Here is a 115,343-nt window from a genome sequence, read left to right on the forward strand (position 1 = left end):
TTCATCAGCAATTAATTAAAGCAGGAGAGCAATCATTCTTAACCGAACTGAACAGCTATGCTATTTTCCCCAAAGCGGAACACCTTATTGTGCTTACCGCTACTTATGGCCTGGGTGATGCGCCAACTAATGCTGCAAAATTTGCTGCCTTACTAACTAAATACCAGCAAACGCAAAAAGTAAGCTATTCTGTGCTGGGCTTCGGGTCGTACGCCTATCCTGATTTTTGCAGGTTTGCATACGAGGTTAATCAATTGCTATCGCACCAGGACTGGGCATCGGCGCTTACGGATATTCATACAGTGAATGACAGATCGCCTGCCGAGTTTAGCCTCTGGGCCGAAGCCTGGTCGCAGCAGGCAGGTATTACCATTAATGGCATATTGCCTGAAACGCCGGGTGTAAAGCAGGAACTGGATACTTTTGTGGTAACCGGCGGTATTGCAGCTACGCGCAATGATGGAACATTCTCCATCAATTTAAAAGCTAAACGGAAGCTGCGTGCAACATCCGGGGATTTGCTGGCAATTTATCCGGCAAATGACCATCGTGAAAGGCTATATTCTATTGGCGTTATTGATAACGAAATAAGATTAAGTATCAGGCTGCATGCAGACGGGCTTGGTTCGGGGTTTTTGCACCGATTGAAAACAGGGGATAAGCTACGTGCACGTACAGCGATCAATGAGCATTTTCATTTCCCTACCGGGGCGCCTCAAGTGATCATGATATCTAACGGAACAGGTATAGCCCCGTTTTTAGGGATGATCAACCAAAACAGCGGAAAAGTGCCTTGCCATTTGTATTGCGGTTTCCGTGAACAGGCATCATACGGGATGTATCAAAACTTGCTTGAAGAAAGCAGGGAAGCAGGTAAACTTGATAAGCTGAGTATCGCCTTTTCGCGCGAGGGTAGCAGGCAATACGTTGGCGATCTGATAGCCAATGATGCGGATATTATAGCTGCCGTGCTCAAAAAAGGCGGCGTGTTGATGATATGTGGCTCACTCACCATGCAAAAAGATGTGATGAGGTTGCTGGAAACTATCTGTATAACAAAGACGGATAAGGGTTTGAGTTTTTACCAATCGCATAACCAGGTACGTACAGATTGTTATTAGCAAGATTGGTTACTTGTTGAGCTGATGCTTTTTAAAATGTAACTGTGGCGATGAAAAGATCTGGCCTTCATCAGTAATGATAATATAATGATAAGCCGGGAATTGCTTGATAAACTTAAGCGCGGCATCTTTTCCTAAAACCATCATAGAAGTACTGAAGCCGTTGGCGCGTTCGGCACTGGGACCAAAAATACTTACACTAATGAGGCCGGTTGCGGGGTAGCCCGTGGCCGGATTAATGATATGCGAATATCGTTTGCCGTTAAAAACAACAAATTTTTCATAGCTGCCTGAGGTAACCACGGCGCTTTGCTTTAAGGGTATGGCGGTAATAATGGTATCCTCTTTAAATGGGTTGGTGATACCAATGTTCCAGTAGCTGCCATCGGGCTGCCTCCCCCAGGTACTCATATCGCCCGATCCATTAACTATGCCGGCTTTAATACCTTTGGCTAACATTAACTTACGGCATTTGTCGGCAGCGTAGCCTTCGCCCAAAGCGCCGAAACCGATCTTCATACCCTTTAGCTTTAAAAATATGGTAGAGTGTACACTATCCAGTATGATGTTTTTATAGCCCACTTTTTCAACTGATCTTTTTATCCCTTCGGGTGTTGGCATGGCCGTCATGGAGCCATCAAACTTCCATATCCTGTCCATTGCCGCAAAGCTGATATCAAAAGCGCCATCGGTAAGCCGTGATAAATTGAGCGCCCGTTTAGTGAGGTCGAACACTTCTTTTTTTACCTTAACAGGTTTAATACCTGCATTACTGTTTACCTGGCCTATCTGTGTTTCGGGCTTCCAATCGGAGATGAGATTCTCTATGCGGCTAACTTCTGCAATAACGACGTCTATATTTTGTTCGGCCGTGAGTGAATCTTTTGCGACAATAGTTATTTGCCACCTGCTGCCCATTAGTTTAGTAGTTCTGTTGCGCAACACCTGCGCGTTTGCTATAAGTACAGGCGATAATAAAAGGAGTAAGAGTACTTTTTTCATGATTAAGATTGCACCCAAAGGTCGTAAAAAACACTTTTAGCAAAGAATATTGGCTAATCTATTTTTATTTAAAATTAATCTAAATAAGATTTGGAATTTTAAATCGGGGTATATACTTTTGCGCTGATTAGAATTAATCTAAATAAGAATATGAAACACCTATATCAACCTTTGACTTACATTATCACTGTTTTATTAGTTGTGCTGCAATTGCAGGCATTCGCGGAAAATGCGGGCGGCACAATTTCGGGAACGGTAACCACCAGCGATGGTAGCCCCGCTCAATTTGTAACCATATTTGTTAAAGAAGCTAATAGAGCGACCGTTACATCCGAAACCGGGTATTACCAGCTAAAAGGTATCAAAGCCGGAACTTATACCTTAAGAATAAGCTTTACAGGCTTACAAACCCAGGAAAAAACCATTACGGTTATAGCCGGTAAAAATCTCCAAACTGATTTCCAACTGGTAGAAAATGCCAATAAACTTGCCGAAGTACAGATAAAGGCCAATAGGTCTGCAAACCAAAAGGTTGTTAGTTTAGGTAAGGGTGGTATATCTGCTAAAGATATGCCCCAGGCGAGCCAGATAATAAGCAGTGAAGTAATTAACGACCAACAGGCCAACCGCCTTGCCGACGTAATAAAAAACGTGAATGGTGTAGCCATAGGCGAGAACCGTGGTTCGGTAAATGAATCGTTTTTTGCACGCGGTTACAGCCTTGGCACAAACAATGTACTCAAAAATGGTTCACGTTCGTCAACAGGCGGATCGCCGGAGGCCAGTACATTGGAATCTGTTGAGGTTTTAAAAGGTAGTGCGGCACTACTTTACGGTGGTGTTACAGGTGGCGCGGTAGTAAACCTGGTTACCAAAAAACCAAAGTTCAACTATGGTGGCGAAGTAAGCTTACGTGCAGGCAGCTACGGCTTTTATAAACCTATTGTTGATGTTTACGGCCCTATTTCAAAAAGCATCGCCTTTCGTGTAATTGCAACTAAAGAGAATGCCAACAGCTACCGTGATTATGTAAAAACAGATCGTTTTTATGTTAACCCTTCGCTATTGTTTAAAATAAGCCCAAAAACAGAATTAATAGTTCAGGGCGATTACCTGAAAAGTAATTACACACCCGATTTTGGTATCGGTACTGTAGCCAATAAAATTGTTGATATTGGCCGCAATGCCTTTGTAAATGCAACATGGGCCTATAATAATACCAACACAATTACAGCGCAGGCCAATCTTACTCATAAATTCAACGAAAACTGGAAATTGAACGCGTTAGTTGCATACCAAAATTATACCCGCGATTACTTTTCGGCAGAGCGCCCATTTGCTCCGTTGGCAGATGGTGTTGCAGCACGTAACCTTACCCGTTCAAAGTCAAAAGAATATACTAATAACCAACAAATCAATTTAACCGGTAGCGTGAATACCGGGGCGATTAAACATACACTTTTAGTTGGTCTTGATGCAGATCAATCGCAAACTACCAGTAATACTTTTTTAATTAATAACAGTTCGGCTACTTACAATTATGGTAACGTTACACTAACCGACCCGTCAACATATGTTACCCGTACCGATATACCCGATACAAGAATAATAAGCAATACATTTACACCTGTATATAGAATGGGTGGATTTGCTCAGGACCTGATCAGCGTGACTGAAAAATTTAAGGTACTGGCCGGTATAAGGTATACCTACCAAAAACAGCCTCAGGCCGGTTTATATAACGAAGATACCAAAGTAACTACATCCAGCGCCACTGTTGGTACAGATGCCAAGGCCTTTTCGCCAAAATTCGGCTTGATATACCAGCCAATAAAAAGTACCTCTCTTTACGTAAGCTACGCTAACAACTTTACCACAAATACAGGTACCGATGTTAACCTGGTACCTTTGGGTCCATCAATAATTGACCAATATGAGGCCGGTATCAAAAATGATTTTTGGGATGGTAAATTGTCATTGAATGTTACGGCCTATACAATAGCCAATAATCGTTTTGCACAAACCGCATTATATAAAGGAGATGGAACGCCCAATGCTGATGCCACCATTAAAGAATTTAGTGGCAGCACCAAAAGCGATGGTTTAGAAATAGATGTAACAGGTAAAATATCGAAAAACCTATACTTTTTAGGTGGTTACAGCTACAACTATTACCGCTATACCAAAACACTGGCTACAGGTATTACAGAAGGTGAGCGTATTGTAGGAAGTATTGGAAATACCGGTAACGGAACTTTATTTTATACTTTTTATAAAGGTAACTTAAAAGGTCTGAAATTAGGCGCATCGGCATATTATACCGGCGACAGAAACAGTGGCTATAATTCAGTTAAATCGGGCACTGCACGCGGGCCAATAATTCCTGTTGCTGCCTTCACCACATATGATCTTTCTGCAGGATATGCTTTCAAACAATGGTCATTGTTAGGGAAAGTATCTAACATTACCAACGAGATCAGTTATTTAGTTCACGAAAACTATAGTGTAAACCCTATCCCGCCGCGTATGGTTAGTGCTACATTAGCTTATAAGTTTGGTAAATAAACATTACCAAAATAACATTAAACAATGCCCCTCTGAAGTGATCGCTTCAGGGGGGCATTGTTTTTTAAGTAAGGCTGATGCAGGTAAGCATAAAAAAGGCCGCAGCTTGGGCGGCCTTTAAAAAGTAAGCGGTTAATTATGGTATTTTATCCAGTGGCGGGATATTGCTTTCTGAGCCTGCGTATCCTTTGCTTTGGTTAATGTGGCCATTTATATTCAAATCAATATCAGACTGTGGTATTGGCCATAAAACGTGATAAGGTGAAATGGTGAAGTGATTACCTGAGTTAGTTACCACTGCAGGGTTTTTATAAAAATCGTTCTTCTCCATAATACGGTCGTAAAAAAAGTTATTCTGCGAGAAGGTAGCTACGTTATAGGTTTTACCGGTGTATGATGGTATGCCTGTTTGCGCAAATATAAAAGCTATGCGGGTAAGCTCGGTTTTACGGGGTTCTTCCCAGTATAATTCGCGTTGGCGCTCATCCAGTATAGTTCCAATGGTTATTTTGGTTGGATCGGTAAAAAGGGTAGCCTGCGCGCGCGCCCTAACCACATTTAAATCGGCCATGGCCAGGGCTTGTTGCCCTTTCCAAACATATGCTTCGGCACGCAAAATGTAAGTTTCGGCTTCGCGGAATACATACCAATCTGTGTTTGTACCACGCGGTGGACTCCACCATTTATCGGATGTGGCATTCAATATGTTTACGCCGCCCGGGTTTACAAATATTTTGTAATGAGGCCAGCTAAACCATGCACGTATGGTATCTTTAGCGCCGTTCAAAAACACGCTGTTTACTGTTGCTGCGGTGTATTGTACCAGGTGTGTGCCGTAGGCTGCAGGATCGGCAGCGCTGCCGCTTTTTAATGCCGCGTTGTTGTAAACAAGGTCAGTCATGTTTACCCAATTGCCCGGTGCGTGGCGCAGATCAGGGCCGCTATCTGTCCATATTTGTTGTGTAGCGTAGGATGTTGGGCGTGCACGGCCAATACCACGGCCATAATAATAAGTAAGCGGAAACTCTGCTGTTACCGCATCAACAATACCGGGTTTGTGCAGGCCCGGGGTCAAAATAGTTCCGTTATGCCACATGGGTACATTGTTGCGCATAATTTGCGAACCGTTAGGCGTAGCGCCATCTAATGTTTCGCGGTCTATCACGTTAAGGATAGCTTCCGTATTTGTTCCTAATGATTTGTTTTCGGGGCGGTGCAGGTCCCAGATTACATTATGCGTAGGGTCGCCGGCAACAATGCCAAAACGGGTAGTCATCAAATGATAAGGACCGTTTATAATGGCTGATGATGCTGCAATAGCATCGTCAAACAAGCCTAATGCTAAATCAACTTTTGTAAGCAAATGGTTTGCCGCGCCTTTTGATATTTCGCCTTTATCGGGCGACACAGGCAAGTTTGTTGCTGCAAACTCAAGGTCGGTTTTCATTTGTTTCAAAATTACCATACGTTGCGTAGAGTAATAGGATACGTTAACTGCCGTTTCTTCCTTTAAAATTAAAGGAACATCGCCAAACTGGTGTACCAAACGGTAATAACGGTACGCGCGGTGAAAGTAAGCCGCTCCCAAAACTGCATCGCGGGCAGCCGGGGTAGGCCAGGTGGCATTGTTAATACGGCTGATGATAACGTTAGCATCATGTACGCCCTGCCACCACATATACCAATAGCGGCCTATTTTGTTATAATCATCACTATCCAGATTAGCGGTAGGGGTAATACGCGCGTTCAGATCCTGCGCGGGGGTAGTTTTGTCTGTGGTACCTTCAACACCCGAATCGGTGAAGATGGATTCAGTAAGCATAGGCGCGGCGTCTCCAAAATACTCAATACGCAGGGTAAGGTTCAGGTTTTCAATTGCATTTTTAAATGCGGCAGGGGTTGTTAAAGTTACGTCGGGCGTAAGTTTTGACGGAGCCTCTGGTACCAGGTCACTTCGTTTGGTACAACTGTCCGAAAGGATAGTAACGAAACATGTTAACGCTACTACAATGCCTTTATTTATCTTTTTCATATCTACAGTAAATTCAATGATCGTTTAAAAAGTTACGTTTAAGCCAACTGAAAAAATTCGGGGAGTTGGCCCGTTATTTTGAGGATCCCATAGGTCCCAATCGGGTGCATAAACAAACATGTTATTTGAGCTTGCAAATATTTTAGCGCTTTGCACGCCAATTTTTTGTAATAGGCTTTTGTTAAAATTATAGCCTAACGATACATTTTGAACCCTTACGAATGAAGATTTGCGCCAAACGTTGATGGTAGTACCTTCTGAGCCTGAGCTAAGGCGTGCATAATTGTCAATTTGGTTGTCTGCTGTCCAGTAAGGTAAAACGTACGAACTCATGCGGGCAAAACCTACACTGCCGGGGTTATTAAGCGCCGAATTAAACTGCGTAAGCTGCCCGATAGAAGATACCAGCAGGATAGAAAGATCGAAGTTTTTATAGATGTTAAAATCGTTACGTAAGGACCAGTTGAATTGCCCCGTCTTTGAACCAAGAAATTGTTTATCATCATTGGTATAAACATGGTTGCCGTCAAGATCTTCCAGCTTAAAATCGCCGGGCTTAGCGCTGTAGGTGGCTGCTTCTGTAGCTTCGCTGGTTTTCCATACGCCCAAAATGTTATAGTCCCAAACGGCAGCAATATCATGGCCAATAAACCAGCCATTGCCAATGTCATTGTTCTCCACCATGGTTGTATTGCCCGATGCATCAATAACCGGGTGAGCACCATATAAGTGAACAATTTTATTGCGGTTAACAAAAAAAGTACCGCTGGCATCCCAGTTAAAGTTTTTACTTTTCCAGATCTTTCCACTTAACGATATTTCGAAACCCCGGTTATTAACCTCCCCAACGTTTGTTAAAACGCTGGAGTTATTGCCGGCAAAGGTGGTTCCTGTAATAGGTATCTGCGAATCGTTATAGCCTTGCACTGCTAATAGCGCACGTTTTACTATTTGGTCGGTAGTTGAGCGGTTGTACACATCAATACTGCCACTTAACCGATTATTAAACAGGGTAAAATCCAAACCGATGTTTGTACCTGTTGTACGTTCCCACTTTAAATCACTATTTTGAAGCGAGCTGCCAAATAATGTTGAATTGTTTGTTACCACACCTGCCGAACTTACAGTGGCATATTTACCGGTTGTAAGAATGGCCAATGCTAACGAAGGATCGGCAGTGCCGGTTGTTAAACGGTTACCGTTAGCACCATAACTTATACGTAATTTGGCGTAGTTAAGCCATTTAAACCTGTCGGCCTTCATAAAACTTTCGTCAGACAATATCCAGGCGATAGCCGCCGAAGGGTAGGTTGACCGCGGATTATTCAAACCAAATACCGAGAACCCGTCGCGGCGGATGGTACCCGTCAATATATAACGGCCCAATAGCGAGTAATTGATACGCCCCATTAAGGCATCGGCGTTGTAAACGCGGTCGTCACTGCTTTCAACAGGTAAAGTTCCGGCACCAATGCTGTGCGAGCCTAATACATCACTCGGGGTTAAGCCTGAGTTTGCAGTAGCGGTATACCAGGTTTGATATTTTTCTTTATTTAATAAAGCTGTTATATCAATGTTATGGATGCCAAAAGTTTTGTTCCAGTTTAATATGTTATCTATCTGGTATTTATACCTGTTTTCTGTGGTGCGCGATATCTCGCCACCCTTTAACTCATTAGGGTTAGCAACAGGGATAAAGTTTGAGTTGCGATAAGATTCGATATCAGGGCTGAAATTTACAGTGTATTGGATACCAAAAGGCAGCTTTACTTTGGCATACAAGTTTGAAAACAGTGTATTTTGTATAGCGATGGTTTCATTATAAACTGTCGCCAAAAACGGGTTACGCTGATTTAAACCACTATCATCTGTATCAATACGGCGTAAGCTGCCATCGGGATTATAAAAATCACCGTATGGCGATGAATTGATGATCTGGTTCCAGTCGGCTTCGTTGCCGCCTTCATCCCGGTTGGCAAATTGTGAGGTAATACCAAAGGTGAGATATTTGGACGCTTTACCCTCAAAGTTTACACGGAAGCGGTAGTTTTTGTATTCGCCACCATTAATAAGGTTTTCATTATCTGTAAAGTTTGCAGATACATAATAATTGGTAAGGTCTGTACGGCCGGAAACACTGGCCGTATAATCCTGGCGCAAGCCATTACGGAAAACAAGTTTACTCCAATCGGTAGTGTTACCTGCAAAATAATTTTTTATCTCGTTTGCCTGTAAGCCTAAGCGTTGCAACCAAACGGTAGTAGGGTCGCCGGTTGATGTACCCATAAATTGTGCAAGGGTAACACCATCGGGCAAGGCGTTGGGGTTGCTGTAAAAATAATACGGATTGGTTGTATTTGAGCTACGGGCACCATCGGCACGCCAGTTTAAAAAGCCTTCCGGGTCATAGTATTTCTGATTTTTTTGTAATTGTGATACGCCAACGTTCATATTAAAAGCAATTTGCGGAGGCCCGTTTTTACCCTTTTTTGTGGTAATAGCTACCACGCCCGATGCAGATGCCGAGCCATATACCGCAAGCGCGCTTGGATCGCGCAAAACATCCAGCCGCTCAATATCATTTGGGTTGATATCCTGTATCTGCCCCTGAAAGATCACACCATCCAATACAATTAATGGCGTTGTATTAGCCGATAACGAAGCCTTACCGCGAATTTGCATATCTCCGGCACCGCCACCTTTGGCAGATGTATTCATGGCTACGGTAATGCCCGGTACGTTGCCCCTGATGAGGTCGGTAACGCTTGTCGGGTTTTCGTTCTCTAATTTTTCGGCCTTAACGCTCGATATGGCGCCGGTAACATCTTTAACAGCCCGGGTACCGTAACCAATTACAACAATTTCGTTCAGTTGTTTGTTGGCATCGGTCAGGGTTACGTTTATGGTGGTTTTGTTGGCAATTTCTATCTCCTGAGTAGTAAAGCCCAGGCTGGCAAATACCAAAGTGCCGGTAGCGGGAGCATTGATGCTGTATTTACCATTAGCATCTGATGATACAGCGGTGGTGGTACCTTTAATTTTTACTGTTACGCCGGGAATGGTTATGCCCCCGGCATCTTTTATTGTTCCTTTAACGGCGATGTTTTGGGCATAAACGCTAAAATAACTTACTAATAAACTAATAATGAGTAGAGTAATTTGTTTTTTCATAATTTAAGTTTGTGTGTTAATTGGTTTGAACAATACAGTGATAGTTGTACTGTTATGAAAGGCCAAACCTTGTCTGGTTTTCATATGGTACGGCAAAAACCGCAGACTAATAAATACGATCTGTCATTTAAGCATTACTAAGTTTACAATGGGAGTGACCCCGTTAATTGGCAGGGGTAAATTTAGGCGACATTAAATGATAAAAACAAGTAAAAAATTACGTAAATACTTGATAATTAGTATATTAATGTAATTTTTATACGCTTTAACAACAATGTTAAAATAACATAACATGTTGATTGGGTGCTGTATCGCAAACAATTATACGCTTTGTAAAAAAGGAGCGATACGGTTTATTAGCAATCAAAATTTTGTGATAAAGGCACTTTACAGTGTATTTTGTACACGCTAAAATCCCTTTTTAGTGGGAAAAAAGGCAATATGTGTCAGTTTGATAGTTATTATTTCGGCGTGAAAGTGGCAAATGATAATATTTGTTTAAGCTTTTTGATGAATATCTTAAACCCGAATACGATGTTTTACTAAAACGGGGGAGTGTCTGTACTATCCTGCAAATTACTATCTTAGATATTATTTAAAGCCATGAGAAGAATTATTTTGTTGACAGCTATTTGCGGCTTTATCGCGTTTCGATCTGCTGCGCAATTAAAACCTATCCCCTCAGGTGTGTTTCATTGGGCTGAAATGCCGGTGACAAAGAGTAGCGATCGAGAAGGCCGGAAGATAACAAACGGTTCGACCGCCGAACTTGAACTTTTTGACATACATGCCACCACACAGTTTAAAGGTGCTGTAGCTAAACCGGGGCATGCGCAAACAGATATTGAAGAACTGATTTTTGTTAAAGAAGGTACCATGAAATTTACGATGGGCCCCACCGCTAAAGTTTTAGGCAAGGGCAGCATCATATTAATACCCCCGCACCAAATGCAGGCTATTGAAAACGTAGGTGATGGGCCGCTTACCTATTATGTAATGATGTTTAGAGCCAAAAAGCCGGTTGATATGGAGCGCTCTGCAAAGGCAGGAGGGCCGGTAATGTTAAATGCCGACTCGCTTAAATACGTAGCCTCGGCAAAGGGCGGGGGGATAAAATATTTTGACAGGCCAACCGCTATGCTGGGACATCTGGAAATGCACATTACCGAACTGAAGGGTAAAGGCCCGAGCCATGCTCCACATACCCACCTTGATACCGAGTTAATTATTATGTTAGAGGGCGATACTGAAATGACCATTAACGGTAAAACTTATAATGGCACCGCCGGCGATATTTACCTGGCTAATAGTAACGAGATGCATGGTATTGGCAATGCTAAAGATGCACCATGCAAGTACCTTGCGATAAGGTGGTGGTAGTTTGTGTGCTCAACGCAGTGGATAAGCCAAATCAAGGCGGTAATGGTAGTTTGCCTGATATTGGTGCCCGGAAAATGATCTATCCCGATTATTGACTTAAATGATAAGATTTACTTTACATTAAGCTCCAGTGTAGTACATAGAGGATCTAATTGGTCTGTAGTAAGTACAAGCCTGGTTCCTGACTGATCGTGCAGGATCTTTATCGGCATGCCCCCTAATACCTTACCGGATGTAACCGTTTTGCCAATTTGGGGTAAGTTAATTTCGGATGAGCCATCAGGCATTTTTACAATATGAATGTATACTTTATTACCTTTTTGCGTAGCGCCGTAAAATCCATCGACAGGCTGAAACGGCCCTGGTCGGGTAGCATAAATGCTTTCTCCATATTTTTTCAGCCATGTGCCTACCTCTTTTAACCTGGCCACATGCGCAGGCGGAATTACACCATCCGGGTCGGGGCCAATGTTCAATAACATATTGCCTCCCCGGTCAACCGTATTAACAAGCATGGTTATAATATCTTTTAACGACATGAGGTTTTGTGTTGTATTGTATCCCCAGCTCGATCCGTTAAGGTTTAAACATTTTTCCCATGGAATGGGGATAATTGGCCCTTTAACTGCCGCCCCGCCTTCGTTGGTTTCAAAATCACCAACCATGCCTGATCTTGGATTAATTACAATATCGGGCTGATATTTTCTAACCATCGCATTAAGTTTTAGCGGCTCCCAAAACCAGGCGGCATCCGCATCGCTGCCTTTGTGTGCCAGCCAGCCACCATCGTACCATAAAATATCAATCTTGCCATAGTTTTTCATTAACTCTTCAACTTGTCCATAAGTTTGCTTTTTCATCAAAGCTGCATTTTCGGGAAGCCCCTTTGGGTCAAAGTAGCCAGGGAAACGCCAATCGAGCGGTGAATAATAGATGCCTGCTTTTAAACCAGCCTTTCGGCAAGCATTGGTATATTCCTTAACAAAATCGCGATGGGCCGCGGTTTCCCAGCTATCAAAATGGCGGTAACTTGCCGCACTGTTCCACATAGCAAAACCATCATGGTGCCGTGATACCATAACCATGTATTTCATACCCGCATCTTTGGCAACCTTTGCCCATACATTGGCATCAAAATTTTTCGGCTTAAACTGATCAGCCAGTTTTGCATATTCATCAGCAGGTATCTTCTGATTGAACATCGTCCATTCTCCCGTGGCAGGTATCGCATATAATCCCCAATGAATAAACATTCCGAATTTTTGGTCTTCCCACCATTGCATTTTTTCGGGCGGTAAATTTAAACCAGCGGCTGATACGCCGTTACCCGGGTTCTTTAAACCAGCATAATTTGCCTTTTCCATTGATTTTCGTTCATCTGCACCCATGTTTTGTGCATACACGCCAAACGGGAGGCTCAAAAACAATGACATCAAAAGTTTAATTCCTGGTTTCATACATTACTGTTTTTCCGGCACAGTAAGTTTTTTTCTTACCATGTTATACAGTTAAGACAAATAATATTGGAAATATACTCTTAAAAAATATATTTGTTGTGGCAATTGTGTTATTTCAAACAATTGTATATCTCATCCGCATTTAATAACAGAATCTGTTACCAGGCCAGCAAATTGGTCAACAATAAATGTAGTATTAAAAACCTAAGTACCGGCTTTTGAGTAAATTCATCATATAAACATTATTTGCCCACTGATCTGAGATGGGCTTTTGCGAATAAGGCAGGTGCACCATATAAGGGTATGGGCCAAACTCAGGAGTAATAGTTACCAAAGCATTAGCGTCAAGCCGCTTACGGTTAATAACCTTATCCCACCAATTTAAATGATGTTGTAGTGCTTCCTGCCATTCGGGTGCTGCGGGATCGGGTACTTGCGGGCCTTCGGGATAACCAAGGCGGGCGTGTATATGTTCGGTACGTTCAATGGCTAAGGCCATTGCATCGGGTTGGTCCTCTAAAAAAGACTCTGCCACATTCACCCAGTGCGAGGCATCGAGTGTGATACGCAGGTTGGGCAGCCGCGTCAAATAATCAAAGGTAATATGTGCCGCAAAAGTAAACTTATTGCGGTGCGTTTCGTGTAATACTTCTACGCCACAGTCGGCAGTATGCTTTGCCGCGCGTTCTACCAGCTTTTTATTCTGTTCAAAAGTAAAATAGTCTTTTCCTGTTTGCGAATCTATTTTTAGCGCTTTGTAAGGCTTTACCATATCAAGCCAGCCCGAGTAGTTATCAAAGTGTTTTGCAAAGTCGGCATCGTAAGTACCGTAATGCTGCGGGATAGCTATGAGGTTATGCTTTTCAAAATTATCCCATGCTTCATCTAATTCGCTTATGGCAACATTGTTAGGGATGCCATATTCAACACCATCATAGCCTTCGTCTTTCACCTGTTGGCAAAATACGTTCCAGCTAATTTGCTCACATCCCCAACGGGGGCAAAAAAATTTAAGTTCCAATTTGCGGTATCCTGTTATTTTACTTTAAGCGTAATTTCGTCTTCCTTTTGCAGGAAATCTCTGTCGGCAGATAAACCTTTTGCTCCCGAAGCCATAATGGCATTATTGGGTACGGTTTGCACCGGTGTAATGCAGGACAAATTCTTTTCGCGGAAAGGCTTATTATAACTCAGGTTGTAAGCCGATATCATCGACCAACGCGGTTTATCGGAAGTATTAGCTTCGGACATGTGCAAGGTGTTCGGATGGAAGAACAACAGGTCGCCGGGTTCTAACTCAACATATACACGCTCAAAGCGACCAAGTGCTTCGTTTACAAAGTCCATATCGGCCCCCTGCTGCTCACCCACAAAACTATGTTCAATACGTCCTGTTTTATGTGAACCTTTCAGCACCTGTAAGCAACCGTTTTTTACAGTTGCTTCGGTAAGGGCAAGCATTACGCTGATGAGCGCATCGGGGAACAGGAACCCGTTTTTATACCAGTAACCATAATCCTGGTGCCATTCCCAGGCACCGCCTACCTGCGGCTCTTTCTGCATCAGTTTGGAGTGAAAATGACATACCTCACCCTCGCCAAGCAAATCCTGGATCGACTGCACCAACGCCTCGCTGCGGGTTAACAAACCATAGGCATCATCGCCGGGGGTAAACCAAAGCGTAAGTTTTGTGCGTTTGCCGGATTGATCGTTAAAATCAAAGGCTTTATTTTTCAGCACATCGTCGCCGGTGGCAATGCCGTAAAGCATGCCAACTTCTTCGCTGCTTAAAAAATTCTTTACAATAAGGTACCCGTCTTTATCGTATGCAGCTTTCTGTTCGGTGCTTAATTTCAGATCTTTCATGGTATTTGATATTATTTATGCGCCAATTGCTTTTAAGGTATCATCAACAAATCGTTTTGCACGCGGGATATCTTCCTCATCCAAATGCTCAATGATGATGGGAATATTGGGATGCTTTTTAGAAAGCAATTTTAAATACAATGGGTAGTTGAGCACGCCCAAACCCGCAGCCGGTAATTCCACATCGCCGGCACCGCGGAAAGTGTGCGATTCTACAGCATCAATAGCAGCATGTTTTTCTTCGTTGCTTTCGGCTTGCTTAATGTCTTTGGCGTGGGCAATCTTTATCCTGTCCTGCAAAGCATCAAATATGCGGTAAAGCTCGGCATCAACATTTTTGATATTCGAACCGTTGAAGTAGTTTGTCGGGTCCATCAAAAGCCCTAAGCCCGGGTGGTCTATCTCGCGGAATAACCTTAACAACTGATCTACACTGCCAACTACATTGTTCACGTAGTTCTCTACCAAAAATACGGCATCGTGGTTCCATGCATATTCTGCAAGGTCTTTTATCACTGCCTTAATTTCCTGGAAAGCTTCTTCGGTCGCGTTCTTTTCGTGGAATACCCAATCGCTGCTGGGCTCATAAGTCCCGGTTTCGCTGATCACGTAAGGTGTACCCAACTCGCGGGCAAACTTCAGGAGCGTTTTAACATACTCGATATTTTTACGCTTCTTTTCAGGGTCGGGAGAGATCAGGTTGGTATATCCCGAAATAGCTACGATCTCGATATTGGCATCGCGAAAAGCATTGCGTATGGTACGTGCTGTTTCAACAGTTAACGTTTGTGGCAGGGTGTGCGGGTCGTTCAGATCAAAGTCTTTAAAGCTCAGATCAAGCTGAATGCAATTAAAGCCGTCTTTTTTTACTTTGCTGATGGTCTCTGCCAGGGTATATGGATAATATCCATTAAAAATGCCTACTGATATCATTTCTTGTTTTTATTTAAGTTTTTTTAAGGTTTCGGATAATTTTACGGTTCGTTCCTCTTTTATGGACAGATAAAGTGCATCAATAACAGCCATGGTGTGCAGGTTATCGCGACCGTTTATTTCGGGCAGCGCATCCTCTTCAACGGCGCGCAGGAGCGATGCCATTGTACCTTCAAAAGCATCGGGGAACCAAACGGTGTCCCAGGTTGGCTCGATCCATTGATTGGGGAATTTACGGGTGGTGAATTTAATTGTGCTTAAGCCCTTTTCGGGGAATTTTGGCCAGCCTATTTCGCCGGTAGCCATACCTTCTGTGCCTTCAACCCGCCACCTGATGTACATGTCTTTTTGTGTGCCTTCGCCCTGCCATGCCCAAACATCATCGAGGCTGGTAGCCATTAAGCCATCAGCATATTGAAAAGTATATTGGGTAATGCCATCAATGTGATCAAATTTGGTACGTGGATCGCTCCGGGTTATGGCGGTTACCTTTTCGGGATCGCCAAATAAGTAACGGAAGGTATCGATATGGTGGATACCCATATTAAGCATTTCCAGGCGGTCGTATTTTTTCAAAAAATCCTGCCAGTGGGGGATGGCACGCATATCTATCGTAGCCAGTACGATCTCACCAAAATAATTATTGTTTAACAAGGTCTTTAACGCCCGGATAGATTGATCGTACCGCATATTGCTGTTAACTGCCAGTTTTACACCCGCCTGCTCGCAAAGCATCACGATCTCGTTGGCCTCTTCCAAATTCATGGCCAGTGGTTTTTGGCAGAGGATACCTTTAATATGGTCATTCTGCTTTACAGCCTCACGTACAATTTCCAGCTGCATATCCGGCGGCACGGCAATATCGATGATCTCGATGTTTTTATCTTTTAACAGCTGCTGCCACGAATCATACACATTGGGGATGTTAAACTCCTTTGCAACCTCTTCGGCATTTGCACGGTTGCGCGATGCGATGCCATAGGAGTTGAAACCCGCGTTACGGTAAGCCACCAAATGGCAGCCGCGTACAATTGCCCCGGTGCCAATGGTGCCTATGCACCAATCTTTACGCAATGGCATTTGGGCAGAGATATTTAAGTCTAAAGTAAATTCACGCATAATTTAGATTTACTTCAACAGGCAAGGTTGATTAAGCTGGCAAAAAAGTTATAGCAAGAGCGCTCAGTATGCGCTATTGCTATAACTTTGTAGCTAAGAACGGCGCATATGGCCGACTTATTAAATTTCCCTGATGTTGAGATTTGGTTACAATTGGTTTAACCAAATCTAATAAGACGGGGGAGAGGTATTGTGTAGGATATTTACATAATAATGTAAAATACTATCAGAAATATTTGAAGAGTAGCGATTTTACGAAAAATACAGAAATGAAGATAGCTATGCTTTTTTCACAAATTCGGATTTGAGCGCCATTGCCCCAAAGCCGTCAATTTTACAATCGATGTTATGGTCACTGTCTACCAAACGGATATTTCTCACTTTGGTACCGGCCTTGATGCTTTGCGAAGTTCCTTTTACCGGGAGGTTTTTTATGGTAACTACTGAATCGCCGTTTTGTAAAATATTGCCATTGCTGTCTTTCACAACAAAGCCTTCGGTGCTGTCGGCAATTTCTTCTTCTGCCTTCCACTCATGACCGCATTCGGGGCAAACCAGTAAATCGTTCATTTCATACGTATAAGCTGATTTGCACAAAGGGCAGGGGGCGAGTTCCATGATTTAAATTTCGGCAAAGATAACAAAGCACCCTGATCTTTTGGAAATATCATTGGAATTGACGATATTGTATGGTATGAGTAATAGTGGTTAGCTGGTATTTTTTTGATCAAAAATATCACCAACAAATACCACACCCGGGTTTACTCAACAAAAAGGTTCTTTGAAAAACACCCATAAACCCAAGTAGCCGGTAAGTTTTAAATGATTTGCTGACGAAAGCGTTTGGTGTTGCTATTATGAAATTGGCAATTGGGAGAGTAAAAAACGATTGAATATACCCATGAATACCCAAGGAATTTACATGTGGTATTATCAAAATGGCAATGTTCCACAGGTTGTATTAAAAATCCTCAGCAACTTCAAAGCGAAGTATTTCTTTGGTCACCGGGTGCTCAAACTCCAGATAGGAGGCATGGAGGTACAGGCGTTCTGCAGGGGTGCCGTAAAGCTCGTCGCCTACAATAGGAGCGTTAAGGCCTTGCTCATGCGCGGCGTGCATGCGCAATTGGTGGGTGCGGCCAGTATGTGGCCAAAAATGAACCTTGGTGGTAGTTTCATTACGTTGGACGACCTGGCAGAGTGTGGTTGCTTTTTTGCCATGTTCAAAACAAACCAATTGCCTGGGCCGGTTATCCGGGTCGCCACGTAAGGGTAGGTTGATCTCGATCTCTTCTTCGGCGATTACTTTGGAGAGCAAGGCCGTATAACGCTTAACCACGGTACGCTTTAAAAATTGGCGCTGGATATGCTGATGTGCCGCTTTAGTTTTGGCGACTACCAAAAGGCCCGAAGTTGCCATATCCAGGCGGTGGATGATAAGTGGTTCTATACCGGCGAGTGATGCTTTCAGGCGGGAGTATACCGAATCCTGGATCTGTATCCCGGGAACGGATAACAATTCGGCAGGTTTGTTTACCACGATGAAGTTATCATCTTCATAAACAATGTCGAGCTTTTTACCCGCACCCGGGTTGTGCAGCAGTAAATTTTCATCGAGTGGAATGCCTTCCAGCATGTGTTCTAAAATGGGTTTGCATTTACCGGTACAGGCAGGATAAAACTGCTGGTGTTTACGGATTTCGGACAGGGGCGAAACGCCCCACCAAAACTCGGCCATTGCCAGTGGTTTGTAACCGTGTAAAAAGGCATATTGCAGTAACTTGGGTGCAGCGCATTCGCCGGCACCGGCGGGTGGCTTGCCAAAATAGGTATCGCTAAAAATATCCTGTAGGCTTTTTTCGTTACCGTATTGGTTCAGGAACACATATTGTTCAAAAAGCTGTTGTTGCAAAGCGGCTGATCGTTCTTTACGTTCTGTTTTTAATGCCTCGATGCGGCCTTCGTACCGGGCTATGTCAAGTTTTACATCCAGCAAAAGCTCATCCCATTTTTTGATTAGCAGGTTAAGCCGGTGTTTATCGTGCAGGCTATGACGGATCATGAGGGCCTCGAATGTAGCCTGCTCCTCGTTGCTTTGGCTTATTTGCTTTTCGCGAAGGCTTTTACGGTCGGCCTTGTTTGCTTTGAGTTCGGCTTTGAACGCTGCTATTTCTTTTTGTGCTTCGGCGGAGAGTTGCTCAAGTCTGAGTTTAAGCTCAAGGTAATTTGTATCCGAAGCGATGGCATCCACTTGTTCGTTCACGCTGTTGATGATGAGTTGTTCCTTTAAAAAAAAACTATCCTCGGTGAGCATATCAAACACAGGGGGCACAAACTCCGGATGGTCATTTGTACCGGCCAGTTTGCCCGAAAAAGCGGATAAATAACCTAACCTGCCTGCGGAATCCTGAACAACCAGTACGCCAAACATTTTGCCAATAGCAGGTTCATTTAGGTTTTCTTCAAGTCCGAAATGATGGTCCAAATCGGTTTGTGTGTGCAGGTATTGTTGTAATTGGGCGGCGGCAATTACACTTAAAGGGTGTGGCTGATAATAAAACGGAAAGGTAAAGCGTGTGGGCAAAGCAATACCGCTAATATCGCTGTCGTGAAAGTAAGTAATACAGGTATCGCGTGTGCTTACCGGGTTCATTTTTTACGTTATCGGGCCAAATAAAAAAAGCCTTTAGTTTTAGCTAAAAGGCTTTTGAGTGACAGCAAATATAGGGATTTTCAACTATTTAAAGCGGATAAGATCATAGGTAAAACAGGATAAAGTATGGCACGTCACATTATTCTTCGGGAAATCTGTTTACCTTACATTGGTTTAACTATGGTATGGTTGCTCGTTATTGTCATTTTATATTTTCCTGCCACTGGTTTAGCAACTATAAAAAAACACATTGCAAGTGGTGGTTAAGTTATGTGTAGCAACCATGAATTACAAGGGCGACAAATCTGCCATCAATTGTAGCCTCTGTTTTTCGATAGATCTGATCAGTTGATGATGTGCCGCTATTGTTTCAGCTATAGCTGCTTTAGCCTCAACAATAAGCAAATCATTATTGGCCAGCGTTGCAAACGCCAATTGTTTATCAAGTACGCCTTTAGCAATGTCTAAGATGTATATATTTAAAAAAAGTTGTTCAAATTTTTCGGCCAGGGCTTGTGCGCCGGGAAACTGGCCCCTGATGGATAAAATGGCCCGGCAAAACTCCTGATTGGCCGTAGTATGCGCACAACCCAGGCGGTATTTGCGTGCGCTGCTATCGCAAAAGCCATAGCGTTTAATAAGGGGCGTGTTTTCAAATGCCGAAACTTCAGTTACCTGCTCGTGCTTTAAGCCGCAATAAGCGGTATGGTAGGGTTCTAATGTTGATCTTATTTCCGCCAACATACCTTAAATGCGCTGTTATGCTTAGAAAAATTTACCCTATAAAAAAAAGAACGCTTTCCTTCCGGGACGGCAATGGGCATGGATCCTGATCTCATGGTAAAATGGTTATAAGCATAAAGATAACTTATTCTGATTAATGCTAAAACAAGTTCGCTGTTCAAGTCTATGCGATATCGAAAAACTATTCCGTCGCACTCGGGCAGTTTAAATGAAAGAGGTTGAACTAAATTGAAAGGTAGTACTGTCTCAAAAAAGAAAACCGCCAGTACATGTATGTAAAGGCGGTTTTGTGGTACCAGCTGGGATCGAACCAGCGACACATGGATTTTCAGTCCATTGCTCTACCATCTGAGCTATGGTACCGCTCCCTTTGGGGACTGCAAATGTAGCGTGTTTTTTTATTTATCGAAACTTTTTTTGAAAAAACCTGTAAGGCATTAAAAAAGAGGCTGTTTTAATGCAAGGAACTAATATTTCAAAAAACCTTTTGCAATTAAAATCATTTATCTACTTTAGATTTAAAATACTATGCATGCATAATGATAGCCCAGGTCATATTTATACTCGTACTCACCGCATCCGTTTATCTTTTTAGTAAAAATGTTGCCAAAATAAGGCGTAACATACTATTAGGCCGCGATACAGACCGCAGCGATAACCCCGCGCTGCGCTGGAAAACCATGGCGAAAGTTGCGCTTGGACAAAGTAAAATGGTGAAGCGCCCTTTTGCTGCGTTGTTGCACTTGTTTGTGTATGTGGGCTTTGTGATCATCAACATCGAAGTGTTGGAGATCGTAATCGATGGTATCTTCGCTTCGCACCGGGTGTTCTCGGGTTTGCTGGGTGGTTTGTATGGTTTGCTAATCGGCTCGTTCGAGGTATTGGCTTTACTGGTGCTGGTATCTTGCGTAATCTTTTTGGCACGCCGTAACATCGCCAGGCTGAAACGCTTTAGCGGCGTAGAGATGACCAGCTGGCCAAAGAGTGATGCTAACTATATTTTGATTACCGAGATCTTATTGATGGCGGCTTTTCTGACAATGAACGCCGCTGATCACAAACTGCAACTACTCAACTTTGAGCACTATATTCATGCGGGGGCTTTTCCGGTGAGTAACTTTTTGGCTCCACTACTACCTGATAGTGCAACTGCTTTGGAAATGGTTGAGCGCGGTTGCTGGTGGTTCCATATCATCGGCATACTGGCATTTTTGAACTACCTGCCGTATTCAAAACATTTCCACATTATACTGGCTTTCCCTAATACCTATTACTCTAACCTGAACCCGAAAGGCAAGTTTGAGAATATGGCATCGGTAACCAACGAGGTAAAGGCCATGCTCGACCCATCGTTCACACCGCCCCCTGCCGAGGTGAGCCGTTTTGGTGCGAAGGACGTAACCGACCTGACCTGGAAAAACCTGATGGAAGCCTATACCTGTACCGAGTGCGGCAGGTGTACATCGGTTTGTCCGGCAAATCAAACAGGCAAACTGTTATCGCCACGCAAAATAATGATGGATACCCGCGACAGGATAACCGAAGTTGGTAATGGTATTGACAAACAAGGAAAAGATTTCAAGGATGATAAGGCACTTTTGGACACCTATATCAGCCGCGAAGAGTTATGGGCCTGTACAAGCTGTAATGCCTGCGCAGAGGCTTGCCCCGTTAATATCAACCCACTGGAGATCATTATGGAAATGCGCCAATACGTGGTAATGGAAGAAAGCCAGGCGCCAGCCAGTCTGAATAATATGTTTGGCAATGTGGAAAATAATGGCGCCCCTTGGAAGTACAGCAATGCTGACAGGTTGAATTGGGCGAAAACGGAGTAATGTGTAGATGTGCAAATGATGAATAAATGATTGTGATGGCACAAGATATTGAGATTAAATATAGACAGTTTGTAGAGCAGGTGGCTGCTACGAAATTGGTTTGGGGTTTGAAAGACAAGCAAGGTTGGGCCAATACCGATTCGAGTGGTGAAGAGGAAGGGGATGTGATCCCCTTTTGGTCGGATAAAACCTTGGCCAAGGCTTGCGCTCGCGATGAGTGGAAAGGCTACTTGCCAACCTTTATAGCATTACCCGAATTTTTAGAAAGCTGGTGTGTTGAAATGGGCGAGAACAATGTATTAGCCGGCATTAACTGGGATGCCAACATGATGGGTAAAGAAGTTAACGGACTGGAACTGGCACTTGATGTACTGGAACAGTTAAAAATAACAGCAACCGATGTTAAGTTTTTGAACTACGAGAGTGTAGAGGCATTTATTGGCGAGATAAACGAAGTTGATTGAAATGTGCAGATGTGAGAATGTGCAAATGAAGAAATTGAAATAAGTAATGGAAGATACTACAATAGTAACAGAAAGTAAATCCGACATCGGACATCCGACTTCCGAAATCCTCCACGTTCCAACCATGGCTGAAATGGTTGCTGCGGGTAAGGAACCCGAAATTTTGTTTTGGGTTGGCTGCGCCGGTAGTTTTGATGAACGTGCGCAAAAAATAACCCGCGATATTTGCAAGATATTGCAGCATGTGGGTATGAGCTACGCCGTTTTGGGCACCGAAGAAAGCTGCACGGGCGATCCGGCTAAACGCTCGGGTAACGAGTTTTTGTTCCAGATGCAGGCCATGACAAATATTGAGCTGCTGAATGCCTACAACATTAAAAAGATAGTAACCGGTTGTCCGCATTGTTTCAACACCATAAAAAACGAATACCCGGGCTTGGGTGGAAGTTATGATGTGATCCATCATACACAACTCATCCAACAGTTAATTGACGATGGTAAGTTGAAAGCAGAAGGCGGTGAAAGCTTTAAAGGTAAAAAAATAACCTATCATGATCCTTGCTACTTAGGCCGCGCTAACGGCGTTTATGAAGCCCCACGCAAAGCTCTGGAGGTACTGGATACCGAACTGGTTGAAATGAAACGTTGCAAAAGCAATGGCCTGTGCTGTGGTGCGGGCGGCGGCCAAATGTTTAAGGAACCCGAAAAGGGAACAAAAGATATAAACGTGGAACGCATTGGCGATGCAATTGAAGTAAATGCACAGGTTGTAGCTGCCGCATGTCCGTTTTGCATGACCATGTTGAGCGATGGTGTAAAGCACTTTGAAAAAGAAAAAGAAATGCAGGTATTGGATATTGCCGAAATAACGGCCCGTGCCAATGGCCTGTAAAAATTGTTTGTTGTTTGTTTGATTGAGTTGCCTCCCGTCTGATTAACGGGAGGCTTTTTTTATTATATAAGCATGACAGCGCATTATGCCCGCTCCACTAATATTTTGTAATTTTGCAGCATGAACTTTTCTGAAAACTCACGCATCTGGATATATCAATCGAACAGGGAATTGGCTGCTGCCGAAGTAGCTAAGCTGCAAAGCATTTTGAACGATTTCACCATTGGCTGGACGGCGCACAATAATCAGTTGAAAGCTAAAGCAGAGGTACGCTATAACCGCTTTATTGTTTTGGTGGTTGATGAAAGCCAGGCCGGCGCAAGCGGGTGTTCTATCGACAAATCGGTTAACCTGATGAAAGCGCTGGAACCGGAGTTCAATATTAACTTGTTTGACAGGTTTAACATAGCCTACCGCACCGAAACCAGCATCAAATCTGTTGGTCGCGATGAGTTTGAAGCGTTGATAAAAAAAGGCGAGGTAACTGCTGATACTATGGTGTTTAATAACCTTGTACAAACGCTTGCCGACCTTGATACCAAATGGGAAGTGCCGTTTAGAGATAGCTGGCACAAACAGGTGTTTGGCGGGTTGGTTATGGCCTAAATATATTCTCTCCTGATCAATGGTTGTAAAAAGCCGGTACCAAAATATCAAATGCCCCTTTTACGCTAATTGAATCAGGTTGGAAGCTTTGCCCGATATAAGGATTGTATACAACCCCATCGTATGATCCTTTAACTCTTTGGTCTTTTGCGTAGGTGAATGTAAGGTTTAAATGCCCTTTTGCCGGTGTTCCGCTCCTGTTATCAAAAGAGTAAATACCCGTATAAGGTATTGCCGTTAAACTGAAATAAGCAAAGCGCGATTTTACACTGTAGGGTATTGGCTGGTCAAAAAGGCTTTTATCAAACGAATCCATTTCAATAAAGCCACGCGCACCCTGGCTGGTAAGACTACGGCAAAAACCAACCTGGCTAATAAAGTTCCTTTCGGTGGCCTGGTTATAGGTGCCCTCGGCATAATGTACTTCGGTGGCATTATTAATAGATAATGTGATCTCATTAGGAGAAGCAGCGTCCGGGTCGCTTTTTTTACAGGCATTTAATGCCATAGCCAATAAGACAACTCCTGATAGAAATTTTAACTTGTTAAACACGAGATAGATTTAAAATATGTATATAAAAGTAATTATGTTTTTTGAATTTTAATATCCTGTAATAAATTTCATAAGCTATTTCCTAAATTAGCTTTATGGAAAATGTTGACCCACGCATTGATGCTTACATCGCCAAATCGGCAGATTTTGCAAAACCTATTTTAACCCACCTTCGCCAGTTGGTGCATAACGCTTGTCCCGGAATAGAGGAAACCATGAAATGGAGCTGCCCCTTCTTTGATTATAAGGGCCCGCTTTGCCAGATGGTTGCATTTAAACAGCATATGGGTTTCGGTTTCTGGAAAGCTACAGCGATGGCCGATCCTAACAAAATATTTAAAAGTCAGGAAGAGTCATCAGCAGGTAGCATTGGTAAAATTACCAGCATGGCCCAACTGCCGCCTGATGAGGTGCTCATTGCTTATATTAAAGAAGCCGTAGCTTTAAATGAAAGCGGTGTGAAATTACCCACCCGTACTACCAATAAAACGCCGGTAGTAAAAGCAGCTTTAATAACCCCGCCCGAGTTTATCACCATGCTGGAAGGTAACTCCATGGCTAAGATGCATTTTGAAGAATTTAGCCCATCCAAAAGGAAAGAATACATCGAATGGTTTGTTGATGCCAAAACGGAGGCAACCAAACAAAAGCGTATGGATCAGGCGCTGGAATGGATAAGCGAAGGCAAGAGCAGGCACTGGAAATATCAAAATTGCTAACCTGGGTTTTAATTATGGTTTTTTATACCATGATTTGATGCGGTTACGGGCCGGTATTTCAATAATGTAATAACTGGCAGCAGCCACACCGATCAGGATAGCGGTTGAAATATAGAAACATGCCTCCGGTTGCTCCAGGTGTATTATTTTATACAAATGGTTAATCATTAAAATTAAGGGCACCTGCAGTATGTACATACCATAGCTTATTTCGCCTAACATAACGCATACTTTATTTGAGGCTATCCGGGTAATTATACCGGTATTAAGCGCCAGCAATATAATAAAGGGCACAAAGAATATGGCCATTAATCCGTTATGAAAATCAAGCTTTAAACCGAATTGGATGGACAGGTAAAAAGTGAGGAACATAGCGATTGTTAGCACAATTAAACCGATATCGTAATTTGCCCGTTTGTGCTTTAATTTTAAATAGATAAAACCAGCCAGGTTGCCTATTAAAAAACCATTTAAATGCATTATAGGCGAAATGTAAGGAAATTGTAGTTGTTAACTATATGAGTGGTGATAAATGGCGAATAAAGTAAGCTATGATATACATATTGGCTTATGCACCAAAAAGCGATAACAATAATTGCTGTTCTTTTAAAATGATTTTTTTGATAGATATAGTTTAACAGAAAAGGGAACAGCAGGTAAAAAAGCACCTCGACAGATAACGACCAGCCGGGGGAGTTTAAACTTACAGCGTATGGCGGCACCCAAGCCTGCATCAACACTGCGCCCAGTAAAAATGCCTTGATTTCTATAATGTGATGGCTCACCATTAATGCCATGGTCATGGCCAAGGCAATAAAGTACACCGGGTAAATACGTGCCAGGCGGTTTATGTAATAAGAAATAATATTCACCTTTTTTTGAGGCTCGCCGCAATAGGCAATTACCATTACAAAGCCCGAAAGAATAAAGAATAAAGAAGTAACTTACACCAACATCTGCACCGGGCCATATTTTAACTAAAAAAGCAGCATTAAATGGCCAAACAGTGCGCCCGTAATGAAAAACCACAATAACCATAGCGGCAAGAAAACGGGTGAAAGTAAGCTGGTCGAGTTTCATGCGTATTAAAGTAGTTTTAAGGTATGATTGAATTTGTTTTGCAGTACTTATAAATGAGTATGTGACTTTAAAAATCCAGCGGCCCCAATCTTCTCATGTTTTTCATGATGAGGTATTTTTTGTGCAGGATATGATCATCAGGGTTGGCCGGCGACCATTTTAATGGGTTAGGCCAGCAGGCGGCGATGAGGGCGGCCTGAGTTTTGTTTAGATCGGCGGCTGATTTATGGAAATACGCTTGCGAGGCAGCTTCTACACCATAAATGCCATCGCCCATTTCAATTTCATTTAAGTATACTTCCATTACGCGTTGTTTGCTCCATAATATGTCTATCAGCAAAGTAAACCAGGCCTCAAAAGCTTTGCGTATATAAGAGCGGCCCGGCCACAGGAAAACGTTTTTGGCCGTTTGCTGGGTGATGGTACTGCCGCCAACCAGTTTGTTGCTGTGCGCGTTTTTATCCATGGCTTTTTCTATGGCTTTAAAGTCGAAGCCGTGGTTCTCTAAAAAGGTGGCATCTTCGGCAGCAACGGCGGCGCGCTTCATCGGGTCGGCAATGTTATCAAAGTCAATCCATTTCTTGTCTATCTTCCAGTCCTTACCATCGCTTTTGCGCTCGAATCCGCGTGTGATCATCAGCCAGGTTACGGGCGGGTTTACAAAGCGATAAAGTATCACCATAAAAAGGCTTATCCCGAAAAAGAGGATAACGGTTAGTTTCAGGATACGAAGTATCAAACGCCATACGCCGCCGCGTTTTATTTTAGATTTAGAGGAAGGCGTATTAGCACGTTTTGTTTTAGCCATAGCTTTATTTCGGATGTCGGATGTTCGATTTCGGATTTATTTGATAGCCGAATTTTCGATTTCGAATATATTTAATATAGATCTGATTTCATAAAAAAAGGTACCTGGCTTACACCAAATACCTTTTTATTTCTTTATCAAAATCCGAAATCGCAATTCCGAAATCCGAAATTCAAATTACTCCGCAACTACAACAAACGGAACCTTAACTTTCACTTCTTTGTGTAAGTTTAAGTTAGCAACATACTCGCCAACAAATTTAGGTTCAGCATCAAATGTAATGCGACGACGGTCAACTTCAAAACCTTCTTTTTTCAATGCATCAGCTATCTGGATAGTATTGATGGCACCGAAAATTTTACCGGTCTCGCCAGCTTTAGCGCCGATAGAAAGTGTAATACCTTCTAAACGTGCAGCAATAGCGTCAGCGTCTTTACGAATTTTGTCTTGTTTAAACTGAGCTTGTTTCAAGTTCTCAGCTAATACCTTACGGGCAGAAACTGTTGCCAATGCAGCAAATCCTTGCGGGATCAAAAAGTTACGGCCATAACCTGGCTTTACTTTTACTACATCGTCTTTTTCGCCGAGGTTTTTGATATCTTGTTTTAAAATAACTTCCATGTGTTTATCCTCCTGCTTATTTTAAAGAATCTGTAACATAAGGTAATAAACCAATGTGGCGTGAGCGTTTAACAGCTTGTGCCACTTTACGCTGGAATTTTAACGAAGTACCTGTTAAACGGCGTGGTAATAATTTACCCTGATCGTTAATAAACTTCAATAAAAAGTTAGCGTCTTTGTAATCAATATACTTAATGCCATTCTTTTTAAAACGGCAATATTTTTTACGGTTATCCTCTACTTTAGGGGCAGTAACGTATTGAATCTGATCTTTTGCCATGATTATGCTGCCTCCTCGGTTTTAGTTTTTTTCTGGAATGCACCGCTACGTTTTTTATCGTTGTAAGCAGTAGCATGTTTGTCAAGCGAAATAGTAAGGAAACGCATTACACGCTCATCACGACGAAGCTCAACTTCCAATTTGTTAATTAACTCACCCGGGGCCTTGTATTCAGTTAGGTGGTAGTAGCCTGTCGATTTTTTTTCGATCGGATACGCTAGTTTTCTCAGACCCCAATTATCCTCCTGGATAATTTCGGCTCCGTTATCGGTTAAGATCTTGCTAAATTTGGCCACAACCTCTTTAGCAGTTTCTACAGATAACAACGGGGTAAGAATGATCACTGTTTCGTACTGTTGCATTTAAACTTTGTTTTTATTGTTTATCCGCTATTAAAGCGGGCTGCAAATGTAGGTATTTGTTTAGATAAATCAAAACGTTTTAAACAAATGATTTACAGGCGGTAAACTCACCCCGGCGGCACTTTGTGCGCCGACCCTCTCTGCTGCGCAAAGAGGGTAAGAAAGAAAAATGGGGTTTACCCTCTTTCCGCCGCAGGCGAAGAGAGGGTCGGCGGCGAAGCAACGCCGGGCTGAGTTTCCTCTTTCCGCGACCACCGTTTCACCGGCAAATAACTCTTCACCACCATGCTCCCCATCCTTTTCTCAATATACAAGCCCGTGTACGGACTATAATACGGGCAACTCGTATCCCTGTCCGGGTTATCATGTTTAATCAGGTACCCCTCCGCCGTATACTGCCCCTCCCTGTCCCCAAACACCTTTCTTTCTGCCGCTACAACTTGTCTTTGTTCCTTATTCCTTGTTCCTTCCTCAATACCTATTTTACCCTCGTCTTGCTTCCTGATTCTCGACTCTTGATTCTGTCCTCCTTCGTCTTGCTTCCTGATTCTCGACTCTTGATTCTCAACAACAACCCTTGGGTATTCTTGGGTATTTTTCAGTTTCTCCTTCGCCTCCTTTTTCACCTGCTTCAGTTTCAGCGCGAACTCCGCCTTTATCCGTTTCTCTGCCGCCGCCACAGCCCTTGTTATCCGCTTAGCTATCTCCAACTCTTGTTCCGTTTCTTTCTTCGCAAAACTATCATCATCATAACGGTCCTGCTCATCCAGGGTTTGTCCACTCACCACCCAATACATGGCCGCCTGCTCTATGTTCTGCCCCTCGTAAAATTTAATGTGCTTTGCTATCTTATCTAAGGCCGATAGTTTATTATTCATCCTGATCTTTACCGTCGTGGCGCCTTGTTTATCTTCCGTCACCGTATAGTTCAACAAAGCCGCCTTGGTATCCTCGTCCACCTCATGCATGGGTTTGGGTTTACCATCCACGCCAAAAAAATTACCCATCCGCGCAAAGCCCACCGTCTTCAGTTCGGCCAGCAGCATTTGCTGCGTTACCTGCGCCCGCTCAGCCGCCTCGGCGCCCCGCTGCTGCAGGTGGCACCTGATTTTAGGCAAGGTCATTAAATACCCGTTCAGCGCCGTAGCTGCCGAGTAGCCCGCCCGCAGCGCCGCCTTCGTCGCGTTAAAATCCTTAAAATACTCTTCACAAAATAATGCTTGTTTGCGGCTGAGGTTCAAAAACTGGTCCATTTGGTTTGGGGTTTATTGGGTTAATGGTTTGGTTGCTTACCGCCGATAAGCTGGCGCTTATCCGAATTGCGATAATTATTACTTATGAAATATTAAAGTACAAATATCGCTATTTTATAGATAAAAAACAAGTTTAATTTATTACAAATAACAAACAGCCACTCCACCATGCCATTTCGACCAAAGGGAGAAATCTTCACAAAGCGATATTCGGAAGGGGTGGATAGGCGCGCGATATGCAGGGCGAGGATGCAGTGTGAACCGCCCCCTTAACTGGTCGAAGCATTCTGCTTCGTCCTAAAATGTATTAAGCTTTCAGCTTAACTATTCAACTTAAAATGTATGCTTTTGCAAGCTGAAAGCTTGCGTCATTTTAGGACGAAGGTATAACCTTCGACCAGTGACGGGAAATTACACTTTTCGCATTGAGGAGATTTTATTTTGAAGATAATTTTCTCTGAACTCATCAATAGAGCTGTCAAGTAATTCAGCAATCTCGGCAATACTGTAATCAAGGTCATCTATATATGCATCAATAATTTGTTTAAGTACCGATGGTTGCTCATGTGGAAAAAAAATAGGTTCCTTAGTACGATACCCTTCCGCACTCATTTGAATTGATAAATACTTATATTGGTTTTCATTCAACATACCGAGATTCTTTGACCGTCTAATAATAGATTGCATAGATGTTTTCCAGTATTTTTTTAGATCCGCTAACGTCATTAAGTTCAATCTAACTAATTGAGTTCTTATATCTGCTTCTGGCATAAGCAATTCGGCGGCGAACTCAAATGCCTCACTTTCCCTGTCTCTTGAGGAATCTACATTACAAGATAGGTGCAAAATAATATGAGCCAGTTCGTGAGCAATAGTTAGCCTGGCCCTGTCAGCAGAAATATCTTTATTAATGAATATTAGGGGTATTCCATTTGTTGTGTACATGCTAAAGCCGTCCATATCTTGCAGTGATAGTGGAATGATAATGGCTCCCTTGTTTTCTACGATTGTTGTTAAATTATCAATTCGGCCTCTTGGTATTTTCCAAATCCTTCTTATATGCTGTGCACAAAGCGAAGGACTTCCTTCAATATCTACATTCCATACAGGAATTTCATTGGCACTTATTTCTATTCCATCTAATAGCTTTAATAGTTGCCTTTCGGCAATGGTCATTTTTGCGTTATTTTGATTTAACTGTTTAACAGAAGTTGATAGTTTTCTTCTAAATTCTCCCTGTATGGGGATTATTGTATCCTGATTATCAAAAAATGATACAGGAAGATTTAATATTTTCGCAGCCAATTGAGCGAGGCTTTCATCAAAGCCGGAACCGAATTTTTCAATTTTGCTAATGGTTCCCTGTGCAACTCCCATAAGTTCTGAAAGTTGGGTTTGAGTGTATCCTCTAAGCTCTCTGGCAAGCTTTAGCATCTGAGGATTAAATTTCATAAGGTAATTTAATTATTTGTACCGGTGTTTTTTCTTTTAACGTTCTTCTTAACCTTCACGCGTTTAATTACTTGTTCAATCGCTTGTTGTTTTTTATCATCATCATAGTCATCAAAAGCAAATGTCACTTGTTCTATTGATTCGCCTCCATATTCATCAATCCACATTAATTGTTCACCATCCCAGCACGCAGTATATATACCTCGAATTTCTGAACCTGTTTTATCCAAAGAATATCCTGCATACAAAATTGTAGGCCTTTCCGGTAAACCAGGAATGCTGCTATCTTGATAGCGATATTTAATACTTTGAAAAGTTTCCGCACCACTCATTTTAAAGTTTTTCGGATCCATTTTTTTGAAACGAATAAAAAATAAATCTTTATAAAGAAAGCCAAATACACCATTGTATTCACCCGCTTTGATATCGGCATGCTCAAAAAATTCATTAAAAATCCGATGAGAAATATGATCATGTACAATACCAGCTTTAGTTCTGGGTTTATATTTAACTGAACCGATTCCCAAAGAATTTGAAAAATCTTGCATCCTACTCCAGTCTGCTACCGAGAGGTTGATGATGGTGGCAATTTGACTATGTAAATCTCCAATGTTGGATTTATAGTCAGCGAGGGATAGAAGTTTTCTTTTCATAAAAATTCATTTTATCAAAAGTAAAACTTTTTTACCAAATCAAAGAAAAATATTCCACTTTTTTATAAAAAAATATTCCGTGGCTGGCGCACGCGTGCCGCGTGTGCAATAGCCGAGCCCACCTGTCTATCGAGGATTGCTTCGTGCCTCGCAATGACGCAAAAAAGAAAGAGACGAAGCCCCGTCAAGCTTCGGCCAAAAGCAGGGAAAGAGATAAAAGCGCGGGCCTTGTCGCAACGGAGCGGGCCGGGCGTATGTCGGGAATGACGGTTTAGCCGTACTGAGTGGAGCAAAGCGTAACGGTGCGGCGTAAAGAACTGGCAGGGCGCGCAGGGCAGCAGTGTTGCGACTTGATTTTTGGTTACTTTTCATCAAGGAAAAGTAACTAAGCCCGTCGCGGCTATGAGCGACCCGATGATGCTTATCGTAGCCGTAATAATCCGTCACCTTTCTCAGAGATTATTCATTGATAATTGTTTTTTCAAATGGTATGAATGAACTCCCTTTGGTCGGTTGTCCACGTCGTCCCCGAAAAGGGATTCCTCGCGATGACATAAAAAAACTTTAAAATATTTTTTCACCCTCTTTGCGACTTGTCGCAGAGAGGGTCGGCGGCGAAGCAACGCCGGGGTGAGTCAAACGAACGGATATTCAAATCTCTTCACCCTCTTTCCGCCGCAGGCGAAGAGAGGGTCGGCGGCGAAGCACGCCGGGGTGAGTCCAAAAAAAAAGCGGCGAAGCTTTACAGCTACACCGCCTAAACACACCTGTTTAACAAAGAGTTATTTATTAATCATTTTCCCCGTAATTAATTATAACTGGATTCTTTGTACTGTCAAAGGTACTGCAGTACTAACACTTCACAATCAGTGAAAACACCGAAAATGTACCGTGTTTTCACGGTATTTTTACTTAATAGAAAAATGTGTATATAGGCAAAGTTGCCCTCATGCAGCTATCTCAATTTCCCCCTTGCACAAACCCGTCAATATTTATAATTTAGTTGCGATGGATAATTTTATTGTTTCGGCCCGTAAATACCGCCCGGTTACCTTTGATACCGTTGTGGGCCAGCAACATGTAACCAATACGTTAAAAAATGCGATAAAGAATAATCAGCTGGCACAGGCCTTTTTATTCTGCGGACCGCGTGGTGTAGGCAAAACCACCTGCGCACGTATCCTGGCAAAAACCATCAACTGCACCAATTTACAAAGCAATACAGAGGCCTGCGGCGAGTGCGATTCCTGCGTGTCGTTCCAACGGGGTAATTCGTTTAACTTTCATGAACTGGATGCCGCGTCAAATAACTCGGTTGAAGATATCCGCAGTTTAATTGAACAGGTACGCATACCCCCACAGGCAGGTAAATACAAGATCTATATTATTGATGAGGTGCACATGCTATCGCAGGCGGCTTTCAACGCTTTCCTGAAAACGCTTGAAGAGCCACCATCATACGCTATATTTATATTAGCTACTACCGAAAAGCATAAAATACTGCCTACCATATTATCCCGCTGCCAGATATTCGATTTTAACCGGATACGGGTAGAAGATATGGCGGGGCACCTGGCCGCTATCGCCGCAAAGGAAAATGTACAGTATGAGGATGACGGTTTGCATATCATCGCCCAAAAAGCAGATGGCGGCTTGCGCGATGCCTTGAGCATGTTCGATCAGATCGTTAACTTTTCGCAGGGTAATGTTACCTACCGCTCGGTTATTGATAACCTGAACATATTAGATTACGATTACTACTTTAATGCCACGCAAGGTTTATTAGAAGAGGATACCGCGAAAACACTGCTGCTTTTTGATGAGATACTTTCGCACGGTTTTGATGGCAGTCACTTTATAGGTGGCTTAACAGAACACTTCCGTAACCTGTTGGTGGGCAAGGATGCCGATACTTTAAAATTACTTGAAGTGAGCGAAGGGATCCGCCGCAAATATTTAGAACAATCAAAAGCGGCTTCGGTATCGTTCCTGCTATCGGCCATGAATATTGCCAACCAGTGCGATCTGAACTATAAACTCAGTAAAAACCAGCGGCTCCAGGTAGAGCTGGCACTGCTCAAAATGTGCCACATCAGTTCGGCGCTCAACCTTGCAGTAACCCCCATAAATACCAACCAGCCCGAAGGGCAGGTAAAAAAAAAACCTGATACTATACTAACAGAGGTTGCTCTGCTTAATAATACACCCCCTGCGGCAAGCGTCAAAACAGAGGAAACTGTAGTAGAAGCGAAACCTGTGCAAGCTACACCCGAAGTTAAAGCGCCCCCTGCCGAAGCACCAAAGCCGGGCATAACCATACCAAATTTAAGCGTAAGCTCAGCATCGGTAAAAATACCATCATTAAAAGATATGGGGAAGGTTACTGAAAAGGTAGCTAATGATGACGACCCCTATGTACGTGGAAGCGATAAGGAAGATTTTACCGAAAAAGCATTTTTAGATTGCTGGTACGCATACGCTACTATAATTAAAGAGCAAGGTAAAATGAACCTGCTAAGTATTTATACAGCATCGCCACCAAAAGCTGTGGGGCAATATAAGTACGAAATTGTGGTAACAACAAAAACACAGGAAATGGCCTTTCGGGATGATAAGCCTAACCTGATGAACCACCTGCGCCCAACACTCAAAAATTTTGATATCGACGTAGATACCAAAATGGAAGAATCAACCGGTACACGCCGCCCCTATACCGCTGTTGAAAAATATCAGCACATGGCCGGCAAAAACCCCGAATTGGTTGAATTGCGCAAGCGGTTTAATTTGGAACTGGAGTAAGCTATCTTATCGGCATATCATTCTTCGGATAACCCTCTTCATCCAGGTCATCACGGTCATCTTCAGGAGTGTGTGCCAGGATACGGTCGATAGGGTCGGGTTCAAGCTCATCTTCGTTTTCAATATGCATACCCAGGTTATCTATATCAGTTTCGAGGGATTCGTCTTTAATATATTCATCCACAGCCAGCGGGTTTGATTCATCGTATGATGAAATCGAATCGCCACCATCTTTTACAGCGGTATTGTATGGGTCGGGGTGGTCATAATCGGGGTTATCGCTTTTAACATCAAACTCGTAGCTGCCTTCGGCTTTATTATAGTTTAGGTTGTTGATATCTGTTGTTTCGCCCAGACTGTCTTTCAATGTTCTGTCACGATCAGCACCATCATCGTTCAATTCGGGATATTTTTTGCTTGAGTTCATGGTATTTGAGGTTTATATTTAAAGTTACAGAGAAAACCTTGCCAAAAAAATGAGATAAGTCAAAAAAATGAGGCAGATATTAAAAAGCACTAAAATCAATTTTTATATATTTGGCCTTCATTTTAAAAAGAAGAAACAAAACAACAATCCCGAATATGTCAAAAATTAAAGTAGCTAACCCGGTAGTGGAGCTTGATGGCGACGAAATGACGCGCATCATCTGGAAATTTATTAAAGATAAACTGATCACTCCGTACCTTGATCTGGATATTAAGTATTATGATCTTGGTATCGAATACCGTGATGAGACTAACGACCAGGTTACTATCGACTCGGCAAACGCTATTTTAAAATACGGTGTAGGTATTAAATGTGCTACCATTACGCCTGATGAAGAACGTGTTAAAGAGTTTGGTTTGAAACAAATGTGGAAATCGCCAAACGGAACTATCCGTAATATTTTGGATGGTACTGTATTCCGCGAGCCTATTGTAATGAGCAATGTACCCCGTTTGGTACCAAACTGGACAGCCCCTATCTGCATTGGCCGTCACGCTTTTGGCGATCAGTACCGCGCTACTGACTTTGTAACTAAAGGAAAAGGAAAATTAACAATTAAATTTACACCAGAAGATGGCGGCGAAGAGCAATCATTCGAAGTGTATAACTTTAAGGGCGATGGTGTAGCGTTAGCTATGTACAACACCGATGAGTCTATCCGTGGTTTCGCACACGCATGTTTTAACCAGGCTTTAATGAAAGGCTGGCCTTTATACTTATCAACCAAAAACACCATCCTTAAAAAATACGATGGCCGTTTTAAAGACATCTTCGAAGAAATTTACCAAAACGATTACAAAGCTAAATTCGCGGAAGCTAAAATTACTTATGAGCACCGTTTGATCGACGACATGGTTGCATCGGCCCTTAAATGGAACGGTAACTTTGTTTGGGCTTGTAAAAACTACGATGGCGACGTGCAATCTGATACTGTAGCACAAGGTTTCGGTTCATTAGGTTTAATGACATCAACTTTGGTTACACCTGATGGCACCGTTATGGAAGCAGAAGCTGCCCACGGAACTGTAACCCGCCACTACCGCGAGCATCAGGCAGGCCGCCCAACATCTACCAACCCAATCGCGTCAATCTTCGCGTGGACACGTGGTTTAGAGTTCCGCGGTATACTGGACGGTAACCAGGAGCTGATCGATTTCTGTAAAGCTTTGGAGGCCGTTTGTATCGAAACCGTTGAAAGCGGAAAAATGACCAAAGATTTGGCTATCACAGTTAAAGCCAAAGTTGAACATGGTGTTGATTACCTATACACCGAAGAATTTTTGGAAGCTATTGATGAGAACTTGAAAAAGAAGTTGGGTAAGTAAGAAGCCTGCTTTATAATACATTGAGGGTCTGTTTGCATCGCAAACAGACCCTTTTTAATTTTTGTCATTGCGAGGGACGAAGCAATCTCAGCGACAGGTATCCTACAGCCATGTAAACGCCATGCAATAGATAAAGTTCTAATCATACCAACCATCACTTAAATCATTCCAATTCGGATTTTCTAAATTGATCAAATCAAGTTTCTGTTGCCTCGATCCACCTTTTAATTGCTTCTCGCGGGCAATTGCATCGTCTATCCATTGAAAAGTTTCGAAATAAACTAATTTGTTGCAGCTGTATGTTTTAGTAAATCCCTGATGTACACCGCTCTTATGTTCAAGCGTTCTGTTTTTAACATCGTTCGTTACACCTATGTATAAAACCGCATGATGTTTATTGGTGAGGATGTAAATGTAGTATTGGTGTAGTTTCATTACTCAAATATACGCATTGCGTTGGTTGTGTGGTGGTTACCTTTCCGCAGAGATTGCTTCGTGCCTCGCAATGACAAGTTGGGCGAGAGGGTTGGCGAAAAAAACTATTTCTTATTCTTCACCACCAATCCATAACTATCATCAATAAACTCCTTCAACTGCTTGGTACTTAGCGTGCCATCAACAATAATGGTATTCCAATGCTTTTTATTCATGTGGTAGCCCGGTTGCACGGCATCGTAACGCTCGCGCAGCTCGATAGCCTTATCGGGATCACATTTTACGTTGAAGGTGATGGGGTGCTTATCCAGGCCCATTAACAAAAATAGCTTGTTATTCACTTTAAAAACAAGGGTATCCGGCCCGAAGGGAAGGTCTTCGGCGGCGCCGGGTTTGCTGATGCAGTACTCGCGGATATCTTCTTCGGTCATGGTCATAAAATTAAGAATTTCAGAATCGAGAGCAAAGAATCAGGAAAAAATCCGAAATCGAACATCCGATATCCGAAATAGCAACATATTATCCCTAAATTAAATTTACCCCAACCTATTGTATATCAAAAGATAACTTCCTACCTTTGCAGTCCTTAAAATAAGGACAGAAGTACATAAACATTAAAAGGAACAATGCCTACTATTCAACAATTAGTTAGAAAAGGTAGAGTAGCTCTGGTTGATAAGAGTAAATCACCAGCGTTGGACTCATGTCCACAGCGAAGAGGCGTATGCACACGCGTGTATACCACTACCCCTAAAAAACCAAACTCAGCAATGCGTAAAGTTGCGCGTGTGCGTTTAACAAACGGAAAAGAAGTGAATGCTTACATTCCGGGTGAAGGTCACAACTTACAAGAACACTCTATCGTTTTGATACGTGGTGGTCGTGTTAAGGATTTACCAGGTGTACGTTACCACATCATCCGTGGCGCGTTAGATACATCAGGTGTTGCCGGCCGTAATCAGCGTCGTTCTAAATATGGTACCAAACGTCCTAAACCAGGACAAGTTGCTGCCGCTCCAACTAAAGGTAAAAAGAAATAATTAAGGAGGATAGAAAGCAATGAGAAAGTCGAAACCAAAAAAGAGAATTATCCTTCCTGATCCAAAGTTCAATGATACTTTGGTTACAAGGTTTGTAAATAACATGATGTATGATGGTAAAAAATCTACCGCGTACACTATATTTTATGATGCTGTTGAACTTGTTGAGAAAAAAACCAGCGAAAGCGGTTTAGATACATGGAAAAAAGCATTGAACAACGTTATGCCTGCTGTTGAAGTAAAGAGCCGTCGTGTTGGTGGTGCTAACTTCCAGGTACCTACAGAGGTTCGTCCGGAGCGTAAAATTGCTTTGGGTATGAAATGGTTAATCAGCTATGCACGTAAACGTGGTGAAAAAACCATGATGGAGAAATTAGCAGGCGAAATTATCAGCGCAGCTAAAGGCGAAGGTGCAGCAGTGAAGAAGAAAGAAGATACGCACAAAATGGCAGAAGCCAACAAAGCGTTCTCTCACTTCCGTTTCTAAAATATTGATTGAATGATTGAGTGATTGAATGATTGATTTTTAAATCGGTTATTCAATTTCTCAATCACTTTTAGTTTAATTCAATCAATAATTCAATAAATCAATCATTCAAAAATAATTATGTCAAGAGACTTAAAGTACACCAGGAACATCGGTATTGCTGCTCACATTGATGCGGGTAAAACTACCACTACTGAGCGTATATTATATTATGCTGGTGTTAACCACAAAATTGGCGAGGTGCACGAAGGTGCAGCTACCATGGACTGGATGGCACAAGAGCAGGAGCGTGGTATCACCATCACTTCGGCTGCAACTACAATTGATTGGAAATACCGTGGCGATAATTACCACATCAACATTATTGATACCCCGGGCCACGTGGATTTTACCGTTGAGGTAAACCGCTCGTTACGTGTATTGGATGGTTTGGTATTCTTGTTCAGCGCGGTTGATGGTGTTGAGCCACAATCTGAAACCAACTGGCGTTTGGCTAACAACTACAACGTTGCCCGTATAGGCTTCGTTAACAAGATGGACCGTTCCGGTGCCGATTTCTTGAAAGTTGTTAAACAAGTAAAAAGCATGTTGGGCAGCAACGCTGTGCCTTTGCAATTGCCAATTGGCAGCGAAGATCAATTTAAAGGTGTTGTTGACCTGATCAACTGGAGAGGTATCATCTGGAATGAGCACGATAAAGGCATGACCTTTACCGAAGTTCCAATCCCTGAGGATATGATCGAAGAAGCTACCGAGTGGAGAGAGAAATTGTTGGAAGCTGTAGCTGATTACGATGAGTCTTTGATGGAGAAATTCTTTGAAGCTCCTGAAACTATCACCGAGCGCGAAGTGCTTACCGCATTACGTTCTGCAGTGTTAGATGCCAAAATCGTTCCTATGGTATGTGGTTCATCTTTCAAAAACAAAGGTGTACAAACCATGCTTGACTATGTGATGGAATTATTGCCATCGCCAATGGACGTTGAAGGTATCGTAGGTACTAACCCTAACACCGGCGAAGAAGTTGTTCGTCAGCCATCAGAAAAAGAACCATTCGCAGCATTAGCGTTTAAAATCGCGACCGATCCGTTTGTGGGCCGTTTGTGCTTTATCCGCGTATACTCTGGTAACCTGGAAGCAGGTTCGTATGTATATAACATGCGTTCTGATAATAAAGAGCGTATCTCTCGTATATTCCAAATGCACGCTAACAAGCAAAACTCTATCCCTAACGTAGGTGCTGGTGATATTGCTGCGGTAGTAGGCTTTAAGGATATCAAAACAGGTGATACCCTTTGTGATGAGAAACACCCTATCGTTTTAGAGTCGATGAATTTCCCTGAGCCGGTTATCGGTTTGGCTATCGAACCTAAAACTCAGGCTGACGTTGATAAATTGGGTATGGCTTTAGGTAAATTATCTGAAGAAGATCCAACCTTCCGTGTAACCTCTGACGAAGAAAGCGGCCAAACCATTATATCTGGTATGGGCGAGCTTCACTTGGATATCATCATGGATCGTTTGAAACGTGAGTTTAAAGTTGAAGTAAATCAAGGTGCGCCACAAGTATCTTACAAAGAGTCTATCACAGGTACTACACAACACCGCGAAACATACAAGAAACAAACCGGTGGTCGTGGTAAATTTGCTGATATCCAGGTGATTATTTCTCCTGCTGACGAAGGTACTACAGGTTTACAGTTTGTTAACGAAATCTCTGGTGGTTCAATCCCTCGTGAGTTTATCCCATCTGTAGAAAAAGGCTTTAAAGCTGCTATGGATAACGGTGTACTTGCAGGTTACCCATTAGTAAACATGAAGGTTCGTTTGATAGATGGTTCATTCCACGCTGTCGATTCGGATGCATTATCTTTCGAGATCTGTGCCCGTGGCGCTTACCGCGAAGCTTTACCTAAATGTAAACCAATGTTGTTAGAGCCGATAATGAAGATCGAAATATTAACCCCTGAAGAAAACATGGGTGATGTTATCGGTGATATGAACCGTCGTCGTGGCCAGCTGTTAGGTATGGACTCACGTGCCGGCGCGCAGGTTATCAAAGCAACTGTACCATTGAGCGAAATGTTTGGTTATGTAACCCAGTTACGTACCATCACTTCGGGCCGTGCTACTTCAACCATGGAGTTTGATCACTATGCTGAAGCGCCACGTAACGTACAGGACGAAGTTGTTGCAAAAGCTAAAGGCAAAAAACAACAAGCAAACGCGTAATTGAGTTAAATGTTGATTGGGTTGATTAGGTGAGTGGTTACTCCCAAAACAACTCAATCAACTTAATAAACATAGTCAACCCAATCAACCATAAATAATAGCTCTTATGGTTGGTTATAAAAACAAGTAAAATGAGCCAAAGAATCAGAATCAAATTAAAATCTTACGATTACAATTTGGTAGACAAGTCTGCCGAGAAGATCGTAAAGACGGTAAAACCTACCGGCGCTGTGGTAAGCGGACCAATCCCTTTGCCAACTGAAAAGAAAATCTTCACTGTTTTGCGTTCACCGCACGTAAACAAAAAAGCACGTGAGCAATTTCAATTATGCTCTTACAAACGTTTGTTAGACATCTACAGTTCAAATTCAAAAACTGTTGACGCCCTGATGAAATTAGAGTTGCCAAGTGGCGTTGAAGTTGAGATCAAAGTTTAGTTAGCTGCGATTTTAATCAAAAAATAAAAGTGCCGCTTTCCGAAAGGAGAGCGGCACTTTTTTGTTGAGGATGTTTAAATATCTTGCCTCTTGATTCTAATCTTTCTATTTCTTCCCCATTAACTCATCCACCTTATTGCGTTCGGTTTGCAGTTCGCGGGCAAGTTTCTTTTCCTTATCGTTGGCTTTGGCCTTGTAGGCCTTAAACTCCTCGTCAAGCTCTTCGTACAACTTAATGCGGTACGCAGCCTCATTGCGGTTACTGCCCGACATGTAGATCACCGTGGCCAACGCGCCACCCAATATCAATACCAACCCCCACATAATAATATTGTAGGTGGTTTTGGGCATGCCTATTCCTAAAAAGCTAACCTCATTAAGTTTACTTTGCGATTCGGTAAGGCTTTGATCTTTAGTGGTGATGTTTCCCTGCAGTTCGGTAATGGTTTTGTTTTGCAGCGCCAACCTTTTTTGAGCTTCGTTAAACTTACGCTTTTCGGTATTGAGCGAATCGGTTATGGCTTTGTTGTATGCAATTAACGGTGCCTGCTGGTAGTAATATGTTTTTTTAAGCAGCTCGGCAAACTGGCCGCGTAGGCTATGGTCAACAACAGCCGGTGCTGTAACCGCAGGTAGTTGTTGGGTAGTTGCAGGTGCTTGCTGTGCAGGTACCTGTACAGCCGGTTTTACTGCAGGCGGTATGTATTTCTTTTGTACAACAACAGGCTTGGCTGCTTTTGTACTATCCTGACTATAGCTTAAGTTGTTTGTAAAAAGTAAAGCGAAAGCTATAGTTAAGGTGAGGCCCGGTATCTTATTCATAGGTATTACAGATTGGCAATTTGCTAAAGGTAAAAATTAATATAAAAAACCAAATACAAATGTATCAACAAATATCGGACCCTGTGGCTATATTAGCGGCATGAATATCGGGATAATTGGTTTGGGCGATATGGGCCGTTTATATGCTAAGGCCTTTGCCAAAGTTGGCTATACAGTATTTGGTTGCGATTTGCCTGCCAGCAAAAATAAACTGGTTGACGAGCTTGAACCCTTGGGTATCCATATATATGATGATGGCCACGAGGTATCCGCCAAAGCCGATCTGATCATTTACTCGGTAGAAGCCGAAACGATAGGCAAGGTAGTAGCGCAATACGGAGCATCCGCACGGCCCGGAACTATCGTTGCGGGGCAAACATCGGTAAAACATCCCGAGATAGAAGCTTTTGAGAAATACCTTCCGGCTAACGTATTCATTGTAACTATTCATGCCCTGCATGGTCCGGGCTTTGAGCCGGATAAGCAAAAACTCGCTATCATTCCGCATCGCAGCAATGCAAAGGTGTACCAACAGATGATGGATCTGTTTTTAGCGATAGGTTCGGATATTGTGGAGATAGCCGATTACCATGAGCATGATAAAATTGTTGCCGATACTCAAGCCGTTACCCACGTAGGTTTTGAAAGTATGGGCACCGCCTGGAAAGAAGCCGGCTTTTTTCCCTGGGAGAATGCCAGTTATATAGGTGGTATTGATAATGTAAAGATATTAACCACGCTGCGCATATTTAGTTATAAGGCGCACGTGTATGCTGGTTTAGCAATTTTAAACCCATACGCGCGCCAACAGGTAAAACGCTACGCGGTATCCGAGTCGGAATTGTTTAAGCTGATGATAAAGGAAGAAGCGAAAGAATTTAGGGAGCGCATTTATAAAGCACGCGACTTTGTTTTTCACGAAAGCCGCAAACCTATACTATTAAACGATGCCGTAATGCGCGAGTTCTCCTTATCGGGAAAGGCCGAATTACGCAAACCAAACTCGCACTTAAGTTTGCTCAGCATGGTCGATGCCTGGTACCACTTAGGTGTAAACCCTTATGATAATCTTATCTGCCAAACACCGCCTTTCCGTTTACGTTTAGGTATTGCGGAATACCTGTTTAAAAACGAAGAGTTGCTTGAAGAATCCATAGAAGCTGCCTTGTACGATAAAACCATCCGTGGCGATGATCTGGAGTTTCACTCAGCCGTGCGCGAGTGGTCATCCATTATCGGTTATGGCGATATGAAAGGTTATAAAGAACATTTTAACCAGGTGAAGGATTTCTTCGGCGACAGGCTGGAGCAAGGCAAACAGCAAAGTGCCGAGCTGATCAGGAGGTTGATGGAGTAGTTATTTAATTATTGTAACTTGTTGTTGTACATGCAAATAGCTTCTATATTGAATTATTTGCGTTTATTTAGTACCAGGAAGTTATCTTCTTTGGCTTAAATAGCCTTTCGCTTTCTATTTGTAAATAAAACATCAGGGAATAGCCCTTTTCTTACCCAACAATTATTTGCAAAAATAACTCACTAAGTATTTGATAATTAATATAAGTTCCCTATCTTTGCCGTCCCTTAAGGGGAAATAAAATGCCTTGAACGAAGCCCTACTGCTTCGATGGGCAAAAACTAAATAAGAAAATGTCAGGAATAATTGGTAAAAAAGTAGGTATGACCAGCATATTCGACGAGGCAGGGAAAAATATCCCATGTACTGTGATCGAAGCTGGACCATGTGTAGTAACACATGTGAAGTCTGTGGATACAGACGGCTACGCTGCTGTTCAGTTAGCGTATGGTGAAAAGAAGGAAAAAAACACTTCGGGCCCAATGAAAGGCCATTTCCAAAAAGCCGGTACTACTCCAAAACGTAAACTTGTCGAATTCAAATCTTTTGAAGACGAAAAATCTCTGGGTGACACTGTTACTGTAGAAATTTTTGCAACAGGTGATTATGTTGATGTGGTAGGAACCTCTAAAGGAAAAGGTTTTCAAGGTGTTGTTAAACGCCATGGTTTTGCCGGTGTGGGTATGCAAACTCACGGTCAGCACAATCGTTTAAGAGCGCCAGGTTCATTAGGAGCTTCATCATGGCCATCTCGCGTATTTAAAGGTATGCGTATGGCAGGTCAAACTGGTAACAGCCGTGTTAAGGTTCAAAACCTTCAGGTAGTTAAAGTGTATCCGGAGCAAAATTTAATAGTTGTTAAGGGTTCCATCCCAGGAGCTAAGGGTTCATTTGTAATTGTGGATAAATAAGATGGAAGTTAAAGTATTAAATGTATCAGGGAAAGAAACAGGTGCAAGTTTGCATCTACCTGAGTCGGTATTTGGTATTGAGCCCAACGATCACGCAATTTATTTGGACGTTAAGCAATATTTAGCTAATCAGCGCCAGGGAACTCACAAGTCAAAACAACGTAATGAAATTGCAGGTTCAACCCGTAAATTGTACAAACAAAAAGGTACAGGCGGTGCGCGTGCAGGTAGTGTTAAATCTCCTTTGTTTAATGGTGGTGGCCGTGTATTTGGTCCGCAACCACGCGACTATAGCTTTAAGCTGAACAAAAAGTTGAAATCACTTGCCCGTAAATCAGCATTATCATATAAAGCACAAGATAACAATGTAGTAGTTGTTGAAGACTTCAACTTTGAAGCCGTTAAAACTAAAAGCTACATCGCTTTTGTAGCCGCTCTTAACTTATCAGATGAAAAAACTCTGTTAGTATTGCCGGCAGCAAATGACAATATTTATTTATCAAGCAGGAATCTGAAAAAAGCGAAAGTAATTACAGCCGATCAGTTAAGCACATATGATGTGTTGAACGCAGGCAAGCTGTTATTAACTACCGGTTCTGTTAAAACTTTGGAGGAAGCATTAGCTAAGTAATTATGGAAGTATTAAGAAAACCCCTACTTACAGAGAAGGTATCTCAATTAACCGAGAAGCTTAACCGCTACGCTTTTATTGTTGACCCGCGTGCCAACAAGATCCAGATCAAAGGAGCAATTGAGACCATGTATGGTATAAATGTAGTTGCAGTAAACACCATGCGCTACGTTGGAAAGTTGAAGAGCCGCAATACTAAAGCCGGACCGGTATCGGGCCGCGCAGCAAAGTATAAAAAAGCGATCATCACAATTAAAGATGGTGAAACTATTGACTTTTATAGCACAATATAGAGATGGCAGTTAAAAGATTTAAACCGGTAACCCCGGGTACCCGTTTCAGGGTAGGTGCCGATAACTCGGATATCACAACAAACGTTCCTGAAAAAACGTTGGTGGTATCTCACAAAAGATCGGGTGGTCGTAACCACGATGGTAAAATGACAATGCGCTACATTGGCGGTGGTCACAAAAAATCATACAGGTTAATTGATTTCAAACGTAACAAGTTTGATATCCCGGCTACTGTAGCAACAATTGAGTATGATCCGAACCGTTCAGCGCGTATCGCATTATTACACTTTGTTGATGGTGAGAAAAGATACATGATAGCTCCGGAAGGATTAACAGTTGGCCAGGTAGTATTATCAGGCGAGAGTGTTGCTCCTGAGGTTGGAAATACTTTACCATTAAAAAGTATCCCATTAGGTTCTATCATTCATAACATTGAGTTGAACCCTGGCCAGGGTGGTACAATTGCCCGTTCGGCAGGTACTTACGCCCAGCTTTCAGCACGCGATGGCAAATACGCTATCATCAAATTGCCTTCAGGCGAAACCCGTATGATACTGTCAACCTGTTTGGCAACTATCGGTACCGTTTCAAACGGAGATAAAGCAAACGAAGTGTTGGGTAAAGCAGGCCGTAAACGTTGGTTAGGTCGTCGTCCAAGAGTTCGTGGTGTAGCCATGAACCCGGTAGATCACCCTATGGGTGGTGGCGAGGGCCGTGCATCTGGTGGTCACCCACGCTCACGCAAAGGTTTATTAGCTAAAGGCTACAAAACCCGCGACAAGAAGAAAACATCTGATCGTTATATCATTGAAAGAAGGAAGAAATAATGGCACGTTCAATTAGAAAAGGACCGTATATTGATCATAACCTGGAAAGAAAAGTTCTTACCTTGAATGATACGGCAAAAAAATCAGTAGTAAAAACGTGGTCACGCCGCTCAATGATATCACCAGATTTCGTTGGTCATACATTTGCTGTACACAACGGTAACAAGTTTATCCCTGTGTATGTAACAGAAAACATGGTAGGACACAAGTTGGGCGAGTTTGCTCCAACCCGTACTTTCCGTGGTCACGCAGAAAAGAAAAAATAAGGCATGGAAGCAACAACTAAAATCAAAAAGTCTGTATTGATCAGGCAGCAGAAAGAAGCAGCAAAAGCTGTGGTAGGCGGCGCTTCTATCGCTAAATTACAAAACTGCCCTACATCGCCACGCAAAATGCGTTTGGTAGTGGATTTGATCCGCGGCGAAAAGGTAGAGAAAGCTTTGTATATATTAAAATACACCAACAAAGAAGCGGCTATCCGTGTTGAAAAATTGCTTTTATCGGCAATTAAAAACTGGGAAGCTAAAAACGAAGGTAAACGTGTTGAAGATAGCGGTTTATTTGTAAAAGAAATCTCTGTAGGTGGTGGCCGTCAATTGAAAAGATTGCGCCCGGCTCCACAAGGCAGAGGATACCGTATCCGTAAACGCTCAAACCACGTACACTTAGTTGTGGATAGTAAAAACGATAACAATTAATTTGAAATGGGACAGAAAGCACATCCAATAGGTAATAGGTTAGGGATCATCAGAGGTTGGGATTCTAACTGGTTTGGTGGTAACAAATATGCCGACAAGTTAGTTGAAGACGAAAAAATCCGCAAATACCTGGCAGCACGTATCGCTAAAGGCGGCGTATCAAAGGTAGTTATTGAGCGTACGTTAAAACGTATCACTGTAACCATTCACACTGCCCGTCCGGGTATCGTGATCGGTAAAGGTGGCGCCGAAGTTGATAAAATTAAAGAAGAGTTGAAAAAACTGACTAAAAAGGACGTTCAGATCAATATCTTCGAAATTAAACGCCCTGAGCTTGATGCACAATTAGTAGCAGAAGGCATAGCAAAACAACTTGAGGCTCGTATCTCATTCCGTCGTGCAATGAAAACTTCGATAGCTTCAACCATGAGAATGGGTGCCGAAGGTATCAAGATCATGACATCAGGCCGTTTAGGTGGCGCTGAGATGGCACGCTCTGAGCAATACAAAGAAGGAAGAATTCCTTTGCACACTTTCCGTGCTGATATTGATTACGCTTTAGGCGAAGCTTTAACTACTTATGGTAAAATAGGTATTAAAGTATGGATCTGTAAAGGCGAAGTTTACGGCAAACGCGATTTATCTCCAAACATTGGCGGTACAAGCAGCGCAAGCGGTAAAGGCGGACGCCCTGAAGGTGCAGCAGCATTTGGTGATCGTGGTGGCGACAGAAGAGGTGGACCAGGCGGTGATCGTCGTGGTGGACCAGGTGGCGACCGTCGTGGTGGACCAGGTGCAGGTGGCAACCGTCCCGGTGGACCGGGCCAGGGTGGTAACCGTGGAGGCCAGGGTGGTGGTAACCGTCCGGCAGGAAAGAGATAATAACAGAAATCAAGTCGAGAGACAACGTTTAAATAAGAATTAAAGACAATGCTACAGCCAAAAAGAACGAAGTTCAGGAAGATGCAAAAAGGCAGAATGAAAGGTTTAGCCACTCGTGGTGCTGAACTATCATTCGGTTCTTTCGGAATAAAATCACTCGAAGCCGCCTGGATCACCAGCCGTCAGATCGAGGCTGCCCGTATCGCTGTAACACGTTTCATGAAACGTGAAGGCCAGGTATGGATACGTATATTCCCTGATAAGCCGGTTACTAAAAAACCAGCAGAGGTACGTATGGGTAAAGGTAAAGGTGCTCCTGAATACTGGGTAGCAGTAGTACGCCCGGGTAGGGTTATCTTCGAAGCAGAAGGTGTACCTCTGGAAGTTGCTAAAGAGGCTTTACGCCTTGCTGCAGGTAAATTACCGGTACAAACAAGATTTATTACACGTAGGGATTACGTAGAAGAATAGAAAGAAACTGTTTAACAGTTGTGCTTTGCCTCTTATAGAGTAGATAACGCAAAGTGCATTATTAACGAATAATTAACAAGAAAATGAAGAACTCAGAAATTTTAGAGCTAACAACCGAAGAACTTACCGCAAGGATAAGCGAGGAAGCGGCTAATCTAACAAAACTGAAATTTGCTCACGCAGTTTCAGCAATAGAAAACCCAACCCGCATTACCAAAGTAAGGAAAGACGTTGCTCGTTTAAATACTGAATTGACAAAGCGCAAAGCGGCTTCTGCTTCTGAAAAGAATTAATTTTTAGAGTCGAAATGGAAAGAAATTTAAGAAAAACACGTACCGGACTGGTAGTAAGCAACAAAATGGAGAAATCCATAGTTGTAGCAGTTGAACGTAAGGTGAAGCACCCTATCTATGGTAAGTTCGTAAAAAAGACTACCAAGTTTATGGCTCACGACGAAACTAATACCTGTGGTATTGGCGATACCGTATTAATTATGGAAACCCGCCCGTTGAGCAAGAGCAAGAATTGGAGATTAGTTACAGTTTTAGAAAGGGCTAAATAAGATGGTACAACAGGAATCGAGACTAAACGTTGCCGACAACAGCGGAGCTAAAGAAGTTTTAGTTATCCGTGTGTTAGGCGGTACAGGCAAAAGATATGCCTCAATTGGTGATAAGATAGTTGTTACCGTTAAAAGTGCTTTGCCATCAGGCAACATTAAAAAAGGTACAGTGTCAAAAGCCGTAGTTGTTCGCACGAAAAAAGAGATCCGCCGTAAAGATGGTTCTTACATTCGTTTTGACGACAACGCAGCAGTTTTGTTAAACAACCAGGATGAGCCGAGAGGCACACGTATTTTTGGACCTGTTGCAAGAGAGTTGCGTGAAAAACAATTCATGAAAATTGTATCATTAGCACCGGAGGTATTGTAACATGGAAAGAAAGAATAATAAGCAAGTAAAATTGAAGATCCGCAAAGGCGACCTGGTAAAGGTAATTGCCGGCGATTCAAAAGGCTCGCAAGGAAAAGTATTAGAAGTTATCACAGCTACCAGCCGTGTAATTGTTGAAGGCGCTAATATGGTATCAAAGCATACCAAACCAAATGCTACCAGCCCTAATGGCGGTATCATAAAACAAGAAGCTGCTTTGCACATCTCTAACGTAGCTTTGATAGATCCTAAATCAGGAAAAACAACCCGCGTTGGACGTAAATTGAATGATGCAGGCAAATTAGTTAGGGTAGCAAAAATATCAGGGGAGGAAATTAAGTAATGACTTACGTACCAAGATTAAAATCGAAATACAAGGACGAGATCCGCACCGCACTGAAAGATAAATTTCAGTACAAAAGCGTAATGCAGGTTCCAAAACTTGAAAAAATTGCTATCAACCAGGGTGTTGGTGCAGCAACTACTGATAAAAAGTTAATTGAAGTAGCTATTAACGAGCTTACTACAATTACCGGTCAGCAAGCGGTAGCATCAAAATCTAAAAAAGATATCTCAAACTTTAAATTGCGTAAAAATATGCCGGTAGGTGTACGTGTTACTTTACGTGATAATACAATGTATGAGTTTTTAGATCGTTTAATTGCAGTTGCTTTGCCACGTATCCGTGATTTCAAAGGCATTAACGATAAAGGATTTGACGGCCGTGGTAACTATACTTTAGGTATTACTGAGCAGATCATATTCCCTGAGATCAACATTGACAAGATCAACAAGATCATGGGTATGGATATTACTTTTGTAACTTCGGCAGATAATGATGTTGAAGCGTTAGAATTGCTTAAGCAATTTGGTTTACCATTTAAAAATCAAAATAACAACAACTAATGGCTAAAGAAGGTGTAAAAGCACGTGAAGTAAAACGCGCTAAGTTAGTAGCTAAATATGCTGAAAAAAGAGCAGCCCTTAAAGCCGCTGGTGATTTCATCGGATTAGACAAATTGCCAAAAGCATCGTCTCCGGTAAAATTACACAACCGTTGTAAATTAACCGGTCGCCCTCGTGGTTACATGCGCCAATTTGGCATTTCGCGTGTAACATTCCGCGAAATGGCTTTGGCTGGTAAAATACCGGGAGTAAAGAAAGCGAGCTGGTAATATAACGATATCGGATTTCGAAATTTTAATTTCGGAATTTGATATTTTATAGCAAGTATCAATCCGAAATCGGAAATCCGAATTTCGAAATTATAATTAACCGATGGCAGGTCTAAGGATACCACCATCATAAACAACAATAATGAATACAGATCCAATTGCAGATTATCTTACACGAGTAAGGAATGCTATTAAAGCCAACCACAGGGTTGTTGAAATTCCTGCATCAAACCTGAAGAAAGAGATCACGAAAGTGCTTTTTGAAAAAGGTTACATCGCGAATTTTAAATTTGAGGAAAATGGTCCGCAAGGCACTATCAAAGTTGCTTTGAAATACCACCCGATCACTAAAATTCCGGCTATCCGCAGCATTGCGCGTATTAGCAAACCAGGTTTGAGGAAATATGCAGGCACGGCTAACTTGCCACGAGTATTAAATGGTTTAGGTATCGCTATATTGTCAACTTCGAAAGGTGTAATGACCGATAAAGAAGCTCGTCAGCAAAATATTGGCGGTGAGGTTTTATGTTACGTTTATTAATCAATAGGAGAAATTTAAAATGTCAAGAGTAGGAAAAGCACCAATAGCGATCCCGGCAGGCGTTACCGTTTCTGTAGCTGATGATAATACAGTAACAGTAAAAGGCCCTAAAGGACAATTAACTCAGGCCGTTGATAGCGATATCACAATAGCCCAGGAAGAAGGACAGATCGTTGTACAACGCCCGTCTGAACAAAAACGTCACAAAGCTTTACACGGCTTATACCGTGCATTGTTAAATAATATGGTTGTTGGAGTAACAACAGGCTACAAACTTGAGCAAGAGTTGGTAGGTGTAGGTTACCGTGCAACAAACACAGGTAACACGTTAGATTTAGTGTTGGGTTTCTCTCACCACTATGTATTTCAATTACCAGAAGAAATTAAAGTTACAACCACTGCTGAAAAGGGTAAAAACCCAACCATCATCCTTGAATCGATAGACAAACAGTTGATCGGTCAGGTTGCGGCAAAAATACGTTCGTTACGTGCACCAGAGCCATATAAAGGTAAAGGTATCAAGTTTGTTGGCGAAGTATTGAGAAGAAAAGCAGGTAAATCAGCATCTAAAAAATAATCGACATGGCAGCTAAATTATCAAGAAGGGATAGAATTAAAAGAGGGATCAGAAAACGTCTTTCAGGTTCTTCAGAGCGTCCGCGCCTGTCGGTGTACAGAAGCAATAAAGGAATTTATGCTCAGGTTATAGATGATGTTACCGGTAAAACATTAGTTTCGGCTTCATCTTTATCAAAAGAGTTTGCAACAACAGGCAGCAAATCAGATCAATCGGTAGCGGTTGGTAAAATGGTTGCCGAGAAAGCTATTGCAGCTGGAATAAAACAAGTTGTTTTCGACAGAAATGGTTACTTGTATCATGGCCGTGTTAAATCATTGGCTGAAGGTGCACGTGAAGGTGGTTTAATTTTTTAATACAACAGAGAGATGTCAACTATTAATATAAAAAGAGTAAAATCAAGCGAGATCGAATTAAAAGACCGTTTGGTTAGCATCCAACGTGTAGCCAAAGTAACCAAAGGTGGCCGTACTTTCAGCTTCAGTGCCATTGTGGTAGTAGGCGATGAGAATGGTATTGTAGGTTTCGGTTTGGGTAAAGCCAAAGAGGTTACCGAAGCAATTGCTAAAGGTATTGACGATGCTAAAAAGAACCTGGTAAAAGTTCCTATTTTAAACGGAACTATACCTCACGAGCAAATAGGCAAGTTTAGCGGTGGTTTCATTTTCTTGAAACCTGCTGCAAACGGTACCGGTGTTATAGCCGGTGGTGCGATGCGTGCCGTGTTAGAAAGTGCCGGTGTACATAACGTACTGGCAAAATCTAAAGGATCATCAAACCCGCACAACGTGGTTAAAGCAACTGTATCTGCATTATCGCAACTGCGCGATGCTTACACTGTAGCTCAACAACGTGGAATTAGTTTAGGTAAAGTATTTAACGGATAATCAGTCATGGCAAAAATCAAAATAACTCAGATTAAAAGCGTGATCGATAGAAGTGAGCGCCAGAAAAAAACCATCGAAGCTTTAGGTTTAAAAAGAATAAACCACAGCGTAGAAGTTGAGGCTAATGCAGCTATCATCGGTATGGTAAGAAAAGTTAATCATTTGGTAGCAGTAGAAAGCATTTAATATTATGAATTTAAGTAATCTGAAACCTGCAGAAGGTTCTACTAAAAATAGGAAAAGAATAGGCCGTGGTACCGGTTCGGGCCGTGGCGGCACTTCAACCCGTGGTCATAAAGGTGCGGGCTCACGTTCGGGTACTTCAACCAAAATTGGTTTTGAAGGCGGACAAATGCCATTACAGCGTCGTGTACCTAAGGTTGGCTTTAAAAACCCTAACCGTGTTGAGTATGTAAGTGTAAACTTAGATGCGCTACAAGGTTTAGCTGATCAGTACAATGTTACTACTATCAATTTTGATATACTAAAAGAACATGGTTTAGTATCAAGAAACGATTTGGTAAAAGTATTAGGTCGTGGCGAGTTAAAAGCTAAATTAGAAGTTACAGCACATGCATTTTCGGCCACTGCACAAAAAGCTATTGAAGCAGCAGGTGGTTCAATCGTTAAGTTATAAATTTCAATGAAGAAATTTTTCACAACTTTATCCAATATCTGGAAAATTGAAGATTTAAGAGTGCGTATAACAAACACATTCTTATTTCTTTTAATATACCGTATAGGTTCGTTCATCGTATTGCCAGGTATCAACCCGGCATCTCTTGACTCTCAAAGGGGTAAAGAAGGCTTAATGGGTATGCTAAATATGTTCGCCGGGGGATCTTTTTCCCGGGGTTCTATTTTTGCGTTAGGTGTAATGCCTTATATTTCGGCATCCATTGTGGTGCAATTATTGGGTATTGCTGTGCCATATTTTACTAAACTGCAAAAGGAAGGCGAAAGCGGCCGTACCAAGCTTAACCAGTGGACCCGTTACCTAACTATAGGTATCACCGCTTTGCAAGCTATTGGTTACGTAAAATCGCAGGTAAGTGCGGCGCCACTTATTGCTGAACCAATGTTTACCATTTTAACAGTGTTTGTGTTAACTGCAGGTACATTATTTGTAATGTGGTTAGGCGAGAAGATCACTGATAAAGGTATTGGTAACGGTATATCACTCATAATCATGGTGGGTATTATTGCCCAGTTACCCGGTGCTTTAGCTAAAGAATTTATGGGCCGTGTAAATGGTACAGGTGGTTTGTTCATCTTTATAGTTGAGATAGTAGCGCTTATAGCTGTTGTTATGTTCACTATCCTGATCGTTCAAGGTACCCGTAAAATTGCTGTACAGTACGCTAAGCGTATTGTGGGTAATAAACAATATGGTGGCGTGCGCCAGTACATACCTTTAAAGGTAAATGCTGCAGGTGTAATGCCTATCATCTTTGCGCAAGCGTTGATGTTTATACCGGCTACTATACCGCAGTTCTTTAAATCAGCGGGTTCTAACAGTGTAGTTATCGCTTTGTCGGATTATCAGTCATGGGGTCACAATTTATTGTTCGCCGTGCTGATCATCATCTTTACATATTTCTATACAGCTATTACGGTTAACCCTAACCAAATGGCCGATGATATGAAAAAGAATGGTGGCTTTATACCGGGTGTTAAACCAGGTAAAGCAACTGCCGATTTTATTGACGGTGTAATTTCTAAAATAACCTTACCGGGATCTATATTCTTAGCTATCATAGCCATTATTCCGGCTATAGCAGCTATATTCCAGGTAGATAGCCAGTTTGCGCGTTTCTTTGGCGGCACATCGCTTATCATCTTAGTAGGTGTAGTTTTAGATACCTTACAACAGATAGAAAGCCACTTGTTAATGCGTCACTATGATGGTTTAATGAAAACCGGCAGAATTAAAGGCAGAACAGCTATACCTACTGCAGCCGGTACAACACCAACTGCAATTTAATCAGTAATGTCGAAAATCAATTATAAGTCTGTCGAAGAGATAGAACTCATAAGAGAAAGCTCATTATTAGTAGCCAAAACCCTTGGAGAAATTGCGAAGGTTATTAAACCCGGAATCAAAACAATTGAGTTAAATAAACTTGCCGAAACCTTTATTAGAGATAATAAGGGTGTACCGGCATTTTTAAATTATAACGGGTTTCCGTACTCTCTTTGTATCTCGCTCAACAACCAGGTAGTACATGGTTTCCCCAGCGAGCATGTGTTGGTAGAGGGCGATCTGGTATCGGTTGATTGCGGAGTATTGCTAAATAAATATTACGGCGACTCTGCTTATACCTTTGCCATTGGCGAGGTAAGTGAGCAGGTTAAAACGCTGATGCGTGTTACCAAAGAGTGCCTGTACTTAGGTATTGATAAAGCCGTTACCGGTATGCGTGTAGGTGATATTGGATACGCGGTACAAGAGCACGCCGAGAGGCATGGCTTTGGCGTAGTGAAGGAATTGGTTGGACATGGTGTTGGAACAAGGCTGCACGAAAAACCAGAAGTACCAAACTACGGTAAACGCGGATCGGGCATTAAACTGGAGGAAGGTATGGTGATAGCCATTGAACCCATGATAAATGCCGGCCGTGCCGGGGTTAGATTTTGGGATGATGGCTGGACAGTATCAACCAGCGATGGAAAGCCGAGCTGCCATTATGAGCACACAGTAGCCATAAATAAAGGTAAGGCCGATATTCTTTCAACATTTTCATACGTTGAAGAAGTTTTAAAAGAAAAAATATAATTAATCAAAAATAATTGTTAATTTTGCATCCCGCTTTAAAGGCGGATAATTGTATAGAAATCAGTAATATATGGCTAAACAGGCCTCGATTGAACAAGACGGTACAATAAAGGAAGCATTATCAAACGCGATGTTTCGTGTGGAGTTGGAAAACGGCCACGAAATTATTGCGCATATTTCTGGTAAAATGCGTATGCACTATATCAAAATATTACCTGGCGACAGGGTGAAATTGGAAATGAGCCCCTACGATTTATCAAAGGGCAGGATAACCTACAGATATAAATAAAAGAAAGAGATGAAAGTTAGAGCATCAATTAAAAAACGTAGTGCTGATTGCAAGATCATCCGTCGTAAAGGGAAACTTTATGTAATTAACAAAAAGAACCCTAAGTACAAACAACGTCAGGGATAATTAAAAAAATTGTAATGATATCCGTACAACGGTGGCCCGCCGTTCGGCATTACGTAAAAGCAAATAACAAATATGGCAAGGATAGCAGGTATTGATTTACCAAGAAACAAGCGCGGCGAGATAGGTTTAACCTATATTTATGGTATTGGCCGTACTAAAGCAGTACAGATTTTAACTGAAGCTGGTATTGATTTGAATACTAAAGTTCAGGATTGGACAGATGAGCAGTTAACTGCCATCCGTACTATCATTAACGATGGTGTGAAAGTTGAAGGCGCTTTACGCTCTGAAGTACAACTGAACATTAAACGTTTAATGGATATTGGTTGCTACCGTGGTACCCGTCACCGTAAAGGTTTACCGTTACGTGGTCAGCGTACTAAAAACAACTCTCGTACCCGTAAAGGAAAACGTAAAACAGTTGCTAACAAGAAAAAAGTAACTAAATAATAATTGATGGGTAGGGTTTAACCTAACCTGGAACATAAAGATAAAAAACAAGGTATTGAGTGCCGGGAAAGAGTAAGATCTCATATCTCAAGTCTCATATCTGAAAAATCTAAAAAAGAAAATGGCAAAAACTAAAAAAGTAACCAAAAAGCGTATTGTAATTGTTGAGCCAATTGGCGAAGCACACATTAACGCTACTTTTAACAACATCATCATTACCCTGACCAACAAAAGCGGTCAGGCTATATCATGGTCATCAGCGGGTAAAATGGGCTTCAAAGGTTCAAAAAAGAATACCCCTTATGCAGCAGGACAGGCAGCATCAGATTGCGGCAAGGTAGCTTATGATTTAGGTTTACGTAAAGTTGAAGTATTTGTTAAAGGCCCTGGATCAGGTCGCGAGTCAGCTATCCGTACTTTGCAAACTGCAGGTATTGAGGTTACAACAATAAAAGACATTACGCCGCTTCCACACAATGGTTGCCGTCCGTCAAAACGCAGAAGAGTTTAATTAATCAATTTTTAAAGCTAAGATTCACCGGCTGCGGGCCGGATGATACTTTAAAACAAACAAATAATGGCAAGATATACAGGCCCCAAAAGCAGAATTGCGCGCCGTTTCAGAGAACCAATTTTCGGTCCTGATAAAGCGTTAGAAAGAAAAAACTACGGACCCGGCATGCACGGTGCTTCGAAAAGAAGAGGAAAACAATCTGAGTATTCAACTCAGTTGATGGAGAAACAAAAAGTTAAATATACTTACGGTGTATTGGAACGTTATTTCGAAAACCTGTTCCACCGCGCTTCGGCTAAAGAAGGTATTACCGGCGAAAACTTGTTAAAGTTTTTAGAGGCACGTTTGGATAACGCGGTTTACCGTTTAGGTATCGCTCCAACACGCTCAGGTGCACGCCAATTGGTAGGCCACAAACACATTACAGTTAACGGCGAAGTTGTGAATATTGCTTCTTACGCTTTGAAAGCTGGTGACGTTGTTGCAGTTAGAGAGAAATCAAAAACTTTAGAATCGATCACTAACTCGGTAGCTGGCAGAAAAATAAACAAATACAGCTGGTTACAGTGGGATGCCGCCAATTTATCGGGCGTTTTCTTAAACTATCCTAACCGCGACGAGATTCCTGAAAACATCAAGGAAAACCTGATCGTCGAGTTGTACTCAAAATAATAACGATACTTATCCGGAAAATGGTCAGTCGCAAGCTGATCATTTTTTCGGGTTTAATCAATTAGCAAACATAAACAAGGATATAAATGGCAATATTAGCATTTCAAAAACCTGACAAGGTTATCATGCAGAAATCAACTGATTTTGATGGTACGTTTGAATTTCGTCCGTTAGAACCAGGTTTCGGTATAACCATAGGTAATGCTTTACGTCGTATCTTACTTTCATCATTGGAAGGTTATGCGATCACTTCTGTTCGTTTTTCGGGAGTAACACATGAGTTTTCTACCATCAAAGGTGTGGTTGAAGACGTTACCGAAATCATATTGAACTTAAAACAAGTTCGTATGAAGAAAACAGGTGAGTCGGGCGATTCTGAAAAAATATTCGTGATCATCAACGGTCAGGATTCTTTCAAAGCCGGCGATATCACTAAGTTTTCAAACAACTTTACTATCCTTAATCCTGATCTGGTTATTTGCAATATGGATTCGTCTGTAACGCTTGAGATTGAACTTACCGTAGCTAAAGGCCGTGGTTATGTTGCAAGCGAAGAGAACAAGAATCCGGATGCAATGTTAGGCGTTATCGCTATCGATTCGATCTATACACCGATCAAGAATGTAAAATACACTATTGAGAACTACCGTGTTGAGCAAAAAACTGACTATGAAAAATTAGTTTTGGATATTGCTACAGATGGTTCTGTTCATCCTGAGGACGCTTTGAAAGAAGCAGCCAAAATTTTGATCCAACACTTTATGTTGTTCAGCGATGAGAATATGATGTTAGAGGCTCAGGCTAAAGAAGAAACTAAAGAAGTTGACGAGGAAATTTTACACATGCGTAAGATCCTGAAAACTGAATTGGTTGACCTTGACCTATCGGTACGTGCATTAAACTGCTTAAAAGCAGCTGATATCCGCAGCCTTGCTGACCTGGTATCATATGACGTTGCTGATATGTTAAAATTCAGAAACTTTGGTAAAAAATCATTAACTGAAATTCAGGACCTGGTTAAATCAAAAGGCTTATCTTTTGGTATGAACCTGTCGAAATTCAAGTTAGACGAAGAGTAATAAGATTAAATATTGCGATGCGCCATATAGCGTATCGCAATATTTATTTAAAGAGTAATATAAATTAAAATTAAGCGACCGCATAATTCCGAGGGTTGAGCAATTTCCCCAACGGTATGCACGTGAAAAATCAAAACAAAAATGAGACACGGTAAAAAACTAAACCACTTAGGCCGCACCAACAGTCACCGTAAGGCGATGATGGCAAACATGGCTTCTTCGCTTATCTTACACAAGCGCATTACAACTACATTGGCTAAAGCAAAAGCTTTACGTATGTATGTTGAACCTATTTTAACAAAAGCAAAAGAAGATACTACGCACTCACGTCGTACTGTATTTAGCTACCTGCAAGACAAGGATACTACTAACATCCTTTTCCGCGAAATTGCTGAGAAAATTGCTAACCGCCCGGGTGGTTACACACGTATCATCAAAATGGAAAACCGTTTAGGTGATAACGCTGAAATGGCAATGATCGAATTGGTAGATTACAATACAGTTTACACCAAAGGTGAAGCTGCAACAGAGAAGAAAGCAACACGTCGTCGTGGCGGATCAGGTAAAGGCAAAGCGGCTCCGGTTGCTGCTGCTACTGTAGCTGTTGAAGAAGCACCTGCTGCACCAGCGGTAGAAGAAGCTCCTGAAGCACCTGCTGCTGAAGAAGAAAAAGGCGAATAAGACTTTTTTTAGAGATATAGAAAGCCCCGCTCAAATTGAGCGGGGCTTTTTTTGTACATGCTTATGAATGATGATTTAACTAACGCTTAGCATACACTACTATAGATGCTTTGGCCAAAGCTTGCTGGCCTAACATAAAACCGGTTAATGCCGCGGTTGATGTTGCAGTAGTGCCAAGATTTTCCGTTTTTAACGCATATATTGTAATCAAATAATGGTGTGGGCTATCGCCGGCAGGCGGGCATGGACCTTGATAGCCGGGTGCGCCTGTATCGTTCATGCTCTGCAAGCTGCCGGCTGGCGCAACGTTACTTTTAACATCACCTGCGCCTTGTTTGAGTTCGTGTATTGATGACGGGATGTTTACCATAACCCAATGCCAAAAACCGCTTCCTGTTGGTGCATCCGGATCGTACATGGTAATGGCAAAACTTTTGGTGCCTTCGGGAGCATTTGCCCAGCTTAATTGCGGCGACTTGTTATTGCCGTTGCAACCAAAACTGCTTGCAGTAAATTGGTTGGTGAACTGGCCGCCAAGGTCGGCACTTTTTAATGTGAATGTTTGCGAAAAGCTAAGTTGAGCACATAGCAAGCTGATGAAAAGGATGGAAAATAGTTTCATGGTGATAAAATAATTGTTTACCCAAATTTGGGCTAATTATCCTATGTGGTGATGGTGCTACAAGCCCAGAAACTATTGCAGAACGTTCAAAGTTGCAGTATTCTTATAGCTAGCCGGGGTAACACCAAATTTCTTTTTAAAGGCAGTATTAAAGTTCGACAGGTTTTCATAACCGTAGGCATCAAATATTTCAGTTGCTTGTTTGCCGCTTATTAATTCGGCGCTTGCAACTTCCAGTTTGCGGTCACGGATATATTTTTGTGGCGCTATGCCATAAGTTTTTTCAAAATCGCGTTTGAATGACGACAAGCTCCTGTTGGCTAAGAAAGCCAGTTCATCCAGCGTAAGCTTGCTGAATAAATTTTTCTCGACCAGGCTTTTGAGCGATAGCTTATCACTATCCCGGTTACGGCTAAACAGATTGACCAATTGGGTAGGGAAGAGTTCATAGATAACCAAAAGCAATTCTTCCAGTTTGTGCAAGGCTATTGGGTAAGATAATTGGTGGCCTGTTGCTATTAATGCCTGTATGCCGCGCAGGTATTCGTTAAGATATCCCGTACTGGAGAAATGGATGAATGAATCACCATTGTGAGGCGGTAATGCTTTATCTAATGCAATATGATGCCTGTCCAATAAATTTGCGGCAAGGTGGCCCGGAAAGAAAATAACAAGGCTGTGGTATTGATTACGGTTTGGGCTATGTTCTGCAATTATCGAATTTCCTTCGGGAATAAGCATGGCCTGCCCGGCTTTTATTACTGTATTTTCTGTTGAGCGGTATATTTCTTTTTGTCCGTTTAATACAAAACTTATGGCATATTGGTTAAATACCACCATGTTTTTAAGGAGACTGCCGGTTTCGCGGTAGCTAACAAAAGTAATATCGCCCGCACACATTTTCGGGTGTTGTTTAACAGCATCAGGTACGGCAAAAACTTCCATTATATTGTTTTTTGAAAGACGGTAAAGGTATTTATAATGATGTTTTTATGCAATGGGGAATTTCTTAGGTGGTTTTATTGTTGTGAATTTGGGCTTTTTTGCTTATATTGGGTAGGTAGCGGGGCCTTGGGCGCATAGTGCAAAAGAGTGAAAATACTAATTTAAAAACACCTACTTTTTTCAAATATGTCATTGCGAGCGATAGCGTGGCAATCACTGAGAAAGGTAGTGAACAACTGACATGTCGCTTGGTTACATATCGCTTTAGGATTGCTTCGTACAGCAATGAGGTAGTAAGAAGAATACCTGTTTTTACCTGTTTTTTTAGATGAAAGAATAAGGAACAAAGATGAAAGACATAATCCAAAATCGAACATCCGACATCCGAAATATGGCAAAGTTTGGCTAAATCATCATTTGCACATCCGCACATTTACTCATCTGCACATTCGATAGCTTTCTGCCAACATGTCACCATCATATTCCGTAATCTGCCGCAAATTATTATTTACTGCAACTATATACTGCCAACAACCCTTTGGCACAAGCATTGTTAATATGGCTGTAGTAACATAGTATCAATATAGTAAAATCAAATATATGTCTAAAATAATTGGAATCGACTTAGGAACAACGAACTCCTGCGTATCAGTAATGGAAGGTAATGAGCCTGTAGTTATTGCTAACAGTGAGGGGAAACGTACAACGCCATCGGTAGTTGCATTTGTAGAAAATGGCGAGCGTAAAGTTGGTGATCCGGCAAAACGCCAGGCTATCACTAACCCAACAAAAACGATCTCTTCTATCAAGAGGTTTATGGGTAACCAGTTTAACGAGGTAACTCAGGAGACTGGCAGGGTACCTTACAAAGTAGTAAAGGGCGACAATAACACACCACGTGTTGAAATTGACGACCGTAAATACACACCACAAGAGATATCGGCAATGATACTTCAAAAAATGAAGAAAACTGCCGAAGACTTTTTGGGAACAGAAGTAACCGAGGCGGTTATTACCGTACCGGCTTATTTTAACGACGCGCAACGCCAGGCAACTAAAGAAGCCGGCGAAATTGCTGGTTTAAATGTACGCCGTATCATCAACGAGCCTACTGCTGCTGCACTTGCTTATGGCCTGGACAAAACACATAAAGACATGAAAATTGTTGTGTTTGACTGCGGTGGCGGTACACATGATGTTTCGGTTTTGGAATTAGGTGATGGCGTTTTCGAAGTAAAATCAACCGATGGTGATACACACTTAGGTGGTGATGACTTTGACCAGGTAATTATTGATTACTTAGCTGATGAGTTTAAAAATGACGAAGGCTTTGATTTGCGTCGCGACCCAATGTCGTTACAACGTTTAAAAGAAGCAGCTGAGAAAGCTAAGGTTGAGTTATCAAGCACAACCAGCACCGAGATCAATTTACCATACATTACCGCTGTTGACGGTATGCCTAAGCACTTGGTTAAAACATTAACCCGTGCTAAATTTGAGCAACTGGCTGATAGCCTCATCAAACGTACCATCGACCCTTGTCAAAAAGCATTGAAAAATGCAGGTTTGTCAACTTCGGATATCGATGAGATTATCCTGGTAGGTGGTTCAACCCGTATCCCTGCGATACAGGAAGCTGTTGAGAAATTCTTTGGCAAAGCACCATCAAAAGGTGTTAACCCTGATGAGGTTGTTGCAATAGGTGCCGCTATTCAGGGTGGTGTATTATCGGGCGATGTGAAAGATGTGTTGTTGTTAGATGTTACCCCGTTATCATTAGGTATCGAAACTATGGGTGGCGTTATGACGAAACTGATAGAAGCTAACACGACTATTCCATCTAAAAAAACAGAAACATTCTCTACCGCGTCTGATAGTCAGCCGGAAGTACAGATACACGTTTTACAGGGTGAGCGCCCAATGGCGGCTCAAAACCGTACTATCGGTCAGTTTAACCTGGCTGGTATACCTCCTGCACCTCGTGGCGTACCTCAAATTGAAGTAACTTTTGATATAGATGCCAACGGTATATTACACGTAGGCGCTAAGGATAAAGCTACAGGTAAAGAGCAAAAGATCCGTATCGAAGCTTCTTCAGGCTTAACTGATGCCGAGATCAAACGTATGAAAGATGAAGCTGAAGCGAATGCTGATGCTGATAAAAAGCAAAAAGAAGAAGTTGAAAAACTGAACGGTGCTGATGCGTTGATATTCTCGACAGAGAAACAACTGAAAGAGTATGGCGATAAGATCCCTGCTGATAAAAAAGCACCGATAGAAAGCGGTCTGGAAAAATTGAAAGCTGCTTATGCTGCTAAAAATTTAGACGAGATCGATACAGTTAAGGCTGAATTGGAAGCTGCATGGAACGCTGCATCAGAAGACATGTATAAAGCTGCTGAAGGCGGTGCGCAAGCACAACCGGGAGCTGAGCATGCTGAAGGTGCTGCTCCACAAGGTAACGCTGAAAATGTAACTGATGTTGACTTTGAAGAAGTGAAATAAACCCCTAAAAGGGAATAAAATAGAAAACCCTTCCTGATTTATTTGGGAAGGGTTTTTTTGTGCTTTGTAGTGTGGGTTGGCATGGGCTCGTTGCGGTATTTGTACTTAAAGTACCTTTCGGCAATGAAGAATGATGGCCAGGTAAACATAAAGGCAAAGCGGCTCAGTAATGGCCAAAACGGACAGGCGATTATGCCAGCCAAAAATACGAGAGGGGTAATAATAGCACGCGTTTTAAAGGTGTGCAGATATTGTTGACTGGGATAATGGGTTATTAATTTGTTTTTGGGGTTAAACACCACACTGATTAACCTGTAATTGAATATACCTGTGAGTATGATATTGCAGTTGTAAAAGTAGTAAGGAATATTTAAGCCCGAATACTCGCTGTAATAAGCGGACGAAAAGGGCATCAAAACAATACTGAACAGGAAGAAGATATTAAGCCAGATAAGCTTTTCGGAATACTGGTTAACAAACCCGAACACCCGGTGATGGCTACGCCAAAAAACAGCGATAACAAAGAAGCTGATGATAAAGCCTATGAATTTTGGGGTTAGATTATATAAGCCCTGAAGTATAGCCGCGTTGGAACTGTGCTCATGTATTTCGGGCACTTTTATCTCAATGATCAATAAGGTGATCGCAATAGCGAAAACAGCATCGCTGAATAAGATGATGCGGTCTATTTGGAAGTCTTTGCGCTCAGGGTCGTGCTGCTCAAGGAAGTGTTCTTTTTGTACCATAGTTTGATACGCATAAGATACAAAATAATTGGGGAGCTTAGAGGTAGGTATCGTGTTTTTTATGGCTTTATTTCGATGGGGGTGCCTATGGCTATGTGATTATATAGTTCGTCGATCTCGTTATTGGTCACACCAATACAGCCATCAGTCCAGTTATACCATCTGTGGAATTTGCCAATAAAGTCTGCCTTGTTGCTTAAACCATGAATTTTAATATCACCGCCAGTAGGTTTATTTAATTGCTGAGCTTTTAAAATATCAGCTTTTGAAGGATAAGAAATGCCCAGGTTTTTATAGCAGACACTGTGCGGGTTTTTGGCATTAATGTAATACAACCCTTCGGGTGTTTTGCCATCGTGTTCCACTTGCTTTTTGCCTTTTGGACAAAAACCTAATGATATGGTATAAGTTTTAATCAGTTTCCCGTGAGAGTAAACCAGTAACTGCTTGCGCGATTTAAGCACGAGGATTTTATCGATGGCCGTGTATACAGGCAACTTACTTTCGGGGAAGAAATAGTAGGTCGCCAGGCAAAGTATTATAAGAACTAAAACAAACTTGATTATTCTTGTTAGCATTATGTTTTAGTTAACCAAAACTATCTGTTGACGATAATCAACAGACTCAGAGTAATCGAGTTGTTTTATTTCGCCACCCTGATTATAAGAAATATGATATACCCTGTTTGGATGCCAGCTTTTTTTTGATGACGTTATGGCTTCCACTAATCCCGCTTTGTTATAAGCTACAGTATACTCATAAGGTAAAAAACTACAAATGATACAGCCTGTTTGCCCAAAAAGTATGAGGCGGGAATTGTTATCATAAGTATAATAAGCCTGGCTTCTGGCTCTGCCATGTATTTTACCATTAGATTTGGCATCGGTTGAATCATCCGGAGGTATTGTTATTTTTTCATTTTTGTGGGCTACGTCTTTAAAGGCGGGGGGTAGTGACGTAGGACAGCCAAAATGGTTTGAGAAAAAGTAAAGGCCGGATAGCTTTTGAGGCCCTCTGACAGTGTCCATTTTTACACTAAATAGCTGTCCACCCATATAAGTAGTCACCTTGTATATTTTAGTTTGCGCTGATGCATTTAAACAGGCAATAACTAAAAGTATTGCAAATAATGATCTCATGGTAATAGATTGTAGGTTGATGTACTACATATAAAGTTATATTATTTTTTGCTCGTTCTTATTTATATATAAGCATTTAACAGTTAACCGCGATAAAACAAAAAAATCCCGCCTGAGCGGGATTTAAATATGATTAAGCAATATAATTATGCCCAAAGGTTAGCCGGGTAAGTTCCGTTGGCAACCAGGTCTGATATGCTTTTTTGTACAATAGGTTTATCTTCTTTATAAGTTACGCCAAACCATTTTGAGGCAGTTGGGATAACTTTAAATGCTGCCTGGCCGCTTTTGATCAGTTCATCGGCAACCAATGGGATAAAGAACTCAGCTTTAGGGTTGTTCTCGTTAGCATCAACAAACTTTTTGAACATATCTAAACTCTGATCGAAAACAGCAGGAGTAAAGCCCCAGAAGTTCATAGATACGCGGGTATCATTTGGTAGTGGGTGCTCACCTGTAGCATCTTTGTAGGCTACTTTACCACCTTCGGTAAAGTAAACTTCGGTGCGCTCGTTTATCTCAACCATGTTACCGGTATCATCAACTTTACAAACACCACGCGATACAGAGCCATAATCAGATAATGTTTTATCTATCTGGTAGCCTATCAGTGAGTAAGTATCATCTGCAACATCGCTGGTTAAAAACTTAGCCATTTTCTCGAAAGAGTCATAACCATAAAAGTCGTCAGCGTTAATTACACAGAAAGGTTCTTTTACCTGGTTACGTGCTGCTAATACGGCGTGCGCGGTACCCCAAGGTTTAGCACGCTCAATAACTTTATCTATACCAAAGGGCTTAAGGTCGTAACTCTGAAAAACATAGTCGGTTTCAATTTTGCCTGCAAGCTTAGGCTCAAATATGGCTTTAAAGTTATCTACAAACTCCTCGCGGATAATAAAGCTTACTTTACCAAAACCAGCTTTAATGGCATCGTAAATAGAGTAATCTATAATGGTTTCGCCGTTAGGACCAAAGCCATCAACTTGTTTCATACTGCCATATCGGCTGGCCATACCTGCGGCCAAAATTAGTAGGGTGGGTTTCATATATACTAAAGTAATTATATTTTTATGTGTACGCTAAAGCGCGATAAAGGTTAATAAATTTATAATATTATCCTAAAATGTTTACGTAATAATACCGGTTACGGTTTCTCAAATTATTCCGCGGCAGCTTCCCAAAGTTCAATTTTATTTCCTTCAGGATCTATTATATGCGCGAATTTGCCATAATCGTAAACCTGCATTTCGCCAACTATGGTTACGCCTTCCGCTTTTAGCTGGGTTAATAATTCTTCAAGGTTATCAACCACCAGGTTGAGCATAAACTCTTTTTGCGATGGCTCAAAGTACTTGGTGTCGCTTGCAAAGGGGCTCCAAACGGTAGTGCCCTTTTTTTCGGGATCGGTAACATCACGCCACTCAAAGTTGGTGCCGTATGCTGATGTATTGAACCCTAAGTGTTTTTGATACCAATTGTTTACCGTGGCGACATCTTTACACTTAAAAAACACGCCGCCAATTCCTGTTACTTTTGCCATGTTGGTTCTATTTAATATACCTGAAATCTTGTCCCGATTTAATGTTTAACAACACTTCGTATATCATACGGATCACATTGTCAACATCTTCTTTATGTATCATTTCTACAGTAGTGTGCATGTAACGCAAAGGCAATGATATCAATGCCGATGGCACGCCACCGTTTGAATAAGCGAAAGCATCGGTATCTGTACCCGTTGAGCGCGATGATGCCTGGCGCTGGAAAGGTATTTTAGCATCCTCGGCAGTTTTGATCAATAACCGGTTGAGGTTATTTTGCACGGCAGGCGCGTATGACACTACAGGGCCTTTACCACATTGCATATCTCCCTGGGTGATCTTGCTGATCATTGGGGTTGATGTATCGTGGGTAACATCAGTAACAATGGCAACGTTTGGTTTAATGTAGTCGGCTATCATTTCTGCACCACGTAAACCAATTTCTTCTTGTACTGCATTAACGATGTATAAACCAAAAGGCAGTTTCACTTTGTTTTCTTTTAATAAACGGGCAACCTCGGCAATCATAAAACCACCTGCACGGTTGTCTAAAGCACGGCCAACATAATAGCGGTCGTTCAGTACCATAAACTCATCCTCGTAAGTAATTACACAACCTACGTGGATGCCTAATTTCTCTACTTCTTCTTTACTGGTACAACCGCAATCTAAAAAGATATTTTTCAGGGTTGGAGCCTCTTCCTTTTCGCCGCTGCGGGTGTGGATGGCAGGCCAGCCGAATACTGCCGTCACCATACCTTTATCGGTGTGGATGTTCACGCGTTTTGAAGGCGCTATCTGGTGATCTGAACCACCGTTACGGATCACATAGATCAAACCATCGCTGGTGATGTAATTAACAAACCACGATATCTCATCGGCATGAGCCTCAATAACTACCTTGTATTCGGCTTTAGGATTGATAATACCAACCGCCGAACCGTAATTATCTACATAATGGGTATCAATATAAGGTTTAAGGTATTCGAGCCACATTTCCTGGCCTTTCCACTCAAAGCCTGTTGGAGATGGGTTGTTGATATATTTTTCGAAAAACGCTAATGATTTTTTATTTACAACTGGGATGTGTTTTTTATCCTCCGATTTTTTTTTAGCCATGCTGTTAAATTTTTAGAACAGGCCTGTAAAGCCCTGAAGGCAAATATAGTAATCCCACTAATAAACAGTACCCCGATGTGCAAAAAGATGAGATAGTTTACAATTATTGTTTCGTTAACATTCATTTTATGTAGGATGCCTTCCTTTGTGGTGAGTAAAAAAGTTTCACGTTTGTTTAATTGAGGGCCAGCATGTATTTGAGTGATACATGCTGGTTTTTTTATAAATACATACTATCCGGATGAGAGCAAAATATTATATCCTGTTCATTTTTATGGTAGTTACTGTTTCTTGCAGCGTAGATAGCTATTTAAGTACAACCAAAAATCACGATCCGGAGATTAATTTTAAAGACGAGCCTACAAAAATATTGGTGGTTAATACTTTTGATTTTGGGCGGTTGGGGTTGAACAATCAAAAGAAACTGGATGTGATGAAGAACGGGGCATACACCTCTATAAACTATGCCGGAACACGTTTGAAAATATTGAAAGGTATTACGGTAATAAGCCTTGCCGACTCTAATCACATGGTGATCAGCATCGACTCATTAAGTAAACTAATTACGAAGTACCATGCCGATTATGTTTTAGCATTAGATGAGTTTTATGCCGGTTTTGATGCTGATAACATCCAGGATCATCAGGATGGTGCTGACAAAAAGAAAACCTATAAAACCGCTGATTATAGTATGAAGGTTACTGCGAACTATAAGTTGTATGATAAAAGCGGGAATGTATACAAACTATTGAAAGGAAGGGCGAGCGATTTTAAAACTACCCAGGAAATACCGGGAGCATTTTGGGCAAGCCTTTTTGGCCCGGGAGTGAAAAATAATGGTGCTAATGTAGATCAATCGGCAATACACGCCACCGACGATGCCTTGCGTCCGTTTTTTGGTTATGTAACTACCAAAAGCAGGCCCTTATACAGTAATGATGAACTAAGTGAAGCGGTTGGTGAAATAACGTCAGGAAATTTTAGCAAAGCGGATAGTTTGTTAAAGCCCTTAATATATGGTGCTGATCAGAAACTGGCAGCAAAGGCAGCCTACAATTTAGCAGTAGTTTATGAGGCGCAAGGGAATATAAAAGCTGCTATGGATATGGTACAGTTATCAATAGGAAAGGATGACAACAGCAAAGCGAATACGCTACTGAGCGAATTGAGCAATGCTACCGCTACAGCAGTTTCTCCATGATCTCATAGTCTATCCCGCCTTTTGAGAAAGCTTCACCGGTTTGCACAAAGCCGGATTTGAGATAAAAGCCAATGGCCGATGAGCGTGCATTACACCAAAGCCTTGTAGCGCCTTCTGATAATACAAATCCGGTGATATGATCTAAGAGTTGCCTGCCATAACCTTTCCCCTGAAACGCCGCATCAAAAGCAAACTTGCGGAACTGCCAGTCGTTACCGTTTTGAAAAAGGGACACTACGCCAATGAGTTTATTATCTATAAAAGCACCAAAATGATAGCCATTGTTATCCTCATCCATTTCCATCTCCCAAAGCATACTGCCCGGGTACAATACATCGCGCCGTAATTGCCAGGTGAGTTGTGGGGTTATTTGTTCGATGTCTAACATAAGCTGAAAGCAAAAAGATTAAAGCTCAAAGCTTTTGAAAGCTCAGGCAAAACGATACTTATTTCGCTTTAAGCTTTCTGCTTTGAGCTTTACGCTTGTTACAAAGGTATATTCCCGTGTTTTTTCCTCGGATTATTCACCACCTTATTCTCCAGCATTTTAAATGCTTTAATCAGTTTATCCCGTGTTTCCGATGGTTCAATCACTTCGTCAATAAAGCCACGCTCGGCGGCGCGGTAGGGGTTGGCAAATATATCGGCATATTGCTGCTCCATTTCTTTCCATTTGGCTTCCGGGTCGGCGGCAGAAGTTATCTCGCGTTTAAAGATGATCTCGGCAGCGCCTTTGGCACCCATTACAGCAATCTCTGCCGATGGCCAGGCGTAGTTCATATCGGCACCAATGTGTTTGGAGTTCATTACATCATAAGCGCCGCCATAAGCCTTGCGGGTGATCACGGTAATGCGCGGCACTGTAGCCTCGCTAAATGCGTACAATAGTTTTGCACCGTTGGTGATAATGGCGTTCCACTCCTGGTCGGTACCCGGAAGGAAACCCGGAACATCTTCAAATACCAATAGCGGTATATTAAAGCAATCGCAAAAGCGGATAAAACGCGCGCCCTTGGTTGATGAATGAATATCTAACACGCCTGCCAAAAACGCGGGCTGGTTGGCTACTATACCAATACTGCGGCCCGCTAATCGCGCGAAGCCAACTACTATGTTTTCGGCGAAATCTTTATGTACCTCTAAAAATGAGCCTTCGTCAATAACTTCGGCTATCACCTCGCGCATATCATAAGGTTGCGATACGTTTTCGGGAAGGATGCTGTTTAATGCTGCACGGCTTTCATCACCACCCTCGTAAGGCAGTGAAGGCGCTTTTTCTTCGCAGTTTTGTGGCATGTAACTCAAAAGCTTTTTAACATGGTTAATAGCCTCTATCTCATTCGCGCAAGCAAAATGCGTTACGCCCGATTTGGTAGCATGTGTCATGGCGCCGCCTAATTCCTCGGAAGTTACGATCTCGTGCGTTACCGTTTTTACCACATTAGGGCCGGTAACAAACATGTACGAAGTATTCTCCACCATCAAAATAAAATCGGTAATGGCAGGTGAATATACCGCGCCACCTGCGCAAGGGCCCATGATGGCCGATAGCTGCGGGATAACGCCCGAGGCCATGGTGTTCTTGTAAAATATATCAGCATATCCGCCAAGCGATACAACGCCTTCCTGGATACGCGCGCCACCTGAATCATTCAAACCAATAACTGGTGCGCCGTTCTTCATGGCCAAGTCCATTATCTTACATATCTTTTCGGCATGGGTTTCTGATAATGAGCCGCCAAACACTGTAAAATCCTGTGAGAATACGTAGACGATCTTACCATTAATAGTACCGTAACCTGTAACTACACCATCGCCGGGATATTTTTCTTTCTCCATTCCAAAATCGGTTGAGCGGTGCGATACCAGCATGCCTATCTCCTGGAAAGAACCTTCATCCAATAAAAAATGTAAGCGTTCGCGGGCGGTGAGTTTGCCCTTTTTGTGTTGACTATCAATACGTGCCTGGCCGCCACCCAACAGCGCCTCTTGTTTTTTCTGATTTAACAGGTCGAGCTTTTTATCCACTTCTCTTAGGTTTTATTAATGTTGTAGCCGTTAAAAATATGAATTATCTTTATCACTCTTTAATCTTACACAGATTTGGCTATATATTTCACATGCTAACCCAGGCTAAAGATAACCGAACACTAAAAGCAAACCTGATGCTGGCATCGTCTACAGCGATGGTTGCAGGCATTATTAATGTGGCCGGAGTTATCGCCTTTTTGGCATTTACTACTAATGTTACAGGGCATGTGGCTTTGCTTGCCCGCAAAGTGAGCGCGCAGGATGTTGAAGAAGTAGTAACCGTTTTTGTATGGCTGCTGATGTTTTTTGTAGGTGCCTTTGTATCGCATTTTTTAGTACGAAGCTTTGAGCGAAGGAGCCTTTACCTGGCACATGCAATGCCCATACTTACCGAAATGATTGTGTTGCTGCTTGTCGCGATTTATGGCAACCATTTTTTTGATGGTACTGATTTTGAACGTGAGGTGATCATTGGTGCTATGATGTTTTCGATGGGATTACAGAACAGTTTGGTATCAACCATTTCGGGCGGACTTATCAAATCATCGCATTTAACAGGTTTATTTACCGATGTAGGTGCCGATGTTGCCGAGTGGATACACCCGCGTACCGCTAAAACCGAAGCAGTAAAAAACAGGCTTTATGTACGGTTTACCATACTTGGCTTTTACTTTATAGGGGCTGTTGTTGGAGGTTACTTTTTTGAGCTGTTTAATTTTAAGGTATTTTATTTTATCCCCTTCATTTTAGTAACTATACTATTTTATGACATTTGGGATGCGGGCATTACCAATTTAGGTACTAAATTTACCGCCGCCAATAAGGATCAATAAGATAATTAAAACCATTTATTTATTTATTAAATTATGCCAAATACCACCCACATTACTTACGAAAGCCTGTTAGAGGGTAACAAAACATTTGTAGCGAAGACGCTTGACCTTGACCCGGAATATTTTGAGCAATTAGCCTTGGGGCAAACACCACCTGTATTATGGGTAGGTTGTGCCGATAGCCGCGTACCTGCTAACCAGATCACGAACACAAAACCGGGCGAAATATTTGTGCACCGCAACATTGCTAATGTAGTGGTGCATTCGGATATGAATTTGTTATCGGTGTTGGATTATGCCGTTAATGTGCTTGGTGTAAAACACGTTATTGTTTGCGGCCATTACGGTTGCGGTGGTGTTATTGCCGCTATGGGTAATAAAGAGAACGGTATTGTAGATAACTGGCTGCGCCACATTAAGGATGTTTACCGCCTGCATATGGCAGAGTTGGATGCCATTACTGATAACCAAAAACGTACCGATCGCCTTGTTGAACTGAACGTGATAGAGAATGTAAATAACCTGGCATCAACCACAATAGTGCAAAATGCCTGGAAAAACGGTAAGGAACTGAGCGTACACGGTTGGGTTTACAGATTGAGCACAGGCTTTATCAGCGACCTGAAAGTGAGCATGAAAGATAATACGAAGTTAGAAGAGGTGTTTAGATTGAAGTAACTCTAAATATCTCTTCTCTGCGACTCTCTGTGTAAACCTCAGAGAACTCTGTGGTTAATTTTACCGCAGAGGTAACAGAGATGAAAACGCAGAATTTACAGAGAAAAGAAAAAGAGCGATGGATTATCAAACCCATCGCTCTTTTTCTTTTATACCTCTTTATCCAAAAATGGATACCAATAACTTTTTGGCGGATCAAAGGCTTCTTTGATCGTTCGTGGCGATACCCAGCGCAGCAGGTTGATCATAGAGCCTGCTTTATCATTGGTCCCAGAGCCACGCGCCCCACCAAATGGTTGCTGGCCTACTACGGCACCTGTGGGTTTATCATTTACATAGAAGTTACCTGCAGCGTTGCGTAAGGCGTAGGTAGCTTTTGCGATGGCGTAACGGTCTTGCGAGATGATGCATCCCGTTAAGGCGTAGATGGATGTTTTATCGATGATGCTTAACACCTCGTCAAAATCTTTATCATCATAAATATAAACAGTTAATACCGGGCCGAAGAGTTCTTCGCACATCGTAACATAGTATGGGTCCTTCACCACAATAACAGTAGGCTCAATAAACCAGCCTTTGCTCTTGTCGTAATTACCACCGGCAATGATCTCTGCATCTTTATCTTTTTTAGCATTATCAATGTATTTAGCCAGTTTATCAAAAGAGCGCTCATCAATAACCGCGTTAATAAAGTTTTCAAAATCCTCAGTCGGGCCCATTTTCAGGGTAGCCAGGTCACGCGTGAACTTTTCCTTAATAGCAGGCCAAAGTGATTTTGGCAAATAAGCGCGCGATGCTGCCGAACATTTTTGTCCCTGGTACTCAAATGCGCCACGCACCAGGGCGGTAGTTACCACATCAACATTAGCGCTTGGGTGAGCAAGCACAAAATCTTTACCACCGGTTTCGCCTACAATGCGCGGATAGGTTTTAAATTTATGAATATTAGTGCCGATGGTTTTCCAGATGTTTTGGAAAACGGCGGTCGATCCTGTAAAGTGGATCCCCGCAAAATCAGGGTGACTGAATATGATATCGCCCGCCATTGGCCCGTCAACCGTTATCATGTTGATCACGCCGTCGGGTAAACCGGCTTCTTTAAATAATTGCATAATTACGTTGGCGGCGTAAAGCTGTGTGGGGGCGGGTTTCCAAACCACAACATTCCCCATCATCGCTGCCGAAGCAGGCAGGTTTCCCGCGATAGCGGTAAAGTTGAATGGTGTAATGGCAAATACAAAACCTTCTAAAGGGCGCTGCTCCACACGGTTCCAAACGCCTTTTGGCGATACGGGTGGTTGTTGTGCATATATTTCCTGCAGGTAACTTACATTAAAACGCAGGAAATCGATGAACTCGCAAGCTGCATCAATTTCGGCCTGGTAAGCATTCTTTGATTGGCCAAGCATAGTAGCCGCGTTCATTTTATAACGGTATGGCCCCGATAGCAGTTCGGCAGCCTTTAAAAATATAGCGGCGCGTTGCTCCCAGGGTAAGTTTTCCCAATCGGCTTTGGCAGCAAGCGCTGCATCAATGGCGGCGTGAACATGGCTGGCATCACCTTCGTGGTAGGTAGCTAACAAATGCTGATGGTCGTGTGGTGGGCGGACTTCGCCGGTTTTACCTGTGCGAACTTCCTTTGAACCAATATACATTGGTATGTCGATCACTTTTGAGCGGCCCTCGGCAAGCGCGGCTTTCAGGGCGGCACGTTCTGCACTGCGCGGCCCATAATTTAATACCGGCTCATTTACCGGGGTAGGTACGTTAAAAGATCCTTTTAGCATAATCAGTTATAATGTTAATGCAAAGATAAGAAATTGTAGATGTGCAAATGAGTAAATGTGCATATGTGCAAATGATATGATTTTGGAAGAATGTTGGGATAAACTTTCGATAAAGAATAATCGTATGTATGTCAGGTAACAGTAAATCGAATAAAAAAAGTTTCATTTTTTGATTTTAATGGCTATTTTCGCAACAATGCGGTTTAAAAGAACGATAGTAATATGCTTCCTGGTCATTTTTACAATGGCTAAAGTAGTTCCTGCGTTCCCGTTTGTAAAACAATTGCCGCAAATTACCCAAAACCTGTTCCATAATTTTTCGATGATATACAGTGGTGGCGAACCTGTTGGTTTGTTAGCTGATACAAACCCTGCCGAAACTGAAACATCGGATACTAAGGACACTGAAAAGGATGTTGAGAAAGAGGCAGATAAATCTTTTAAAGAAGAATGTAAAATGCTTCCGCATGAGAGCATGATCTCTGCTATTTTCAATACCGATGCCAACCGCACTTTATTCCACCTATATGTGTTCGGGAAAACCCGGAACCACGTTGACGAGATCTTCCGACCACCACTCGTTTAATTGAATCCTATAAATTTCTAATTTTTTCAGCCGGGCAAACCCTGTGCTGTAGTGATGTTTTTGTACCGCTTTTTCGCGTGTACCAAACATGATCTTAAACTATTTATAATTCAATTACAATGAGTAATTTATCATTCAAAAATACATTCAAGCAGGATATTTCTGCGGGTTTGGTAGTCTTTTTAGTGGCATTGCCGCTATGTTTGGGTATAGCGCTGGCAAGTGGCGCACCCCTGTTATCGGGTATTATTACCGGTATTGTTGGCGGTTTAATTGTTGGCGCGGTTAGCGGTTCGCAATTAGCGGTTAGCGGCCCGGCGGCGGGTTTAACAACCATTGTTGCTACCGCAATCATCAGCTTACACTCTTACGAGGCATTTTTAGTAGCCGTAGTTTTAGCGGGTATCCTGCAAATTATCCTCGGCTTGGTAAAAGCAGGTAAAATAGGCCTTTACTTTCCTTCCAACGTTATTAAAGGGATGCTGGCTGCCATTGGTATCATTCTTATTCTGAAGCAAATTCCGCATGCTTTTGGCTATGATGCTGATGCTGAAGGCGATTTCGCTTTTCTACAGGCCGATAACTCTAATACTTTTACCGAGATCAACAACTTATTAGGTAAGCTTAATTTTGGCGCTATTGCCATCTTCGCTATATCAATGGCTATTTTATTGGCATGGGATACACCACTGTTTAAAAAGATCAAAGCAATACCGGGTGGCTTGGTAGTAGTCATTGTGGGTGCGTTAACAGCTATATTCCTGCAATCAACAACAGGATTATTTCACTTACGTACCAATAGTTTTGTACAGATACCTGTGTTGGGCAGCATTGGCGATTTTGCTACCATTTTAAAATTCCCTGATTTTAGCCAGATAACCAATCCGCAGATCATTACTGTTGCCATTACCATTGCATTAGTGGCCAGTTTAGAAACGTTGTTAAGTATAGAAGCGGTTGATAAACTTGACCCGTTAAAACGCTCAACACCCCTAAATCGTGAATTATTGGCACAAGGTATTGGTAATACCCTGGCTGGTTTAGTTGGTGGTTTACCTTTAACGGCTGTAATTGTACGTGGTGCAACTAACGTTAACTCTGGTGCAAAAACCAAACTATCTACCATATTTCATGGTTCGTTGCTGTTGGTGACTGTATTGGCTATACCTGCTGTACTCAACAAAATACCATTGGCCAGTTTAGCCGCCATTTTAATTATGGTAGGATATAAGCTAACCAAACTGCAATTGTTTAAAGATATGTATAAGGCAGGGTGGAACCAGTTTACCCCATTTATAGCAACTGTAGTAGCCATTATTTTAACCGATCTGTTAAAAGGTGTTATGATAGGTATGGGTGTAAGCATTGTATTTATTTTGGTGAATGCCACTAAAGATTTGATCTACTCAACCGAGAAAAGTACAGCTAGCGGCAAAATGCAGCAGTTGGTATTGTCTGAGCAGGTAACGTTTTTAAATAAGGCCCACCTGAACGAGTTTTTCAATAAAGTTAAATCTGGCGAAAGTGTTTGGGTTGATGCATCGCAAACAAAATACATTGAGCAGGATTGCTTAGAGATATTGCAGGACTTTAAGAGCCGCTCTGTAGTGGAAGGCATCAATTGCACCATAACAGGCCTAAAAGATCACTATACATTTTTGGAGGCACGTGTTGAGGCAGTAGAGCAGCACGAACACGCTCATGACCATCAGCATTATAATGACCTGTTTGCCAATAACCGCAGGTGGATAGCTGAAAAGCTGCATTTGGATAGTAATTATTTTGCCAACCTGAGCAAGGGCCAGTCGCCGCCGTATTTAATTATCGGGTGTTCTGACAGCCGTGCGCCAATGGAAGTAATAACCGGTGCACAGCCCGGGGAAATATTCAGCCATCGTAACATTGCTAACCAGGTGATACCAAGCGATATCAATTTAATGTCGGTAGTACAATATGCGGTTGAAGCATTAAAAGTACGTCACATTGTAGTGTGTGGCCATTATGGTTGCGGGGGTGTAAAAGCCGCGGTAGCCGGTGGTACTAATGGCAACCTTGACCAATGGTTGAGCCACATTCGCGATGTTAACCGTAACCATAAAGAAGAGCTTGAGCAAATAGATGACGCCGAGATGCGCCACCGCCGTTTGGTTGAACTTAACGTAGAGGAGCAGGTATTCCAGCTACGCACCACCGCTATTGTGCAGAACGCGCTAAAGAACGGGCAGGTACTCAATTTATATGGTTGGGTATACGATCTGAGCGATGGTATGCTGCATGATCTGCGCATTGAAGAATCGGATAAATATCCTTCATTATTAATTAGTTAATCTCCGTAATTGTTAATGCAGCCGGGTTTAACAGCCCGGCTTTACCAAAGTATATGTTACTAAAAAAGAATATATGGGGTTTGTGCGGGGTAATGATATTGCTGTTCATAGCGGTAAGCCCGGGTCATGCGCAATCTACCCGTATCAATACTGATAATTTACATACCTGGATAGTTTATAACGGCCAGCATTTAATTACCGACAAGTTTGGCCTGCATGCCGAGATACAGGTACGAAGGAATAATGGCTTAAGTAACTGGCAGCAATTATTGCTAAGGCCGGGGTTGTTTTATAAGGTGAATAAAAATGTGCTGGCAACAGCCGGGTATTGTTTTGTTGAAACGTATCCTTACGGCGATATACCGAGTGCGAAAACTGCTTTCCCCGAACACCGGATATGGGAACAAGTTCAATTGACGCAACAAACCGGTAGTGTTGATATTACGAACCGGTTTAGATTAGAGCAGCGCTTTATTGGCGATGCATCCGCAGGTACTTTTACTAACGTGCGTTACGAAAACCGCGCCAGGTATATGTTTAAGGCCAATATCCCCCTGGGGAAAGCTTCGCCTTTTTATTTGCCGGTTTATGATGAGATTTTTATCGCGTTTGGTAAAAATGTAAAATATAATACGTTCGATCAGAACAGGCTGGGTTTGGGGCTTGGGTATAACGTGGGTAAAAAAACAAAGTTAGAGGTAGGTTACATGTATCAATATGTACAGCAACGTAACCTTACGGCGGCTTTTAGCCAGGTTGTCGAAAATAATCATACCATAGCCATAAATGTATTTTCATCGCTGCCCTTTAAAAGGGGTGGGTGAAATGTTTGTTTGTTTTCAGTAGTAGGTTAGCCGGGTATGGGAGTGCCTGGCGTAGTATGGTCGGATATGGGAGTGTCCGGCCATTACTATTTATAGCTATTGCATGCGGGGTTTTGTATCTTTGCAGCCTGATATGATAAAATACCTGCGTTTATTATTATTACCCTTTTCGTGGTTATATGGCCTGGCCATTATGATACGTAACTGGTGCTATGATAAAGGCATATTCCCCAGCCGCAGCTTTGATATGCCCATCATATCGGTAGGTAACCTTGATGTTGGCGGCGCAGGCAAAAGCCCCATGACGGAGTACCTTATCAATTTATTTAAAAACGGACGTAAACTGGCTACCCTGAGCCGTGGTTACGGGCGCATTACCAAGGGATACCTTGAAGCAGAAACAGATTCTACAGATGTTGAAGTAGGGGACGAGCCTGCCCAATTCAAACAAAAATTTCCGGATATTACCGTTGCTGTTTGCGAAAAACGCGTGGATGGTATAAAACGGTTGCGGCACGAACACAACCTCATTATACTGGATGATGCTTTCCAACACCGTGCCCTTGAGCCGGGTTTAAGTATTTTGCTGTTTGATTTTAGCCGTGTATACCAGCCTCGTTTTTTATTGCCAGCCGGTAATTTACGCGAGCCCTTTAGCGGCTATAAACGGGCTGATATTATTGTGGTTACTAAATGCCCACCAGCATTAAATGAGCAACATCAGCAACAGATACAAAAAAGGATAGCCCCCCTTAAATACCAGCAGTTATTTTTTACAAAAATAGCGTACGCTGCTTTGCAGGATATAGCAGGCAACACGGTTGGCCATGAAATTACAAAAGACGCCGAAGTTTTTTTACTGACAGGTATTGCTAACCCTGTCCCATTACTTAAGCATCTCCAAAATGGTGCTAAAGCAGTAATACATCATAATTATCCCGATCATCACCGGTTTACCTTAAAAAATATTGCTAAACTTGCCGATGAGTTTGATGCCTGCACCGCACAAAAAAAATTGATTATAACAACAGAAAAGGATGCGCAGCGTTTACGTGAACAGGTATTGCTGCCAACGGTAGAAAAATTAAATATTTTGGTGTTGCCCATAGCTGTTAAATTTTTAGACCGGCAGCAACAATTTGACGAAATAGTAAAAGATTATGTTAGAAAATATTGAACGTACCACGGCTTACATTAAAAGCCGCATAGGAGATTTTACTCCCGAAATTGGAATTATACTGGGAACAGGTTTGGGTGGTTTGGTTACCGAGATAGAGATAGAAAAACAGATGATGTATTCCAATATCCCCGATTTTCCAATATCAACACTGGAGTTCCATTCGGGTAAACTGATATTTGGGAAACTTGCCGGCAAAAATGTAGTTGCCATGCAGGGCCGCTTACATTATTACGAGGGATATAACATGCAGCAGATCACTTTCCCGGTAAGGGTAATGAAAATGCTGGGTATTAAAACCTTGTTCGTATCAAATGCCAGCGGTGCCCTCAACTCCGACTTTAAAAAGGGCGACCTGATGATCATTGAAGATCATATCAACCTGCAGCCCGATAACCCATTGGTTGGAACAAATAATAGCGATCTTGGTCCGCGTTTTCCGGATATGAGCGAACCTTACAAACATTCACTGATACAAAAAGGATTAAAAATAGCGGCGGATAATAATATTACCTGCCACCAGGGTGTGTATGTATCGGTTACAGGGCCAAACCTTGAAACCCGTGCCGAATACAAGTATTTACGTATTATTGGTGGTGATGCTGTTGGCATGAGTACCGTACCCGAAGTAATTGTAGCCAACCACATGGGCCTGCCTGTTTTTGCCATATCGGTATTAACAGACGAGGGTTTCCCCGATACGCTAAAACCGGTATCTGTTGAAGAAATTCTGGCTGTTGCCACCGCTGCAGAGCCAAAGCTTACGCTGATATTAAAAGAACTGATCAATCAAATTGATAACTAATAGTTTTAAATACTTTTTTATAGCACTGTTGTGCCTTTGCGGGCCGGCTGTTTTTGCACAATACGGCACGCAACAAGTAAGCGGTACCGGGCAGGCAGAACGTAACCGCATGCGCGATACTGCTACAGCAACCCGCAAGGTGCTTACTGACGATCAGCAGCTTGATTCGTTACGTAAATATGAGGAGCATAAACGCGACTCGGTGATATTTACGGCTAAGTTTATTAAAGTAACCAACGAACGTTTACTAAACGATAGTACACAGGTATTCCCTTTGGATACAGGCCTGACCAATTTTGAGAATTACAGCCAGCTATACCAGCCACGCAGCCCCAAAATAAGTATAGGCAATTTGGGCTTAGCCCAGCGCGATCTGTTGTTTGAACCGAGCAGAAGAATAGGCTTTGATATCGGGCAACATACGCTCGATGCTTACTTGCTGCATCCGCAGGATATACAGTATTACCGTGCGCGTGTGCCGGTTACCAGCTTGTATTTTATAAGCTCATTTGGTAGTTTGGCGGAACAGGTATTTCGGATAACACATACACAAAACATTAAACCAAACTGGAATATTGGCGCTAACTTTAACCGCATAGGCTCGGTAGGCACTTACGCAAGGCAACATGCCGATCATTTAGGCGCCGCGATTTTTTCGTGGTACGAATCGCCAAGCAAGCGTTATAATTTATTGGCGAATATGTTTTTTAATAACCTGAAGGCTCCCGAGAGCGGCGCTATAATTGATGAAGGTATTTTTACAACTTCGGCATCTACAGCATTAGGCGGGCGTATAAACCTGCCCGTACGGTTAAACGCCAGCCGCAGTAATGTGCGCGATAACGGCCTGTACGTAAAACAATTTTACTACCTGGGCCGGGTTGACAGCAATAAGGTAGATTCGACATCTAAAATATTGCCTACCCAGCGCATAGCATACACTTTTTTCTACAACATAACCAAGTATAAGTTTTTGCAGGACGAGAAGGATGCTAATCAAGTTTTCGCGGATACTTATTTTGATCAGGGCGTATCGCGCGATACGCTTGCAATGTATCATTTTCAGAATGAGTTATCGTACAGCTTTTACCTGAGGAGCAAATCGGTAAGCTTTGTAAAAAATGAATTGAAACTTGACCTCGGTATTAAACACGATCATTACAGCTACTCACAATATGTGCGCGACACCTCTGCAGTAACAGGTGTGCCGCAACTGGATAAAAAGCAGGATAACGGTTTTTCTGACATTACGCTAAAGGCAAAGCTGGGTTACCGTTTTAGCGACCGTATGGGCCTTGATGCCGATTTTCAGCAAATTACACTGGGGCACGATGCTGGGGATTACCTGTACGAAGCAAAACTTAATTTATCGGCAGGGGATAAGATAGGTAAGATCATCCTCGGCGCATATACGCAAAACAGTACGCCTGCATTAGTATATACGCGTTGGGTATCAAACCATTTTATATTTAATAACAGCTTTAGCAATGTAAAAACAACAAACTTGTCGTTTAGCTATATTAATGATAAGCTGCATTTTGATGTTAAGGCCGAATATTTCCTTATTGACAATTACCTGTATTTTGAGGCGCAGCCAAACGGCATTGATGCGCACCCGGTACAATTAAGCGCGCCTGTAAACCTGATAAAAGTTAGTGTAGGGAAAGATTTTATATTTGGCCGCTGGCACTTTGAAAACTTTGGTGTTTACCAAAAAACAGATTACCAGCAAACGCTGCGCACTCCGGAGTTTTATTTGTATAGCAGCCTATCCTACCATCGTTTGTTTTTTGGCGTGTTAAATAGTGCCATAGGCGCCAATGTAAGGTACAATACACCATACACAGCACCATCATACGCGGTAGGTTTAGGCGAATTTTATAACGGACCCGCTGCAAAATTCTCATCTTACCCGGTAGGGTCTGTATTTGTAAAATCAACATTGAAACGCACTAATATTTTTATTCAATACGATTATGTGAACCAGGGCTGGTTTACCGAAGGATATTATACCGTTAACCGCTACCCAATGCCCGATGCGACCATAAAGTTTGGAGTGAATTGGTTCTTTTATAATTAGCCCCCCAGCCCCCTAAAGGGGGAGAATTACAGCGCAGGACAACTTTGCGTGCAGAGGGGTAGCCCCATATGGCATACATATGTGTCTATTTTGAAGCGATAAAACTTTAGGACTATTTCCTCCCCCTTTAGGGGGCCGGGGGGCTAAGTTTTCTGCTTTTTCTTTTTGGCTGCCGGGAACAATACGTTATTCAATATCAGCCTGTAGCCTGGCGAGTTGGGATGCAGACTCAGGTCGGTGGGAGGGTCGTTCACCTGGTGCTGGTAATCCTCCGGGTCGTGGCCACCATAAAATGTCCACTGGCCCTTACCGTATTCGCCATGTATGTAGCGGGCTTCGTTCTGGGTTTTCATTTCGCCCATAATGGTAACTCCGGGTTTGATGAGGCTTTCGCGAAAAGCGGTGGTTAATCCTATAAAACCTTTAATCACCTTATCGTGATTTTGGGTGAGCATGCTGGGCACTACATCCCATTTTGCTGAAAAATCAAACAAGGTAAAAAAATCATGAGCACGGTCTACCTGCCTGGTCTGGTTAACATCAATATTGCTGAACTGGTGCGACATTGGGTTTGCATCCAGCGTGAAATTCTGGAAGGCGAATGTTTGTGTAAAATCGAGCTTATCCTGCGCGTTAGGGTCGGCGGCATCGCCATCAAACATGCTTTCGCAAATATCTGTATTGGATGCCGATAGCGCGATATCAAAAGTATCCGTGCCCGAGCACATGGCAAACAAAAAGCCGCCCCCCGCGCAAAATTCGCGGATATGTTGTGCTACGGCCAGTTTCATTTGTGATACCTTTTTGAAGCCAAGTTTATGTGCCATAACCTCCTGGTTCTGCACATCCTCAACATACCAGTTGGCAAATCGAAAGCCTGCGTAAAACTTACTGTATTGCCCCGTAAAATCTTCATGGTGTAAGTGCAGCCAGTCGTATTTGGGCAGTTCGCCTTTTATTACTTCCTCATCATATAAAACATCATAAGGTATCTCGGCATATTTTAAAACCATGGTAACGGCATCATCCCATGGGAGTTTACTTTTGGGAGAATACACCGCCATTTTAGGGGCTTTTTCCAGTTTTACCACATCCATATTTACCGATGGGTCGGTCACCTCCATTATGATGGCATTTACCTTGGCATCGGGTATAACCTCGTAGCTTACGCCGCGTATCTTACATTCATCTTCAAAAGCTTTATTGTATTTCATTAAAAAGCTGCCGCCCCGGTAATTGAGCAGCCAGTTAACCTCTTCGTTTTTAGCCAGCACCCAAAACGCGATACCGTATGATTTGAGGTGATCTTTTTGCTGATCATCCATTGGAATAAGTATGGATACCGCTTTAGAGCCAAGAGCGGAAAGCAGAAAGCAGAAAACGATAAAGATTTTGCGATACATCATTTGCTCAAAAATAACGAAAATAAGGGAATGGTATTGCAGATATTATGCAGCTCAATTGTTTTAGATAGTCAATATTGGAGATCAGTAATAATGTTTGACAGGAATAAAGCCGAAATCGGACACCCGGAATCCGAAATGAAAAGACCCATGACCGAACTTTTAGCTTCCCGCTTTTTTATTAACTTTGCCGCTCAGAATTTTAAAGGAAATGACTAAAGCGATAATCAAAACTGAAAAAGGCGACATGACCGTATCATTTTACGAGCAGGACGCGCCTAAAGCCGTTGCTAACTTTTTAAAGTTGGCTAAAGAAGGCTTTTATAATGGTGTAACTTTTCACCGTGTTATACCTAATTTTATGGTGCAAACAGGTTGCCCTAATTCAAAATCGCCCGAAACGATGCACCGCGCAGGTACCGGTGGCCCGGGTTATCATATTGATTGCGAGTTAACAGGCGAAAATCAATACCACGACCGTGGTGTATTATCAATGGCGCATGCAGGCCGTAATACAGGTGGATCGCAGTTTTTTATATGCCACAGCCGTGCCAATACTGCTCATTTGGACCGTAACCACACTGTTTTTGGTAAGGTTATTGAGAATGTTGACATTGTTGACAGCATTCGCCAGGGCGATAAGATCACCAGCATTGAAGTTATAGAAGATTAAATAGCATGGCGCAAAGCGCATAGAGCAAGGCATTAAAAGCCGTCACGCTCTGCGCTTTGCTCTATGCGCTACGCGCATAAAATGAATTTACAAGGAATAGTATCAGTATCGGGCAAACCGGGTTTGTGGAAGGCATTGGCTCAAAATAAAACAGGCTTTATTTTGGAGAGTCTCGATGAAAAGAAGACCAAGCTTGTAGCCAACCTATCTACCGCTAAATTAGCGGCGTTGGATGAGATCACGATATTTGGTTATGAGGATGATATTAAGCTAACCGATGTTTTGGCTAAGATGAAGGCTGCTTCATCAATACCTGATACAAAGGCTGACGGAAACAAGTTGCGCCAGTTTTTCAGGGAAGTAGCATCTGACCATGATGAAGAAAAGGTTTATGCTTCGGATATGAAAAAGATCATATCATGGTTCAACATACTAAAAGAATTGCCTTTGTTTAACGAGGCACCTGCTAAAGCAGCACCTGTTGTTGAAGAAGCAGCTGTTGCTGAGCCTGAACCGGCAAAGCCTGCAGCTAAAAAGGCAAAAGAAACCGCGCCTGCGGCTGAGCCAAAGGCTGCCAAAGCTCCTAAAAAGAAAAAGGCTGAATAATTTCAGCCTTTTTCTCATTTCTCTCTATATCTAATATAATTATTTTAGCATGCCGCCTGTCCGCATTTTTCAGTGCTGAACTCAGGCTCAAAGGTGCTGTGGGTAATTTCGAGGTGTTCAAGGCGGTGGCGCAGATCGTGCTTTATCTTGTCAAACTCGGGCAAGCAGTCTTCGCTGATCACCAAATGAGCGGTCAGCGCATTTTCGGTAGTGCTTAATGCCCAAACATGCATGTGGTGAACATCCATAACGCCCTTTGCTTTGAGTAGCTCGGCTTTGATATTTTCGAGGTTCATTTCTTTGGGGACACCATCGAGTGATAATCGAAGGCTATCTTTTAGCAAATTCCAGGTGCCTAATAAGATCACGATACCTATGATAAGGCTCACCACGCTGTCTATCCAATACAGATGAGTAAAGTAAATGATAACACCCGATATAACAACACCCAGTGAAACAATGGCATCAACAGCCATGTGCAGGTAAGCGCCTTTAACATTGAGATCTTTATCTTTACTCTTATCGCCACGGGTAAACAGCCAGGCAGTAAACGCATTAACGCCAATGCCAACAAAAGCCACCCATGCGATGGTTGCACCTTCTATACTTTGCGGGTGCATAAAACGTACTATAGCTTCATATACAATAACGGCGATGCCGGCTATCAGAATAAAGGCATTGAGCAGCGATACGATAATGGTGGATCTTTTGTAACCGTAGGTGTATTGCTTATTTGATCGTACTTTGGATAGTTTGAAAGCCAGTAATGCTAAGGCAAGCGCGGCAACATCACTCAGGTTATGCCCTGCATCAGTAAGGAGCGAGAGCGACCCGGTAATTAAGCCCGTGATCACTTCGATGATGACGAAAGCTGAATTTAAGATAATGCCAATTACAAAGGCGCTGTTGATATGATCGATCTTAGGTGTATGATCGTGGTGGTGACCAAAGCCGTGGCTATGATCATGATTGTGCGCATGGCTATGATTGTGACCTGACATGCCGTAAAGATAGGTATTTGTTATTGATGATGATAAGGTTCGCCTTTTAAAATGGTAAAGGCACGGTAAACCTGTTCGGCAAAAAACAGCCTCACCATCTGGTGCGAAAAGGTCATCCGCGAAAGTGAAAGTTTCTCGTTGGCACGCTGGTAAATGCTGTCGTCAAAGCCATAAGGGCCACCTATGATGAATACCAGGTTCTGTACCGATGCGATCATCTTTTTGTTGAGCATATCGGCAAATTTTTGCGATGATAACTCAATACCGTTTTCGTCAAGCAAAACTACATGGTCGGTACTGTTGAGGGTTTTGAAGAGCAATTCAGCTTCTTTTGCTTTTTGCTGGTCCTGGCTCAGGGCTTTGGTGTTTTTAAGTTCGGGTAGCTCAGTTATCTCAAATTTAATATAATGTTTAAGCCGCTTCAGGTACTTTTCGATGCCTTCTTTCAGATAAGCATCTTCGGTTTTACCAATGGTGAGCAGCGTGATCTTCATAACAACAAAAGAACGAATATTTGAGGATAAGCGGCTAATTTCGCTTTAATTTGTTGTAAGAACTATAGTATGTATCAGGATATCATTAACGATTATAATAACAGGGCTGCAGCGGCACAAGCTGAAGCTGACAAATACAACAGGCTCATTAATACCTATTCATTCATCAGGCTGGGCATCTTTATTTTGCTGGTACTTGGTATTGTGTTTTCTGTTAAACAGGAGAGTTATTTGCCTGCCTTCGTTTCTATAATAGTATTCGGCGGTGCTTTTGTTTGGCTTGTAAAACGGCAAAGCTGGTTTGACAGCCAACGCACCTATTTTAAAAACCTGAAAATGGTTAATGACAATGAAGTTGGCAGTATAAACAACCACTCTAATATTTATCCGGATGGCGGCAGTTTCGCATCAGAGAAGCATTACTACACATCAGATCTTGACATATTTGGCCAGGCATCGCTATTTCAATTGGTAAACCGTGCGGCAACTGTACCCGGTAATGATAAGCTGGGCGAATGGCTGAGCTCGCCATCCCAAAAGGAAGCCATCTTATCACGACAACAAGCTGTTGAGGAATTGGCCGGTAAAAAAAACTGGAAAATGGATTTCCAGGCATCTACATGGTTTTCCCGTAAGGAAGATAAAAAGCAGGTAGAGCAATTATTTAACTTCCTGAAAGTATCACTCGATTTTCCGGGTGAAAAATGGCTGACCACGTATTGTAAGATTGCTCCTGTATTATTGATAGGTAGCATAATTGCTGGTGTTTACCTGCCTGTATTACAGGATGTGGCTGTAGTGATAGGCTTGGTTAACCTCGGTCTTGTATTTTCAAAAGCAGCATATATCCGTAAAACAGATGTTGTTGCAGGTAAAATAGGTAATGTACTTGGCTTGTATGCCGATGTGTTTGCTAAGATCGAAAAAGAGCAATGGCAGTCGGTTTACCTTAAAGAACTTGCCGGAAAGATCAATAACCAAACTAATGGCAGTACATCACAACAAATCAAAGAACTATCCATCCTGATCAATAAATTGAATTATCATCTCAATATTATTGTTGGTGTATTGCTCAATCTTTTCCTTTTGTGGGATATCCGTCAGGTTATCGCCATTGAAAACTGGAAAAAGAATAACGAAGCCAAACTGGAAGATGCCTTTGATGTGGTTGCCGAATTTGAAGCTGTACTAAGCCTTGCGGGCCTTAGCATCAATTACCCTGAATGGTGTTTCCCCGAAATTGCAGATGGTAAGGGATATACGCTAACGGCAAAAGCTATTGCTCACCCGCTTATCAACAGCAATGCGCGGGTAGAGAATGATTATGAGCTGAACGATGCTTTGAAGATCGACATTATTACCGGTTCTAATATGGCCGGTAAAAGTACATTCCTGCGTACATTGGGTATTAATACTGTTCTGGCATTGGCCGGAGCGCCTGTTTGCGCTGCAACAATGAAGGTATCGGTTATTACCATCATCAGCTATATGCGCATCAAAGATTCGCTTAATGAAAGTACCTCGACATTTAAAGCTGAACTGGACAGGCTGCAGCTTTTGCTCCATGCAGTTGAGCATGATGATAAGGTATTCTTTTTGATAGATGAGATGTTGCGTGGTACAAACTCGGTTGATAAATACCGCGGCTCAAAAGCGGTGATAGAACAATTGATAAAAAAACAGGGTGTTGGCCTTGTTGCCACGCACGACCTGCAAATAGCGCTGCTGGAGGAGAAATATCCGGGCTATATCCGTAATTTTTATTTCGATATACAGGTTAAAGGCGGCGAAATGCTTTTTGATTATAAGATCAAACACGGTGAGTGTAAAACCTTTAATGCATCATTATTGCTTAAACAAATAGGTATTGATGTAGATGCGGACTAACGCAGTACCGTTATTGAGCCCGATTCCTTCAACTTGTCATCGTTAAACGTAACCAGGTCTATCACGTAATAGTATGCGCCTACAGGTACCGGCGAACCGCCATATGTGCCTTTCCAATAGTCTGTAAGTACAGTACTGTCATACAGTTTAACACCATAGCGGTTAAATATCTGCATGTGGAAGGTTTTAATGGCGATCATCTTTATCCTGAAATCATCATTTATACCATCATTGTTGGGGGTAAATGTGTTGGGTATAAAAATGATGACTTTATACCTCAGCAAGATCTTTCCTTTTGATACAGCGTTATTACAAGTATTTTGGTTAGTTGCTGTAAGGGTAACTGTATAATCACCTTTAGCTGTATAAAAATGAACCGGGTTAACATCAGTTGAGGTTGTTCCATCGCCAAAATCCCATATATAGCTATCAGCATTTGTTGATGTGTTGGTAAAGCTTACCCCATCAGGAAAATAAACCGTTGATGGTATGGCAACATTAGCGGTAAATGAAGCTACCGAAACAGGAATAATATCCGTTGAATTTACCAGGATGGTGGCAGCATCGCTTGAGCAAAGCCCAAGTGTTACAACCAGTGTATATGTGCCGGCTGCTGCCGTAGTTGCCAATATTTTGGGAGAAACTTTTGTTGATGTGAAGTTATTGGGCCCGCTCCAGGCATAAGTTGTACCCGCGGCTTGTGCAGGTATGCTGAGTGTTATCGAATCGCCGATGCAATACAGGGGTTTATCTTTACTGATAACCGGCGTTGCGGGCTTCATTGGGTTAGTAAGTGTTTTAGATAAAATGGTTATACAACCCTGGCTGCCCGTGGCGGTTAATGTTACCGTTTTTACACCGTAAGTACTATAAGTTACATTTACTGTATTGGCATTTATAACAGTTGGTGTATTGGCATCCGCGCCATAATCCCATTGCAACGATGTATAATCTGTAGAGTTATTTACTATGGTAAAACTTTGTTGGGGTGTACACAAATTATTGGCCGTTATTGTAAAATCATCCACAGGTTTGGTGCCTATACTTACAATAGCGATGGAAGCGGTATCACTCGCGCAGCCAAATTGCGTTACCTGTAAAACGTATTTCCCTGCTTGGTTATAAGCTGTTAAGGGTATGCTAACTGTTGATGCTGTACTTGTGAAATTATTGGGCCCGGTCCATAAATAGGTATAGTTAAGTTGGGCCGGCGTACTAAGTATCATGGTATCGCGCAGGCAATACTCTTTTTTAACGCTGGTAATAACAGGCTTGGGTGGCGTTACCCCAACGGTAAAGGTAGTATCGGCAACAATAATACAACCCTGGGCACCTGTTGCTTCTAATACTGCTGTTTTTTGCCCCGGTGTTGAGTAGGTTACAAAAAACGGCCCGTTGCCTGTTGCTGTTGCCGGGGTAGCATTTTCACCAAATGTCCATTGTAGTTTGGCATAGTTAACAGATTTGTTCTCGAAAGTAAATATCTGACCCGAAGTGCAGGGTATACCGCCAGTAACTTTGAATGCCGATGTTGGGCCGACAAACTCGCCCGTGCCACCAAAATCAAGGGTGACACCATTGTTCCCATTTGAAAAGTTGTTGATAAGTAAAGCATATACGTGCCCCTGTATCATATCAACAGGTGCGTCAAAACCGGTAAAATTGATATTGCACCCTGCCGGTTCTGATACTTGTGTTTCACCTGTGCGCAGGCCTGTTTTATAATAATTAGGCATTGGCGATATACAGTCAACCCCACGGCTTGCATCACAACGTATAGCATTTGCTGCGGTTACATTTGCCGCACTCCCGGTTGGCCCCAGGTCGTATAATACCCAATCAATATCATCAGCAACAGGGGCGGTTACTGTTGGTGTAATGGTAAATGTTAATGTGCCGTTATTAGCCGCCGTCCATTTGTACCAGGCCGTATTAGCTTCTATTGAGCCACCGTTTACGCTATAATCCAAACATGTACCGGCCGATTCCCTGTTGTTTGCACCGGCCCCGCTAACACCTGTTTGCGTAAAGCTTTCTTTACTGCATAGTATTGATGCTGTTGTGTAATCTTGTCCTACTTGTAAAATAGGGTTGTAATTGTTTACACATAGTTTGAATGTGCCGGTACTGCTATTGTGAGCGCCAAAAACCCTGAAGTAGTAAGTTTGTCCAATGGTTAATCCTCCTTTATAATAAGTGGTTACAATTCCCCCGTTAGCGGGCGATCCTTTAATATCCGAATAAGTACTTACGCCATCATAAGTATATAAAGTAACATCGGGAAAAGCTAAAGGAGTTGGCCCGCTTGCCGTTACTGTGATACTGATATCAAAGGCTACTGCGGTGAATTTAAACCAAACATCGTTATTAGTGTCATTTGTAAAAAAAGGTGTTGCCTTAACACTGGTATATTCACCATCATTAGAGCAATACGATTTTACGATAGGGAGCAATGTCGCATTTGTTGGTGCATCATTAACAGGCGCTTGCGCGAATGCTGCACACGATAGAAATAGCGATAAAAAGAATAGGTAGAGTATCTTCAAAGCTCAATAAACCGTTGATATAACCACTTTAACGCAAAAAGCTTAAAGATATGTTTAACAAATTAATTTATGGGCTAAAAATACTAAAGCCCGCTATCAATACAGCGGGCTTTGTAAATTGGTTGCCTTCAAATTAAACTTTCTCTTCCAGCTTATCGCCGGTTACGGTTTCTTTTATCCGGCCTTCTAATTCTTCCATCAGTTCAGGGTTATCCAGTATCAACTGCTTCACCGCATCGCGGCCCTGGCCCAGGCGGGTATCGCCATAGCTAAACCATGAACCTGCTTTTTTGATGATATCGTACTCAACACCCAGGTCAATGATCTCGCCGGCTTTTGATATACCCTCGCCAAACATAATGTCGAACTCGGCTATACGGAATGGCGGTGCCACTTTGTTTTTCACGATCTTTACCTTCACACGGTTACCCGATACTTCGTCGGTATCTTTTATCTGCGATATCCTGCGGATATCCAAACGTACCGAAGCATAAAATTTTAAAGCGTTACCACCGGTAGTGGTTTCAGGGTTACCAAACATTACACCTATCTTTTCGCGTAACTGGTTAATGAAGATACAGCAACATCCTGTTTTGCTTATGGTGCCGGTTAGCTTACGCAGGGCTTGCGACATTAAACGTGCCTGTAAGCCCATCTTAGAATCGCCCATTTCACCTTCTATCTCGCTTTTAGGTACCAAAGCTGCAACCGAGTCGATCACGATAATATCAATAGCGCCCGAACGGATCAGGTTATCGGCAATTTCTAAGGCTTGCTCACCATTATCAGGTTGCGATATCAGCAGGTTCTCTACATCAACGCCTAATTTTTTAGCGTAGTATTTATCAAAAGCATGCTCCGCATCAATAAAGGCTGCAATGCCGCCTTTTTTCTGGCACTCGGCAATGGCATGGATGGCCAAAGTGGTTTTACCTGATGACTCCGGACCGTAAACCTCTATCACACGGCCTTTTGGCAAACCGCCAACACCTAAAGCGATATCAAGGCCTAATGAACCTGTCGAAATTACTTCTATCGGCTCAATGGCGGTATCACCAAGTTTCATAATGGTACCTTTTCCGTATGATTTTTCAAGCTTATCTAAAGTAAGCTGTAATGCTTTTAATTTTTCTACGCTGCTCATGTTCTAATTGTATGAAACAAAATTACTAATATTATTGGTATTTACTAATATTTTTGGTAAAATATTTTTTGGTTGTTTTTGTGATGCTAAAAAGGAGGTGTTTTATATTTATTGATTTAAAATATTTAATCAATAAATCAATCAATCCTTGAAAGTGCACTTGGGTAAATATGGGTATTATCACAATAACTTTTTTGGTCATTTATCAACATTGAAGTAGTGAGCAGGGCTTCAATCTTAAAAAGAACGTAAAACAGGTGATTTTGCCACCATGTCATGGCGAGCAAAGCGTGGCCATCACTAAGAAAGGTAATAAATTATAAATGTCGCAACCTGCCATATTTCAAAAATCAGGTAAAAACATGTGTTTTTTCAAAAAACAAAATCAACGTAATCTTACTAATCAAAGCTAATCAGCGGTCACACAAATATACGAAATTTAGGCCTTAAACGTCAACAACTACGTCACACTCCTCTTCTTTAACTCCTTGCTTATCACATCAAGCTTACGTTTCTTTTTCGCTAATTCCGCCTTTTTTTGCTCAGCTGCTTCGGCTTTTAACAGGTAGGCTTCGGTGTGCGTTTGCTCATAATACTTGCAAAACCAGGTGAGCGGGCATATCTCGCATTTAGGGCTGCGTGCCACGCAAATATAACGGCCATGCAGTATCAGCCAATGATGGGCTATGGCTAAAGTTTCTTGCGGCAGGTATTTTACTAACTGCTTTTCAACTGCCAGCGGTGTAGTGGCTTTAGTAGTAAGGCCAATCCTGTTCGATACCCTGAATACATGCGTATCCACCGCGATAGCTGGTGCATCATAAACTACCGATGCGATAACATTAGCGGTTTTACGGCCCACGCCCGGCATTTTCTGCAACTGGTCAATTTCGCTGGGTACTACGCCGCCAAAATCGCTCACTAACATTTTAGCCATCCCAACTAAGTGTTTGGCTTTATTGTTAGGATAGCTTACGCTGCGGATATAAGTAAACACCTCGTCGGGTGTGGATTCGGCTAAAGATTCGGGCGTAGGGTAACGCTGAAAAAGTGCGGGCGTAATTTGATTAATGCGCTTATCGGTACATTGTGCCGACAGGATAACCGCTATAAGCAACTCAAACGGATTGCCATAATGCAACTCGGTAACAGCTTCAGGCTGATGTTTTGAAAAATAATCAACAAAATGCTGGTAACGCTCTCTTTTTAGCATTCGCAAATATAATAACAGCGGCGTTTTTGGCCGCTATTATTTTACTGAATTGAAATTTTCAGAATAATTGAGAATGTTTTGCAGCGTTTGCGCCTTTGGTTGGCATTGAATTGAATCAAGTTTGCCGGTTAACGAATTATAGAATGATAATTCGTCATCTCCCAGGTGTTCATTGTGGTTGTGACGTTCCATTTCTATACCATTACTGGTGATTGGTGATTGTTTTGTAAATGTTTCTATCATAAGCTCAGTTTTATACAAAGTAAAACGATAGCTGTGATAAATTATTTTACCAAATCATCTTTTTTTCATCTTTTTTTCATCTTCATTCATTATATGGGTTCGAAGAAATGAAAAAGTGCGTTTTTGAGGAGAAAATCAACATTATGCAAACGCATAAATTTCATGTTAGGTATGCTAACATGAAATTAATTTCATTTTTGTTACCCTGTAAAACAAAAATGCCGAATACTAAATGAAAACTCATTCAATATTCAGCACCTAAAAGCTGTAGTGTATCCGGGTTATTTACCCTTTCAAACTCATTTCTTTACTCTGCATCATTTTGCGCAGGTTATTTAACGCGTAGCGCATACGGCCCAGCGCGGTGTTAATGCTCACATCTGTAATATCGGCTATTTCTTTAAAGCTCAGATCGCCGTAGTGGCGCATAATCAATACTTCCTTTTGCTCAGATGGTAAAAGGTGTATCAGCGTTTTCAGGTCGCGGTGTGTTTGCTCGCGTACCAAGCGGTCTTCGGTGCTTTCATCATAACGGCCCAATACTTCAAAAATATCAAAGTCATCGCCGTTATTAATAACTGGTGTGCGCTTTTCTTTTCTAAAATGGTCTATCACCAAATTATGCGCTATGCGGATAACCCAGGGCAAAAACTTACCCTCCTCATTATAGCGGCCTGCTTTTAAGGTATGAATAACTTTGATAAAGGCATCCTGAAAAATGTCTTCAGCAAGGTCGCTATCCTTAACTAATAAATAAATGGATGTGTAAATTTTCCCCTGGTAACGGCGGATGAGTTCGGCTAAGCCTTTTTCATCACCCCCGATATATAGATGGATCAGCTCCTGGTCACTTTTCGTTTGAAAATCCATAGTACTACAACTTTCTTTGTTTAATGATATACGATTATTATTAAAGTAGAGTTGCTTCTATATTGGATTATTTAGTTAACGAATAGTTTAATTTTCAAATGAAACAATAATTTTGCGGATTATCAAAATATAATTGCAATGTTCTGATTTTTTATTGAACACTTAGCCATATTTTTGAAACCACAATACAATTTACGAATAAAGTTCTTTTTACACAAACTGCAGGAGTTTTTTACATTTAGATGAATAACGAGTTAGAAAAAGATTCAAAGAAAAATATCATCATTAAGGGTGCAAAGGTTCATAATCTTAAAAATATGGACGTTGCAATACCTAAAAATAAGTTGGTAGTTATAACAGGCATGTCGGGTTCGGGTAAATCTTCTCTGGCTTTTGATACGTTATATGCTGAAGGGCAGCGCCGTTATGTAGAGAGCCTCTCCTCATACGCGCGCCAGTTTTTGGGCCGCATGAATAAGCCCGAAGTTGATTATATAAAAGGTATTGCCCCGGCCATAGCTATCGAGCAAAAGGTAATAACATCCAACCCACGCTCAACCGTAGGTACATCAACCGAGATATATGATTATCTGAAACTGCTTTTCGCACGTATAGGGCATACCATTTCGCCGGTATCGGGCAATATCGTAAAAAAAGATACAGTTACCGATGTGGTGAACTTTATCGCGTCGCTGCCAGATGATACAACAGTTACCATTTTAGGCCCATTGCACCCGCATAATAACCGCAACCTTAAAGAAGAACTGGCCGTACTGATGCAGAAAGGCTTTGTACGTGTGGAGTACATGGGTAAATTATCCAGAATAGAGGATTTGTTGGAGGACGCTACCATCACCGATAAATCTTTAGAAGGTGGTGGCCAGATCCGTATCGTGATCGATCGTATCAACAAAAACAATGAAGAGGAAACCCTGAGCCGTGCTGCCGACTCGGCCCAGACCGCATTTTTTGAAGGCAAGGGCGATTGCTATGTACGTTACCGCAGTGGCGATGACGAAGAGCAGGAAAAATTCTTTTGCGACAGGTTTGAGCTGGATGGGATTAAGTTTGAAGAACCATCGGCAAACTTTTTTAGCTTTAACAACCCGTATGGTGCGTGTAAGCGTTGCGAAGGTTATGGCAAGGTAATAGGTATTGATGAAGACCTGGTTATCCCCGATAAAAGTAAAACCATTTATGAAGGAGCTATTGCCCCATGGCGTGGCGAAAAACTGCGCGAGTGGAATGATAAACTGATCAAAGAATCGCTGAAATTTGATTTTCCGATACATCGCGCATACAACCAGCTTACCGATAAACAACAGAAACTATTGTGGACGGGTAATAAATATTTTAGCGGACTGGACGACTTTTTTAAAGAACTGGAAGCCCAAACCTATAAAATACAATACCGGGTTATCCTGTCGCGCTATCGCGGTAAAACCAATTGTCCCGATTGTAAGGGGAGCCGCCTGCGCATGGATGCATCATATGTAAAGATCGATGGCCGGTCGATAACCGATATTGTGCTGATGCCGCTGGATAAAGCCTACGAGTTTTTCCGCGACCTGAAATTGAACGCGCACGATGAAAAAATAGCCAAACGCTTGCTGTTAGAGATAGTTAACCGCCTTAACTTTTTAAACGATGTTGGCTTAGGTTACCTCACGTTGAACAGGTTATCCAATACCTTGTCGGGAGGGGAGTCGCAGCGTATAAATTTAGCCACTTCTTTGGGCAGTAGTTTGGTAGGATCGATATATGTTTTGGATGAGCCAAGCATTGGCCTGCACCCGCGCGATACCCAGAAGCTGATAGGTGTATTAAAATCCTTACGTGATGTAGGTAACACCGTTATTATTGTTGAGCACGAAGAAGAAATAATGCAGGCCGCCGATTATCTGATTGATATTGGCCCCGAAGCCGGTACCAATGGCGGCAACCTGATATTTACAGGCACTTACCCCGAGATCATTGTTGACGACCATAGCCTTACTGGCAAGTACCTGAGCAGAAGGGAAGAGATTGCCATCCCAACCCACCGCCGCAAATGGACCGACTCGATAGAGATACGCGGTGCCCGCGAAAACAACCTGCAGAACGTGACAGCGAAATTTCCTGTTGGGGTATTAACGGTAGTTACAGGTGTATCGGGCTCAGGTAAAACAAGTTTGGTGAAACGTATTTTAGCCCCGGCACTGCAAAAGGCATTAGGTAGCTATAACGGCGAGCAAACCGGCGCTTATGACAGCATTGAGGGCGACTATAAAATGATAGAGGCCGTTGAAATGGTTGACCAAAACCCTATAGGCCGCTCATCGCGCTCAAACCCGGTAACATATGTTAAAGCCTGGGATGAGATACGGAATTTGCTGGCTACACAGCCGGCGGCAAAAGCTGCGGGCTTAAAACCATCGGCCTTTTCGTTTAACGTGGAGGGTGGCCGTTGCGATACCTGCCAGGGCGAGGGCGAAGTGAAGATAGAGATGCAATTTATGGCCGATATCTTCCTCACCTGCGAAAGCTGCGGAGGCAAACGCTTTAAACAACATGTGTTGGATGTTACCTACAACGAAAAGAACGTTGACGATATTCTGAACATGACCATCGATGAGGCCCTTGAGTTCTTTGCCAAAGAGCCAAAGATACTGGCCAAAATAAAACCATTGGTTGATGTAGGTTTAGGCTACGTGCATTTGGGGCAATCGTCAAATACATTATCAGGCGGCGAGGCGCAGCGCATTAAGCTGGCATCTTTCCTGGTAAAAGGCAACAACGCGCATAAAACGCTGTTTATATTTGATGAACCTACAACAGGTTTGCACTTTCATGATATCAAAAAGTTGCTCAAATCTTTCAATGCATTGTTAGAGCATGGAAATACTATTATTGTGATAGAACACAATATGGACGTTATAAAATGCGCCGACTGGGTGATAGACATAGGCCCCGAAGGTGGCAATAACGGCGGTAAAGTAATTTTTGAAGGTGTGCCCGAAGATATCATCAAAGAGAAAAAATCGTACACGGGTAAGTATTTAAAAGAGAGGTTCAATTAATACCTACATAGATTTGACAACTTTTTAAAAGTTGTCAAATCTTACCGCTGTGAAACAAAAAAGCCTCCCGATTTAACACCGGGAGGCTTTTTTGTTTATCCTCTATCGCCGGTGTCTTCACCGGCAATAATATTAACGCGGGCTGTTACCGCCGTCGCCGCCTTTTAAGTCGTCGTTATTAACACCTTTGGTTTTCTTTTGTGTAGGGTCGCTAGGGTCGGCAAATTTAACCTTACCAAAGCGGTAGCTAAACGAGAACCCGAACGAACGGAACGGAAACTGCGTATTGCTGAATTGTGTATAACCGTTACCTTTTACAAGGCTGTTGAACGCTTTGTTCTCTTTAAACGGATCGAAAGTATTTACACCAACGCTTGCCTGTTTGTTCCAAAACTCTTTTTTGAGGCCCACTATCCATAAGCTGAATGATGGAGTTTCGCCTTGTATGGTACGGCGCGATGAATTTAATATTACGAATGACTCTGCCGAAAAACCATTCGAAAAACTTAATGAGCCGCTTAAAAAAGCATTGTAAGATATGTAGGTATTAAAATCTGTTTGCGCTGTAGAAAAAGTCCCTTGCGGGCTTGGGCTGTAAGTGAAAGCATTAATACTTCCCCGGATAGTTAAAATTTTAACCGGGTTTATCGAACCAAAAAAGCTGGTGCCCCATGAACTGTTTGAGCCAATGTTTTGGTAGCGGTTTATGGTAACCTTATTATCTCCGCCAAGGTTGCTGCCAATACTTTCAATTAAATTATTGGTGTATTTGTAATAAGCCGACAAGTTAATTACCGAGGCACCAATAAATGTAGAGTAGTTTAACTCGCCATATTGCGATATTTCGGGTTGTAATTCCGGATTACCCACAGTTATAGCTGTTGCATTACTTTGATTAACAAATGGGTTAAGATAAGTTAAGCTTGGTCTTTGTATACGTTTGGTATAAGTTAATTTAAAAGTATTGTTCTTGATGGTTTTTGATAAAGCCAGCGTAGGTATAAAAATAGTATACTGGTTGCTGAATGGTACCAAACCCGGGGTAGATGATACAGGCTGCCCCTCTATCCTTGTATTCTCTACACGGGCGCCTACCTGCAAGGCATAAGCTTTAGGTAAGGTGAAAGTTAACACGCTGTATGCAGCATAAATATCCTGGTTGTAGTTGTAATTGTTGGATGTAAGTGAGTTAAAAGTAAAACTACTCGGGTCGGCAGTAAGGTCTGTACCGTTTGATACACCTTCGTAATTTTTGAACACACTTTCAATGCGGCGGATAATTGTTTTTCCACCGCCTTCAAACTTAAACTTATCATTTACAGGCAGTGTATAATCTGCTTGCAAAGTGTACTCATTGTTGGCACCGTTATTTGCCGAACGCAAATCTTTAAACTGTTTGGTTGAGTACAGCGATGTCGAACTGAAATCCGTGATACCATGGCTCCACTGACCGGCAATATCAATCTGGTGGCCGTCTTTTTTAAACTTGTGTACAAAATCATTATTCCAGTCAAATCCACCAAAAGTAGTTTCGCTGTTATTTTTTGATATATAATTGTAAGGCGTAATTAAACCTGTATCGGCAACCGAAGCAGTATTACCATCAGCTTTAAAACCACCCTGGTTTAACGCAATGGTTGATGTAAAGCTGTTATAGCTGTTAATATCATAACTCAGGTTACCCGAGCCACGGTAGCCATACCTGGTTATTTTGGTTGAGCTATTGGAGTGTGTAAAGTGTGTCGCGTCAAAATCAATACCCGAAACCGTGCTGCTGGTTTGTGGCCAGGTAAAGTTACCGCCAAAATTACCGGTTACGCTTAAACGGTTTTGGTTAATATTAAGGTTGGCGTTGCCATTGTTTTGGCGCGTACCAATACCCCCGCTTATCGAACCGCTTACACCGCTGATGCTCCTGCTTTTGGTAACAATGTTGATGATACCCGCAGAACCTTCCGCGTCGTACTTGGCAGATGGCGAAGTGATCACCTCCACATTTTTGATCTGATCGGCAGGGATGGATTTCAAAACATCGGCCAGATTGTTAGCCATAGCGCCCGAAGGCTTGCCATTGATCAGCACCCTTACATTTTGATCGCCACGTAAGGATACGTTGCCATTAATATCAACCGATACCAGGGGCACTTTACGTAAAACATCGGTAGCATTACCACCAGCCGAAGTGATGTCTTTTTCAGCATTAAAAACGATCTTATCTATCTTGTTTTCGATGATCGGAGTTTCGCCCACTACATTTACCGCTTTCAAAGCCTTACCTGATGGTGCTATCAAAATAGTGCCCATATTAAAATCGGGTTTTGATGGCGTAGTTTCAACCGGGTCGATAGTTTTTGAAGGATAGCCAATAAAGGAAACAACAATTTTGTATTTCCCTATTTTTGTATCGTTTAATTTAAAAACACCTTTTTCGTCAGTCACTGCACCATTCAAAGGTACTTTTCCTTTGCTCCTGTAAACAGCTATAGTAGCGTAATCCAAAGGTTTTCTGGTAATAGAATCGAGTACAACACCCGAAATTTTGCCCACAACACTGGCCCCGCCGCCAAGCTGGGCTTTGGTACTAATGGCAAAAAATAATATGGCTATAAGTATATAGAAACGTTTCATGTTTTCAGTTTTTGTTATTGGAGGCAAAAATAGGCTAATTGTTACACCCTTATACGCCAAAATTGTAAATATTTATTTGGTTAGGGGTGTTTGTTACAGTACTAACAAAAAAAATGCCCGCAAACTGCAGGCATTCGTAAAAGTTATGCTGACGAATTGGTATCTAAACCACTATATTAATTATCCTGCCCTTCACCACAATTACCTTTTTAATGGCTTTACCATCCAGGTATTTTTGCAGATCGGTATTGGCTAATATTTGCGCTTCAACCTCTTTCACATCAAGGCTTAACGCGAAGTTGATATTCGTTTTTGTTTTACCGTTAACCGAGATAGGGTATGAGAACTCGTTCTCCACCAGGTACTCCGGATTAAATTTAGGATAAGCCGCATACGACAGGCTGCCTGCTTCATTACCTAACAACGTCCAAAGTTCCTCGCAAATATGCGGTGCGTATGGCGATAATATCACCACCATATCCTGCAATACCGAACGTTTATTACATTTCAGGTCAGTCAGTTCGTTTACCGCGATCATAAAGCTGGAAACCGAAGTATTGAACGAGAAACGCTCCACATCTTCCTGTACTTTCAAGATGATCTTATGCAACGATTTCAATTCAGCTTTTGATGGCTCTGCATCAGACACATTAAACTCCCATGCATCATTATGGAATAACCTCCAAAACTTACGCAGAAATTTGAATACACCCTCAATACCGTTTGTATTCCAAGGCTTGCTTTGCTCCAACGGGCCTAAGAACATTTCGTACATGCGCAAGGTATCCGCGCCGTAACGCTCAATAATGTCATCCGGGTTGACTACGTTGAACTTGGATTTCGACATTTTTTCGACTTCCACACCACAAACGTACTTGCCGTTTTCCAATATAAACTCAGCATTAGCGAAATCATCGCGCCATTTTTTGAATTTGACAGTATCCAAAATATCGTTCTCAACAATATTTACATCAACATGTAATGCCGAGGTATTGTACTGAGATTTTAACCCGTTAGAAACAAAGGTGTTGGTGCCACGGCCGTCCGCATCGTTCACACGATATACAAAGTTCGAACGCCCTTGAATCATCCCCTGGTTGATCAACTTTTTGAAAGGCTCTTCCTCGCCAACTTTGCCTATATCCTTCAAAAACTTATTCCAAAAACGGCTGTACAACAAGTGGCCTGTAGCGTGCTCGCTGCCGCCAATGTACAGGTCAACATCTTTCCAGTAATCAATAGCTTCGCGCGAAGCAAATTCACTGCCGTTCTGGGCATCCATATAGCGGTACCAATACCAGCTTGAGCCAGCCCAGCCCGGCATGGTGCTTAACTCATAAGCGGCATCCTCAGCGTATTTCCAGCCTTCGGCTCTTGCCAATGGCGGCTCGCCGGTTTCTGTTGGCAGGTATTTATCTACTTCTGGTAATATAAGCGGTAGTTCTTCTTCTTTTATCAAATGAGGCAAACCATCCTTAAAGTAAACCGGCACAGGCTCTCCCCAGTAACGCTGGCGGCCAAAAATGGCATCACGCATGCGATAATTGGTTTTGCCGCTGCCCATGCCTATGCTTTCCAGTTTGGCAATCACCGCGGTAGTTGCTTCCTTGTACTCCATGCCATTGATAAAGTCGGAGTTGATGTATTTTCCTTCTTTTGTCGGGTCGGCTTCGGTTTCAATGTTTTGGATATCGATGATAGGCACAATCGGCAGATCAAAATGCTTGGCAAACAAATAATCCCGCTGATCGCCCGAAGGTACGCCCATAACACAGCCTGTTCCGTAACCGGCCAATACGTAATCTGCAATCCAAACCTGCACCTTCTCGCCGCTTAAGGGGTTTATCACATGGCTGCCTGTAAATGCTCCACTAATGGTTTTTGTATCGGCCATGCGGTCCAGCTCGCTTTTCTTTTTGGTTTGTGCAATGCAGGCATCAATGGCAGCTTTATGCTCCGGTGTAGTTAAAGCCTGCACCAACTCATGCTCAGGCGCTATCACCATATACGATACACCGAAAATGGTATCCACACGGGTAGTGAACACTTCAAGGTAAGCAGGTAATTCTGCAGCCAAATCTTTATTTCCAGGCTCCAGCTTAAACTTTACCATGGCGCCAATGCTCTTGCCTATCCAGTTGCGCTGCATTTCTTTTAAAGGGTCAGGCCAGTCTATGTTGTCTAATCCCTGCAAAAGGCGTTCGGCATAAGCGGTAATGCGCATGCTCCACTGCATCATTTTCTTTTGTTCAACAGGGTAACCGCCGCGTTCGCTAAAGCCGTCCTTCACCTCATCGTTAGCCAACACAGTACCCAATGCGGCACACCAGTTCACTGTGCTTTCGCGTAGATAAGTTAAGCGATATTTTAATAATTCGGCCTGCTGCTCATCATGACTCATTGCCTTCCACTCATCAGCGGTAAAGTTTAAAGTATCATCATCGCTAACAGCGCTTATATTAGCAGAACCGTTGGTCTCAAATTTTTTTACCAATTCATCAATGGATTCAGCTTTATCAGCATCCTTATTGTACCAGCTATTAAACAACTGCATAAATATCCACTGCGTCCATTTATAATACCCCGGCGAACTGGTGCGCACCTCGCGGCTCCAGTCGAAAGAGAAACCGATCTGGTCCAGCTGGCGGCGGTAGGTGGCAATGTTATCTTCGGTAGTAATAGCCGGGTGCTGCCCGGTTTGTATGGCATACTGCTCGGCTGGTAAACCAAACGAATCATAGCCCATCGGGTGCAACACGTTAAACCCTTTCAGCCGTTTGTATCTCGAAAAAATATCGGAAGCAATATAGCCCAGCGGATGGCCTACATGCAGCCCTGCACCCGATGGATAAGGGAACATATCAAGCACATAGTACTTGGGTTTTGCTGAGTTATTGTCGGCTTTAAAAGTTTGATTGGCCGCCCAAAAGGCCTGCCACTTTTTCTCGATGTCTTTAAATTGATAATCCATTTCGCTGTATGCTCGGGTGTTGAGGTGCGAAAATAGTAAAATTGATTGTTGGTTGGTGATTTAATGTGCAAATGAGTAGATGCCAGCCTGCGGGCATGCGGATGCCATGTATATAATAATAACTTATTGCACAGCAATAAATATATCAACTTCGGCATCATCCGGGTTTTGGGCCTTGGTGCCGTATACTTCAAAATCGGCAGTGAAAGCACGGGGAATATCTGATCCCCATATCTTTACCCATTCCTGGTAAACAATGCCATCAGCCAATTTTCCCTTCGCGGTAAATTTTACATACTTACCCGGCGCAAATGTTTTTCCGGTAAGTTCTTCAGGTATCTCATCAATGTTTTTAACCTTGCAACCCAAAAGGGTAGTGTATGGCTTTGTATGGTCTTGCTCATAGTCTGTATAAACGCTGTAAATGGTATCGTCAGTTCTGTTTGTGATAAGCGCCATAATGTTTTCAGATAAAAACCTGTCCCATAATTTTGGAATGTCTATAGCTGCCTGGCCATTTTCATTAGTGGTTCTGATGGCGATACCTGCAATGCTGAATGCCTCTGTCTGTATAATATCCATTTGATTTATTTTTAGATGTAAGGCAAAGAAAAAATCAAGCAGTGACAATCCTATGTCAGCAGGTATAAAAAATAGTTCTTAATCATAAGCTAATAGCTAAGCAAATAATGAGATCGCCAACCTCAATATCTCATCAACCGTTGCAATATCAATCTCCAGCGGGTTTATCAGCAATATCTTCATCCGCGCCCGTTTTTCTAATAACAACTCTGAATGTTCGATAAGCTTGCCATCAACTATCCCCAGATATGGTTGCTGCAGTTTTTTATGCACCCACAAATAGCAAAGCCGCTTATCTTTATAATAATAAAAGGGCATACCATAATGCCATACTTCGGTGATATGCTCATTAAAACCGAGAATATGGTCGCGCATAAATTGCAGGCAGCTTTTTATAGGTTCGGCATGTTTCAGAAAATACTCATCAATGGGGCGCATGTACAAATGTAATGTGCAAATGAGTAAATGCGCGGATGTGCAAGTGAAAACATTGCAACGTTGCTTGCAGACAGGCGATCAAGTGTCTATTTCTTCACTGAATGTACCGGTTGCTCTTCATTTTCGTGCTTTTGGGCAATATCGCCGATGTGTGGTTCATCAGCATGGTAAATTTTATCCTGCTTTTTTACCACACTTTTATGGCCCTCATCATGCGGATGCTTGCTCGGTGTATCTGCGGGCGATGGTTTATCCTTTGAGTTCGCGTCTTTTTTCATGGTTACAATACTTTTATCTGATAACCAACATTTCATCAAACGGTTTTAAACCAACCATTAATAAACTAAAGAACCGGTACACCAATAAACCAACAAGTTAATTTATGTTAAAAAGCCCGGCAATCAATTCCCGCTTTAGAATTTAAACAGAATAATATTTTACCTTTACGGGAATGATTTTTTAATTTCGCGATTCTAAGAGAGTTTACATGGAAGAATTTGAGCCAAGCGTATCAGCAAAAAAAACAAAGTCTATTTATATATCAACGGTGCTTGGTATTTCGATGGTGCTGCTTATGCTGGGCTTGCTGGGGCTTATCCTGGTTCATTTTAACAACCTGTCGCGCTACGTAAAAGAAAATATCGTTCTCAATATCATTGTTAACGATGCCGCCCGCGAAACCGATGTGCTGCAATTGCAAAAACAACTCGATGGCAATGTTGAGGTTAAGCAAACGCAATATGTAAGTAAAGAGCTCGCCGCCCGGCATCTGCAAAAAGACCTGGGCGAAGATTTTGTGAAATTCCTGGGGTATAACCCTTTACTGTCATCTATCGATGTTTACCTTAAGGCCGATTATGCCAACAATGCCAACATTGCACAATTTAAAGCCAAGCTGCTCAAAAATCCATTGGTAAAAGAGGTAATATACCAACAATCATTGGTCGATCTGATGAACGACCGCATAGCTACCATTACTTTGGTGATACTGGCTTTCACAGCTATTTTCCTGGTAGTATCATTAGCGTTAATTAACAATACCATTCGTTTAGCTATTTATTCACAGCGTTTCTTAATTAAATCCATGCAATTGGTTGGGGCAACAAAAGGCTTTATCCGCAAGCCGTTTTTGTTGTATGGTATATGGCATGGTTTGTTGGGTGGTTTAATAGCTATCGTTTTACTAATAGGTATGCTTTACCTGGCATATCAGCAAATACCTGATCTCATCATCCTGCAAAACTATACCGAATTTGGTTTAGTCTTTTTAGTGGTGATAGGTGTAGGTATATTTATTTCAGGCTTCAGCACCTTCCTTGCTGTTAACAAATTCCTCCGTTTAAAAATTTACGATCTTTACAGATAATGGCACAAAAACAAGTAACACCCCTGGCGCAACCCGTTAGAACAGCGGCTTCGCAAAAAAAAGAATCAAATCACACTCCGGCACAAATGGTATTTGGCAAAGCCAATTATCAGCTGCTGTTCGTATCAATAGCGGTAATAATTTTAGGCTTTGCGCTGATGAGCGGAACCACCGATATTTACGAGGCACGCAAAATAATTGTTGCTCCTTTAGTAGTTTTAACCGGCTTTGGCATTGGTTTTTGGGCAATATTCAAAAAAACTGAAAGCAAATAGGCATGAATTTATTTCACGTTATTGTTTTAGCCATATTGGAGGGCATTACCGAGTTTTTGCCGGTATCGTCAACAGGCCACATGATCATTGCCAGCTCATTTATGGGTATAGCCAAGTCTGATTTTGTGAAGCTTTTTGAAGTAGCCATTCAATTGGGCGCCATACTTTCGGTAGTGGTATTGTATTACAAACGCTTTTTCAAATCGCTCGATTTTTATTTTAAACTGGTTGTAGGTGTTATTCCGGCTATTATAGTTGGTGTGCTATTAAAAAAACACATTGATGCGATGTTGGAAAGCCCGCTTACAGTAGCTATCACCTTATTATTAGGCGGTATCGTATTGCTGTTTGTCGATCAGTGGTTCAATAAACCTACTGTTACCAAAGAAGAAAACATTGGTTATCCAACCGCGTTAAAAATTGGTATGTTCCAGTGTTTGGCGGTAATACCGGGCATGTCGCGCTCTGCCGCTACTATTATTGGTGGTATGAGCCAAAAGCTAACCCGTACTGCTGCTGCCGAGTTTTCATTCTTTTTAGCTGTCCCAACAATGTTTGGTGCAACTTTAAAAGAAGTTTGGGATTACCATAAACATGTATCGCCAACCTTTACCGGTGAGCAGATCAAGTTTTTGGTTATCGGTAATATCATTGCTTTCATCGTAGCTATGCTGGCTATTAAAACCTTTATTACCTTTTTGGAGAAAAAGGGCTTTAAACTGTTTGGCTATTACCGCATACTGGCAGGTGTCGTATTATTGGCGCTATACTTTACAGGGCACCTTACTGCTTAATTGTTTTCTGAGTATCTTTGCGTTTTATTTGATTCTGTTTGGATACTTCAACAATAAAATTCCGCGATTTTAATTTTGCCGAAGGCGAGCTGCTGCTCATCAACAAGCCCTATAACTGGACAAGCTTTGATGTGGTAGGCAAAATACGCAACTCGCTAAAGCCCCAAAAGCTAAAAGTGGGCCATGCCGGCACGCTCGATCCATTGGCCACTGGTTTGCTCATTATTTGCACGGGTAAGCTCACCAAACAGATAGACACCTTCCAGGCCGAAGAAAAAGAATATACAGGCACCATGGTATTGGGCGAAACCACGCCCAGTTACGATATGGAAACCGATGCCGACCAAACCTTCGACATAAGCAACCTTACCGAAGAGCAGATACGTGATAACTGCGCACAGTTTACCGGCGATATACAACAGTACCCGCCCGCGCACTCTGCCGTAAAAGTAAACGGCGAGCGTTTGTATGAAAAAGCACGCCGCGGAGAAGAAGTGGAACTGCGTCTGCGCTTTGTAACTGTAAGCGAATTTGAAATAACACGCGTTGAATTACCCGAAGTTGATTTTAGGGTGGTATGCAGTAAGGGCACCTATATCCGTTCGCTGGTGAATGATTTTGGCAAGGCTTTAAACAATGGTGCTTACCTTTCGAAATTGTGCCGTACACGCAGTGGTAATTTTAAGCTCGAAGAGGCGTTTGAGGTAATGGAACTGGTAAACCATATCCGCCAACAAAAAACAGCAACCGAAGAATTAAAATAAGTAATTTTGCATTGCTTCCCCGGAGCGCAGGTTCATGAAGATATATCATAACATTAACGATTTTAAGCCTATCCAAAATGCCGTAGTCACCATTGGTACTTTTGATGGTGTACACATCGGGCATCGTAAAATAATTGCCAAGCTGCAGGAACTTGCTGCCGAAATAGGCGGCGAAACGGTAATACTTACCTTTTTTCCGCACCCGAGAATGATATTGCACCCCGAAGACCAGGATATCAAACTCATCACCACCATAAACGAAAAGGCTGAACTATTGGAGGGCTTAGGGGTAGACCACCTGATTGTTACCCCGTTCTCGCGCGATTTTAGCAACCTTTCGGCTCTGGAGTATATACATGATGTATTGGTGGCGCGCATCGGTGTGAAAAAGATCGTCATCGGTTATGATCACCGCTTTGGTAAAGACCGCAAAGGCGGCTTGGAAGACCTGCAACGCCTGAGCCGCGAATTTGAGTATGATGTGATGGAGATTCCCGAGCAGGATATCAATGATGTTGCAGTAAGTTCTACAAAAATACGCGAAGCTTTATTAAACGATCATACCGCTCTTGCCAACCAATACTTGGGCTACCCGTTTTTCATCACCGGTAAGGTTATCCGCGGCGACCAGATAGGCCGCCAGATAGGTTATCCTACGGCAAATATCCTTGTCGGCGAAAGCTATAAACTGATACCCGGCGATGGCATTTTCGCGGTAACGGTAGATATAGGTAAAGAAACTTTTAAAGGGATGGCCTATATTGGCCACAGGCCAACCATTAACGGTATGTCGCGTAATATTGAGGTTAATATTTTCGATTTTGACCGGGATATTTACGATCAGAACATCCGCCTTAACTTCCATCATTTTGTGCGAGGCGATTTTAAATTCAATTCGTTGGATGAGCTAAAAATACAGCTTGCACAGGATAGGGTTGATGTGTTGAAGGTGCTTTCGTAAACAGTGCTCTTCTGAAATAATTTTTCAACAAATAGCGATGGGTTTTAAACCCATCGCTATTTGTTGCTATCTTCATCATTACAAAATTTATTATGGCTACAGAAGTTAAGTGTCCGAGTTGTGCTCATGTTTTCCCTTTAGAGGAAGCCATGACCGAGGAATATAAAAAAGAGCTGCGCGAAAAAATGGTATCCTTTACCAAACAAAAGGAAGAGGAATACACACGCAAACTGGATGAGTTTAGTAAAAAGGAGCAGCAACAATTAGTGGCCTTTGAGCAAAAACTGGCTGATGAGAAGAAGGCCCTGCAATTAACCCTCGAAGAGAACCTGCGTAAAACCATAGCCGCCGATTTTGAAAATAAACTGCAACTGCTGGAAACCAATAATAAAGATGCTGAAGAGAAGCTGAAACTATCCCGACTAAAAGAGCTGGAGTTTTTAAAGCGTGAGCAGGAACTGAAGAATAAGGAGTCGGAGATGGAGCTGCAGCTGCAACGTAAACTTCAGGAACAGCGTACTGAGTTGGCCGAACAAATACGTAAGCAAGAGCACGAAAAAGGCTTGGTTAAAGAAACCGAACATCAATTGCGTGTAATGGAATTAACCAAACAGTTAGAAGACAACAAAAAACTGGTTGACGAAATGAAGCGTAAAGCCGAACAAGGCTCCATGCAATTACAGGGCGAAGTTCAAGAACTGATATTGGAAGAACTCCTTCGGAGTAGCTTTCCATTCGATATAATCACCGAAGTTGGTAAAGGTGTGCGTGGTGCCGATTGTGTGCAGGTGGTGCGTAACCAGAACGGGCAGGAGTGTGGTAAGATCATCTACGAAAGTAAACGCACCAGCGCGTTTTCGATGGAATGGATAGAGAAGCTGAAAAAGGACATGCGTAATATCGGCGTTGATGTTGCGGTTATTGTAACGCAATGCTATCCAAAAGGAATGGATTGCTTTGGCGAAAAGGATGGTGTTTGGATATGCTCGTTCGAAGAAGCCAAAGCTGTAGCTTATGTATTGCGCGATAGCATATTGCGATTGTATAGCGCCACCAAATCGCAGGAAAACAAGGGCGATAAAATGCACCTCCTGTACGATTATCTTACAGGGTCGGAATTTGCTGCACAGTGGAAAGCCATCCGCGAAGGGTTTATGGATATGCGCATGTCTATTCTCAAAGAACGTGAAACCATGGAACGTTTGTGGAAAGCCCGCGAAAAACAGCTGGATAAAGTATTGCTTAACGCCACGCACATCCGTGGCTCGGTTGATGGCATTGCCGGCAGGGATGCCGTACAGCTCAGCCTGACTGAAGATGATGATACTTTGCTGTTGGAGTAACTATAAGTATATTAGTGTGTTGTGTGGTTTTTATGCGTGCTGATTGTTAATAACTGCCATTTTTTGTTGAAACTTTCGCCCTAACCATGCTTTGCTCAAGAGGGTAAAAGCAATATCTTGCGGGCAAAGTATGATCAAACTAAAATTTCCCCTTTTAGTAATAACGTTAACCTGTGTAGCTACGGTGTGCAAACCATCGGCTTTTGGTATTAACCATATCGCGAAAGCTTATTCACATACAAAACCAACCCATAATAATGATGATGGAGTTGCCGCTACATTATGTGCTGATGACCTGCTCAGCTTTGCGCAAACGCTGATAGGCGTGCGTTACCATTCAGCATCATCAAGCCCGGTACACGGTTTTGATTGCTCGGGCTTTGTAAGTTATGTGTTCAAAAACTTTAGTATCGAGGTTCCGCGTTCATCGTATGAGTTTGCTTCAGTAGGAGAAAAGGTAGCCCTGGCAGATGCCCGCCCCGGCGATGTGATCCTTTTTACAGGTACCAGCAAACGCAGTCGTCGTATTGGCCATGTGGGCATTATCATGTCTAATGATAACGATGGCACTACTTTTATCCATTCCACATCAGGTAAAGAACATGGCGTAACCATAACCGCTATGGACAAAACATACCACCGCCGTTTTGTGAAGATAGTAAGGCTGTTAAAACAAAATGATCTGAGTTAGTTTACCTGATCAGGGTAACATAGCCCGACATAATTGGCCCCTGGTTTTTTAAGTCGATGGTGTAATAGTACGTTCCTTCAGGTAATATTTTCCCGTTATAAGTTCCATCCCATGGTTTGCTGTAACCCTTAACGGTGTACACCATTTGCCCATTGCGGGTATAAACAGATACCACACTTTCGGGGTAAGTAACTAAACCTAAAATGTCCCAGGTATCGTTAATATTGTCGCCATTGGGCGAGAATGCATTGGGAGCCATTACTTTATCATAAACGGTTACCCTTGCTGTATCTGTTACCGTAGTACATGATGATGTTGCCGTAAGTGTATAAGTGGTACTCACCGTAGGTGTAGCTAAAGGCGTTAACGAATTTGGATTATCGAGGCTTGTAGCCGGCGACCATGAATAAGTTAAAACTGTGCCACTTATTGATCCGTTTAACCTTACAGATTGGCCCATGATAATGCTTTTTGCCCCGCCCGCGCTAACTATAGGGGCTTTAATTACGTTAACAATTGCTGTTGCCGTACTGCTGCAACTACCGGTAGTTGCAGTTACGGTATAAGTAGTTGTTTCTGTTGGCGATGCAACAGGGTTAGCAATGTTAGGGTCAGATAAGCCGGTAGTTGGTAACCATGTGTAGCTTGTTCCGCCCGATGCCAGCAGTTGGGTACTTGCCCCTGCACATATGGTAGTATTGGTGGGGGTAACTGTGGCGGTAATTTTAGGCTGAACGGTAAGAGTTACACTGTTTTGATCTGTGCACCCGTTTAAAGTCACCGTAACTGTATATTTTCCGGCTTGCGCGGGTGTAATATTACTGATAACCGGGTTTTGCAGGTTACTGAATACCGTCCCGTTCGGGTCGGTCCATTTATAGCTGCTGCCGCCGCCGCCGTTCAAGGTTACATTTGAGCCCTCACACACTGTTGTATTATTAGTACTTGCCGTAGCCGTTGGTGACTGTGTTACCGTTAAAGTAATTAAATTAGAATAGATAAGGCAGCTTGATGTATTGATATTAGTACCATCGGCACTGGCTAACCGGTATTGATAAGTGCCAACAGCGGCAGGTTGATTAAAAATATACGGTGCGGAAGATGTAGCACCCGGAATATTGCTCCAGCCATTGCCTGCATTTACCTGCCATTGGTATTGCGGGTTTATATAACCCGCTGTAGAAACTACCTGCACAGATAGGGTGTCTTTTTGTGGCGTACCCGAGCAATTATTGTAAGTTGGTAATATAGCAGCCCCAAAGCCGGCTACCATAACAGGGCCGCATGGTTTTATGGTGATATCGTCCATCGCGAAATCGTTGCCTGTGCCGCCATGGTTTGTGTTTTCCATTTTTATTACCACATCACTTTGATTAACAGGTGTGGTAAATAAAAATGTAGTGGCATTACCCCAGGCATCGCTCGCATCTTCGGGTATATCATTGGTGAAATACGTTTTTAAAGGTGTGCCGCCTGTAGTTGATATGGTAATGGTAATGTTTGGCTTAAGCGATGAAACTTTATTAAGATTTTTAAAGTACACACTAAACTGGTAAGTGGTATTCATACATAATGGTGCCTGCTGGGTATAAAAAACTGCCCCACCGGCATCTGTCGGATCAAATTTAGCGTTAACCACCATCATATAACCCTGGTTACCGGTATGGTCGGGTATGGTCCACCAGGTACCATACATCCCATTTGTTGAATTGGCAATGGTGTACTGCCCATCGTTAGGGGGCGTACTGCCCGAATAGGTATATGATGAAGTACCTACCGGTGCTGATAATGCAGGGCCGATAACTGAAGAACCCGAACCGAAATTTTGAGTGAACAGGGCAGGCCCAAAACTGCCGCTACATGTTTGTGCATTACACAGGTGACTAATCAGCAGGTAAACAATGCCAAAAGTAAATGCACGGATATTCATTTAATATAAATCGGGGACTTTAGTTCACCAAAAGTAGTATTAACACTTGTTATCGGCTTATAAAGTTATCCTCATTTTGCGTTTTCTGTTAATTATTTGTTAACTATTATAGTAATACGCTTTTTATTAAGCTTTGTTGTCAATAAATAGCAATCACATTTGTTTGTACATTTGCCGCAAATGAATAAAGTATCTGATAAAAGAATCGTTTCGCTGCTGGCGGCTACTACTGAAATTGTTTGCGCTTTAGGTTTGGAAAAAAATCTTGTTGGCGTATCACATGAGTGCGATTATCCCGAATCGGTAAAAAAATTACCTCAGTGCTCTGATGTAAGGTTCATCCCCGGAGCGAGCAGTTTAGAGATAGATAAAAAAGTAAAAGAAATTCTTACAGATGCCTTATCCATCTACACCATAAATAAAGAACTGATAAAAGAGCTTCAACCCGATATGGTACTCACCCAGGCCCAATGCGAGGTTTGCGCCGTAAGCCTTAAAGATGTTGAAGAAGCTTTAGAAAACCTGCTGGATAAAGAAGCCGAGATCATATCAGTACAACCTAATACCCTCGGCGATATTTTTAAGGATATCACCCTCATTGCCCAAAAGCTGGACACCATTGACGCAGGCATGCAGCTCATTGAAAGTTTGGAAGAACGGATGGACATTATTCGCCATAAGCTTAAATTTATTGCTGATAAACCTACAGTTGCCTGTATTGAGTGGATGGAACCTTTAATGGTTGCCGGTAACTGGGTGCCCGAAATGGTTGAAATAGCAGGTGGAAAATCGGTATTGGCTGTAAATGGTAAACACTCGCCATTTATCAGCTGGGAGGTATTGAAAGCCGAAGATCCGGATATCATTATCATTACCCCTTGTGGTTTTGATATAGAGCGAACGTTAAAGGAAATAGATGTAATACTTGCCTTACCGGGATTTGGCGAACTAAAAGCAGTAAAAAACAACCGCCTGTATATTGCCGATGGTAACCAGTATTTTAACAGATCGGGCCCGCGGATAGTGGACTCCGTCGAAATACTGGCCGAGATCATTTACCCCAAACAGTTTATTTTTGGATATGAGGGTAATGGTTGGATGAAGTTCTCAGTTTAAAAGCGCACATTCATCCCCGCAAAATAATTGCGCGGCGGTGCCGGATTATAATATCGGCCGCCTGCTGCATTAATATCATTACCTAAGCTGTATCGCAGGTTTAATAAATTATCGCCACCCGCAAAAAGCTCCAATTGCGTTTTGTGGGTAATGTTATGCTTCCAGCCGGTTTTTATTTCAACCAGGTGATAACTATTTGTATAAACCGTATTGGCATCATTCAGCGGAAGTTTGTCGGTAAAATTATGTTGTATAAAAAAGTAAAACCGTTGTGGTAACAGCATATTTAAACTGCTCACAATAACCTGCCTTGGTACTCCTGTTAATTTATTACCCGAATAGTTGTTCGTCCCATCGCTGTAATCCCCAAAGATAAACCCGCTATAAGTATAGCTTGTGTTAAACTGTAAACCCCGAAAAAAGCCACTATTGTTTTGGCGGATGAACCAATCGGTAAAATAAAGTTCAAAGCCGGGCTGGTCTGTAGCACCCGCATTAATATAGTAGTTTGCCCCGCTGCTGTTTTGGCGTTGCACAATGGTATTGTTCAGTTTATAAAAAAATACCGAGGCATCAAGCAGCATACTCCCGCTGCCATTTTGTAACCTAAATCCGGTTTCATAGTTCCAGCCGTCTTCGGCCTGTAAGTTGGGGTTAATGCTATGGTCGGTAGGGTGTATCTCACCTGTTGATGGTGTGGAATACCCGCGGCTTACCGAAGCGCGCCCGATAAAATTATTGGTTATTTGGTAAGACAGGGCCAGCCTCGGCATCAACTGCGCATCAAATGACCTGTTGGTAAAATCGCTTTGGTTAAGCGGGTACAGGTTTTGAAAAGCGTAGCCGTAATTGTTTAAACTCAATGCAGCCTCGATCAGTAATTTGCCGGTTAGGTTGGCGGTAAAACGACTAAATATAAAGTTTTGATTGGTATGGATATTATCGAGCGCTTGTGGTGCGGCTTTGTTACCCAGGTTATTATCATAATCTCCGATATTCGAATTGGTTTGCTGCCACTCGTAACCCAGGTTTATTTTCCACTTTAAATGATCCTCTTTTTTTGCAGATAACTCAAAATATGTGCGCAAGCCATACGTACTTTCATTACGCTCCTCATATACGGTAAACGATGGGTTAACAAAATCTACTTGAGTGCCATAAATAGTTATCACATTACGCAACCTGCTGTTTAGCTTGTAATCATTCACCAGGCCGCCAAAAAACATTTTGTTATTGATGTGCGCGTTCAAAGCGATAGCCCCGGCATTAGCAGGCGTTGGCAGCCTTGCAAGCGATGGGTCTGTAAATGCCTGGGGCAAAGTCAATCCACCCGGGGTTTGATAGTTAAGATCGGAGTAAAAGCCAATAGCTTTCAAGCTGTTTTCAGTGCCATATTTAAGATTGTCAACCAACTGGAAATAGTTGCGCTGCATGGCGCTGTTTTGCCGGTAACCGCCATAATTTTGGTATGCCTGGTTTATATTGAGTTGATTATTACCCCATGTTTGCTGCAGCGCTATGTTTTGATGCATCAATTGGTAGGAGCCAACATCAATACCACCGCTTACAAAACTATCTGTTACCCGTTTATTAACAGGGCTCAATAACACTACACCGCCCGAATTAGCGCCAAACAAGCTGCCATCGGGCCCTTTTAAAACCTCAATATTTTGTATGCTGTTAAAATCAATAGCCTGCAGGTAAGTGTTGCCACCCGCGTCGGTTAAAGGTATCTCATCAAAATAGATCTTCACATCACGTACACCAAAGGGTGAGCGCAATAAGCTTCCGCGGATAGACAGGCGGTAACTACCCGGCGAGCGTTCTTCCATCCTGATGCCCGGGATGGTATTCATAACGCTAACCAACGAATTATCGAACTGAAGGTGTAATTGCTGCGCGGTTAATACACCAACAGATGCGGGGGTATTAAGCAGGGGCCTTTCAGAAAGGTAACCTTTAACCGAAACCTCATTTAAGTGTTTCCCGGTATCAATGTGTATGGTATCGTTTTTAGTTTGGCCGAATACGGTTGCTGCAGTGAAAAATAAAGCGATGGCGAGAAATGGTTTCAATAGTATTGTGCTGTATTGAGCAAATATATTATTTTATATACAGCGTGTTTGAAACTAATTAACTACAATCAAGATTCATCCTAAACTGCTTAATTAATTGCTTGGCTTAATAATGCTCGCTACCTTTAACATTATGGATCATCACCACCACGACGAACATCACCTTAAAAGCTCAGATACCATTCGCGATATTGTTATTGGCATGTCGGATGGTTTAACGGTACCTTTCGCTTTGGCGGCGGGTTTGTCGGGCGCGGTTAACTCATCAACCATTGTGGTAACCGCCGGTATCGCCGAAATTGTGGCAGGTTCCATTGCCATGGGATTGGGCGGCTTTCTGGCTGGTAAAACCGAGGCCGACCACTACAACTCCGAGCTTGCCCGCGAGTACGCCGAGGTTGAGCGCATCCCCGAACAGGAGAAAGCCGAGGTAAAAGAAGTATTTGCCGATTTTGGCCTGTCCGAGCACCTGCAAAATGAGATTGCCGATGAGATGGCTAAAGACAAAGATAAATGGGTTGATTTTATGATGCGCTACGAACTGGGCCTGGAAAAACCCGAAGCCAACCGCGCCACACAAAGCGCCATCACCATAGGCGTATCGTATATCGTGGGTGGCATCATCCCGCTATCACCCTATTTTTTCATTAAAAACTCCGAAGAGGCATTGTACTATTCCTGCGGTGTAACGCTTATCTGCCTGTTTGTTTTTGGCTTCTTTAAAAGTAAGGTAACGGGGCAACCTCCCGTTTGGGGCGCAATAAAAGTGGTTATCATTGGTGCATTGGCTGCTATTGCTGCATTTGCTGTTGCTAAGATGATAACGAAGTAAGTTAAAAGTATAAAGTGCAAAGTCGAAAGTTT

At 42.3% G+C, this 115,343-nt stretch carries 119 protein-coding genes and 1 tRNA gene (1 of these 120 cut by a window edge); 68 read left to right on the plus strand and 52 right to left on the minus strand.

Features of this window, described 5'->3' with window-relative positions:
- Positions 1–1,121 carry the 3' portion of a PepSY domain-containing protein gene (locus tag KXQ82_RS03515; RefSeq protein WP_219486755.1) on the plus strand. 1,075 nt of this gene lie to the left of the window's left edge, so only the last 1,121 of its 2,196 coding nucleotides appear in the window; its start codon lies beyond the left edge, outside the window; it ends in the stop codon at positions 1,119–1,121.
- Positions 1,122–1,130: 9 nt separating this feature from the next.
- On the opposite strand, the gene KXQ82_RS03520 is transcribed toward KXQ82_RS03515, so the two are convergent.
- Complete coding sequence (locus KXQ82_RS03520; RefSeq protein WP_219486756.1) at positions 1,131–2,123, minus strand: FAD:protein FMN transferase; 993 nt, start codon at positions 2,121–2,123, stop codon at positions 1,131–1,133.
- 150 nt (positions 2,124–2,273) lie between these two features.
- Between KXQ82_RS03520 and KXQ82_RS03525 the strand changes: the two genes are divergently transcribed.
- Positions 2,274–4,688, plus strand: coding sequence for a TonB-dependent receptor (locus KXQ82_RS03525; RefSeq protein WP_219486757.1), 2,415 nt, complete (start codon positions 2,274–2,276; stop codon positions 4,686–4,688).
- 136 nt (positions 4,689–4,824) lie between these two features.
- Here the strand turns inward: KXQ82_RS03525 and KXQ82_RS03530 are convergent, their stop codons facing one another.
- Together KXQ82_RS03530 and KXQ82_RS03535 are read right to left on the minus strand one after the other, a co-directional pair.
- Entirely contained in the window at positions 4,825–6,720 is a 1,896-nt protein-coding gene (locus KXQ82_RS03530) for a RagB/SusD family nutrient uptake outer membrane protein (RefSeq protein ID WP_219486758.1), read from the minus strand.
- Between the two features lie 24 nt (positions 6,721–6,744).
- The gene (locus KXQ82_RS03535; RefSeq protein WP_219486759.1) at positions 6,745–9,891 is read right to left on the minus strand and encodes a SusC/RagA family TonB-linked outer membrane protein; all 3,147 of its coding nucleotides are present in this window, start codon (positions 9,889–9,891) and stop codon (positions 6,745–6,747) included.
- A gap of 603 nt (positions 9,892–10,494) precedes the next feature.
- Between KXQ82_RS03535 and KXQ82_RS03540 the strand changes: the two genes are divergently transcribed.
- Positions 10,495–11,271, plus strand: a complete 777-nt coding sequence (locus tag KXQ82_RS03540) for a cupin domain-containing protein (RefSeq protein WP_219486760.1) — start codon at positions 10,495–10,497, stop codon at positions 11,269–11,271.
- A 110-nt stretch (positions 11,272–11,381) separates the two neighbouring features.
- Here the strand turns inward: KXQ82_RS03540 and KXQ82_RS03545 are convergent, their stop codons facing one another.
- The 9 genes from KXQ82_RS03545 to KXQ82_RS03585 all read right to left on the minus strand — a co-directional run bounded on the left by KXQ82_RS03545 (position 11,382) and on the right by KXQ82_RS03585 (position 20,406).
- Positions 11,382–12,728: an alpha-L-fucosidase gene (locus tag KXQ82_RS03545; protein WP_219486761.1), complete on the minus strand. Its 1,347-nt coding sequence runs from the start codon at positions 12,726–12,728 to the stop codon at positions 11,382–11,384.
- A gap of 196 nt (positions 12,729–12,924) precedes the next feature.
- Positions 12,925–13,749 (minus strand): sugar phosphate isomerase/epimerase family protein, encoded by an 825-nt coding sequence (locus KXQ82_RS03550; protein ID WP_219486762.1) that lies wholly within the window; start codon positions 13,747–13,749, stop codon positions 12,925–12,927.
- Positions 13,750–13,763: 14 nt separating this feature from the next.
- Positions 13,764–14,594, minus strand: coding sequence for a phytanoyl-CoA dioxygenase family protein (locus tag KXQ82_RS03555; RefSeq protein ID WP_219486763.1), 831 nt, complete (start codon positions 14,592–14,594; stop codon positions 13,764–13,766).
- 15 nt (positions 14,595–14,609) lie between these two features.
- Entirely contained in the window at positions 14,610–15,527 is a 918-nt protein-coding gene (locus KXQ82_RS03560) for a sugar phosphate isomerase/epimerase family protein (protein ID WP_219486764.1), read from the minus strand.
- A gap of 9 nt (positions 15,528–15,536) precedes the next feature.
- Positions 15,537–16,646 (minus strand): Gfo/Idh/MocA family protein, encoded by a 1,110-nt coding sequence (locus tag KXQ82_RS03565; RefSeq protein ID WP_219486765.1) that lies wholly within the window; start codon positions 16,644–16,646, stop codon positions 15,537–15,539.
- 279 nt (positions 16,647–16,925) lie between these two features.
- Complete coding sequence (locus KXQ82_RS03570) at positions 16,926–17,264, minus strand: zinc ribbon domain-containing protein YjdM (RefSeq protein ID WP_219486766.1); 339 nt, start codon at positions 17,262–17,264, stop codon at positions 16,926–16,928.
- A 343-nt stretch (positions 17,265–17,607) separates the two neighbouring features.
- Complete coding sequence (locus KXQ82_RS03575) at positions 17,608–19,299, minus strand: RluA family pseudouridine synthase (protein WP_255563396.1); 1,692 nt, start codon at positions 19,297–19,299, stop codon at positions 17,608–17,610.
- 288 nt (positions 19,300–19,587) lie between these two features.
- A complete protein-coding gene (locus KXQ82_RS03580; protein WP_219486767.1) occupies positions 19,588–20,043 on the minus strand; it encodes a hypothetical protein in 456 nt (151 codons plus the stop codon).
- Positions 20,044–20,333: 290 nt separating this feature from the next.
- Positions 20,334–20,406: transfer RNA gene (locus KXQ82_RS03585), tRNA-Phe, on the minus strand.
- Between the two features lie 176 nt (positions 20,407–20,582).
- Here KXQ82_RS03585 and KXQ82_RS03590 point away from each other — a divergent pair.
- From KXQ82_RS03590 to KXQ82_RS03605, 4 genes are all read left to right on the plus strand, one after another.
- Entirely contained in the window at positions 20,583–21,881 is a 1,299-nt protein-coding gene (locus tag KXQ82_RS03590) for a 4Fe-4S dicluster domain-containing protein (protein WP_219486768.1), read from the plus strand.
- A gap of 35 nt (positions 21,882–21,916) precedes the next feature.
- Positions 21,917–22,345 carry a DUF2750 domain-containing protein gene (locus KXQ82_RS03595; RefSeq protein ID WP_219486769.1) on the plus strand — a complete coding sequence of 143 codons (429 nt, stop codon included), beginning with the start codon at positions 21,917–21,919 and terminating at the stop codon, positions 22,343–22,345.
- A gap of 124 nt (positions 22,346–22,469) precedes the next feature.
- Positions 22,470–23,237 carry a (Fe-S)-binding protein gene (locus tag KXQ82_RS03600; RefSeq protein ID WP_219486898.1) on the plus strand — a complete coding sequence of 256 codons (768 nt, stop codon included), beginning with the start codon at positions 22,470–22,472 and terminating at the stop codon, positions 23,235–23,237.
- 120 nt (positions 23,238–23,357) lie between these two features.
- Entirely contained in the window at positions 23,358–23,843 is a 486-nt protein-coding gene (locus KXQ82_RS03605; RefSeq protein ID WP_219486770.1) for an ABC transporter ATPase, read from the plus strand.
- Between the two features lie 16 nt (positions 23,844–23,859).
- Here KXQ82_RS03605 and KXQ82_RS03610 read toward each other — a convergent pair whose 3' ends face one another.
- On the minus strand, positions 23,860–24,351 hold the full coding sequence (locus KXQ82_RS03610) for a hypothetical protein (RefSeq protein WP_219486771.1): 492 nt from the start codon (positions 24,349–24,351) through the stop codon (positions 23,860–23,862).
- A 140-nt stretch (positions 24,352–24,491) separates the two neighbouring features.
- Here KXQ82_RS03610 and KXQ82_RS03615 point away from each other — a divergent pair, with 140 nt between their 5' ends.
- Entirely contained in the window at positions 24,492–25,115 is a 624-nt protein-coding gene (locus tag KXQ82_RS03615; protein ID WP_219486772.1) for a YdeI/OmpD-associated family protein, read from the plus strand.
- A 12-nt stretch (positions 25,116–25,127) separates the two neighbouring features.
- On the opposite strand, the gene KXQ82_RS03620 is transcribed toward KXQ82_RS03615, so the two are convergent.
- From KXQ82_RS03620 to KXQ82_RS03660, 9 genes are all read right to left on the minus strand, one after another.
- Entirely contained in the window at positions 25,128–25,607 is a 480-nt protein-coding gene (locus KXQ82_RS03620; protein WP_369412422.1) for an acyltransferase family protein, read from the minus strand.
- Positions 25,595–26,023, minus strand: coding sequence for an acyltransferase family protein (locus tag KXQ82_RS19935; RefSeq protein ID WP_219486774.1), 429 nt, complete (start codon positions 26,021–26,023; stop codon positions 25,595–25,597). Before KXQ82_RS19935 ends, KXQ82_RS03620 begins: the two co-directional genes overlap by 13 nt.
- A gap of 239 nt (positions 26,024–26,262) precedes the next feature.
- Positions 26,263–27,003, minus strand: coding sequence for a monofunctional biosynthetic peptidoglycan transglycosylase (mtgA, locus tag KXQ82_RS03630; RefSeq protein ID WP_219486775.1), 741 nt, complete (start codon positions 27,001–27,003; stop codon positions 26,263–26,265).
- Between the two features lie 177 nt (positions 27,004–27,180).
- Positions 27,181–27,624, minus strand: coding sequence for a 50S ribosomal protein L9 (gene rplI / locus KXQ82_RS03635; RefSeq protein WP_219486776.1), 444 nt, complete (start codon positions 27,622–27,624; stop codon positions 27,181–27,183).
- A gap of 16 nt (positions 27,625–27,640) precedes the next feature.
- Positions 27,641–27,904 (minus strand): 30S ribosomal protein S18, encoded by a 264-nt coding sequence (rpsR, locus tag KXQ82_RS03640; RefSeq protein ID WP_008505994.1) that lies wholly within the window; start codon positions 27,902–27,904, stop codon positions 27,641–27,643.
- Positions 27,905–27,906: 2 nt separating this feature from the next.
- Positions 27,907–28,266, minus strand: a complete 360-nt coding sequence (gene rpsF, locus KXQ82_RS03645) for a 30S ribosomal protein S6 (RefSeq protein ID WP_219486777.1) — start codon at positions 28,264–28,266, stop codon at positions 27,907–27,909.
- A 176-nt stretch (positions 28,267–28,442) separates the two neighbouring features.
- Complete coding sequence (locus tag KXQ82_RS03650; RefSeq protein ID WP_219486778.1) at positions 28,443–29,519, minus strand: terminase small subunit; 1,077 nt, start codon at positions 29,517–29,519, stop codon at positions 28,443–28,445.
- A gap of 411 nt (positions 29,520–29,930) precedes the next feature.
- A complete protein-coding gene (locus KXQ82_RS03655; protein ID WP_219486779.1) occupies positions 29,931–30,971 on the minus strand; it encodes an XRE family transcriptional regulator in 1,041 nt (346 codons plus the stop codon).
- An 8-nt stretch (positions 30,972–30,979) separates the two neighbouring features.
- Positions 30,980–31,624: a hypothetical protein gene (locus KXQ82_RS03660; RefSeq protein ID WP_219486780.1), complete on the minus strand. Its 645-nt coding sequence runs from the start codon at positions 31,622–31,624 to the stop codon at positions 30,980–30,982.
- A 1,008-nt stretch (positions 31,625–32,632) separates the two neighbouring features.
- Here KXQ82_RS03660 and KXQ82_RS03665 point away from each other — a divergent pair.
- On the plus strand, positions 32,633–34,423 hold the full coding sequence (locus tag KXQ82_RS03665; protein ID WP_219486781.1) for a DNA polymerase III subunit gamma/tau: 1,791 nt from the start codon (positions 32,633–32,635) through the stop codon (positions 34,421–34,423).
- A gap of 1 nt (position 34,424) precedes the next feature.
- Here the strand turns inward: KXQ82_RS03665 and KXQ82_RS03670 are convergent, their stop codons facing one another.
- Positions 34,425–34,850 (minus strand): hypothetical protein, encoded by a 426-nt coding sequence (locus tag KXQ82_RS03670; RefSeq protein WP_219486782.1) that lies wholly within the window; start codon positions 34,848–34,850, stop codon positions 34,425–34,427.
- 155 nt (positions 34,851–35,005) lie between these two features.
- On the opposite strand from KXQ82_RS03670, the gene KXQ82_RS03675 reads away from it, so the two are divergent.
- Positions 35,006–36,235 carry an NADP-dependent isocitrate dehydrogenase gene (locus KXQ82_RS03675; protein WP_219486783.1) on the plus strand — a complete coding sequence of 410 codons (1,230 nt, stop codon included), beginning with the start codon at positions 35,006–35,008 and terminating at the stop codon, positions 36,233–36,235.
- 138 nt (positions 36,236–36,373) lie between these two features.
- On the opposite strand, the gene KXQ82_RS03680 is transcribed toward KXQ82_RS03675, so the two are convergent.
- Entirely contained in the window at positions 36,374–36,670 is a 297-nt protein-coding gene (locus KXQ82_RS03680; RefSeq protein WP_219486784.1) for a GIY-YIG nuclease family protein, read from the minus strand.
- A 104-nt stretch (positions 36,671–36,774) separates the two neighbouring features.
- Positions 36,775–37,101: an MmcQ/YjbR family DNA-binding protein gene (locus tag KXQ82_RS03685; RefSeq protein WP_219486785.1), complete on the minus strand. Its 327-nt coding sequence runs from the start codon at positions 37,099–37,101 to the stop codon at positions 36,775–36,777.
- Between the two features lie 195 nt (positions 37,102–37,296).
- Here KXQ82_RS03685 and rpsL point away from each other — a divergent pair, with 195 nt between their 5' ends.
- The 4 genes from rpsL to rpsJ all read left to right on the plus strand — a co-directional run bounded on the left by rpsL (position 37,297) and on the right by rpsJ (position 40,866).
- On the plus strand, positions 37,297–37,710 hold the full coding sequence (gene rpsL, locus KXQ82_RS03690; protein ID WP_073405808.1) for a 30S ribosomal protein S12: 414 nt from the start codon (positions 37,297–37,299) through the stop codon (positions 37,708–37,710).
- 19 nt (positions 37,711–37,729) lie between these two features.
- Entirely contained in the window at positions 37,730–38,197 is a 468-nt protein-coding gene (gene rpsG, locus KXQ82_RS03695) for a 30S ribosomal protein S7 (RefSeq protein WP_219486786.1), read from the plus strand.
- 120 nt (positions 38,198–38,317) lie between these two features.
- Complete coding sequence (gene fusA, locus KXQ82_RS03700; RefSeq protein WP_219486787.1) at positions 38,318–40,429, plus strand: elongation factor G; 2,112 nt, start codon at positions 38,318–38,320, stop codon at positions 40,427–40,429.
- A 131-nt stretch (positions 40,430–40,560) separates the two neighbouring features.
- Positions 40,561–40,866, plus strand: a complete 306-nt coding sequence (rpsJ, locus tag KXQ82_RS03705; RefSeq protein WP_040627320.1) for a 30S ribosomal protein S10 — start codon at positions 40,561–40,563, stop codon at positions 40,864–40,866.
- 105 nt (positions 40,867–40,971) lie between these two features.
- On the opposite strand, the gene KXQ82_RS03710 is transcribed toward rpsJ, so the two are convergent.
- Entirely contained in the window at positions 40,972–41,688 is a 717-nt protein-coding gene (locus tag KXQ82_RS03710; protein WP_219486788.1) for a hypothetical protein, read from the minus strand.
- A 100-nt stretch (positions 41,689–41,788) separates the two neighbouring features.
- Between KXQ82_RS03710 and KXQ82_RS03715 the strand changes: the two genes are divergently transcribed.
- From KXQ82_RS03715 to rplQ, 30 genes are all read left to right on the plus strand, one after another.
- Entirely contained in the window at positions 41,789–43,045 is a 1,257-nt protein-coding gene (locus KXQ82_RS03715) for a prephenate dehydrogenase (RefSeq protein WP_219486789.1), read from the plus strand.
- Positions 43,046–43,338: 293 nt separating this feature from the next.
- Positions 43,339–43,956 carry a 50S ribosomal protein L3 gene (gene rplC, locus KXQ82_RS03720; RefSeq protein ID WP_219486790.1) on the plus strand — a complete coding sequence of 206 codons (618 nt, stop codon included), beginning with the start codon at positions 43,339–43,341 and terminating at the stop codon, positions 43,954–43,956.
- 1 nt (position 43,957) lies between these two features.
- Positions 43,958–44,587, plus strand: coding sequence for a 50S ribosomal protein L4 (rplD, locus tag KXQ82_RS03725; RefSeq protein ID WP_219486791.1), 630 nt, complete (start codon positions 43,958–43,960; stop codon positions 44,585–44,587).
- Between the two features lie 2 nt (positions 44,588–44,589).
- A complete protein-coding gene (gene rplW / locus KXQ82_RS03730; protein ID WP_219486792.1) occupies positions 44,590–44,880 on the plus strand; it encodes a 50S ribosomal protein L23 in 291 nt (96 codons plus the stop codon).
- A 2-nt stretch (positions 44,881–44,882) separates the two neighbouring features.
- Positions 44,883–45,707 (plus strand): 50S ribosomal protein L2, encoded by an 825-nt coding sequence (gene rplB, locus KXQ82_RS03735; RefSeq protein WP_219486793.1) that lies wholly within the window; start codon positions 44,883–44,885, stop codon positions 45,705–45,707.
- Positions 45,707–45,973: a 30S ribosomal protein S19 gene (rpsS, locus tag KXQ82_RS03740; RefSeq protein WP_219486794.1), complete on the plus strand. Its 267-nt coding sequence runs from the start codon at positions 45,707–45,709 to the stop codon at positions 45,971–45,973. Before rplB ends, rpsS begins: the two co-directional genes overlap by 1 nt.
- Before the next feature lie 3 nt (positions 45,974–45,976).
- Positions 45,977–46,405 carry a 50S ribosomal protein L22 gene (gene rplV, locus KXQ82_RS03745; protein ID WP_219486795.1) on the plus strand — a complete coding sequence of 143 codons (429 nt, stop codon included), beginning with the start codon at positions 45,977–45,979 and terminating at the stop codon, positions 46,403–46,405.
- 6 nt (positions 46,406–46,411) lie between these two features.
- Positions 46,412–47,287 carry a 30S ribosomal protein S3 gene (gene rpsC / locus KXQ82_RS03750; protein WP_219486796.1) on the plus strand — a complete coding sequence of 292 codons (876 nt, stop codon included), beginning with the start codon at positions 46,412–46,414 and terminating at the stop codon, positions 47,285–47,287.
- Positions 47,288–47,335: 48 nt separating this feature from the next.
- Positions 47,336–47,758, plus strand: a complete 423-nt coding sequence (gene rplP / locus KXQ82_RS03755) for a 50S ribosomal protein L16 (RefSeq protein ID WP_219486797.1) — start codon at positions 47,336–47,338, stop codon at positions 47,756–47,758.
- Between the two features lie 83 nt (positions 47,759–47,841).
- The gene (gene rpmC, locus KXQ82_RS03760; RefSeq protein WP_219486798.1) at positions 47,842–48,051 is read left to right on the plus strand and encodes a 50S ribosomal protein L29; all 210 of its coding nucleotides are present in this window, start codon (positions 47,842–47,844) and stop codon (positions 48,049–48,051) included.
- A gap of 14 nt (positions 48,052–48,065) precedes the next feature.
- Positions 48,066–48,320: a 30S ribosomal protein S17 gene (gene rpsQ / locus KXQ82_RS03765; RefSeq protein WP_219486799.1), complete on the plus strand. Its 255-nt coding sequence runs from the start codon at positions 48,066–48,068 to the stop codon at positions 48,318–48,320.
- 1 nt (position 48,321) lies between these two features.
- Positions 48,322–48,690, plus strand: coding sequence for a 50S ribosomal protein L14 (rplN, locus tag KXQ82_RS03770; RefSeq protein WP_066006038.1), 369 nt, complete (start codon positions 48,322–48,324; stop codon positions 48,688–48,690).
- Position 48,691: 1 nt separating this feature from the next.
- Positions 48,692–49,033, plus strand: coding sequence for a 50S ribosomal protein L24 (gene rplX, locus KXQ82_RS03775; RefSeq protein WP_304610802.1), 342 nt, complete (start codon positions 48,692–48,694; stop codon positions 49,031–49,033).
- Positions 49,033–49,596, plus strand: a complete 564-nt coding sequence (gene rplE / locus KXQ82_RS03780; RefSeq protein WP_219486800.1) for a 50S ribosomal protein L5 — start codon at positions 49,033–49,035, stop codon at positions 49,594–49,596. The genes rplX and rplE overlap by 1 nt, the downstream gene beginning before the upstream one ends.
- Positions 49,596–49,865, plus strand: coding sequence for a 30S ribosomal protein S14 (rpsN, locus tag KXQ82_RS03785; protein WP_219486801.1), 270 nt, complete (start codon positions 49,596–49,598; stop codon positions 49,863–49,865). Before rplE ends, rpsN begins: the two co-directional genes overlap by 1 nt.
- 142 nt (positions 49,866–50,007) lie before the next feature.
- Positions 50,008–50,406, plus strand: coding sequence for a 30S ribosomal protein S8 (gene rpsH / locus KXQ82_RS03790; protein WP_219486802.1), 399 nt, complete (start codon positions 50,008–50,010; stop codon positions 50,404–50,406).
- Positions 50,407–50,425: 19 nt separating this feature from the next.
- The gene (gene rplF / locus KXQ82_RS03795; RefSeq protein WP_219486803.1) at positions 50,426–50,983 is read left to right on the plus strand and encodes a 50S ribosomal protein L6; all 558 of its coding nucleotides are present in this window, start codon (positions 50,426–50,428) and stop codon (positions 50,981–50,983) included.
- A 5-nt stretch (positions 50,984–50,988) separates the two neighbouring features.
- Positions 50,989–51,339, plus strand: a complete 351-nt coding sequence (gene rplR / locus KXQ82_RS03800) for a 50S ribosomal protein L18 (RefSeq protein WP_219486804.1) — start codon at positions 50,989–50,991, stop codon at positions 51,337–51,339.
- Between the two features lie 12 nt (positions 51,340–51,351).
- Positions 51,352–51,870, plus strand: a complete 519-nt coding sequence (gene rpsE / locus KXQ82_RS03805) for a 30S ribosomal protein S5 (protein WP_219486805.1) — start codon at positions 51,352–51,354, stop codon at positions 51,868–51,870.
- Positions 51,871–51,876: 6 nt separating this feature from the next.
- Complete coding sequence (gene rpmD, locus KXQ82_RS03810; RefSeq protein WP_219486806.1) at positions 51,877–52,056, plus strand: 50S ribosomal protein L30; 180 nt, start codon at positions 51,877–51,879, stop codon at positions 52,054–52,056.
- Positions 52,057–52,060: 4 nt separating this feature from the next.
- On the plus strand, positions 52,061–52,507 hold the full coding sequence (gene rplO / locus KXQ82_RS03815) for a 50S ribosomal protein L15 (RefSeq protein WP_219486807.1): 447 nt from the start codon (positions 52,061–52,063) through the stop codon (positions 52,505–52,507).
- A 6-nt stretch (positions 52,508–52,513) separates the two neighbouring features.
- The gene (secY, locus tag KXQ82_RS03820; protein WP_219486808.1) at positions 52,514–53,854 is read left to right on the plus strand and encodes a preprotein translocase subunit SecY; all 1,341 of its coding nucleotides are present in this window, start codon (positions 52,514–52,516) and stop codon (positions 53,852–53,854) included.
- Between the two features lie 6 nt (positions 53,855–53,860).
- Positions 53,861–54,646: a type I methionyl aminopeptidase gene (gene map, locus KXQ82_RS03825; protein ID WP_219486809.1), complete on the plus strand. Its 786-nt coding sequence runs from the start codon at positions 53,861–53,863 to the stop codon at positions 54,644–54,646.
- Positions 54,647–54,716: 70 nt separating this feature from the next.
- Positions 54,717–54,935 (plus strand): translation initiation factor IF-1, encoded by a 219-nt coding sequence (gene infA / locus KXQ82_RS03830; protein ID WP_219486810.1) that lies wholly within the window; start codon positions 54,717–54,719, stop codon positions 54,933–54,935.
- A 9-nt stretch (positions 54,936–54,944) separates the two neighbouring features.
- Entirely contained in the window at positions 54,945–55,061 is a 117-nt protein-coding gene (gene rpmJ / locus KXQ82_RS03835) for a 50S ribosomal protein L36 (protein ID WP_008506259.1), read from the plus strand.
- Between the two features lie 72 nt (positions 55,062–55,133).
- Positions 55,134–55,511, plus strand: coding sequence for a 30S ribosomal protein S13 (gene rpsM / locus KXQ82_RS03840; RefSeq protein WP_219486811.1), 378 nt, complete (start codon positions 55,134–55,136; stop codon positions 55,509–55,511).
- A 121-nt stretch (positions 55,512–55,632) separates the two neighbouring features.
- Positions 55,633–56,022 (plus strand): 30S ribosomal protein S11, encoded by a 390-nt coding sequence (rpsK, locus tag KXQ82_RS03845; RefSeq protein WP_219486812.1) that lies wholly within the window; start codon positions 55,633–55,635, stop codon positions 56,020–56,022.
- Positions 56,023–56,088: 66 nt separating this feature from the next.
- On the plus strand, positions 56,089–56,697 hold the full coding sequence (gene rpsD / locus KXQ82_RS03850) for a 30S ribosomal protein S4 (RefSeq protein ID WP_219486813.1): 609 nt from the start codon (positions 56,089–56,091) through the stop codon (positions 56,695–56,697).
- 86 nt (positions 56,698–56,783) lie between these two features.
- Positions 56,784–57,776: a DNA-directed RNA polymerase subunit alpha gene (locus KXQ82_RS03855; RefSeq protein ID WP_219486814.1), complete on the plus strand. Its 993-nt coding sequence runs from the start codon at positions 56,784–56,786 to the stop codon at positions 57,774–57,776.
- Between the two features lie 141 nt (positions 57,777–57,917).
- Entirely contained in the window at positions 57,918–58,457 is a 540-nt protein-coding gene (rplQ, locus tag KXQ82_RS03860; RefSeq protein ID WP_219486815.1) for a 50S ribosomal protein L17, read from the plus strand.
- A 79-nt stretch (positions 58,458–58,536) separates the two neighbouring features.
- Here the strand turns inward: rplQ and KXQ82_RS03865 are convergent, their stop codons facing one another.
- The gene (locus KXQ82_RS03865; RefSeq protein ID WP_219486816.1) at positions 58,537–59,079 is read right to left on the minus strand and encodes a YbhB/YbcL family Raf kinase inhibitor-like protein; all 543 of its coding nucleotides are present in this window, start codon (positions 59,077–59,079) and stop codon (positions 58,537–58,539) included.
- Positions 59,080–59,151: 72 nt separating this feature from the next.
- The gene (locus KXQ82_RS03870; protein ID WP_219486817.1) at positions 59,152–60,024 is read right to left on the minus strand and encodes a helix-turn-helix domain-containing protein; all 873 of its coding nucleotides are present in this window, start codon (positions 60,022–60,024) and stop codon (positions 59,152–59,154) included.
- A gap of 600 nt (positions 60,025–60,624) precedes the next feature.
- Here KXQ82_RS03870 and dnaK point away from each other — a divergent pair.
- Positions 60,625–62,529: a molecular chaperone DnaK gene (gene dnaK / locus KXQ82_RS03875; RefSeq protein WP_219486818.1), complete on the plus strand. Its 1,905-nt coding sequence runs from the start codon at positions 60,625–60,627 to the stop codon at positions 62,527–62,529.
- 38 nt (positions 62,530–62,567) lie between these two features.
- On the opposite strand, the gene KXQ82_RS03880 is transcribed toward dnaK, so the two are convergent.
- From KXQ82_RS03880 to KXQ82_RS03905, 6 genes are all read right to left on the minus strand, one after another.
- On the minus strand, positions 62,568–63,275 hold the full coding sequence (locus tag KXQ82_RS03880; RefSeq protein WP_219486819.1) for a TMEM175 family protein: 708 nt from the start codon (positions 63,273–63,275) through the stop codon (positions 62,568–62,570).
- 59 nt (positions 63,276–63,334) lie between these two features.
- Positions 63,335–63,853 (minus strand): L,D-transpeptidase family protein, encoded by a 519-nt coding sequence (locus KXQ82_RS03885; protein ID WP_219486820.1) that lies wholly within the window; start codon positions 63,851–63,853, stop codon positions 63,335–63,337.
- 6 nt (positions 63,854–63,859) lie between these two features.
- Positions 63,860–64,414, minus strand: coding sequence for a hypothetical protein (locus tag KXQ82_RS03890; protein WP_219486821.1), 555 nt, complete (start codon positions 64,412–64,414; stop codon positions 63,860–63,862).
- 146 nt (positions 64,415–64,560) lie between these two features.
- Positions 64,561–65,463 (minus strand): nucleotidyltransferase family protein, encoded by a 903-nt coding sequence (locus KXQ82_RS03895; RefSeq protein ID WP_219486822.1) that lies wholly within the window; start codon positions 65,461–65,463, stop codon positions 64,561–64,563.
- Positions 65,464–65,576: 113 nt separating this feature from the next.
- Positions 65,577–65,957, minus strand: coding sequence for a VOC family protein (locus tag KXQ82_RS03900; RefSeq protein WP_219486823.1), 381 nt, complete (start codon positions 65,955–65,957; stop codon positions 65,577–65,579).
- 7 nt (positions 65,958–65,964) lie between these two features.
- Complete coding sequence (locus KXQ82_RS03905; protein ID WP_219486824.1) at positions 65,965–67,077, minus strand: M42 family metallopeptidase; 1,113 nt, start codon at positions 67,075–67,077, stop codon at positions 65,965–65,967.
- Positions 67,078–67,318: 241 nt separating this feature from the next.
- On the opposite strand from KXQ82_RS03905, the gene KXQ82_RS03910 reads away from it, so the two are divergent.
- Positions 67,319–68,278, plus strand: coding sequence for a DUF6340 family protein (locus tag KXQ82_RS03910; protein ID WP_219486825.1), 960 nt, complete (start codon positions 67,319–67,321; stop codon positions 68,276–68,278).
- Here the strand turns inward: KXQ82_RS03910 and KXQ82_RS03915 are convergent.
- Positions 68,259–68,666, minus strand: a complete 408-nt coding sequence (locus KXQ82_RS03915) for a GNAT family N-acetyltransferase (protein ID WP_219486826.1) — start codon at positions 68,664–68,666, stop codon at positions 68,259–68,261. The two genes, KXQ82_RS03910 and KXQ82_RS03915, sit on opposite strands and share 20 nt — an antisense overlap.
- 98 nt (positions 68,667–68,764) lie before the next feature.
- The gene (locus tag KXQ82_RS03920; protein ID WP_219486827.1) at positions 68,765–70,306 is read right to left on the minus strand and encodes an acyl-CoA carboxylase subunit beta; all 1,542 of its coding nucleotides are present in this window, start codon (positions 70,304–70,306) and stop codon (positions 68,765–68,767) included.
- Between the two features lie 92 nt (positions 70,307–70,398).
- On the opposite strand from KXQ82_RS03920, the gene KXQ82_RS03925 reads away from it, so the two are divergent.
- Both KXQ82_RS03925 and can read left to right on the plus strand, forming a co-directional pair.
- Positions 70,399–71,142, plus strand: a complete 744-nt coding sequence (locus KXQ82_RS03925) for a YoaK family protein (protein ID WP_219486828.1) — start codon at positions 70,399–70,401, stop codon at positions 71,140–71,142.
- 33 nt (positions 71,143–71,175) lie between these two features.
- Entirely contained in the window at positions 71,176–71,820 is a 645-nt protein-coding gene (gene can, locus KXQ82_RS03930) for a carbonate dehydratase (RefSeq protein ID WP_219486829.1), read from the plus strand.
- Between the two features lie 149 nt (positions 71,821–71,969).
- Here can and pruA read toward each other — a convergent pair whose 3' ends face one another.
- Positions 71,970–73,607 carry an L-glutamate gamma-semialdehyde dehydrogenase gene (gene pruA / locus KXQ82_RS03935; RefSeq protein WP_219486830.1) on the minus strand — a complete coding sequence of 546 codons (1,638 nt, stop codon included), beginning with the start codon at positions 73,605–73,607 and terminating at the stop codon, positions 71,970–71,972.
- Positions 73,608–73,851: 244 nt separating this feature from the next.
- Here pruA and KXQ82_RS03940 point away from each other — a divergent pair, with 244 nt between their 5' ends.
- The 6 genes from KXQ82_RS03940 (at position 73,852) to KXQ82_RS03965 (ending at position 81,406) form a co-directional block, all read left to right on the plus strand.
- Positions 73,852–74,193, plus strand: a complete 342-nt coding sequence (locus KXQ82_RS03940; RefSeq protein WP_219486831.1) for a hypothetical protein — start codon at positions 73,852–73,854, stop codon at positions 74,191–74,193.
- 119 nt (positions 74,194–74,312) lie between these two features.
- The gene (locus tag KXQ82_RS03945; protein WP_219486832.1) at positions 74,313–76,520 is read left to right on the plus strand and encodes a SulP family inorganic anion transporter; all 2,208 of its coding nucleotides are present in this window, start codon (positions 74,313–74,315) and stop codon (positions 76,518–76,520) included.
- Positions 76,521–76,573: 53 nt separating this feature from the next.
- On the plus strand, positions 76,574–77,344 hold the full coding sequence (locus KXQ82_RS03950; RefSeq protein ID WP_219486833.1) for a DUF2490 domain-containing protein: 771 nt from the start codon (positions 76,574–76,576) through the stop codon (positions 77,342–77,344).
- A 133-nt stretch (positions 77,345–77,477) separates the two neighbouring features.
- The gene (gene lpxK, locus KXQ82_RS03955) at positions 77,478–78,521 is read left to right on the plus strand and encodes a tetraacyldisaccharide 4'-kinase (RefSeq protein ID WP_219486834.1); all 1,044 of its coding nucleotides are present in this window, start codon (positions 77,478–77,480) and stop codon (positions 78,519–78,521) included.
- Positions 78,505–79,326, plus strand: a complete 822-nt coding sequence (locus KXQ82_RS03960; protein ID WP_219486835.1) for a purine-nucleoside phosphorylase — start codon at positions 78,505–78,507, stop codon at positions 79,324–79,326. The genes lpxK and KXQ82_RS03960 overlap by 17 nt, the downstream gene beginning before the upstream one ends.
- The gene (locus tag KXQ82_RS03965; protein WP_255563402.1) at positions 79,316–81,406 is read left to right on the plus strand and encodes a putative porin; all 2,091 of its coding nucleotides are present in this window, start codon (positions 79,316–79,318) and stop codon (positions 81,404–81,406) included. The genes KXQ82_RS03960 and KXQ82_RS03965 overlap by 11 nt, the downstream gene beginning before the upstream one ends.
- Before the next feature lie 143 nt (positions 81,407–81,549).
- Here the strand turns inward: KXQ82_RS03965 and KXQ82_RS03970 are convergent, their stop codons facing one another.
- Entirely contained in the window at positions 81,550–82,731 is a 1,182-nt protein-coding gene (locus KXQ82_RS03970) for an asparagine synthetase B (RefSeq protein WP_219486836.1), read from the minus strand.
- On the opposite strand from KXQ82_RS03970, the gene KXQ82_RS03975 reads away from it, so the two are divergent.
- The 3 genes from KXQ82_RS03975 (at position 82,717) to KXQ82_RS03985 (ending at position 84,088) form a co-directional block, all read left to right on the plus strand.
- On the plus strand, positions 82,717–83,028 hold the full coding sequence (locus tag KXQ82_RS03975) for a hypothetical protein (protein WP_219486837.1): 312 nt from the start codon (positions 82,717–82,719) through the stop codon (positions 83,026–83,028). The two genes, KXQ82_RS03970 and KXQ82_RS03975, sit on opposite strands and share 15 nt — an antisense overlap.
- Entirely contained in the window at positions 83,021–83,482 is a 462-nt protein-coding gene (locus KXQ82_RS03980) for a peptidylprolyl isomerase (RefSeq protein WP_219486838.1), read from the plus strand. The genes KXQ82_RS03975 and KXQ82_RS03980 overlap by 8 nt, the downstream gene beginning before the upstream one ends.
- 81 nt (positions 83,483–83,563) lie before the next feature.
- On the plus strand, positions 83,564–84,088 hold the full coding sequence (locus KXQ82_RS03985; RefSeq protein ID WP_219486839.1) for a DUF5606 family protein: 525 nt from the start codon (positions 83,564–83,566) through the stop codon (positions 84,086–84,088).
- A 44-nt stretch (positions 84,089–84,132) separates the two neighbouring features.
- Here KXQ82_RS03985 and KXQ82_RS03990 read toward each other — a convergent pair whose 3' ends face one another.
- Positions 84,133–85,089: a cation diffusion facilitator family transporter gene (locus KXQ82_RS03990; protein WP_219486840.1), complete on the minus strand. Its 957-nt coding sequence runs from the start codon at positions 85,087–85,089 to the stop codon at positions 84,133–84,135.
- A gap of 20 nt (positions 85,090–85,109) precedes the next feature.
- Positions 85,110–85,583 carry a 23S rRNA (pseudouridine(1915)-N(3))-methyltransferase RlmH gene (rlmH, locus tag KXQ82_RS03995; protein WP_219486841.1) on the minus strand — a complete coding sequence of 158 codons (474 nt, stop codon included), beginning with the start codon at positions 85,581–85,583 and terminating at the stop codon, positions 85,110–85,112.
- A 69-nt stretch (positions 85,584–85,652) separates the two neighbouring features.
- On the opposite strand from rlmH, the gene KXQ82_RS04000 reads away from it, so the two are divergent.
- Positions 85,653–87,470 (plus strand): MutS-related protein, encoded by a 1,818-nt coding sequence (locus KXQ82_RS04000; RefSeq protein WP_219486842.1) that lies wholly within the window; start codon positions 85,653–85,655, stop codon positions 87,468–87,470.
- Here the strand turns inward: KXQ82_RS04000 and KXQ82_RS04005 are convergent.
- The 5 genes from KXQ82_RS04005 to KXQ82_RS04025 form a co-directional block, all read right to left on the minus strand.
- Positions 87,467–90,016 (minus strand): PKD domain-containing protein, encoded by a 2,550-nt coding sequence (locus tag KXQ82_RS04005; protein WP_219486843.1) that lies wholly within the window; start codon positions 90,014–90,016, stop codon positions 87,467–87,469. The genes KXQ82_RS04000 and KXQ82_RS04005 overlap by 4 nt on opposite strands.
- Positions 90,017–90,149: 133 nt before the next feature.
- Positions 90,150–91,160 carry a recombinase RecA gene (gene recA, locus KXQ82_RS04010; protein WP_219486844.1) on the minus strand — a complete coding sequence of 337 codons (1,011 nt, stop codon included), beginning with the start codon at positions 91,158–91,160 and terminating at the stop codon, positions 90,150–90,152.
- 460 nt (positions 91,161–91,620) lie between these two features.
- On the minus strand, positions 91,621–92,373 hold the full coding sequence (nth, locus tag KXQ82_RS04015) for an endonuclease III (protein WP_219486845.1): 753 nt from the start codon (positions 92,371–92,373) through the stop codon (positions 91,621–91,623).
- Positions 92,374–92,409: 36 nt separating this feature from the next.
- Positions 92,410–92,616 (minus strand): hypothetical protein, encoded by a 207-nt coding sequence (locus tag KXQ82_RS04020; RefSeq protein WP_219486846.1) that lies wholly within the window; start codon positions 92,614–92,616, stop codon positions 92,410–92,412.
- Positions 92,617–92,901: 285 nt separating this feature from the next.
- The gene (locus tag KXQ82_RS04025; protein ID WP_219486847.1) at positions 92,902–93,486 is read right to left on the minus strand and encodes an RNA polymerase sigma factor; all 585 of its coding nucleotides are present in this window, start codon (positions 93,484–93,486) and stop codon (positions 92,902–92,904) included.
- Between the two features lie 242 nt (positions 93,487–93,728).
- On the opposite strand from KXQ82_RS04025, the gene uvrA reads away from it, so the two are divergent.
- A complete protein-coding gene (gene uvrA, locus KXQ82_RS04030) occupies positions 93,729–96,545 on the plus strand; it encodes an excinuclease ABC subunit UvrA (protein ID WP_219486848.1) in 2,817 nt (938 codons plus the stop codon).
- A 132-nt stretch (positions 96,546–96,677) separates the two neighbouring features.
- Here the strand turns inward: uvrA and KXQ82_RS04035 are convergent, their stop codons facing one another.
- From KXQ82_RS04035 to KXQ82_RS04055, 5 genes are all read right to left on the minus strand, one after another.
- Complete coding sequence (locus tag KXQ82_RS04035) at positions 96,678–99,173, minus strand: TonB-dependent receptor (protein ID WP_219486849.1); 2,496 nt, start codon at positions 99,171–99,173, stop codon at positions 96,678–96,680.
- 163 nt (positions 99,174–99,336) lie between these two features.
- Positions 99,337–102,144 carry a leucine--tRNA ligase gene (gene leuS / locus KXQ82_RS04040; RefSeq protein ID WP_219486850.1) on the minus strand — a complete coding sequence of 936 codons (2,808 nt, stop codon included), beginning with the start codon at positions 102,142–102,144 and terminating at the stop codon, positions 99,337–99,339.
- Between the two features lie 123 nt (positions 102,145–102,267).
- Positions 102,268–102,726, minus strand: coding sequence for a GyrI-like domain-containing protein (locus KXQ82_RS04045; RefSeq protein ID WP_219486851.1), 459 nt, complete (start codon positions 102,724–102,726; stop codon positions 102,268–102,270).
- Between the two features lie 96 nt (positions 102,727–102,822).
- Positions 102,823–103,164, minus strand: a complete 342-nt coding sequence (locus KXQ82_RS04050) for a DUF1801 domain-containing protein (RefSeq protein WP_219486852.1) — start codon at positions 103,162–103,164, stop codon at positions 102,823–102,825.
- Between the two features lie 86 nt (positions 103,165–103,250).
- On the minus strand, positions 103,251–103,442 hold the full coding sequence (locus tag KXQ82_RS04055) for a hypothetical protein (protein WP_219486853.1): 192 nt from the start codon (positions 103,440–103,442) through the stop codon (positions 103,251–103,253).
- Between the two features lie 209 nt (positions 103,443–103,651).
- Here KXQ82_RS04055 and KXQ82_RS04060 point away from each other — a divergent pair, with 209 nt between their 5' ends.
- The 7 genes from KXQ82_RS04060 to KXQ82_RS04090 all read left to right on the plus strand — a co-directional run bounded on the left by KXQ82_RS04060 (position 103,652) and on the right by KXQ82_RS04090 (position 109,358).
- On the plus strand, positions 103,652–104,530 hold the full coding sequence (locus tag KXQ82_RS04060; RefSeq protein WP_219486854.1) for a cell division protein FtsX: 879 nt from the start codon (positions 103,652–103,654) through the stop codon (positions 104,528–104,530).
- Positions 104,530–104,805: a DUF3098 domain-containing protein gene (locus KXQ82_RS04065; RefSeq protein WP_219486855.1), complete on the plus strand. Its 276-nt coding sequence runs from the start codon at positions 104,530–104,532 to the stop codon at positions 104,803–104,805. The genes KXQ82_RS04060 and KXQ82_RS04065 overlap by 1 nt, the downstream gene beginning before the upstream one ends.
- A gap of 2 nt (positions 104,806–104,807) precedes the next feature.
- Positions 104,808–105,599 carry an undecaprenyl-diphosphate phosphatase gene (locus KXQ82_RS04070; protein WP_219486856.1) on the plus strand — a complete coding sequence of 264 codons (792 nt, stop codon included), beginning with the start codon at positions 104,808–104,810 and terminating at the stop codon, positions 105,597–105,599.
- Positions 105,600–105,637: 38 nt separating this feature from the next.
- Positions 105,638–106,363, plus strand: coding sequence for a tRNA pseudouridine(55) synthase TruB (truB, locus tag KXQ82_RS04075; RefSeq protein WP_219486857.1), 726 nt, complete (start codon positions 105,638–105,640; stop codon positions 106,361–106,363).
- Between the two features lie 34 nt (positions 106,364–106,397).
- On the plus strand, positions 106,398–107,324 hold the full coding sequence (locus KXQ82_RS04080) for a bifunctional riboflavin kinase/FAD synthetase (RefSeq protein ID WP_219486858.1): 927 nt from the start codon (positions 106,398–106,400) through the stop codon (positions 107,322–107,324).
- Between the two features lie 92 nt (positions 107,325–107,416).
- Complete coding sequence (locus tag KXQ82_RS04085; RefSeq protein ID WP_255563405.1) at positions 107,417–108,667, plus strand: DUF2130 domain-containing protein; 1,251 nt, start codon at positions 107,417–107,419, stop codon at positions 108,665–108,667.
- Between the two features lie 130 nt (positions 108,668–108,797).
- A complete protein-coding gene (locus KXQ82_RS04090; RefSeq protein WP_219486859.1) occupies positions 108,798–109,358 on the plus strand; it encodes a C40 family peptidase in 561 nt (186 codons plus the stop codon).
- Position 109,359: 1 nt separating this feature from the next.
- Here KXQ82_RS04090 and KXQ82_RS04095 read toward each other — a convergent pair whose 3' ends face one another.
- Entirely contained in the window at positions 109,360–111,288 is a 1,929-nt protein-coding gene (locus KXQ82_RS04095; protein WP_219486860.1) for a T9SS type B sorting domain-containing protein, read from the minus strand.
- A 180-nt stretch (positions 111,289–111,468) separates the two neighbouring features.
- Here KXQ82_RS04095 and KXQ82_RS04100 point away from each other — a divergent pair, with 180 nt between their 5' ends.
- Entirely contained in the window at positions 111,469–112,404 is a 936-nt protein-coding gene (locus KXQ82_RS04100; protein ID WP_219486861.1) for a cobalamin-binding protein, read from the plus strand.
- Here the strand turns inward: KXQ82_RS04100 and KXQ82_RS04105 are convergent.
- Positions 112,401–114,479, minus strand: a complete 2,079-nt coding sequence (locus KXQ82_RS04105) for a TonB-dependent receptor (protein WP_255563406.1) — start codon at positions 114,477–114,479, stop codon at positions 112,401–112,403. The genes KXQ82_RS04100 and KXQ82_RS04105 overlap by 4 nt on opposite strands.
- Positions 114,480–114,591: 112 nt before the next feature.
- Here KXQ82_RS04105 and KXQ82_RS04110 point away from each other — a divergent pair, with 112 nt between their 5' ends.
- Positions 114,592–115,311 carry a VIT1/CCC1 transporter family protein gene (locus KXQ82_RS04110; protein ID WP_255563407.1) on the plus strand — a complete coding sequence of 240 codons (720 nt, stop codon included), beginning with the start codon at positions 114,592–114,594 and terminating at the stop codon, positions 115,309–115,311.
- Positions 115,312–115,343: the final 32 nt, after the last annotated feature.

Source organism: Mucilaginibacter rivuli (genome assembly GCF_019391655.1).
Lineage (GTDB): Bacteria > Bacteroidota > Bacteroidia > Sphingobacteriales > Sphingobacteriaceae > Mucilaginibacter > Mucilaginibacter rivuli.

Bases quoted from the DNA above. Each gene is read 5' to 3' on its own strand.
- KXQ82_RS03520 (WP_219486756.1), bottom strand. From the start codon at position 2,123: ATGAAAAAAGTACTCTTACTCCTTTTATTATCGCCTGTACTTATAGCA.
- KXQ82_RS03525 (WP_219486757.1), top strand. From the start codon at position 2,274: ATGAAACACCTATATCAACCTTTGACTTACATTATCACTGTTTTATTA.
- KXQ82_RS03530 (WP_219486758.1), bottom strand. From the start codon at position 6,720: ATGAAAAAGATAAATAAAGGCATTGTAGTAGCGTTAACATGTTTCGTT.
- KXQ82_RS03535 (WP_219486759.1), bottom strand. From the start codon at position 9,891: ATGAAAAAACAAATTACTCTACTCATTATTAGTTTATTAGTAAGTTAT.
- KXQ82_RS03540 (WP_219486760.1), top strand. From the start codon at position 10,495: ATGAGAAGAATTATTTTGTTGACAGCTATTTGCGGCTTTATCGCGTTT.
- KXQ82_RS03545 (WP_219486761.1), bottom strand. From the start codon at position 12,728: ATGAAACCAGGAATTAAACTTTTGATGTCATTGTTTTTGAGCCTCCCG.
- KXQ82_RS03555 (WP_219486763.1), bottom strand. From the start codon at position 14,594: ATGAAAGATCTGAAATTAAGCACCGAACAGAAAGCTGCATACGATAAA.
- KXQ82_RS03560 (WP_219486764.1), bottom strand. From the start codon at position 15,527: ATGATATCAGTAGGCATTTTTAATGGATATTATCCATATACCCTGGCA.
- KXQ82_RS03565 (WP_219486765.1), bottom strand. From the start codon at position 16,646: ATGCGTGAATTTACTTTAGACTTAAATATCTCTGCCCAAATGCCATTG.
- KXQ82_RS03570 (WP_219486766.1), bottom strand. From the start codon at position 17,264: ATGGAACTCGCCCCCTGCCCTTTGTGCAAATCAGCTTATACGTATGAA.
- KXQ82_RS03575 (WP_255563396.1), bottom strand. From the start codon at position 19,299: ATGAACCCGGTAAGCACACGCGATACCTGTATTACTTACTTTCACGAC.
- KXQ82_RS03580 (WP_219486767.1), bottom strand. From the start codon at position 20,043: ATGTTGGCGGAAATAAGATCAACATTAGAACCCTACCATACCGCTTAT.
- KXQ82_RS03590 (WP_219486768.1), top strand. From the start codon at position 20,583: ATGATAGCCCAGGTCATATTTATACTCGTACTCACCGCATCCGTTTAT.
- KXQ82_RS03595 (WP_219486769.1), top strand. From the start codon at position 21,917: ATGGCACAAGATATTGAGATTAAATATAGACAGTTTGTAGAGCAGGTG.
- KXQ82_RS03600 (WP_219486898.1), top strand. From the start codon at position 22,470: ATGGCTGAAATGGTTGCTGCGGGTAAGGAACCCGAAATTTTGTTTTGG.
- KXQ82_RS03605 (WP_219486770.1), top strand. From the start codon at position 23,358: ATGAACTTTTCTGAAAACTCACGCATCTGGATATATCAATCGAACAGG.
- KXQ82_RS03610 (WP_219486771.1), bottom strand. From the start codon at position 24,351: ATGGCATTAAATGCCTGTAAAAAAAGCGACCCGGACGCTGCTTCTCCT.
- KXQ82_RS03615 (WP_219486772.1), top strand. From the start codon at position 24,492: ATGGAAAATGTTGACCCACGCATTGATGCTTACATCGCCAAATCGGCA.
- KXQ82_RS19935 (WP_219486774.1), bottom strand. From the start codon at position 26,023: ATGGTAATTGCCTATTGCGGCGAGCCTCAAAAAAAGGTGAATATTATT.
- mtgA (WP_219486775.1), bottom strand. From the start codon at position 27,003: ATGGCTAAAACAAAACGTGCTAATACGCCTTCCTCTAAATCTAAAATA.
- rplI (WP_219486776.1), bottom strand. From the start codon at position 27,624: ATGGAAGTTATTTTAAAACAAGATATCAAAAACCTCGGCGAAAAAGAC.
- rpsR (WP_008505994.1), bottom strand. From the start codon at position 27,904: ATGGCAAAAGATCAGATTCAATACGTTACTGCCCCTAAAGTAGAGGAT.
- rpsF (WP_219486777.1), bottom strand. From the start codon at position 28,266: ATGCAACAGTACGAAACAGTGATCATTCTTACCCCGTTGTTATCTGTA.
- KXQ82_RS03650 (WP_219486778.1), bottom strand. From the start codon at position 29,519: ATGGACCAGTTTTTGAACCTCAGCCGCAAACAAGCATTATTTTGTGAA.
- KXQ82_RS03655 (WP_219486779.1), bottom strand. From the start codon at position 30,971: ATGAAATTTAATCCTCAGATGCTAAAGCTTGCCAGAGAGCTTAGAGGA.
- KXQ82_RS03660 (WP_219486780.1), bottom strand. From the start codon at position 31,624: ATGAAAAGAAAACTTCTATCCCTCGCTGACTATAAATCCAACATTGGA.
- KXQ82_RS03665 (WP_219486781.1), top strand. From the start codon at position 32,633: ATGGATAATTTTATTGTTTCGGCCCGTAAATACCGCCCGGTTACCTTT.
- KXQ82_RS03670 (WP_219486782.1), bottom strand. From the start codon at position 34,850: ATGAACTCAAGCAAAAAATATCCCGAATTGAACGATGATGGTGCTGAT.
- KXQ82_RS03675 (WP_219486783.1), top strand. From the start codon at position 35,006: ATGTCAAAAATTAAAGTAGCTAACCCGGTAGTGGAGCTTGATGGCGAC.
- KXQ82_RS03680 (WP_219486784.1), bottom strand. From the start codon at position 36,670: ATGAAACTACACCAATACTACATTTACATCCTCACCAATAAACATCAT.
- KXQ82_RS03685 (WP_219486785.1), bottom strand. From the start codon at position 37,101: ATGACCGAAGAAGATATCCGCGAGTACTGCATCAGCAAACCCGGCGCC.
- rpsL (WP_073405808.1), top strand. From the start codon at position 37,297: ATGCCTACTATTCAACAATTAGTTAGAAAAGGTAGAGTAGCTCTGGTT.
- rpsG (WP_219486786.1), top strand. From the start codon at position 37,730: ATGAGAAAGTCGAAACCAAAAAAGAGAATTATCCTTCCTGATCCAAAG.
- fusA (WP_219486787.1), top strand. From the start codon at position 38,318: ATGTCAAGAGACTTAAAGTACACCAGGAACATCGGTATTGCTGCTCAC.
- rpsJ (WP_040627320.1), top strand. From the start codon at position 40,561: ATGAGCCAAAGAATCAGAATCAAATTAAAATCTTACGATTACAATTTG.
- KXQ82_RS03710 (WP_219486788.1), bottom strand. From the start codon at position 41,688: ATGAATAAGATACCGGGCCTCACCTTAACTATAGCTTTCGCTTTACTT.
- KXQ82_RS03715 (WP_219486789.1), top strand. From the start codon at position 41,789: ATGAATATCGGGATAATTGGTTTGGGCGATATGGGCCGTTTATATGCT.
- rplC (WP_219486790.1), top strand. From the start codon at position 43,339: ATGTCAGGAATAATTGGTAAAAAAGTAGGTATGACCAGCATATTCGAC.
- rplD (WP_219486791.1), top strand. From the start codon at position 43,958: ATGGAAGTTAAAGTATTAAATGTATCAGGGAAAGAAACAGGTGCAAGT.
- rplW (WP_219486792.1), top strand. From the start codon at position 44,590: ATGGAAGTATTAAGAAAACCCCTACTTACAGAGAAGGTATCTCAATTA.
- rplB (WP_219486793.1), top strand. From the start codon at position 44,883: ATGGCAGTTAAAAGATTTAAACCGGTAACCCCGGGTACCCGTTTCAGG.
- rpsS (WP_219486794.1), top strand. From the start codon at position 45,707: ATGGCACGTTCAATTAGAAAAGGACCGTATATTGATCATAACCTGGAA.
- rplV (WP_219486795.1), top strand. From the start codon at position 45,977: ATGGAAGCAACAACTAAAATCAAAAAGTCTGTATTGATCAGGCAGCAG.
- rpsC (WP_219486796.1), top strand. From the start codon at position 46,412: ATGGGACAGAAAGCACATCCAATAGGTAATAGGTTAGGGATCATCAGA.
- rplP (WP_219486797.1), top strand. From the start codon at position 47,336: ATGCTACAGCCAAAAAGAACGAAGTTCAGGAAGATGCAAAAAGGCAGA.
- rpmC (WP_219486798.1), top strand. From the start codon at position 47,842: ATGAAGAACTCAGAAATTTTAGAGCTAACAACCGAAGAACTTACCGCA.
- rpsQ (WP_219486799.1), top strand. From the start codon at position 48,066: ATGGAAAGAAATTTAAGAAAAACACGTACCGGACTGGTAGTAAGCAAC.
- rplN (WP_066006038.1), top strand. From the start codon at position 48,322: ATGGTACAACAGGAATCGAGACTAAACGTTGCCGACAACAGCGGAGCT.
- rplX (WP_304610802.1), top strand. From the start codon at position 48,692: ATGGAAAGAAAGAATAATAAGCAAGTAAAATTGAAGATCCGCAAAGGC.
- rplE (WP_219486800.1), top strand. From the start codon at position 49,033: ATGACTTACGTACCAAGATTAAAATCGAAATACAAGGACGAGATCCGC.
- rpsN (WP_219486801.1), top strand. From the start codon at position 49,596: ATGGCTAAAGAAGGTGTAAAAGCACGTGAAGTAAAACGCGCTAAGTTA.
- rpsH (WP_219486802.1), top strand. From the start codon at position 50,008: ATGAATACAGATCCAATTGCAGATTATCTTACACGAGTAAGGAATGCT.
- rplF (WP_219486803.1), top strand. From the start codon at position 50,426: ATGTCAAGAGTAGGAAAAGCACCAATAGCGATCCCGGCAGGCGTTACC.
- rplR (WP_219486804.1), top strand. From the start codon at position 50,989: ATGGCAGCTAAATTATCAAGAAGGGATAGAATTAAAAGAGGGATCAGA.
- rpsE (WP_219486805.1), top strand. From the start codon at position 51,352: ATGTCAACTATTAATATAAAAAGAGTAAAATCAAGCGAGATCGAATTA.
- rpmD (WP_219486806.1), top strand. From the start codon at position 51,877: ATGGCAAAAATCAAAATAACTCAGATTAAAAGCGTGATCGATAGAAGT.
- rplO (WP_219486807.1), top strand. From the start codon at position 52,061: ATGAATTTAAGTAATCTGAAACCTGCAGAAGGTTCTACTAAAAATAGG.
- secY (WP_219486808.1), top strand. From the start codon at position 52,514: ATGAAGAAATTTTTCACAACTTTATCCAATATCTGGAAAATTGAAGAT.
- map (WP_219486809.1), top strand. From the start codon at position 53,861: ATGTCGAAAATCAATTATAAGTCTGTCGAAGAGATAGAACTCATAAGA.
- infA (WP_219486810.1), top strand. From the start codon at position 54,717: ATGGCTAAACAGGCCTCGATTGAACAAGACGGTACAATAAAGGAAGCA.
- rpmJ (WP_008506259.1), top strand. From the start codon at position 54,945: ATGAAAGTTAGAGCATCAATTAAAAAACGTAGTGCTGATTGCAAGATC.
- rpsM (WP_219486811.1), top strand. From the start codon at position 55,134: ATGGCAAGGATAGCAGGTATTGATTTACCAAGAAACAAGCGCGGCGAG.
- rpsK (WP_219486812.1), top strand. From the start codon at position 55,633: ATGGCAAAAACTAAAAAAGTAACCAAAAAGCGTATTGTAATTGTTGAG.
- rpsD (WP_219486813.1), top strand. From the start codon at position 56,089: ATGGCAAGATATACAGGCCCCAAAAGCAGAATTGCGCGCCGTTTCAGA.
- KXQ82_RS03855 (WP_219486814.1), top strand. From the start codon at position 56,784: ATGGCAATATTAGCATTTCAAAAACCTGACAAGGTTATCATGCAGAAA.
- rplQ (WP_219486815.1), top strand. From the start codon at position 57,918: ATGAGACACGGTAAAAAACTAAACCACTTAGGCCGCACCAACAGTCAC.
- KXQ82_RS03865 (WP_219486816.1), bottom strand. From the start codon at position 59,079: ATGAAACTATTTTCCATCCTTTTCATCAGCTTGCTATGTGCTCAACTT.
- KXQ82_RS03870 (WP_219486817.1), bottom strand. From the start codon at position 60,024: ATGGAAGTTTTTGCCGTACCTGATGCTGTTAAACAACACCCGAAAATG.
- dnaK (WP_219486818.1), top strand. From the start codon at position 60,625: ATGTCTAAAATAATTGGAATCGACTTAGGAACAACGAACTCCTGCGTA.
- KXQ82_RS03880 (WP_219486819.1), bottom strand. From the start codon at position 63,275: ATGGTACAAAAAGAACACTTCCTTGAGCAGCACGACCCTGAGCGCAAA.
- KXQ82_RS03885 (WP_219486820.1), bottom strand. From the start codon at position 63,853: ATGCTAACAAGAATAATCAAGTTTGTTTTAGTTCTTATAATACTTTGC.
- KXQ82_RS03890 (WP_219486821.1), bottom strand. From the start codon at position 64,414: ATGAGATCATTATTTGCAATACTTTTAGTTATTGCCTGTTTAAATGCA.
- KXQ82_RS03895 (WP_219486822.1), bottom strand. From the start codon at position 65,463: ATGAAACCCACCCTACTAATTTTGGCCGCAGGTATGGCCAGCCGATAT.
- KXQ82_RS03900 (WP_219486823.1), bottom strand. From the start codon at position 65,957: ATGGCAAAAGTAACAGGAATTGGCGGCGTGTTTTTTAAGTGTAAAGAT.
- KXQ82_RS03905 (WP_219486824.1), bottom strand. From the start codon at position 67,077: ATGGCTAAAAAAAAATCGGAGGATAAAAAACACATCCCAGTTGTAAAT.
- KXQ82_RS03910 (WP_219486825.1), top strand. From the start codon at position 67,319: ATGAGAGCAAAATATTATATCCTGTTCATTTTTATGGTAGTTACTGTT.
- KXQ82_RS03915 (WP_219486826.1), bottom strand. From the start codon at position 68,666: ATGTTAGACATCGAACAAATAACCCCACAACTCACCTGGCAATTACGG.
- KXQ82_RS03925 (WP_219486828.1), top strand. From the start codon at position 70,399: ATGCTAACCCAGGCTAAAGATAACCGAACACTAAAAGCAAACCTGATG.
- can (WP_219486829.1), top strand. From the start codon at position 71,176: ATGCCAAATACCACCCACATTACTTACGAAAGCCTGTTAGAGGGTAAC.
- pruA (WP_219486830.1), bottom strand. From the start codon at position 73,607: ATGCTAAAAGGATCTTTTAACGTACCTACCCCGGTAAATGAGCCGGTA.
- KXQ82_RS03940 (WP_219486831.1), top strand. From the start codon at position 73,852: ATGGCTAAAGTAGTTCCTGCGTTCCCGTTTGTAAAACAATTGCCGCAA.
- KXQ82_RS03945 (WP_219486832.1), top strand. From the start codon at position 74,313: ATGAGTAATTTATCATTCAAAAATACATTCAAGCAGGATATTTCTGCG.
- KXQ82_RS03950 (WP_219486833.1), top strand. From the start codon at position 76,574: ATGTTACTAAAAAAGAATATATGGGGTTTGTGCGGGGTAATGATATTG.
- lpxK (WP_219486834.1), top strand. From the start codon at position 77,478: ATGATAAAATACCTGCGTTTATTATTATTACCCTTTTCGTGGTTATAT.
- KXQ82_RS03960 (WP_219486835.1), top strand. From the start codon at position 78,505: ATGTTAGAAAATATTGAACGTACCACGGCTTACATTAAAAGCCGCATA.
- KXQ82_RS03970 (WP_219486836.1), bottom strand. From the start codon at position 82,731: ATGGATGATCAGCAAAAAGATCACCTCAAATCATACGGTATCGCGTTT.
- KXQ82_RS03980 (WP_219486838.1), top strand. From the start codon at position 83,021: ATGACTAAAGCGATAATCAAAACTGAAAAAGGCGACATGACCGTATCA.
- KXQ82_RS03985 (WP_219486839.1), top strand. From the start codon at position 83,564: ATGAATTTACAAGGAATAGTATCAGTATCGGGCAAACCGGGTTTGTGG.
- KXQ82_RS03990 (WP_219486840.1), bottom strand. From the start codon at position 85,089: ATGTCAGGTCACAATCATAGCCATGCGCACAATCATGATCATAGCCAC.
- rlmH (WP_219486841.1), bottom strand. From the start codon at position 85,583: ATGAAGATCACGCTGCTCACCATTGGTAAAACCGAAGATGCTTATCTG.
- KXQ82_RS04000 (WP_219486842.1), top strand. From the start codon at position 85,653: ATGTATCAGGATATCATTAACGATTATAATAACAGGGCTGCAGCGGCA.
- recA (WP_219486844.1), bottom strand. From the start codon at position 91,160: ATGAGCAGCGTAGAAAAATTAAAAGCATTACAGCTTACTTTAGATAAG.
- nth (WP_219486845.1), bottom strand. From the start codon at position 92,373: ATGCTAAAAAGAGAGCGTTACCAGCATTTTGTTGATTATTTTTCAAAA.
- KXQ82_RS04020 (WP_219486846.1), bottom strand. From the start codon at position 92,616: ATGATAGAAACATTTACAAAACAATCACCAATCACCAGTAATGGTATA.
- KXQ82_RS04025 (WP_219486847.1), bottom strand. From the start codon at position 93,486: ATGGATTTTCAAACGAAAAGTGACCAGGAGCTGATCCATCTATATATC.
- uvrA (WP_219486848.1), top strand. From the start codon at position 93,729: ATGAATAACGAGTTAGAAAAAGATTCAAAGAAAAATATCATCATTAAG.
- KXQ82_RS04035 (WP_219486849.1), bottom strand. From the start codon at position 99,173: ATGAAACGTTTCTATATACTTATAGCCATATTATTTTTTGCCATTAGT.
- leuS (WP_219486850.1), bottom strand. From the start codon at position 102,144: ATGGATTATCAATTTAAAGACATCGAGAAAAAGTGGCAGGCCTTTTGG.
- KXQ82_RS04045 (WP_219486851.1), bottom strand. From the start codon at position 102,726: ATGGATATTATACAGACAGAGGCATTCAGCATTGCAGGTATCGCCATC.
- KXQ82_RS04050 (WP_219486852.1), bottom strand. From the start codon at position 103,164: ATGCGCCCCATTGATGAGTATTTTCTGAAACATGCCGAACCTATAAAA.
- KXQ82_RS04055 (WP_219486853.1), bottom strand. From the start codon at position 103,442: ATGAAAAAAGACGCGAACTCAAAGGATAAACCATCGCCCGCAGATACA.
- KXQ82_RS04060 (WP_219486854.1), top strand. From the start codon at position 103,652: ATGGAAGAATTTGAGCCAAGCGTATCAGCAAAAAAAACAAAGTCTATT.
- KXQ82_RS04065 (WP_219486855.1), top strand. From the start codon at position 104,530: ATGGCACAAAAACAAGTAACACCCCTGGCGCAACCCGTTAGAACAGCG.
- KXQ82_RS04070 (WP_219486856.1), top strand. From the start codon at position 104,808: ATGAATTTATTTCACGTTATTGTTTTAGCCATATTGGAGGGCATTACC.
- KXQ82_RS04080 (WP_219486858.1), top strand. From the start codon at position 106,398: ATGAAGATATATCATAACATTAACGATTTTAAGCCTATCCAAAATGCC.
- KXQ82_RS04085 (WP_255563405.1), top strand. From the start codon at position 107,417: ATGGCTACAGAAGTTAAGTGTCCGAGTTGTGCTCATGTTTTCCCTTTA.
- KXQ82_RS04090 (WP_219486859.1), top strand. From the start codon at position 108,798: ATGATCAAACTAAAATTTCCCCTTTTAGTAATAACGTTAACCTGTGTA.
- KXQ82_RS04095 (WP_219486860.1), bottom strand. From the start codon at position 111,288: ATGAATATCCGTGCATTTACTTTTGGCATTGTTTACCTGCTGATTAGT.
- KXQ82_RS04100 (WP_219486861.1), top strand. From the start codon at position 111,469: ATGAATAAAGTATCTGATAAAAGAATCGTTTCGCTGCTGGCGGCTACT.
- KXQ82_RS04110 (WP_255563407.1), top strand. From the start codon at position 114,592: ATGCTCGCTACCTTTAACATTATGGATCATCACCACCACGACGAACAT.